Origin of the sequence: Chryseobacterium paridis (assembly GCF_016595215.1) — a bacterium.
Classification (GTDB): Bacteria; Bacteroidota; Bacteroidia; order Flavobacteriales; family Weeksellaceae; genus Chryseobacterium; species Chryseobacterium paridis.
In genome coordinates this window covers 576,717-689,902 of sequence record NZ_JAENHK010000001.1, presented here as the reverse complement: position 1 = coordinate 689,902, position 113,186 = coordinate 576,717, and the positions used below count along the sequence as shown (strand labels likewise).

At 34.2% G+C, this 113,186-nt stretch carries 124 protein-coding genes and 2 tRNA genes (2 of these 126 cut by a window edge); 56 read left to right on the top strand and 70 right to left on the bottom strand.

The genetic code is table 11. The annotated features are described in order from the left end of the window. Positions 1-55, top strand: the final stretch of a protein-coding gene (locus JHL15_RS03185) for a phosphoglycerate kinase (protein ID WP_200242710.1). It extends 1,136 nt beyond the left edge of the window; the window shows 55 of its 1,191 coding nt (coding positions 1,137-1,191); its start codon lies beyond the left edge, outside the window; its stop codon occupies positions 53-55. Positions 56-124: 69 nt separating this feature from the next. On the opposite strand, the gene JHL15_RS03180 is transcribed toward JHL15_RS03185, so the two are convergent. From JHL15_RS03180 to JHL15_RS03150, 7 genes are all read right to left on the bottom strand, one after another. Further along, positions 125-1,006, bottom strand: coding sequence for a C1 family peptidase (locus JHL15_RS03180; RefSeq protein ID WP_200242708.1), 882 nt, complete (start codon positions 1,004-1,006; stop codon positions 125-127). A 750-nt stretch (positions 1,007-1,756) separates the two neighbouring features. Continuing rightward, a complete protein-coding gene (locus tag JHL15_RS03175; RefSeq protein ID WP_200242706.1) occupies positions 1,757-2,578 on the bottom strand; it encodes a class I SAM-dependent methyltransferase in 822 nt (273 codons plus the stop codon). A gap of 111 nt (positions 2,579-2,689) precedes the next feature. Further along, positions 2,690-4,552, bottom strand: a complete 1,863-nt coding sequence (gene mnmG, locus JHL15_RS03170) for a tRNA uridine-5-carboxymethylaminomethyl(34) synthesis enzyme MnmG (RefSeq protein ID WP_200242704.1) — start codon at positions 4,550-4,552, stop codon at positions 2,690-2,692. A gap of 174 nt (positions 4,553-4,726) precedes the next feature. Then, positions 4,727-5,137, bottom strand: a complete 411-nt coding sequence (gene ybeY, locus JHL15_RS03165; protein ID WP_200242701.1) for an rRNA maturation RNase YbeY — start codon at positions 5,135-5,137, stop codon at positions 4,727-4,729. A gap of 4 nt (positions 5,138-5,141) precedes the next feature. Beyond that, complete coding sequence (locus tag JHL15_RS03160; RefSeq protein ID WP_200242697.1) at positions 5,142-7,298, bottom strand: patatin-like phospholipase family protein; 2,157 nt, start codon at positions 7,296-7,298, stop codon at positions 5,142-5,144. Positions 7,299-7,302: 4 nt separating this feature from the next. Then, on the bottom strand, positions 7,303-9,747 hold the full coding sequence (locus tag JHL15_RS03155) for a bifunctional UDP-N-acetylmuramoyl-tripeptide:D-alanyl-D-alanine ligase/alanine racemase (RefSeq protein ID WP_200242695.1): 2,445 nt from the start codon (positions 9,745-9,747) through the stop codon (positions 7,303-7,305). Between the two features lie 131 nt (positions 9,748-9,878). Further along, positions 9,879-10,472, bottom strand: a complete 594-nt coding sequence (locus JHL15_RS03150; RefSeq protein ID WP_200242693.1) for a thymidine kinase — start codon at positions 10,470-10,472, stop codon at positions 9,879-9,881. A gap of 61 nt (positions 10,473-10,533) precedes the next feature. On the opposite strand from JHL15_RS03150, the gene JHL15_RS03145 reads away from it, so the two are divergent. The 4 genes from JHL15_RS03145 to fabG all read left to right on the top strand — a co-directional run bounded on the left by JHL15_RS03145 (position 10,534) and on the right by fabG (position 15,030). Beyond that, the gene (locus JHL15_RS03145; protein ID WP_200242691.1) at positions 10,534-11,961 is read left to right on the top strand and encodes a ring-infected erythrocyte surface antigen domain-containing protein; all 1,428 of its coding nucleotides are present in this window, start codon (positions 10,534-10,536) and stop codon (positions 11,959-11,961) included. An 8-nt stretch (positions 11,962-11,969) separates the two neighbouring features. Then, on the top strand, positions 11,970-12,644 hold the full coding sequence (rsmI, locus tag JHL15_RS03140; RefSeq protein ID WP_200242689.1) for a 16S rRNA (cytidine(1402)-2'-O)-methyltransferase: 675 nt from the start codon (positions 11,970-11,972) through the stop codon (positions 12,642-12,644). After that, positions 12,645-14,114 (top strand): WG repeat-containing protein, encoded by a 1,470-nt coding sequence (locus JHL15_RS03135; RefSeq protein ID WP_200242687.1) that lies wholly within the window; start codon positions 12,645-12,647, stop codon positions 14,112-14,114. 172 nt (positions 14,115-14,286) lie between these two features. Then, a complete protein-coding gene (gene fabG / locus JHL15_RS03130) occupies positions 14,287-15,030 on the top strand; it encodes a 3-oxoacyl-[acyl-carrier-protein] reductase (RefSeq protein ID WP_200242685.1) in 744 nt (247 codons plus the stop codon). 42 nt (positions 15,031-15,072) lie between these two features. On the opposite strand, the gene JHL15_RS03125 is transcribed toward fabG, so the two are convergent. Beyond that, positions 15,073-16,113 (bottom strand): GMP reductase, encoded by a 1,041-nt coding sequence (locus JHL15_RS03125; protein ID WP_200242683.1) that lies wholly within the window; start codon positions 16,111-16,113, stop codon positions 15,073-15,075. Positions 16,114-16,172: 59 nt separating this feature from the next. Here JHL15_RS03125 and JHL15_RS03120 point away from each other — a divergent pair, with 59 nt between their 5' ends. The 3 genes from JHL15_RS03120 to JHL15_RS03110 are packed head-to-tail and all read left to right on the top strand — an operon-like array spanning position 16,173 to position 18,581. Beyond that, positions 16,173-16,919 (top strand): prolipoprotein diacylglyceryl transferase, encoded by a 747-nt coding sequence (locus tag JHL15_RS03120; protein WP_200242680.1) that lies wholly within the window; start codon positions 16,173-16,175, stop codon positions 16,917-16,919. A gap of 12 nt (positions 16,920-16,931) precedes the next feature. Then, positions 16,932-17,168 (top strand): hypothetical protein, encoded by a 237-nt coding sequence (locus tag JHL15_RS03115; RefSeq protein WP_200242677.1) that lies wholly within the window; start codon positions 16,932-16,934, stop codon positions 17,166-17,168. A 9-nt stretch (positions 17,169-17,177) separates the two neighbouring features. Next, positions 17,178-18,581 (top strand): radical SAM protein, encoded by a 1,404-nt coding sequence (locus JHL15_RS03110; RefSeq protein ID WP_200242675.1) that lies wholly within the window; start codon positions 17,178-17,180, stop codon positions 18,579-18,581. Positions 18,582-18,649: 68 nt separating this feature from the next. On the opposite strand, the gene JHL15_RS03105 is transcribed toward JHL15_RS03110, so the two are convergent. Then, the gene (locus tag JHL15_RS03105) at positions 18,650-19,312 is read right to left on the bottom strand and encodes a GNAT family N-acetyltransferase (protein ID WP_200242672.1); all 663 of its coding nucleotides are present in this window, start codon (positions 19,310-19,312) and stop codon (positions 18,650-18,652) included. A gap of 2 nt (positions 19,313-19,314) precedes the next feature. Next, a complete protein-coding gene (gene surE / locus JHL15_RS03100; RefSeq protein WP_200242669.1) occupies positions 19,315-20,082 on the bottom strand; it encodes a 5'/3'-nucleotidase SurE in 768 nt (255 codons plus the stop codon). Positions 20,083-20,227: 145 nt separating this feature from the next. On the opposite strand from surE, the gene JHL15_RS03095 reads away from it, so the two are divergent. After that, positions 20,228-22,357 (top strand): carboxy terminal-processing peptidase, encoded by a 2,130-nt coding sequence (locus JHL15_RS03095; protein WP_200242667.1) that lies wholly within the window; start codon positions 20,228-20,230, stop codon positions 22,355-22,357. 136 nt (positions 22,358-22,493) lie between these two features. On the opposite strand, the gene JHL15_RS03090 is transcribed toward JHL15_RS03095, so the two are convergent. After that, positions 22,494-22,997, bottom strand: coding sequence for a superoxide dismutase family protein (locus tag JHL15_RS03090; protein WP_200242664.1), 504 nt, complete (start codon positions 22,995-22,997; stop codon positions 22,494-22,496). 153 nt (positions 22,998-23,150) lie between these two features. Here JHL15_RS03090 and JHL15_RS03085 point away from each other — a divergent pair, with 153 nt between their 5' ends. The 6 genes from JHL15_RS03085 to JHL15_RS03060 all read left to right on the top strand — a co-directional run bounded on the left by JHL15_RS03085 (position 23,151) and on the right by JHL15_RS03060 (position 29,617). After that, positions 23,151-24,053: an AraC family transcriptional regulator gene (locus tag JHL15_RS03085; RefSeq protein WP_200242662.1), complete on the top strand. Its 903-nt coding sequence runs from the start codon at positions 23,151-23,153 to the stop codon at positions 24,051-24,053. Positions 24,054-24,146: 93 nt separating this feature from the next. Further along, positions 24,147-26,390, top strand: coding sequence for a TonB-dependent receptor (locus tag JHL15_RS03080; RefSeq protein WP_200242660.1), 2,244 nt, complete (start codon positions 24,147-24,149; stop codon positions 26,388-26,390). Between the two features lie 91 nt (positions 26,391-26,481). Then, positions 26,482-27,132 carry a hypothetical protein gene (locus tag JHL15_RS03075; protein WP_200242658.1) on the top strand — a complete coding sequence of 217 codons (651 nt, stop codon included), beginning with the start codon at positions 26,482-26,484 and terminating at the stop codon, positions 27,130-27,132. 140 nt (positions 27,133-27,272) lie between these two features. Next, entirely contained in the window at positions 27,273-28,604 is a 1,332-nt protein-coding gene (locus JHL15_RS03070) for a 2TM domain-containing protein (protein WP_200242656.1), read from the top strand. Further along, the gene (locus tag JHL15_RS03065; protein WP_200242654.1) at positions 28,591-28,890 is read left to right on the top strand and encodes a 2TM domain-containing protein; all 300 of its coding nucleotides are present in this window, start codon (positions 28,591-28,593) and stop codon (positions 28,888-28,890) included. The genes JHL15_RS03070 and JHL15_RS03065 overlap by 14 nt, the downstream gene beginning before the upstream one ends. A gap of 163 nt (positions 28,891-29,053) precedes the next feature. After that, the gene (locus JHL15_RS03060) at positions 29,054-29,617 is read left to right on the top strand and encodes a methyltransferase family protein (protein WP_200242652.1); all 564 of its coding nucleotides are present in this window, start codon (positions 29,054-29,056) and stop codon (positions 29,615-29,617) included. Between the two features lie 226 nt (positions 29,618-29,843). On the opposite strand, the gene JHL15_RS03055 is transcribed toward JHL15_RS03060, so the two are convergent. Continuing rightward, the gene (locus JHL15_RS03055) at positions 29,844-30,626 is read right to left on the bottom strand and encodes a hypothetical protein (protein ID WP_200242649.1); all 783 of its coding nucleotides are present in this window, start codon (positions 30,624-30,626) and stop codon (positions 29,844-29,846) included. A gap of 359 nt (positions 30,627-30,985) precedes the next feature. Here JHL15_RS03055 and JHL15_RS03050 point away from each other — a divergent pair, with 359 nt between their 5' ends. The 3 genes from JHL15_RS03050 (at position 30,986) to JHL15_RS03040 (ending at position 32,373) form a co-directional block, all read left to right on the top strand. Then, on the top strand, positions 30,986-31,285 hold the full coding sequence (locus JHL15_RS03050) for a 2TM domain-containing protein (protein ID WP_200242647.1): 300 nt from the start codon (positions 30,986-30,988) through the stop codon (positions 31,283-31,285). Beyond that, positions 31,269-31,565 carry a 2TM domain-containing protein gene (locus tag JHL15_RS03045; protein ID WP_200242644.1) on the top strand — a complete coding sequence of 99 codons (297 nt, stop codon included), beginning with the start codon at positions 31,269-31,271 and terminating at the stop codon, positions 31,563-31,565. Before JHL15_RS03050 ends, JHL15_RS03045 begins: the two co-directional genes overlap by 17 nt. A 64-nt stretch (positions 31,566-31,629) precedes the next feature. After that, positions 31,630-32,373, top strand: a complete 744-nt coding sequence (locus tag JHL15_RS03040; RefSeq protein ID WP_200242642.1) for a LytR/AlgR family response regulator transcription factor — start codon at positions 31,630-31,632, stop codon at positions 32,371-32,373. Between the two features lie 140 nt (positions 32,374-32,513). Here JHL15_RS03040 and JHL15_RS03035 read toward each other — a convergent pair whose 3' ends face one another. Beyond that, entirely contained in the window at positions 32,514-32,711 is a 198-nt protein-coding gene (locus JHL15_RS03035; RefSeq protein ID WP_200242640.1) for a hypothetical protein, read from the bottom strand. Between the two features lie 73 nt (positions 32,712-32,784). Further along, positions 32,785-33,972: a tRNA 2-thiouridine(34) synthase MnmA gene (gene mnmA, locus JHL15_RS03030; protein WP_200242638.1), complete on the bottom strand. Its 1,188-nt coding sequence runs from the start codon at positions 33,970-33,972 to the stop codon at positions 32,785-32,787. Between the two features lie 203 nt (positions 33,973-34,175). Between mnmA and JHL15_RS03025 the strand changes: the two genes are divergently transcribed. After that, complete coding sequence (locus tag JHL15_RS03025) at positions 34,176-34,706, top strand: hypothetical protein (protein ID WP_200242636.1); 531 nt, start codon at positions 34,176-34,178, stop codon at positions 34,704-34,706. Between the two features lie 116 nt (positions 34,707-34,822). Here JHL15_RS03025 and JHL15_RS03020 read toward each other — a convergent pair whose 3' ends face one another. Beyond that, entirely contained in the window at positions 34,823-37,354 is a 2,532-nt protein-coding gene (locus JHL15_RS03020; RefSeq protein WP_200242633.1) for an ATP-dependent Clp protease ATP-binding subunit, read from the bottom strand. 154 nt (positions 37,355-37,508) lie between these two features. On the opposite strand from JHL15_RS03020, the gene JHL15_RS03015 reads away from it, so the two are divergent. The 5 genes from JHL15_RS03015 to JHL15_RS02995 are packed head-to-tail and all read left to right on the top strand — an operon-like array spanning position 37,509 to position 41,165. Next, positions 37,509-37,733, top strand: coding sequence for a uroporphyrinogen decarboxylase (locus tag JHL15_RS03015; RefSeq protein WP_200242630.1), 225 nt, complete (start codon positions 37,509-37,511; stop codon positions 37,731-37,733). Further along, positions 37,733-38,827, top strand: a complete 1,095-nt coding sequence (locus JHL15_RS03010; RefSeq protein WP_200242627.1) for a glycosyltransferase — start codon at positions 37,733-37,735, stop codon at positions 38,825-38,827. The genes JHL15_RS03015 and JHL15_RS03010 overlap by 1 nt, the downstream gene beginning before the upstream one ends. A 46-nt stretch (positions 38,828-38,873) precedes the next feature. Further along, positions 38,874-39,293, top strand: a complete 420-nt coding sequence (locus JHL15_RS03005) for a SufE family protein (protein WP_200242625.1) — start codon at positions 38,874-38,876, stop codon at positions 39,291-39,293. A gap of 2 nt (positions 39,294-39,295) precedes the next feature. Beyond that, on the top strand, positions 39,296-40,261 hold the full coding sequence (locus tag JHL15_RS03000; RefSeq protein WP_317193015.1) for a glycosyltransferase family 9 protein: 966 nt from the start codon (positions 39,296-39,298) through the stop codon (positions 40,259-40,261). Positions 40,262-40,265: 4 nt separating this feature from the next. Then, the gene (locus JHL15_RS02995) at positions 40,266-41,165 is read left to right on the top strand and encodes a glycosyltransferase family 2 protein (RefSeq protein WP_200242622.1); all 900 of its coding nucleotides are present in this window, start codon (positions 40,266-40,268) and stop codon (positions 41,163-41,165) included. 117 nt (positions 41,166-41,282) lie between these two features. On the opposite strand, the gene JHL15_RS02990 is transcribed toward JHL15_RS02995, so the two are convergent. The 7 genes from JHL15_RS02990 to JHL15_RS02960 all read right to left on the bottom strand — a co-directional run bounded on the left by JHL15_RS02990 (position 41,283) and on the right by JHL15_RS02960 (position 45,682). After that, the gene (locus tag JHL15_RS02990; protein WP_200242619.1) at positions 41,283-41,954 is read right to left on the bottom strand and encodes a hypothetical protein; all 672 of its coding nucleotides are present in this window, start codon (positions 41,952-41,954) and stop codon (positions 41,283-41,285) included. 44 nt (positions 41,955-41,998) lie between these two features. Further along, entirely contained in the window at positions 41,999-42,571 is a 573-nt protein-coding gene (locus JHL15_RS02985) for a DUF6705 family protein (RefSeq protein ID WP_200242616.1), read from the bottom strand. A 21-nt stretch (positions 42,572-42,592) separates the two neighbouring features. Next, complete coding sequence (locus tag JHL15_RS02980) at positions 42,593-43,336, bottom strand: hypothetical protein (protein WP_200242614.1); 744 nt, start codon at positions 43,334-43,336, stop codon at positions 42,593-42,595. A 110-nt stretch (positions 43,337-43,446) separates the two neighbouring features. Beyond that, positions 43,447-43,920, bottom strand: a complete 474-nt coding sequence (locus JHL15_RS02975; RefSeq protein ID WP_200242613.1) for a hypothetical protein — start codon at positions 43,918-43,920, stop codon at positions 43,447-43,449. 292 nt (positions 43,921-44,212) lie between these two features. Further along, positions 44,213-44,287 (bottom strand) — tRNA-Val (locus JHL15_RS02970). A gap of 33 nt (positions 44,288-44,320) precedes the next feature. Next, positions 44,321-44,395 (bottom strand) — tRNA-Val (locus JHL15_RS02965). A gap of 42 nt (positions 44,396-44,437) precedes the next feature. Next, a complete protein-coding gene (locus JHL15_RS02960; RefSeq protein ID WP_200242611.1) occupies positions 44,438-45,682 on the bottom strand; it encodes a bifunctional folylpolyglutamate synthase/dihydrofolate synthase in 1,245 nt (414 codons plus the stop codon). A 184-nt stretch (positions 45,683-45,866) separates the two neighbouring features. Between JHL15_RS02960 and JHL15_RS02955 the strand changes: the two genes are divergently transcribed. From JHL15_RS02955 to JHL15_RS02935, 5 genes are read left to right on the top strand one after another with little or no spacing between them, the layout of a single operon-like run. Further along, complete coding sequence (locus JHL15_RS02955) at positions 45,867-47,207, top strand: TolC family protein (RefSeq protein WP_200242610.1); 1,341 nt, start codon at positions 45,867-45,869, stop codon at positions 47,205-47,207. Between the two features lies 1 nt (position 47,208). After that, positions 47,209-47,799, top strand: coding sequence for a SprT-like domain-containing protein (locus tag JHL15_RS02950; protein ID WP_200242609.1), 591 nt, complete (start codon positions 47,209-47,211; stop codon positions 47,797-47,799). A 2-nt stretch (positions 47,800-47,801) separates the two neighbouring features. Continuing rightward, a complete protein-coding gene (locus JHL15_RS02945; protein ID WP_234047669.1) occupies positions 47,802-48,884 on the top strand; it encodes a mannose-1-phosphate guanylyltransferase in 1,083 nt (360 codons plus the stop codon). Between the two features lie 31 nt (positions 48,885-48,915). Then, complete coding sequence (locus JHL15_RS02940) at positions 48,916-49,578, top strand: hypothetical protein (protein WP_200242604.1); 663 nt, start codon at positions 48,916-48,918, stop codon at positions 49,576-49,578. Continuing rightward, positions 49,547-50,080, top strand: coding sequence for a GNAT family N-acetyltransferase (locus JHL15_RS02935; protein WP_200242603.1), 534 nt, complete (start codon positions 49,547-49,549; stop codon positions 50,078-50,080). Before JHL15_RS02940 ends, JHL15_RS02935 begins: the two co-directional genes overlap by 32 nt. A gap of 71 nt (positions 50,081-50,151) precedes the next feature. Here JHL15_RS02935 and bcp read toward each other — a convergent pair whose 3' ends face one another. Continuing rightward, positions 50,152-50,601, bottom strand: a complete 450-nt coding sequence (bcp, locus tag JHL15_RS02930) for a thioredoxin-dependent thiol peroxidase (RefSeq protein ID WP_200242602.1) — start codon at positions 50,599-50,601, stop codon at positions 50,152-50,154. A 32-nt stretch (positions 50,602-50,633) separates the two neighbouring features. Between bcp and JHL15_RS02925 the strand changes: the two genes are divergently transcribed. After that, complete coding sequence (locus tag JHL15_RS02925) at positions 50,634-51,254, top strand: endonuclease III domain-containing protein (RefSeq protein ID WP_200242601.1); 621 nt, start codon at positions 50,634-50,636, stop codon at positions 51,252-51,254. A 111-nt stretch (positions 51,255-51,365) separates the two neighbouring features. Here JHL15_RS02925 and JHL15_RS02920 read toward each other — a convergent pair whose 3' ends face one another. The 4 genes from JHL15_RS02920 to JHL15_RS02905 form a co-directional block, all read right to left on the bottom strand. Then, complete coding sequence (locus JHL15_RS02920) at positions 51,366-51,950, bottom strand: hypothetical protein (protein ID WP_200242600.1); 585 nt, start codon at positions 51,948-51,950, stop codon at positions 51,366-51,368. Between the two features lie 247 nt (positions 51,951-52,197). Next, a complete protein-coding gene (locus tag JHL15_RS02915) occupies positions 52,198-52,644 on the bottom strand; it encodes a DinB family protein (protein ID WP_200242599.1) in 447 nt (148 codons plus the stop codon). A gap of 2 nt (positions 52,645-52,646) precedes the next feature. Continuing rightward, positions 52,647-53,549 carry a DUF6438 domain-containing protein gene (locus tag JHL15_RS02910; RefSeq protein WP_200242597.1) on the bottom strand — a complete coding sequence of 301 codons (903 nt, stop codon included), beginning with the start codon at positions 53,547-53,549 and terminating at the stop codon, positions 52,647-52,649. Positions 53,550-53,627: 78 nt separating this feature from the next. After that, complete coding sequence (locus JHL15_RS02905) at positions 53,628-55,424, bottom strand: DUF885 domain-containing protein (protein ID WP_200242595.1); 1,797 nt, start codon at positions 55,422-55,424, stop codon at positions 53,628-53,630. Positions 55,425-55,591: 167 nt separating this feature from the next. Between JHL15_RS02905 and JHL15_RS02900 the strand changes: the two genes are divergently transcribed. From JHL15_RS02900 to JHL15_RS02885, 4 genes are all read left to right on the top strand, one after another. Continuing rightward, positions 55,592-56,053 carry a hypothetical protein gene (locus tag JHL15_RS02900; RefSeq protein ID WP_200242593.1) on the top strand — a complete coding sequence of 154 codons (462 nt, stop codon included), beginning with the start codon at positions 55,592-55,594 and terminating at the stop codon, positions 56,051-56,053. Positions 56,054-56,228: 175 nt separating this feature from the next. Further along, positions 56,229-56,933: a MotA/TolQ/ExbB proton channel family protein gene (locus JHL15_RS02895; protein ID WP_089028416.1), complete on the top strand. Its 705-nt coding sequence runs from the start codon at positions 56,229-56,231 to the stop codon at positions 56,931-56,933. A gap of 94 nt (positions 56,934-57,027) precedes the next feature. Then, the gene (locus JHL15_RS02890) at positions 57,028-57,426 is read left to right on the top strand and encodes an ExbD/TolR family protein (protein ID WP_200242591.1); all 399 of its coding nucleotides are present in this window, start codon (positions 57,028-57,030) and stop codon (positions 57,424-57,426) included. A gap of 27 nt (positions 57,427-57,453) precedes the next feature. After that, entirely contained in the window at positions 57,454-58,338 is an 885-nt protein-coding gene (locus JHL15_RS02885; RefSeq protein ID WP_200242589.1) for a ferric siderophore ABC transporter substrate-binding protein, read from the top strand. 15 nt (positions 58,339-58,353) lie between these two features. Here JHL15_RS02885 and JHL15_RS02880 read toward each other — a convergent pair whose 3' ends face one another. From JHL15_RS02880 to JHL15_RS02835, 10 genes are all read right to left on the bottom strand, one after another. After that, a complete protein-coding gene (locus tag JHL15_RS02880; protein ID WP_200242587.1) occupies positions 58,354-58,746 on the bottom strand; it encodes a hypothetical protein in 393 nt (130 codons plus the stop codon). 74 nt (positions 58,747-58,820) lie between these two features. Then, positions 58,821-59,186 carry a four helix bundle protein gene (locus JHL15_RS02875; RefSeq protein WP_200242586.1) on the bottom strand — a complete coding sequence of 122 codons (366 nt, stop codon included), beginning with the start codon at positions 59,184-59,186 and terminating at the stop codon, positions 58,821-58,823. 66 nt (positions 59,187-59,252) lie between these two features. Further along, positions 59,253-60,656, bottom strand: coding sequence for a nucleoside recognition domain-containing protein (locus tag JHL15_RS02870; RefSeq protein WP_200242585.1), 1,404 nt, complete (start codon positions 60,654-60,656; stop codon positions 59,253-59,255). A gap of 50 nt (positions 60,657-60,706) precedes the next feature. Then, on the bottom strand, positions 60,707-61,219 hold the full coding sequence (locus JHL15_RS02865; RefSeq protein ID WP_200242584.1) for a DUF6973 domain-containing protein: 513 nt from the start codon (positions 61,217-61,219) through the stop codon (positions 60,707-60,709). 54 nt (positions 61,220-61,273) lie between these two features. Further along, positions 61,274-62,128, bottom strand: coding sequence for an acetyl-CoA carboxylase, carboxyltransferase subunit beta (gene accD / locus JHL15_RS02860; RefSeq protein WP_200242582.1), 855 nt, complete (start codon positions 62,126-62,128; stop codon positions 61,274-61,276). A gap of 89 nt (positions 62,129-62,217) precedes the next feature. Continuing rightward, entirely contained in the window at positions 62,218-63,288 is a 1,071-nt protein-coding gene (fbaA, locus tag JHL15_RS02855) for a class II fructose-bisphosphate aldolase (RefSeq protein ID WP_200242581.1), read from the bottom strand. Between the two features lie 69 nt (positions 63,289-63,357). Beyond that, complete coding sequence (locus JHL15_RS02850; protein ID WP_200242578.1) at positions 63,358-64,224, bottom strand: NAD kinase; 867 nt, start codon at positions 64,222-64,224, stop codon at positions 63,358-63,360. Position 64,225: 1 nt separating this feature from the next. Beyond that, complete coding sequence (locus JHL15_RS02845) at positions 64,226-64,876, bottom strand: CBS domain-containing protein (protein WP_200242575.1); 651 nt, start codon at positions 64,874-64,876, stop codon at positions 64,226-64,228. A gap of 184 nt (positions 64,877-65,060) precedes the next feature. Beyond that, positions 65,061-65,591 carry an RNA methyltransferase gene (locus tag JHL15_RS02840; protein ID WP_200242573.1) on the bottom strand — a complete coding sequence of 177 codons (531 nt, stop codon included), beginning with the start codon at positions 65,589-65,591 and terminating at the stop codon, positions 65,061-65,063. Positions 65,592-65,595: 4 nt separating this feature from the next. Next, complete coding sequence (locus tag JHL15_RS02835) at positions 65,596-66,216, bottom strand: toxin-antitoxin system YwqK family antitoxin (protein WP_200242570.1); 621 nt, start codon at positions 66,214-66,216, stop codon at positions 65,596-65,598. 56 nt (positions 66,217-66,272) lie between these two features. Here JHL15_RS02835 and JHL15_RS02830 point away from each other — a divergent pair, with 56 nt between their 5' ends. Further along, positions 66,273-66,872: a hypothetical protein gene (locus tag JHL15_RS02830; RefSeq protein ID WP_200242568.1), complete on the top strand. Its 600-nt coding sequence runs from the start codon at positions 66,273-66,275 to the stop codon at positions 66,870-66,872. On the opposite strand, the gene JHL15_RS02825 is transcribed toward JHL15_RS02830, so the two are convergent. Then, positions 66,869-67,762, bottom strand: coding sequence for a bestrophin family protein (locus JHL15_RS02825; protein WP_200242565.1), 894 nt, complete (start codon positions 67,760-67,762; stop codon positions 66,869-66,871). The two genes, JHL15_RS02830 and JHL15_RS02825, sit on opposite strands and share 4 nt — an antisense overlap. A gap of 105 nt (positions 67,763-67,867) precedes the next feature. Here JHL15_RS02825 and JHL15_RS02820 point away from each other — a divergent pair, with 105 nt between their 5' ends. Both JHL15_RS02820 and JHL15_RS02815 read left to right on the top strand, forming a co-directional pair. After that, a complete protein-coding gene (locus JHL15_RS02820; RefSeq protein WP_200242562.1) occupies positions 67,868-68,032 on the top strand; it encodes a hypothetical protein in 165 nt (54 codons plus the stop codon). Between the two features lie 110 nt (positions 68,033-68,142). Then, positions 68,143-69,018, top strand: a complete 876-nt coding sequence (locus JHL15_RS02815; RefSeq protein WP_200242559.1) for a cupin-like domain-containing protein — start codon at positions 68,143-68,145, stop codon at positions 69,016-69,018. A gap of 22 nt (positions 69,019-69,040) precedes the next feature. Here the strand turns inward: JHL15_RS02815 and JHL15_RS02810 are convergent, their stop codons facing one another. Beyond that, positions 69,041-69,571: a GNAT family N-acetyltransferase gene (locus JHL15_RS02810; RefSeq protein WP_200242558.1), complete on the bottom strand. Its 531-nt coding sequence runs from the start codon at positions 69,569-69,571 to the stop codon at positions 69,041-69,043. Positions 69,572-69,696: 125 nt separating this feature from the next. Here JHL15_RS02810 and mutS point away from each other — a divergent pair, with 125 nt between their 5' ends. Beyond that, the gene (gene mutS, locus JHL15_RS02805) at positions 69,697-72,282 is read left to right on the top strand and encodes a DNA mismatch repair protein MutS (RefSeq protein ID WP_200242556.1); all 2,586 of its coding nucleotides are present in this window, start codon (positions 69,697-69,699) and stop codon (positions 72,280-72,282) included. A 61-nt stretch (positions 72,283-72,343) separates the two neighbouring features. Here mutS and JHL15_RS02800 read toward each other — a convergent pair whose 3' ends face one another. From JHL15_RS02800 to JHL15_RS02785, 4 genes are all read right to left on the bottom strand, one after another. Further along, positions 72,344-72,505, bottom strand: coding sequence for a bacteriocin (locus JHL15_RS02800; protein WP_200242554.1), 162 nt, complete (start codon positions 72,503-72,505; stop codon positions 72,344-72,346). Positions 72,506-72,678: 173 nt separating this feature from the next. Beyond that, the gene (locus JHL15_RS02795; protein ID WP_200242552.1) at positions 72,679-72,837 is read right to left on the bottom strand and encodes a hypothetical protein; all 159 of its coding nucleotides are present in this window, start codon (positions 72,835-72,837) and stop codon (positions 72,679-72,681) included. 67 nt (positions 72,838-72,904) lie between these two features. After that, positions 72,905-73,063: a bacteriocin gene (locus JHL15_RS02790; RefSeq protein WP_200242550.1), complete on the bottom strand. Its 159-nt coding sequence runs from the start codon at positions 73,061-73,063 to the stop codon at positions 72,905-72,907. A 15-nt stretch (positions 73,064-73,078) separates the two neighbouring features. Beyond that, positions 73,079-73,243 (bottom strand): bacteriocin, encoded by a 165-nt coding sequence (locus tag JHL15_RS02785; RefSeq protein WP_200242547.1) that lies wholly within the window; start codon positions 73,241-73,243, stop codon positions 73,079-73,081. A 461-nt stretch (positions 73,244-73,704) separates the two neighbouring features. Between JHL15_RS02785 and JHL15_RS02780 the strand changes: the two genes are divergently transcribed. From JHL15_RS02780 to JHL15_RS02770, 3 genes are read left to right on the top strand one after another with little or no spacing between them, the layout of a single operon-like run. After that, positions 73,705-74,193, top strand: coding sequence for a TlpA family protein disulfide reductase (locus JHL15_RS02780; RefSeq protein WP_200242545.1), 489 nt, complete (start codon positions 73,705-73,707; stop codon positions 74,191-74,193). A gap of 8 nt (positions 74,194-74,201) precedes the next feature. Further along, complete coding sequence (locus tag JHL15_RS02775) at positions 74,202-74,861, top strand: thioredoxin family protein (protein ID WP_200242542.1); 660 nt, start codon at positions 74,202-74,204, stop codon at positions 74,859-74,861. Between the two features lie 56 nt (positions 74,862-74,917). After that, complete coding sequence (locus tag JHL15_RS02770; protein ID WP_200242539.1) at positions 74,918-75,301, top strand: ribosomal maturation YjgA family protein; 384 nt, start codon at positions 74,918-74,920, stop codon at positions 75,299-75,301. On the opposite strand, the gene JHL15_RS02765 is transcribed toward JHL15_RS02770, so the two are convergent. The 4 genes from JHL15_RS02765 to JHL15_RS02750 form a co-directional block, all read right to left on the bottom strand. Further along, a complete protein-coding gene (locus JHL15_RS02765; RefSeq protein WP_200242538.1) occupies positions 75,302-75,721 on the bottom strand; it encodes an energy transducer TonB in 420 nt (139 codons plus the stop codon). Between the two features lie 9 nt (positions 75,722-75,730). Next, positions 75,731-76,645 (bottom strand): YARHG domain-containing protein, encoded by a 915-nt coding sequence (locus tag JHL15_RS02760; RefSeq protein WP_200242537.1) that lies wholly within the window; start codon positions 76,643-76,645, stop codon positions 75,731-75,733. Next, the gene (locus tag JHL15_RS02755) at positions 76,642-77,280 is read right to left on the bottom strand and encodes a DUF2306 domain-containing protein (protein WP_200242536.1); all 639 of its coding nucleotides are present in this window, start codon (positions 77,278-77,280) and stop codon (positions 76,642-76,644) included. The genes JHL15_RS02760 and JHL15_RS02755 overlap by 4 nt, the downstream gene beginning before the upstream one ends. 69 nt (positions 77,281-77,349) lie before the next feature. Next, the gene (locus JHL15_RS02750; protein ID WP_200242534.1) at positions 77,350-78,552 is read right to left on the bottom strand and encodes a BaiN/RdsA family NAD(P)/FAD-dependent oxidoreductase; all 1,203 of its coding nucleotides are present in this window, start codon (positions 78,550-78,552) and stop codon (positions 77,350-77,352) included. 114 nt (positions 78,553-78,666) lie between these two features. Here JHL15_RS02750 and JHL15_RS02745 point away from each other — a divergent pair, with 114 nt between their 5' ends. The 3 genes from JHL15_RS02745 (at position 78,667) to JHL15_RS02735 (ending at position 81,485) form a co-directional block, all read left to right on the top strand. Beyond that, entirely contained in the window at positions 78,667-79,161 is a 495-nt protein-coding gene (locus tag JHL15_RS02745; protein ID WP_200242532.1) for an acyl-CoA thioesterase, read from the top strand. A gap of 131 nt (positions 79,162-79,292) precedes the next feature. Then, positions 79,293-80,357 (top strand): thiamine-phosphate kinase, encoded by a 1,065-nt coding sequence (thiL, locus tag JHL15_RS02740; RefSeq protein ID WP_200242530.1) that lies wholly within the window; start codon positions 79,293-79,295, stop codon positions 80,355-80,357. A gap of 219 nt (positions 80,358-80,576) precedes the next feature. Beyond that, complete coding sequence (locus JHL15_RS02735; protein ID WP_200242528.1) at positions 80,577-81,485, top strand: DUF6268 family outer membrane beta-barrel protein; 909 nt, start codon at positions 80,577-80,579, stop codon at positions 81,483-81,485. Position 81,486: 1 nt separating this feature from the next. On the opposite strand, the gene JHL15_RS02730 is transcribed toward JHL15_RS02735, so the two are convergent. The 6 genes from JHL15_RS02730 to pepT all read right to left on the bottom strand — a co-directional run bounded on the left by JHL15_RS02730 (position 81,487) and on the right by pepT (position 87,291). Then, positions 81,487-82,224 (bottom strand): LytR/AlgR family response regulator transcription factor, encoded by a 738-nt coding sequence (locus JHL15_RS02730; RefSeq protein WP_200242526.1) that lies wholly within the window; start codon positions 82,222-82,224, stop codon positions 81,487-81,489. Next, a complete protein-coding gene (locus JHL15_RS02725; protein WP_200242524.1) occupies positions 82,211-83,275 on the bottom strand; it encodes a sensor histidine kinase in 1,065 nt (354 codons plus the stop codon). Before JHL15_RS02725 ends, JHL15_RS02730 begins: the two co-directional genes overlap by 14 nt. 69 nt (positions 83,276-83,344) lie before the next feature. Next, positions 83,345-83,941, bottom strand: a complete 597-nt coding sequence (locus JHL15_RS02720; protein ID WP_200242520.1) for a porin family protein — start codon at positions 83,939-83,941, stop codon at positions 83,345-83,347. 182 nt (positions 83,942-84,123) lie between these two features. Beyond that, the gene (locus JHL15_RS02715; RefSeq protein WP_200242516.1) at positions 84,124-84,363 is read right to left on the bottom strand and encodes a hypothetical protein; all 240 of its coding nucleotides are present in this window, start codon (positions 84,361-84,363) and stop codon (positions 84,124-84,126) included. A gap of 162 nt (positions 84,364-84,525) precedes the next feature. Then, positions 84,526-85,842, bottom strand: a complete 1,317-nt coding sequence (locus JHL15_RS02710) for a hypothetical protein (RefSeq protein WP_200242513.1) — start codon at positions 85,840-85,842, stop codon at positions 84,526-84,528. Between the two features lie 201 nt (positions 85,843-86,043). Further along, on the bottom strand, positions 86,044-87,291 hold the full coding sequence (gene pepT, locus JHL15_RS02705; RefSeq protein ID WP_200242510.1) for a peptidase T: 1,248 nt from the start codon (positions 87,289-87,291) through the stop codon (positions 86,044-86,046). Between the two features lie 187 nt (positions 87,292-87,478). Between pepT and JHL15_RS02700 the strand changes: the two genes are divergently transcribed. After that, positions 87,479-88,327, top strand: coding sequence for a hydroxymethylglutaryl-CoA lyase (locus JHL15_RS02700; protein ID WP_200242507.1), 849 nt, complete (start codon positions 87,479-87,481; stop codon positions 88,325-88,327). Positions 88,328-88,418: 91 nt separating this feature from the next. Then, positions 88,419-89,255, top strand: a complete 837-nt coding sequence (locus JHL15_RS02695) for a sulfurtransferase (protein WP_200242504.1) — start codon at positions 88,419-88,421, stop codon at positions 89,253-89,255. Between the two features lie 51 nt (positions 89,256-89,306). On the opposite strand, the gene JHL15_RS02690 is transcribed toward JHL15_RS02695, so the two are convergent. Genes JHL15_RS02690 through JHL15_RS02670 form a run of 5 tightly spaced genes read right to left on the bottom strand, consistent with a single transcriptional unit; the run spans position 89,307 to position 92,182 of the window. Next, positions 89,307-89,633, bottom strand: coding sequence for an SUF system Fe-S cluster assembly protein (locus JHL15_RS02690; protein ID WP_200242501.1), 327 nt, complete (start codon positions 89,631-89,633; stop codon positions 89,307-89,309). A 3-nt stretch (positions 89,634-89,636) separates the two neighbouring features. Further along, positions 89,637-90,341, bottom strand: a complete 705-nt coding sequence (locus JHL15_RS02685; protein WP_200242498.1) for a 3'-5' exonuclease — start codon at positions 90,339-90,341, stop codon at positions 89,637-89,639. 16 nt (positions 90,342-90,357) lie between these two features. Then, positions 90,358-90,705, bottom strand: coding sequence for a tRNA-binding protein (locus JHL15_RS02680; RefSeq protein ID WP_200242495.1), 348 nt, complete (start codon positions 90,703-90,705; stop codon positions 90,358-90,360). Beyond that, a complete protein-coding gene (locus JHL15_RS02675; RefSeq protein WP_200242492.1) occupies positions 90,702-91,211 on the bottom strand; it encodes a hypothetical protein in 510 nt (169 codons plus the stop codon). Before JHL15_RS02675 ends, JHL15_RS02680 begins: the two co-directional genes overlap by 4 nt. 41 nt (positions 91,212-91,252) lie before the next feature. After that, a complete protein-coding gene (locus tag JHL15_RS02670; RefSeq protein ID WP_200242489.1) occupies positions 91,253-92,182 on the bottom strand; it encodes an NADP-dependent oxidoreductase in 930 nt (309 codons plus the stop codon). A gap of 297 nt (positions 92,183-92,479) precedes the next feature. Between JHL15_RS02670 and JHL15_RS02665 the strand changes: the two genes are divergently transcribed. From JHL15_RS02665 to JHL15_RS02645, 5 genes are all read left to right on the top strand, one after another. Beyond that, the gene (locus JHL15_RS02665) at positions 92,480-93,058 is read left to right on the top strand and encodes a DUF4840 domain-containing protein (RefSeq protein ID WP_200242486.1); all 579 of its coding nucleotides are present in this window, start codon (positions 92,480-92,482) and stop codon (positions 93,056-93,058) included. Positions 93,059-93,170: 112 nt separating this feature from the next. After that, positions 93,171-93,737, top strand: a complete 567-nt coding sequence (locus JHL15_RS02660) for an RNA polymerase sigma factor (RefSeq protein ID WP_200242484.1) — start codon at positions 93,171-93,173, stop codon at positions 93,735-93,737. Then, the gene (locus JHL15_RS02655; RefSeq protein WP_200242481.1) at positions 93,730-95,115 is read left to right on the top strand and encodes an outer membrane beta-barrel protein; all 1,386 of its coding nucleotides are present in this window, start codon (positions 93,730-93,732) and stop codon (positions 95,113-95,115) included. Before JHL15_RS02660 ends, JHL15_RS02655 begins: the two co-directional genes overlap by 8 nt. Before the next feature lie 43 nt (positions 95,116-95,158). Beyond that, positions 95,159-96,130, top strand: coding sequence for a T9SS type A sorting domain-containing protein (locus JHL15_RS02650; RefSeq protein WP_200242478.1), 972 nt, complete (start codon positions 95,159-95,161; stop codon positions 96,128-96,130). 217 nt (positions 96,131-96,347) lie between these two features. Continuing rightward, the gene (locus tag JHL15_RS02645) at positions 96,348-97,883 is read left to right on the top strand and encodes a YifB family Mg chelatase-like AAA ATPase (RefSeq protein WP_200242476.1); all 1,536 of its coding nucleotides are present in this window, start codon (positions 96,348-96,350) and stop codon (positions 97,881-97,883) included. A 38-nt stretch (positions 97,884-97,921) separates the two neighbouring features. On the opposite strand, the gene JHL15_RS02640 is transcribed toward JHL15_RS02645, so the two are convergent. Further along, the gene (locus JHL15_RS02640; RefSeq protein ID WP_200242469.1) at positions 97,922-98,287 is read right to left on the bottom strand and encodes a DUF6876 family protein; all 366 of its coding nucleotides are present in this window, start codon (positions 98,285-98,287) and stop codon (positions 97,922-97,924) included. Between the two features lie 182 nt (positions 98,288-98,469). Between JHL15_RS02640 and JHL15_RS02635 the strand changes: the two genes are divergently transcribed. Continuing rightward, positions 98,470-98,961: a hypothetical protein gene (locus tag JHL15_RS02635; protein ID WP_200242466.1), complete on the top strand. Its 492-nt coding sequence runs from the start codon at positions 98,470-98,472 to the stop codon at positions 98,959-98,961. Here the strand turns inward: JHL15_RS02635 and JHL15_RS02630 are convergent. The 6 genes from JHL15_RS02630 to JHL15_RS02605 all read right to left on the bottom strand — a co-directional run bounded on the left by JHL15_RS02630 (position 98,958) and on the right by JHL15_RS02605 (position 103,891). After that, positions 98,958-99,215 carry a hypothetical protein gene (locus tag JHL15_RS02630; RefSeq protein WP_234047668.1) on the bottom strand — a complete coding sequence of 86 codons (258 nt, stop codon included), beginning with the start codon at positions 99,213-99,215 and terminating at the stop codon, positions 98,958-98,960. The two genes, JHL15_RS02635 and JHL15_RS02630, sit on opposite strands and share 4 nt — an antisense overlap. Continuing rightward, the gene (locus tag JHL15_RS02625) at positions 99,208-99,735 is read right to left on the bottom strand and encodes a hypothetical protein (RefSeq protein WP_200242460.1); all 528 of its coding nucleotides are present in this window, start codon (positions 99,733-99,735) and stop codon (positions 99,208-99,210) included. The genes JHL15_RS02630 and JHL15_RS02625 overlap by 8 nt, the downstream gene beginning before the upstream one ends. After that, the gene (locus tag JHL15_RS02620; protein ID WP_200242457.1) at positions 99,680-99,931 is read right to left on the bottom strand and encodes a hypothetical protein; all 252 of its coding nucleotides are present in this window, start codon (positions 99,929-99,931) and stop codon (positions 99,680-99,682) included. Before JHL15_RS02620 ends, JHL15_RS02625 begins: the two co-directional genes overlap by 56 nt. A 401-nt stretch (positions 99,932-100,332) precedes the next feature. After that, a complete protein-coding gene (locus tag JHL15_RS02615) occupies positions 100,333-101,046 on the bottom strand; it encodes a CPBP family intramembrane glutamic endopeptidase (protein ID WP_200242454.1) in 714 nt (237 codons plus the stop codon). A 62-nt stretch (positions 101,047-101,108) separates the two neighbouring features. Beyond that, complete coding sequence (locus tag JHL15_RS02610; protein WP_200242451.1) at positions 101,109-101,579, bottom strand: YdeI/OmpD-associated family protein; 471 nt, start codon at positions 101,577-101,579, stop codon at positions 101,109-101,111. 110 nt (positions 101,580-101,689) lie between these two features. Beyond that, entirely contained in the window at positions 101,690-103,891 is a 2,202-nt protein-coding gene (locus JHL15_RS02605; RefSeq protein ID WP_200242449.1) for a S46 family peptidase, read from the bottom strand. Positions 103,892-103,976: 85 nt separating this feature from the next. Here JHL15_RS02605 and JHL15_RS02600 point away from each other — a divergent pair, with 85 nt between their 5' ends. Continuing rightward, positions 103,977-104,411 (top strand): META domain-containing protein, encoded by a 435-nt coding sequence (locus tag JHL15_RS02600; RefSeq protein WP_200242446.1) that lies wholly within the window; start codon positions 103,977-103,979, stop codon positions 104,409-104,411. An 82-nt stretch (positions 104,412-104,493) separates the two neighbouring features. Here the strand turns inward: JHL15_RS02600 and JHL15_RS02595 are convergent, their stop codons facing one another. The 5 genes from JHL15_RS02595 to JHL15_RS02575 form a co-directional block, all read right to left on the bottom strand. Then, positions 104,494-104,907, bottom strand: coding sequence for a hypothetical protein (locus JHL15_RS02595; protein ID WP_200242444.1), 414 nt, complete (start codon positions 104,905-104,907; stop codon positions 104,494-104,496). 6 nt (positions 104,908-104,913) lie between these two features. After that, entirely contained in the window at positions 104,914-107,433 is a 2,520-nt protein-coding gene (locus tag JHL15_RS02590; RefSeq protein ID WP_200242442.1) for a beta strand repeat-containing protein, read from the bottom strand. Positions 107,434-107,438: 5 nt separating this feature from the next. Further along, positions 107,439-107,918 (bottom strand): T9SS type A sorting domain-containing protein, encoded by a 480-nt coding sequence (locus tag JHL15_RS02585; RefSeq protein ID WP_200242439.1) that lies wholly within the window; start codon positions 107,916-107,918, stop codon positions 107,439-107,441. A gap of 134 nt (positions 107,919-108,052) precedes the next feature. Beyond that, entirely contained in the window at positions 108,053-108,766 is a 714-nt protein-coding gene (locus JHL15_RS02580; RefSeq protein ID WP_200242437.1) for a LytR/AlgR family response regulator transcription factor, read from the bottom strand. A gap of 162 nt (positions 108,767-108,928) precedes the next feature. Next, positions 108,929-109,969, bottom strand: a complete 1,041-nt coding sequence (locus JHL15_RS02575) for an MsnO8 family LLM class oxidoreductase (protein ID WP_200242434.1) — start codon at positions 109,967-109,969, stop codon at positions 108,929-108,931. 312 nt (positions 109,970-110,281) lie between these two features. On the opposite strand from JHL15_RS02575, the gene hflX reads away from it, so the two are divergent. The 3 genes in view from hflX to JHL15_RS02560 are tightly spaced (at most 15 nt apart) and all read left to right on the top strand, a layout consistent with a single transcriptional unit that may run on beyond the window. Beyond that, a complete protein-coding gene (gene hflX, locus JHL15_RS02570; protein ID WP_200242432.1) occupies positions 110,282-111,508 on the top strand; it encodes a GTPase HflX in 1,227 nt (408 codons plus the stop codon). Beyond that, positions 111,508-112,137: a DUF4919 domain-containing protein gene (locus tag JHL15_RS02565; protein ID WP_200242430.1), complete on the top strand. Its 630-nt coding sequence runs from the start codon at positions 111,508-111,510 to the stop codon at positions 112,135-112,137. Before hflX ends, JHL15_RS02565 begins: the two co-directional genes overlap by 1 nt. A 15-nt stretch (positions 112,138-112,152) precedes the next feature. Further along, positions 112,153-113,186, top strand: partial view of a cation:proton antiporter gene (locus JHL15_RS02560; RefSeq protein WP_200242429.1) — the 5' portion only. It continues 253 nt past the right edge of the window; the window shows 1,034 of its 1,287 coding nt (coding positions 1-1,034); it begins with the start codon at positions 112,153-112,155; the stop codon falls past the right edge of the window.

Genomic DNA, 113,186 nt, shown 5'->3' with positions numbered 1-113,186 from the left:
GCTTGAAAGCTTGGAAGGATTGGAACTTCCTGGGATTGCGGCAATTAATAAGTAAAAACTGTTATTATTATATATAAATAACCCTCTCAATTTTGAGAGGGTTATTTTTGTATGAACAAATTTCTTATTGAACGTAAGCTACATAGCTCTCATTAATAGCACCATTGTTGGATTTTGCGAAGAATGAATAATCTATCCAGAAATATCCGTTGCTCCCCCAATTAGTACCCCATTGATTTTGCACTTTGAATGCCTGTTTTGCATCATCGTATCCTATTACGGCAATGGCATGTCCTCCTCTGACATTACCAGAGTGTGACTTCCATATATATCCGTTTGATGAACTTAAATGATCAAAACTGTAATCTACTGAAACTGCGATAACTATAGGCAAATTCATACTTAAAAGCGTTTTTACATCGCTTAGATCTGTGTTGTCTACAGTAGCCCAGGTTGTAAACTTATGTGTGCTTGCTGCACTTTTCTGAGAGGAATTAGGTTGTGTAGAGCAGCCTGTATCAGTATAAGGCATTTCACTCCAACTACATACGCCCTGATTTTTGATGAGATTTAGTCCATCTGTTACATAAGCGCCTGCATCACAAGACCCTAGCTTGATTTGGTTGTAAACATACTCAGGACTTCTTTTTGCTGTTACTCCTTTAAAGTTATTTTCCAGACTACTAGCGGTAGTATAAGCTGTTGCCCATGCCACGCAAGAACCTTCTGCACCTTGATCACCAATTGCTGGCAGACCAGGAATAAAATAGCTGGATGCTAGGGCATTTTTAGCAACTGATTCACTTTTCCCTTTTAATTTCAAAGTAAGTTCATTGATGTTTACTTTTGCAAAACTGTTGTAGGTGGTTTGATCTATGAGCCGTGCTCCCAATGCGTGTTCTTTTTGAACTTCAGGAGAAGTGCTGTTTTGATCGTCATCTGTTTTTGCGCATGATGTAACGGATAGCATTCCTATCGCTATCATTACGAGTTTAAAATTTTTCATTGATTAATATTTAAAATGGTTCTGTGAATGTATAAATTATTTTCACATATCAATGAGTTATTTTTAGCATAACATATAATTTAATGAATTAAATGCAATATTTGATTTTTTTTACTTCATTACGTGTATTTTTGTTTATTTTATTTTAAAATAATTTTCATTTGTATTATTAAATTCAATATTTAATGTGTTTTTGTTATTAATTAACTATTTCTATAAATAATTTTTTAATGATTTTAATATTTTATTAAATTTTTTATTTTAATTGAAATAATTATTGTAATTTTTTTTACTGATTTTTCATTGAAAATTGAATTTTGTCAATGATTTGCGAGTGAAAAAGCGAAAAAAATGACGTCTAAAATCTAATTTTGAAAATATTTTAAATATCTCTAGTAATTTAGTGGTGTTTTTGAAGTCAAATTTAAATTGATTTTAAAAAGAATTGTTCTATATAGAAATAAAGAAATTATAATAAGGATAATTTTAATTATAAAATATTTTGTAATTAGAATTTTATGAGGATTGTATAAAATGATATGATGTCATATAGGAGAGATGAAGAAAGTACATGAGTATAGGATGAAATTGTTATTGACCTAAGAAAAAGAGTTCGATGAATTTCGAACTCTTTATTATATCGTTTTATTTTTATATGCTTGTAGATGGAGCATCAATTTGTAAAGTTTTCTTTTTTTTGCTGAAAAACGTCGAAAATTGACCTTCAGAAATACCTCTAAAATCGATTTTCTATCTTTTTTCGATAACGTATATCAAACTTGAAAATTCGTTTGAAAAAAGTGCCTTTACGTTAGAAATCGTTCCGTAGATGATAGCTTTTAGCCAAAAAAGTGGTGATTTCTTGTATTTTTCGCTTAACATCGAGATGTAGTAGGAGTCCAGGACAAGTGGTTTGATCTTTCTGATTTTCCAGTCTGGATTTTTTGAAATTAAATTTTCCATTCCTTTTTTTGAGAAATGAAAGATATGTCTGGGTACATCATAAGCAGCCCAGTATTCTTTATAATGTCTGGCATCATATGAAGTAGGGTTGGGCACAGCTATTATAAGAAGACCTTTTTGATTAAGTTTGTTATGAAATGTCTTTAGTGTTTCTTCTTGGTTTTCTATATGTTCAAAAACATGCCATAATGTAATGGCATCCAAACTATCATCTTGAATCAAATTAATATCAGCAATAATTTGGACATTCGATGTTTTACTTTTAGCTGCTTGTCTGGCATCAGCATCAGGTTCATATCCGAATGTTTTAAAATCCTTTTCTATAAATTTTACAAATTCTCCTGCACCACATCCATAATCTAGAACTCTTGAGTTCTTCTTTATTCTATCAATTAGAATATTTTTTTTGTATTGAAGATTGAATGATTGTAGAAACTTATACAATTTTTCTTTAAGACTTCCTGAATCCTGATGATGAGAAATATAATCTTCGCTTTCATAATATTTAGAAATATTGGATGGAATAGGGGATGTTTTAAAAACTCCTTCAGTTTCTGTTTCCTTGATTTCAAATATTTCCTGAGTAAGAAAGTGATCTTTAATTTTCATTAAATTATTCTTTTATATTAAAAATTAAGATATTCAGAGTTTATTAGAAGCTCATAAATACCTTAATTTTTGTTTTAATATTAAATATGTTTCACGTGAAACATAATGTAATTAACGTCCTAAATAGACCAATAAAACATTAATATCAGCAGGGGATACACCACTGATTCTTCCTGCTTGAGCAATTGTTTTTGGTCTTACATTATTCATTTTTTGTTTAGCTTCAGCCGATAAACTAGATAGTTTAAGATAATCAAAATCCTCAGGGATTTTAATATTTTCTAAACGGTTTAGTTTAGCGACGTTTTCTTTTTCTTTCTCAATATATCCTTTATACTTGATATTGATTTCAGCCTGCTCTCTTACTTCATCATCAAATTGTGAAGTAGTTTCCTTGATCACATCAATATTCTCCAGTTTTTCCAAGGTTATATTAGGTCTGGTAAGGAATTGTGAAGCTCTGTAAGCCTGATCTACCGGATTGCTTTCTTCACTTTCCAGAATAGGATTGATCACTCCTGGCTTTAAAGAAGTTTCTCGTAAAAAGGTTTCAAGTTCTTCACTTTTAGCGATTTTTTGTTCAACCTTTTTTAGACGGTCTTCCTTAGCAAGCCCTAATTGATATGCTTTTTCAGTTAATCTGATATCTGCATTATCTTGTCTTAAAAGTAATCTGTATTCAGCACGTGAAGTAAACATTCTGTATGGTTCTTCAGTACCTTTTGTAATCAAATCATCAATTAAAACTCCAATATATGCTTCATCTCTGTTTAAGATAAATTCATCTTTATCGTGTACTTTGTTATGAGCATTGATACCTGCCATTAATCCTTGTCCGGCAGCTTCTTCATATCCTGTTGTACCATTGATCTGACCTGCAAAATACAGGTTATCTATCAGTTTCGTTTCTAAGGTATGCTTTAATTGGGTAGGAGGGAAGTAGTCATATTCAATAGCATAGCCTGGACGGAATACTTTTACATTCTCGAATCCTGATATGTGTTTCATTGCTTTGATCTGAACGTCTTCTGGTAATGAAGAACTGAATCCATTCACATATATTTCTACAGTTTTCCATCCCTCTGGTTCTACAAATAGCTGGTGTCTGGTTCTTTCTGCGAAACGATTGATCTTATCTTCAATACTTGGGCAATATCTTGGTCCAAGACTTTGAATGGTACCATTAAACATAGGGCTTCTATCGAAACCTTCTCTTAAGATATCATGTACCGTTTCGTTGGTATAAACAATATGACAGCTTAATTGTTTAGTTAATTTAGGGGTATCTAAGTAACTGAATTTTTGAGGTTTTTCGTCTCCTTTTTGTTCTTCCATTTTAGAATAGTCAAGACTTCTTCCATCTACTCTCGGTGGAGTACCGGTTTTCATTCTTCCTGCTTCAAAACCTAAGGATACGAGTTGTTCAGTGATACCAAATGCTCTTGGTTCACCCATTCTGCCACCTCCTAATTGTTTGTCTCCAACGTGGATTAAACCATTAAGGAAGGTTCCGTTTGTAAGTACTACAGACTTAGCTTTTATTGAAATTCCTAACGAAGTTATAACCCCAGTTACTTTATTATTTTCAACGATAAGCTGTTTTACCATATCCTGAAAGAAATCAAGATTTGGGGTATTTTCTAAAGCTAAACGCCATTCTTCTGCGAAAAGCATTCTGTCATTCTGTGTTCTTGGAGACCACATTGCAGGTCCTTTGGAAAGATTAAGCATCTTAAATTGGATGGCAGATTTGTCCGCCACAATACCTGAATAACCACCCATGGCATCAATCTCACGAACGATCTGTCCTTTTGCAATACCACCCATTGCAGGGTTGCAGCTCATTTGACCAATGGTCTGCATATTCATTGTAACCAGAAGGGTTTTTGATCCAAGGTTAGCTGCTGCAGCTGCAGCTTCACAACCCGCATGACCGGCACCTACTACTATTACATCATATATTTCTGAAATCATTTTTCTTACCTGTTTTAAGGCTTAAATTTTAATCTTTATATTAAATGTTTCACGTGAAACATTGTGTTAAAATACGACTCAAAAGAGCCTGTATCGCGCGTTATTTGCCTTGTTGTATTACTGTTTATTGCAGAAATGTAAGAGACAAATAAAGATTATAATTGCTAAAAGATGTTAGTCTTTATACTTAGCTAAATAAAAATCTTCTTTACTTCGCATTTCTTTTTCTTCTTCTTCTGTTTTATCCTTATATCCGCAAAGATGTAGAATACCGTGTCCTAAAACTCTTCTCAACTCTTCTTCATAATTTTTGGATAGGGTAGAAGCGTTATCTGAAATGCGCTGCAAAGATACGAAAATCTCTGCGCTTATTGTTTTGCCTTTAACATAATCGAAAGTGATGATATCCGTATAGTAATCATGCTGTAAATAATCCTGATTTATCTTAAGTAAATATTCATCATCACAAAAGATGTAATTAATCTCTCCCAGTTTTTTTTCTTCTGAAAGAATAATATCTTCCAGCCATTTTGTATAATCTGTATTTACCGATTCGGGTAAGTTTTCGTAAAAGAATTGTATCATTGTTTTAAAACCAGTGCCCTAATATAACACTGAATATGCCTTTTTGATTGTTTTTTAATGAGTGGCTGAAATTTACTTTGATCTGTCCAAAAGGAGACTTGTAACCTGCCGTTATTCCCAGCGAACTATAATTGAGCTTGGCAGCATTTTCAAAAGTAATATCGTTAGAGAGATTAGCAAAAGAGAAATTTCCGCTTATGAAATAGTTCTTATTGAATTTGAATTGTAGGTCATTAGAGACCAGAACAACATTATTTGTATTTAATTGAGCAAAGTAGAATCCGGCGAAGCTTTTAAAATTAACAACATTTTGTTCGAAAATCCCACCTAATCTGTATTTATAAAATTCAGGAAGATGTTCGCCTATTGTTATACCTCCATATAAGTTCAGTCTGAAAGTAAATTGTTTGGCCAGAGGAATATTGATTCGTATGTCTGCTTTTACCTGGACTATTCTTTTTTCCAGCTCAGATTTCATCAGATCGATTACTTTTCCTTCCGCAGATATGTAAATTCCTTTTGTTGGAAAGTCTTTATCATTCTGTGTATCGCTTTTTACAAAAACATAGGGATTCAAAAAACGACTTACTCTTTCATTTGTTCCATTTGTATCAGCATTAAAATAATCATGACTGATACCACCACCTATTGCAAATTTATCTTTCCAAACCGATTGAATATATGCCTCATTTCTTAACCATTGCCAGCTGTCAGAAATATTATTGTTTACGTCTTTCAGGTCTAAGTTCATTCCGGAAGAATAAATTCCGAATCCAGGTATATATCCGTTATCAATAAAATAGTTCAGATAATATCTGGGCTGATCTCCCACAATAACATCTAGAGACAGGTTTGAGTTTTTGAATAAAAGACGTTTTGCAGAATAGTTAAGCAATAATCCTGTTTTAAATACATTATCGTAATGTAAGCCAAATTTAAAAAAGTGACGAGCATCATCTTCCGTTACGTAGAGCTTAAGTTTATTGGCATTATTTTCTGTGACAATGTCATAATTGATAAACTTGTAATTATTAGTCGCAACGAGCCTGTCAATTTTTTTATTGATACTTCCATAGGTTTCTAAAGAGGGGAGATGCAATCCCATTTTCCCAAGGGTGTAGTTTTTACCGTAAATTTTGCTTCCAATTAATGAAATGCTGTCAATCTTATATACGTTGGAATAAATTGGATTTACGTGCTCCCTAAGGCGGTCAAATGAACGCTTAGGTAATTGATTTAATATATCTACATATTTGAGACCTTCTACATAGCCACTATCGAGAATTTTTTTCTTTTCATCGTAACTTGTTGCAGACATTCCTTTCAGATTTGGTTTGATATTGATATCTGTATATTTATACTGACGTTTAGTATCTTTATGAATATTCATATCAATGATCTGATTAAGGATCGCTATAATGTTGTTTAAATCCTCTCTTTTGGATAAGTCCTGATTAAGGTCCACCCCTATAACGATATCGATTCCTTTGTCTTTTAATGGCTTTGAGGGAAAGTTTACCGTCATTGCTCCATCTATGTAAATGCTATCACCAACTTTTACAGGATCCATTAAAGAAGGAAATGCGGAACTTGCCATAATGGACTGCACAAGATCTCCCTTTTCGAAAATCTGCATATTCCCGCTTTCAAGATTAGTTGCGACACACATGAAAGGGATAGGCAGTTTTGAAAAGTCATCAATATTGGATACGTTTTTAAATAGCTCTTTTAATAAATAGACATTCTTTTGACCTGTACTGATAGAAGAGGGAAGATTAATTTTTCCATTTTTTATAGGAATAGATAAAAGATATTTGTCTACAGATTTATTAAAAAACGTACTTTCTTTTCTTGATTTTGGATCCAATATGAGTGAATAGAAGTCGGTATCCATTACAATCTTTTCTATTTCTTTTCCGGAATAACCGGAAGCATATAATCCACCTACAATGGCACCCATACTGGTTCCGGAAATGTAATCCACCTTTACACCCAGAGAATCTAATACTTTAAGAACTCCAACGTGAGAAAAACCTTTTGCTCCACCTCCGGCAAGAGAAAGTCCTATTCTCGGATTTTTTGGAATTACCAATCCCTTTTTTACCTGCGATTGCAGCATAAATATTTGGAATACGAGTATAAGAAGCAAGAGTTTTCTCATAGGGTTAATCTTTTATATAAATCCTTTTCACCCGGGGCGAAATGGAGGTTAATACTTCATAGGTTATCGTTTTGCAGTAGTCTGCAAACTCTTTTAAACTTGGTTTGGAATTAAAAACAGTTACTGTATCGCCTTCCTGTACATTGGGAATGTGATCCACGTTGATCATCATCATATCCATACAAATACTTCCAACAATTGGGGCCAGAGTCTTATGTATTCCCACATTTCCGATTTCATTCCCTATTAATCTTGGAATTCCGTCTGCATAACCGACAGGAATTGTGGCAATTTTTGTTACGTGATCTGTCTTATATCGTCTGCTGTATCCTACTGATTCTCCATTTTCCACGATTGAGATCTGAGAAATTACTGTTTTAAAGCTTACAGTAGACTGCAGCTGTTTTTGTATTTCACTATTTGGTGATTCTCCTAACATTCCAATACCGATTCTCACCATGTCATACTGATGATCTGTATAACCTGTAATTCCGGAAGAGTTAAGAATATGTCTGATAGGTTGATAGCCTAATTTTTCAATAAGATAATTAGAATTTTCCTCAAAAGTTTTAAACTGATTTAAAGTAAATTCTCTCTCTTCAGGGATATCAGAAGAGGATAGGTGAGTTAGGATACTCTGAACTTTTAAGTTTCTGTTTTTTAAAGTTTCACTTAACTCATCTAATTCAAATCCTTTAAAACCAAGTCTATGCATTCCTGTTTCCAATTTGATATGGATCGGAAATTTTTGATCATAACCGGATCTCTGAACTGCTTCATCGAATAATTCTAGTACCCGGAAACTATAGATTTCCGGTTCCAGATTATACTGTATAATGGCGTCGTAGCTGTGCTGTGCCGCATTCATTACAACAATTGGTGTTGTAATTCCTTTTTTACGAAGCTCTACTCCCTCATCTGTATAAGCCACACCCAGATAATCAATATGATGATGTTGCAGGAATTCTGAGATTTCATAACTCCCTAATCCGTAAGCATTTGCTTTTACCATAGCCATTACTTTTGTCTCTGGCTTCAGTAAAGATTTATGATAATTGATATTATGCAGAATAGCATTGAGATTGATCTCCAAAACAGTATCATGCTTTCTGAGCTCAAGAATATCCTTAAGTCTTTCAATCTCAAATTTTCTTGCTCCTTTCAAAAGGATGATTTGATTTTCAATATCTGTAAGATATTTACTTTCAATTAATTCCTGAGTATTGATGAAAGTAAAGGTTTTTGATTTAAACAGGTTACTGAATGCATTGATTTCATTTCCAACCAGGAACACAGTGTCAAAATTCTGCTCATTCACCAGATCAGAAACTTCCTCATACAATTCTTTAGAATTTGAATTGACTCCCACTATATCGGTTAAGACAAGTGATTTTTTAGGCTTATTATATTCATTTAGAAATTGTAGTGCCGTTTTCAAAGAGTCAAGATCCAGATTAAAGGAATCATTGATGATAATATTGTTTTTATTTCCTTCAATGGCTTCCAGTCTCATTTCCACAGTCTTTAAAGCATTGATTTTTTCAACGATCTTTTGATTATTGATATTCAATTCTTTTAAGACTGTGATAAGGGCTAGGGCATTGGTTAAAGTAGCTTCATCCCTTTGATGAACCGGAAAGCTTATTTCTTCATTGAAATACTGTACAATGATATTTTCATTAGAGGTATTCTTTTTTATAAATACTTGATTTTCATTTTTAAATCCGTAACGAATTAATTTCTTATCTGAGTATAATTCTTTGATTTTATGATCAACAAGGGAATTGTCTCCATTGTAAATAATAACTTGAGAATCTTTGAATAATTTGATTTTTTCATCAATAAGCATTTCTTCAGATTCGAAATTGGCGGCATGCGCAGTTCCTATATGAGTAAGAAGGCCTATCTCAGGACTGAATATATTTTCCAGCTTATCCATTTCATTAGGCTTCGAAATACCTACCTCAAAAATTCCCAGCTCATAAGAATCATTGATTTGCAGTAATGAAAGAGGAAGCCCAATCTGAGAATTAAAACTTTTCGGACTTTTTACCGTTGCAAATTCATTCCACAGACACTGATATAACCATTCTTTTAAAATAGTTTTCCCGTTGCTTCCCGTAATTCCTATGGACTTTAGATTAGAATGTTCGAAATGATATTTAGCCAGTTTTTGAAGAAAGTCTACAGAACTTTCTACGATGATCCAGGTTATATTTTCAAATTGTGGATACTGATGCTCGGAAATAATTACATTTATTCCCCTATCAATGGCGGATTCTATAAATTTTTCACCAGAGTTTTTTTTGGTATTGATTGCTATAAAAGCAGTATTTTTTATCGAATAGATGATCCTGCTGTCAAAAGCTATATTTTTAATGATAAGCTGAGCATCACCAACAACTTGTGCATTGGTGATATCTGCAATTTCCTGTATCGTGTAGTTCATTGGTGCCTTTCTACTATGTTTTTTAGGCGAAATTGCTGAATTGCGAAACAGCAAAAAGATTTGATTGGTTAACTTTAAAACCGTTAAGCAATTCGGCCATTTTGCAATTCAGCGATTTTGCCTTTATAAATTTATCTATTTTTCTTCTTTAAAAGTACTTCGTCTATAAAAACCCTGCGGCTTACGGCTTCATAACTTTCGGTTTCTCCCAGTTCCACTAAATTATCTCCCTGGGAAGTTCTCATGGAATAATTGGCAAGATTACCTGTTCTTTTGCAGATAGCATGCACTTTGGTCACATATTCAGCAGTTGCCATAAGGTTAGGCATTGGTCCAAACGGACGTCCTAAGAAGTCCATATCCAATCCGGCAATAACCACCCGTATACCGCTATTTGCCAATTCATTGGCTATATCAACAATACTATCATCAAAAAACTGAGCTTCATCTATTCCTACCACATCACAATTTGAGCCCAACAATAAAATTTCGTTGGGATTTTCTACTGCGGTACTTCGTATTTTGGTTTGATTATGCGAAACCACATCATCTTCAGAATATCTTGTATCAGTTTTTGGTTTAAAAATTTCCACATTTTGCCCTGCCATTTCTGCTCTTCTCAGCCTCCTGATCAACTCTTCGGTTTTTCCGGAAAACATTGAGCCACAAATAACTTCCATCCAACCGCTTTGTTTGGAGTGATTAATTGTATTTTCTAAAAACATTTGTTAAATTAGCCGTAATATTTTAACATCAAAAGTAAGCAATTTTTAACAAGAATCTTATATGCAGAATATCCAAGATTTAAAGGAAAAAATTTTTTTCGAATCCAAGAATATCATTGATATTTTGGAAAAAATAAACAATGTGGATGAATTACTTTCCAAGCAAGATCTTGTAGATGAGCTTGCTAATAGGATTTCTTTTTTGAGAATGCTGGAAAAGAATATTGAATATTTTATCCCTTCTAATTCATCACAAAATACAGATAACCAAACGAATATAGGTTTGGTAAATGATGAGTTTGAAACTCAGGATTCAAGTCATGAAGTAACAGAAGAAGAAGCCATTTTCAACAATGAACTGAACGAGATTGATGAAAATGAAAATCTGGAATATGAAGAGGAATTATCTGATGAAAATGGCACGGAACAGGAAGAAATTTTCAATAATCAACTCTCTGAAATCGTTGAAAACGAATACCATGAGAATATTGTCAATTTTGCAGTAGAAGATGATTTAAAACAAAATTATCAGACAGAAGATGTTGACAATAAGGCAGATGATCTGTATGATGATGAGATTGAAGAAGAAGTAATTTTTACAAATCAGCTGAATGAGATCAATGAATTTGAAAACCAGCCTTCTGATTATCAGGAATCCAGTATGAATTCTTTTGATGAAGAAGAAAATATTCAGAATAGCATTGAGGATGAGACAAAAACTGACGAAGCAATAGCCTTTTCGAGTGATGTTAAAGATTTTCCTGAGGCTAATGAAAAGATTCCAAGCATCTTCGACAGTGAAGTTTTAGAAGATGATGAAATACTTATCGAAGAAAATGAATCACAGTTTATTTCCTCCAATGTATCCATCGAACAAGGCGAAATGGTAATGGAAACCTCTAACGTCGAAAATGTTCTGAATGAAATAAAAAATGAAGCCCAGGTAGAAGAAAGGCAGGAAGAGCAGATTGTTGCAGAAGAAAACAACAAGAGAAAAATTGTTGATATAGATAATGGACATCATAAATTTGAACAGGAAAGACATCCTTCAGATGAGAGTTTTGAAAACCTGGATGCTTATAATCAAGACAAAAAAATAAAACTGGCGAATATTAAAGGATTGAAATCGATTCAGTCATTATTTGACGATGATCCTTTAGAAAGAGAAATTCCTCAGGAGAAAGCTGAACCGGTTGTAAAAGAGGATAATGGAAGCTTGTTAAAATCCAACATTCCTACCAATTTTATGGAAGCTGAAAAGTCTAAACCTGAGTTCAGATTAGATCTGAATGACAGAATAGCATTTTCAAAAATGCTTTTTGACGGAAGCCAGTCCGAACTGAACGAAGTGATCTCTGAACTGAACAGCTTTAGAACGCTGGAAGAAGCAAAGGAATACCTGAGCGACTTATATTACTCCAGAAACTGGAGAAAAGTAGATGAATATGCCCAAAGATTATGGGTATTGGTGGAAAACAAATTTTTATAATTTTAATTTTGAGCGGAATCCTATATTTTGTTCCTACACCCGTAGGAAATTTAGAAGATATGACTTTCAGAGCGGTGAATGTCCTGAAAGAAGTAGATTATATTTTATGTGAAGATACAAGAACTTCCGGAGTTCTATTAAAGCATTTTGAGATCTCTAAACCTTTAAGATCTTATCATTTACATAATGAACATCAGGCAACAGAAAAAGTGATTTCTGACCTGGAAAGCGGCCAAAATATTGCTATCATTACCGACGCAGGAACACCTGGAATTTCGGATCCCGGTTATTTGCTGGCGAAAGCGGGCTCAGATCGTAATATTGAAATGATTTGCCTGCCTGGAGCAACAGCTTTTGTTCCAGCCCTTGTGGTGTCCGGACTTCCAAATAATGAGTTTCTGTTTGCTGGGTTTCTTCCTCAAAAAAAGGGAAGGCAGACAAAGCTAAAGCAGTTGGCAGAAGAGAAAAAAACAATCGTATTATATGAGAGTCCTCATAAAATAAACACAACACTAGAACAGATTAAAGAGTTTTTCGGGGAACATGCGAAAGTGAGTTTGAGCCGTGAGATTTCTAAAAAATTTGAAGAGACTAAAAGAGGAACGATCAACGAATTAATCGAATTTTCTAAAAGTAAAACTTTAAAAGGAGAAATTGTTCTTATTGTGAATAATTCTATTTAATTGAAAAAGCTATTTTTTATACTACTTTCATCAGTTTGTATAGCACAGCAAACTGATCAATATAAACAGATCTTATTATCAAAACAATTGGGTAAAGAAGTACGTTTTTACTCTAATGGATATGGAATAATTTCTGAAGCAGGAAAATCCACTATAGTAGACTCTTTGGGAGTGGTTACTGCTACTTTTCCGTACAAAAGTGAAATATCCCGGTTGGCTAAGGACCGATTTATCTTGAAAGCCAAAGAAGGAACCAATAATGGGAAAATAGCTTTAATTGATAGCAAAGGCAATCAATTGATCCCTTTGGATAAATTCAAGTTCAGGACCTGGGAAAATAAAAGCAGGCTCATCTATTCCAAAAATGGGAAGGACTCTTTTTATGACTTTAATGGAAAAGAGATCATTCCTTCCAGTGATCAAATTGAATTCGGAAACGAGAGCAGACTTTTTGTAAAAAAAGGGAAAGACTGGAAGCTTTATGATTTCGATGGGCAATTGGTATCTGATAGAGAATTCGATGATAATTTGCGCTTCTATAAGGGCAGGGTATATATTTATACAGGTGTCAAAGAAGGAGAAGTTATTGATTATAACGGAAGAACAATAAGTTCCATTTCTAATCATTACATTGATGGAATTGTTTCCTATCCTTTTCTTGTGACAAAAAATATAGCTAAGGATAAATATGGAATTGTAGATTCAAATGAAAATACATTGGCAGAAGAGATTTATGATCAGGCTTTTGTTGGCACGGAATATATTTATCTGAAAAAAGAGAATACAGTAAGTATCTTTTCTAAGAAGGATAAAAAAGTATATCCCACGGAATTTGGATATGTAAATCACCTGTTTGGTGGCTTATTCAGAACTGTCCCGGACACTAAGAATCCAAAAGTAGCCATAATCAGAACTAGTGGAGAAATTGTATTACCACAGGAATATGATGATGTAGATGCTCTTAAAATTTCGGGTGAAAATTTTGTTTATCTAAGAAAGAATGGAGAGGAAACACTCCTGGATAAAAATTTAAAAAACGTTTTAGATGAGGGGTATGATATCGAAAGGATATTCTCTAATTATCTGATTCTTAAGAAAGAAAATGTTTTTTATAGATTCTCACCAAAGGATAGAGAGTATAAAGAATTGTCAAATATTGTTTCCATAAAACCTTTTGTACTATTACCAGGAATCATTTATAAAGGTAAAGAGAATAAGTACGGAATGATTGATGAGAAAGGGGATGAAATAATTCCATCCGTATATGATGATATCATTACATTTCTTTCAGCAAATGAAGTCGTTGTAAAAAAAGGGAATAAATTCGGAGTAACCAATAACAGGAATGAACCCCTTAAAGAAGTAATATATGATAGTTATTCTTCGGATAGAAAAGGATTGAAGCTCATGAAAGGTAAAAGTTCTGAATATTTATACTTTACTCATTCAGAGGATAAAACAGGATGGTAATCATTGGGATAGAATAAAAAAAACTAAAATACCAAAGTAATTTATGATTAGTAAGGTGTTACATAACAAATTATAATATCTTTGCGGCTGTTTATTTTGTCAAAAATAAATATGCTAAATTAGCAACTAATCAATACGTTAGTAGATAGAAAGAAAAATAATTGTCATAGATATGAAACTATTAGAAGGAAAAGTAGCACTTATTACCGGAGCTACAAGAGGAATCGGAAAGGGAATTGCTGAAGTTTTTGCTCAACAAGGGGCAAAAGTAGCATTTACTTATGCTGGTTCTGTAGATAAAGCAAAAGAATTAGAAGCAACTTTAAGTTCTGTAACTCAAATAAAAGGGTACCAATCTGACGCATCTGATTATGATGCAGCTCAACAATTGGTAGATGATGTAATGGCTGAGTTTGGTACCATCGATATATTGGTAAACAATGCTGGTATTACAAGAGATAACCTTTTATTGAGAATGTCTAAAGAGGATTGGGATACTATTATCAGAGTAAATCTTGATTCTGTATTCAACCTTACAAAGGCAGTTATTAAGCCTATGATGAAGGCCAGATCAGGTTCTATTATCAATATGACTTCCGTAGTTGGAGTAAAAGGAAATGGAGGGCAATCTAATTATGCAGCTTCTAAAGCAGGTGTTATTGGATTTACAAAGTCTATTGCTCTTGAATTAGGATCAAGAAATATCCGTTGTAATGCAATTGCACCAGGATTTATTGAAACTGAAATGACAGCTTCTTTAGATGAGAAAACACTTAAGGCGTGGAGAGATGGGATTCCAATGAAGAGAGGAGGACAGCCTGAAGATGTAGCAAATGCATGTGTATTTTTAGGAAGTGAATTGTCAACTTATATTACAGGACAAACATTACACGTTGATGGTGGAATGTTAACATAGAAATAAAAAAAGCCAGATCAACGATCTGGCTTTTTGTTTATCTTAATCTTTAAAAATCTGATTTTCCTGTTCCTGAACCCTTATAAATGTGGTTCTTTTAGATAGTTCTTTCAGTTTGGAAGCCCCAACGTAAGTACAGGTAGATCGAACCCCTCCCAAGATGTCTTTCACCGTCTCTGAAACTGGACCTTTATATCCCACTTTCACCGTTTTACCTTCAGAGGCTCTATATTCTGCAACACCACCGGAATGTTTATCCATTGCAGTTTTAGAACTCATTCCATAAAAAAGGCGGTATTTTTTTCCGTTTTCTTCAATCATTTCACCGCCACTTTCGTCATGTCCTGCAAACATTCCACCCAACATTACGAAATCGGCTCCGCCACCAAAAGCTTTGGCAACATCTCCAGGAACTTTACAGCCTCCATCTGCAATGATATGACCACCTAAACCATGAGCAGCATCAGAGCATTCGATAATAGCTGAAAGCTGGGGATATCCTACTCCAGTTTTTACCCGGGTGGTACATACTGAACCTGGACCAATACCTACTTTAATGATATCTGCACCCACCAAAAGGAGTTCTTCTACCATTTCTCCTGTCACCACATTACCTGCCATAATGATTTTATCCGGAAAATGAGCCCTTGCCTGCTTTACAAAGCTCACAAAATGCTCCGAATAACCGTTGGCTACATCAATGCATAGAAACTCTATTTTTGGGTGCTTTCCGATGATTTGTCTCAGCTTTTCTTCATCAGCTTTTCCTGTTCCTGTACTTAAAGCAATATATTGATGAATACTTTCCGGCTGATTTTGTAAAAACTGATCCCATTCTTCTACAGAATAGTGTTTGTGGACTGCTGTAATGATTTTATCTTTTGCAAGCTCAACAGCCATTTCAAATGTACCAACGGTATCCATATTGGCCGCGATAATAGGAGTGCCTTTCCATTTCTTTTTCGTGTGACGAAAGGTGAACTCTCTTTCCAGATCTACTTCTGAACGAGATTTTAAAGTTGATCTTTTAGGGCGGAACATTACGTCCTTAAACCCTAATTTTATGTCATATTCTATACGCATTGTGATTATTTAGAATATTAAAATTAGCAAATAATATTAAATATAGTAATTTTGAAAGTATGGATTTTCCCATTACTTTTCAAATATTTGGTAAAACAGTACTTGCGCATCCTCTTTTTGAAGCGTTGGGAATGTTTATGGGAATGCGCTATTACTTTTATTTAAAAAGAAAATCAACGGAAAAGCTTTCTTTCAATACTTCAGCAGCTGTTCTTATTGGTGCTACTGCCGGAGCTTTAATAGGTTCGAAATTGATAGGGAACCTCGAAAACCCCTATACTTTTTTTGAACATTTTGATTTTAAACATATCTGGTCCAATAATACAATTGTTGGCGGTCTTGCTTTCGGCCTCATAGGAGTTGAATTAGCAAAAAAAATAGTAGGACACAAAGAAAGTACCGGAGACATGATCGTATATCCTTTACTTCTGGCAATGATCATTGGGAGGGTCGGATGTTTCCTTACAGGAATCTATGAGGAAACTTATGGTTTACCAACCAATTCGATTTTTGGTATGTATCTGGGAGATCAATATCTCAGGCATCCTGTGGCTCTTTATGAGATTGTATTTTTAATCAGTCTCTGGGTTGTTTTGAAAATTAAACAATGGACGGAAGACTATCCATCAGGATATATTTTTCAGCTTTTTATGTTGAGCTATTTTACTTTTAGATTCTTTCTGGACTTTATAAAACCAAGAGTAGATGTTGTTGGAGATCTTGGAACCATTCAGCTTGTATGTGTTTGTGTAATTATTTATTACATTTTTAAAATTAAGAGAACAAAAAGCGTAAATTCACATTAAAATAGTAACTATATGAAACCGTTAACTCTTTTAGAAGTTGGTGATCTGGGTGGAGTGGTTATAATGTTTATTATCATAATGATATTGGGAGGATTATTTATCTCGTTTATTATTACATTGATAGTAAAGATTTCTTATGAGTGGAAAGGGGATAAAAAGTTTACCAAAAAACAATTTATTCAAAGTATGCTCATTTGCCTTTTGATATGTGGTTTAATCAGTGGATACATTTGTGGAGGTGGAATTTAAAAAACTATTATGCCAGTAAGAAACTATACTTATTACGATTATACGATCAGCCTTTGTCCGGAATGTCTGAAAAGGGTTGGTGCAAAGATAATTATCGAAGATGAGGCTGTTTTCATGACAAAAAGATGTCCTGATCATGGCTTTTTTAAAACAAAGATTGCATCTGATGTGCACTATTATAAAAACATCAGAAATTATAATAAAGCATCAGAAATGCCGCTGCATTTTGGAACAGATGTAGAATATGGATGTCCTTATGATTGTGGGCTCTGCGTGGATCATGAACAGCATAGTTGTTTATCTATTGTAGAGGTTACAGACCGTTGTAACCTGACATGCCCTACCTGCTACGCCATGTCATCTCCTCATTATGGAAGTCATAGAAGTTTAGAGGAAATAGAAGCCATGTTTGATGTGATTGTAAAAAATGAAGGACAGCCGGATGTTGTTCAGATCAGTGGAGGGGAACCTACCATTCATCCCGAATTTTTTAAAATCATGGATATTGCCAAGTCAAAACCAATCAAACATTTAATGTTAAATACAAACGGGGTAAGGATTGCCAACGACCCTGGCTTTGCTGAAAAGCTGGTAACTTATGCTCCTGAATTTGAAGTTTACCTTCAGTTTGATTCTTTTAAGCCAGAGGTTTTAATGGATTTCAGAGGAAAGGATCTTACAGATGTAAGAATGAAAGCTTTGGAAAAACTAAATGAGCTGAACCTTTCTACTACGTTGGTTATTGTTCTTCAACAAGGAAAGAATATTGATGAGATCGGGAAAATTATTGAATTTGCGTTAAAGCAAAAATGCGTGCGTGGAATTACATTTCAACCTGTAGAAATTGCAGGACGAAACAGAGAGGATTCTGCTCATGAAAAAATTACCTTAACAGAGGTGAGACAAGAAATACTCAATCAATTTCCGCTATTGAATTCAGATGATATCATTCCTGTTCCATGCAACCCGGATGCTTTGGCAATGGGCTATATTTTAAAACTTGAGGGTGAAATTATTCCTTTAACAAGATATATTAATCCTGCTGATTTACTGAATAATGAATCGCGAAATACCATCGTTTATGAACAGGATGCAGGTCTTCAAATGCAACTTTTGGATATATTCAGTACCGGGATTTCTGTAGATAAAGTAAAACCTAAAGTAAACCAGTTACTTTGCTGTTTACCTGAAGTTTCCGCTCCTAATTTGGATTATGATAATCTGTTTCGAATTATCATCATGAATTTTATGGATGCTCATGACTTTGATGTTCGTGCAGTAAAGAAATCGTGTGTGCATATCGTCAATAAGGATCTTAAATTAATTCCTTTTGAAACGATGAATCTATTTTACAGAGATGGGAAAAAAGAATATCTGGAAGAACTTAGAAGGGAAGATAAAGTCTTGTTTTAATCATATTCAAAAGGTTCTTTTGGATTAAAAATTTGCTCAATCAGCGAGAAATAAAAAAGGGTGAAAAACTATCGTTTAACACCCCATAAATTGATCGTTCCTCTGTGAAAGAAACCGAGTTTTTCATAGAGTTTCTTTGCTCCGGTATTAGTTTCCGCGACATGGAGGAAAGGAGTTTTATTATCTTCAAATATTTTATCAGAGACAAAAGCTACAAGTTGTTTTGCGTAGCCTCTTCCAAGATAATCTGTATCCGTAATAACAGCGCTTACTTCCGTCATATCATCCATCTGCATCCTTTCACCTGTTACAGCAACCAGTTTGTTGTCCTTAAAAATTCCAAAATAACGACCCAGTTCAGGAGTTCTGTTTTTAAAATAATAGGGATAAAACTTCTTAATAAAATCAAGGAGCTCCGTCTGGTTTTCTTCTTTCAAAAGAAGAATATCTTCGGTAATGTCCAATTCAATTTTATTTTCTAAAACGTATTGATGACAAACAAGTCGAGATAACTCTGTTTTAAAATTACCTACAGGTTTAGCTCCAAAAACAAGAAAATCATCACAGATTTTCGAGTATTCTGCAATGTCTTTTTCTTTTCCAATATCAGATGAGCCCCCAAAAGCAGCCACTTCAGGATTGTAAAATTTAGAATCGCCAAAGTTTAAGCAAAACTTTTCGTGGTATTCATTAAGTGAATGATAAACAGGATTATCTAACTTACTATACATGACTAGAAATTCATTACTTCCTCTAAAGTCTTCATGTACTCGTAAGCCGTTAGATCAAACTTTACAGGAACAATAGAGATATATCCATTAGCAAGAGCTGTTTCATCAGCATCCTCAGATTCGTCCATATTGTTGAAGTAACCTGTGAGCCAATAGTATTTTTTTCCATGTGGGTTTACACGCTCATCAAAACTTTCTTCCCATTTGGCGTTAGCTTGCTTGCAGACTTTGATTCCTTTTATTTCTCCCGCAGGAAGTTTAGGAATGTTTACATTCAGAACAATCCCTCTTGGCATTGGCTTTTCTAATGTTCTCTTTACAATATTTTGAATAAATTCTTTAGCTTGTGTAAAATCTGCTTCCCAACTGAAATCAAGGAGTGAAAATCCGATCGCTGGAATTCCTTCTACTCCTGCTTCCACAGCCGCAGACATTGTCCCTGAATAAATCACATTTATCGATGAATTAGCCCCATGATTGATTCCTGAAACTACGATATCAGGTCTTCTTTTCAAAATTTTGTCAAGGGCCATTTTTACGCAGTCTACAGGAGTTCCGCTACAAGAATAATCGGTTTGCGGGCCGTCAAGGCTTACCTCTTCATAGCTTAGAGTAGAATTAATGGTAATAGCATGTCCTTTTCCACTCTGTGGGGAGTCAGGTGCTACCACAATCACTTCTCCGATTTCGTTCATAAAACTGATAAGATTTCTGATACCAGGTGCTGTAATTCCATCATCATTAGTAACCAGAATAAGTGGTCTTTCCATAAAATATTTTAATTTTAACAAAAATAATCAAAACTATCCGATATTTGTAAATAAGGTATTAAATTTGATAGTTTGTAACAGTAATTTAAATATTACTACTAATTGAAATACTTTTAAAAAATTTAATAAAATACATTACCGGTTTATGTGGAAAAATTTTAAACTCAATAAATTTTTGCTTCTTATTCCATTGACAAGTCTAATGTTTTGTTTCAACTCACCTAAGAATGATGATGAAAAGATGCAGACGATAATGGTGAGCGTGAAAAATACACTTTCTTATTTACATTACAGCCCAAAGCCTATCAATGATGCCTATTCAAAGGATGTTTACAAACATTATTTTGAAATGGTAGATCCGGGAAAAAGATACTTCCTTCAATCGGATATGGATGAATTCAGCAAACATGAGACAAAGCTGGATGACTATCTGAACCTTGGGGACTTAACTTTCTATAAACTTACGATTGATAGATTGTACCAGAGAGTAGATGAAATTGATCAGATTACTCAGGACATCTTTAGTAAGCCTATTAGCTTAGATGAGGACGAAACTCTTACTCTTGAACCTAAACTGAAGAAAGTTCCGGGTAACAAGCAGGAGCAGTATAATGAATGGAGAAAATTCATAAAATATAATATTCTTCAGGAAATTGAGTCTATGAACAGCAAAGAGCAGGCTCAAAAGGAGAAAAAAGATTCGGTACAAAAATACAATCTGAAAGATACGATTAAGCTTCAGATCCTTACTCCGGATCAGAAAAAGGTAAAAGCAACCGGTGAAGTAAAAGATCTGGTAAAAGAAACTTTTACAAGGTTCAAGAAAAGAAAGAAAATGGATTGGTTCACTGTGTATATGAATGCATATACAGAAGTTTTTGATCCACATACAAATTATTATTCTCCAAAAGATAAAGAAGATTTCGACACACAATTTACCGGAAAGGTAATTGGGATCGGAGCTATCATTCAGGAGAAAAAAGGAAATCTTTATCTGGGTGCTTTAACGATTGGAGCTCCGGCATGGAAATCAAAACAGCTTTCTGAAGGTGATAAGATTCTAAAAGTAAAATCTAAACCAAAAGAGGATGCCGTAAATGTAGTAGGAATGCTTTCTGATGAAGCGGTAAGGTTGATCAGAGGGGAAAAAGGAACTCCTGTAACACTCACAGTTCAGAAAAAAGATGGTACCATTAAAGAAGTTACCATGATTCGTGAAGAAGTAGCTATTGAAGATACTTTTGCGAAAAGTGTAGTTGTAAACTCACCGAATGGTAAGAAATACGGGTTTATCAATTTACCAAGCTTTAATGCTGATTTTGAAGACTCTAAAGGAAGAAATGCTTCAGATGATATCAAGAATGAGATCATTAAACTAAAAGCTCAGAATATTGAAGGGATTGTTTTAGACCTAAGAAATAATGGAGGAGGTTCATTGACTGAGGTTGGTGATATTATGGGACTTTTCATGAATGCTGGACCTTATGTTCAGGTAAAAGATGGAAATGGAAAAATCCAGACTCTGAAGAATAAAAATGAAACTCCGATCTGGACGGGACCTTTAGTAATCATGCAAAATGAGCTTTCAGCTTCGGCTTCTGAAATTTTAGCAGGAGTAATGCAGGATTATGGAAGAGCAGTGATCGTAGGAGCACCACAATCTTTCGGAAAAGGGACAGTACAGACTTTTGTAGACCTGAACAGGTTCTTGAATACAGAAGATGATTTCGGGTCTTTAAAATTAACGATTCAAAAATTCTATAGAATTACAGGAGAGTCCAATCAGAGAAAAGGAATTGTTTCAGATATTCAGATGAAAGACTTCTTTACGTATGCTGAGATAGGAGAGCGATATGATGACTTTGCATTAGCCTGGGATAAGATTCCAAGTGCACAGTTTCAAAAACTCAATTATTTTGACGTAAAAGCATTGGAAAAAGCCAGCAATGACAGAATGACTAAAAATGCAAACTATCAGTTATTATTGGAATCTGCTCAGTGGAGAGAGAAACTAGACAAAGAAGAAACCATTACGCTTAATATTAATAAATTTAATGAAGTAATGAAGCAGAGAAAAGCTCAGATTGAGAAGTTCAAAGCGCTTACTAAATTTGTAAATGGACTTCAGTTTACGATGTATCCAAACGAAATTGAAAGAGAGAAAAAAGACGAAGCATTCAAGAAGAAATCTGAAATGTGGATCAAAAATCTTAAAAAAGATGTCTACCTTCAGGAAGCAATGAACATTATTGCAGACATGAGCGTAAAATCATAAATAAAAAACCAGCCTTTAAGGCTGGTTTTTTATTAGAAGAGATATAAAATAAGGGCGGAAACCTTAGGTTTCCGCTCTTATTTTTTTGATCATAGAATATATGATCAATCACTTTTGGGTATTCTGATTTTGGAAATTATTTAATTTCCACACATCCTACGCGACCACCAGCATTTCCTGTCGGTTGAGTATGGAAATCATCTGCAGCAGCATGTACAATAAGCCCTTTTCCAATGATATTCTTAGATTCATCAGCACATCCTATACACCATTTATTGGTTTTGAATGTTAAAGTAGCTGTTCCAGTCTGATCAGCAACCAGGTTACCTATATCTCCCATATGGAAATGTTCAGCGCCCCATTTTCCGTGGTCATCTTTTGCCGGATTCCAGTGTCCTCCCGTAGAAGTTCCATCAGCTGCAGAACAATCTCCTTTTTCGTGGATATGTACCGCATGGATTCCCGGGGTTAAATTCGTTACATCAAGCTTCATAATAACTTCATCTCCTTTTTGAGTGAATTTAGCAGTTCCTCCGGTGTTTGTTCCGCTTTTAGCGTTTACCATATACGTATTTGTTGTTCCACAAGAAACAGCAAATAGGGCAATCCCTGTTAATAATACTAATTTTTGTAGCTTCATTTTGAAATGATTTTAAGTGATTTTTTATGATTAACTAAATTAGACATAATTTCTCAAACCACTTTATGATTCCAGTCTGTTTTAGAAGATTCCGCAATAAAAGACAAATCCGCTCTATTTAATCTTTCTATTTTTGTAGCTAAAAAACAATAATTGGAAGAGTATAAAAAAAGAATTATAAAGATTATTCAATATATAGAGGATCATCTTGATACAGAACTCAGCCTGGAAAAAGTGGCAGAGATAGGTGCATATTCACCCTTCCATTTTCACCGGATTTTTAAACTTATTACTGGGGAAACGCTCCAAAACTACATTATCCGGAAAAAGATAGAAAAAAGCGCTCTTTATCTTTCTTTACGAAAGGGAGTGGATATTAAAGAGATCTACATGGATCTGGGTTTTGCCAATCATTCTGTTTTTAATAAAACATTTAAAAAATATTACGGAAAATCTCCATCCGAATTTCGAAAATCAGCGCCTGAAAGTTTTCACAAGATTTTACAAGTCGAAAGCAAGAACGGACAAATCGATACGGTTTTTCGCCAATACCTTTGTACGATCGAAAACCTATTAAAATGGAGAACAATGAATTTAAAAATTAAAGTAACAGCTCTTGAAGAAATGCATCTTGCTGCTGTAATGGGCCTTGGGCTGAGCCAGGTAGAACCGTCTTATACTATTCTTCTGGATTGGGCAAAAAAGAAACAATTATTCCCACGGGATAATGTCAAAATGATCTCTGTGTATCATGACAGTTTTAAAATTACTCCTCCGGATAAAGTGAGGATTCATGCATGTATGCTTTTGGATGATCAGCTTAAAGAACAAGAAGGAGAGGTTTTTCCTGAGACCCTTGAAGCAGGGAAATTTATCATCGGAAGTGGGGAGGTTACTCTCGATGATTTTGAACAATGCTGGGCATCCTTATTCTTATGGATGAACGAAAATCATTACTCCATCAGGAAATCTTTTCCTTTTGAAATCTATCATTCCAATTTTAAAGATCATCCGGAAGGTAAAATGATCGTGGATTTTTGCATCCCGATACAATAATTCTCCACTCAGGATGTAAACTTTACCTTTCAGTAATATTTTTTTTACTGAAAGGTATTTTCTATAGTATTTTTGATCCGAAAATTAACAACCATGAAGACCCAAAAACAAAGACTGTTATTTCTTATTGCCTTTCTCTCATTTTTTCTGAGTTATGCTCAGGTGAAAATTATCGGGAAAGTGACTTTCAGAAATAGAGGAATCAGTGAAATAAATGTAACCTTAAAAGGAACCTATGATGGGGCAACAACGGACGCCAATGGTAAATTCTCCTTTGAAACCTCCGAGAAAGGAAGCCATGTGCTTACTTTTACTCATCCAAAATATATTGATGTTGAAAAGGCAATTGTCATCGAAAATCAAGATCTGACAGTAAATGCAGAATTAAAAGAACAGATTAGTGAAATTGATGCAGTTGTGATTTCTGCGGGATCAATAGAAGCAAGTGATAAAAAAAGAGCAACAGCGCTGTTGACACCCATTGATGTGTATACAACGGCTGGAGCTGATGGGCAGATCTCATCTGCATTAACGTATCTTCCGGGAGTACAGAAAGTTGGTGAATCAGAAGGGTTGTTCATCAGAGGAGGTACAGGAACGGAATCTAAGATCTTTATGGATGGAAGCTTGATCAATAATTATTTTTCAAGTTCAGTTCCCGGGATTGCTGGTAGGGATAGGTTTAATACCTCTCTTTTTAAAGGAAATGTGTTTTCAAGTGGTGGATATTCCGCTTTATATGGACAGGCACTTTCTGGTGCGTTAATGCTTGAAAGTGTTGATCTGCCGGATCAGAGTTCTTATGATTTTGGTATTTCGCCCATCTTTTTGAGTGGAGGGTTTCAGAAATTGAGCGAAGATAAAAACCATTCTTATGGAGCTACTTTGGGGTATTCCCTTTTAAGTCTAATGCAAAAGGTTCTTAATTTCAATACAGATTTTATAGATGCACCCCAAGGACTGAATGGTGATGCTAATTTTAGAATTAAAACAAAGTCTGGCGGATTTTTCAAATATTATGGAATGTATGATACCAACAAAATGGGGGTAAGAACAGAAAGCCTGGAACCTGATTCTGATTATGCATTGGTTAGATTGAGTGGAAAAAATACCTATCATAATTTATCATTTAAACAAAAATTCGGAAGGTATCTTTTAAATACAGGTGCTTCTTATTCATACAACAGATCTGATCTGAACTTTTCAGGGGAAACAAATGATATTGAATCCGCTAAGACCCAACTTTTGACCACAGGGAACTATATCAATTTTAAAGCGGTTTTGGAAAGAAAAATAAATAAAATAAGTGCAGTACGTGGAGGATTTGAATTAAATAATACGGACGAAAAACTGAATTTTGAGGAAGTAAAAAAACACTATCAGGATTTTATATCTTCTGTTTTTGCAGAAACGGATCTTGGGTTTAGCAATCAACTCTCAGCAAAAGTCGGAGTACGGGCAGAAAATTCCTCTTTTTTACATCAAAGTAATATCGCACCCCGTCTTGCACTGGCTTATCGTTTAGCTCAAAATTGGACTACTTCTTTTGCCTATGGACTTTTCTATCAAAACCCGGAAAGTAAATATATTAATGGGCCTGCTCATTTAGATTTCCAAAAATCACAACACTATATTCTGCAGGTACAAAGAACATCTGAAGGAAGAAGTTTGAGATTAGAAGCTTTTTATAAAAAATATGATCAGTTGATCAAAGTAAAGAATATTGCAAATATTGATAGCCAGAATCAGCCTGTACAGACAGCGATTAATAACGATGGGTATGGATATGCAAAAGGACTTGAACTTTTCTGGAGGGATAAAAAAACATTTGAAAATATAGACTACTGGATCAGTTATTCATTTTTAGATTCTAAGAGAGATTTTATGAATTATCCGGTTAGCCTGAAACCTAATTTTGCATCAGAACATACCCTTTCGGTAGTTGGTAAGAGATTCATTCCGGAATGGAAATTAGGAGTAAATCTTTCATATACGTATGCTAAAGGACGTCCATATTATGATATTGCAACAAAAGACGTCAATGGAGAGGTGGTTAATTTTACCAGAAGCGAGGGGAGATTGAAAGATTATAATGCTTTGAACCTAAGCTTTAATTATCTTCCTAATCTGGGGAAAAAAGACTCTAAAGTATTTACTGTTTTTGTGTTAAGTATATCCAATGTGCTGGGATCAAAAAATATGTACGGATATAATTTTTCACAAGATGGATCACGAAGCTCAGCAGTGGTGCCTCCGGTCAATACATTTGTTTTCGTAGGAGCATTTATCAGCTTTGGAGTAGATAAAACGCAAGACGCTATCAATAACAATTTATAAAAATAAATAAGAAGTATTTTAATTATATCATTGTGTGAATGAAATACCTACCTTTCAATACAATAAAAAAACAACCATAAAAAATAAAAAAATGAAAAAGTATCTATTAAGTTTTGCTTTAGCTTTTATGAGCTTAACCGCTTTTGCTCAGGCTGATTACGAAAAAATTATGTCTGAAAAGATCGCAAAAATAGAAACCTGCAAAACAACAGAGGATTTCCAGACTCTCTCAAATGATTTCCAGAGAATTGGAAGTAAGGAAAGTGGAAAATGGCTTCCAAGCTATTATGCAGCATTTTGTTATATACAGAAAGGACGTGTGATGATGAGAGAAGGGAAAACACAAGATCTTGATGAGGTAGCTAATCAGGCTGATAAACATTTGGCAACAGCTCAAAATCTTGCAGGAGCAGATAATTCGGAAATTCATTTGCTTAGAAAAATGGCTTATTCTTTGAGAATGATGGTGAACCCACAACAAAGATATATGACAGATGGAATGAAGGCGGCAGAAGAACTTCAGATTGCTGAAAAGCTAGATCCAAGTAATCCTAGAATTGCTTTAATAAAAGCAGAAGATATATATTTTACACCAGAACAATATGGAGGAAGTAAAACAAAAGGAATCGAGATGTTTAAAAAGACATTGGAACAATACAACGCATATAAACCAAAATCTTCAATGGATCCAAATTGGGGGAAAGGAGAGGCAGAATATTTTATCAGCCAGCCGGCGAAATAATACAAAATTTCAATTCAATAAAAGTCTTCCCAATCGGGAGGACTTTTATTTTGCCATTCAGTATATGAAATTGACGATTCAGTGAAAAATAATTTTCGGTACATTTAATATAGACTAATTTTGAATAAAGAAACTGAAGCATGAAACGTAAAAGCATTATCGTACTACTTTGGGTAGCCATAGGAACCGCATTATTTTTCTTTTTATTTTTTACTGAAGATAAAACGATAGATAATTTTATGCTTTCTTTTCTTATTTCGTCTCTGTATTCTTTCGTTCTGGGGATAGGAAATGGGGTAATAAATGACTATTTAAATAAAAAGATTCCCTGGTCTCAGGCAACCACCAGAAGAGCGATTATAAGCGTTGTTTCGATTCTTATCGCTAATATTATTTTAGTGTATGTCTGCAATTATATCAATTTTGTAATTTTTCAGAAAGCAGCGACCTCAGAAGAGTTTTTTTCAGGGAAATATAATGCTACCAATTGGTTTATGGTGAATATCGCCCTCCTTATTTCCGCCTTTCTTCATGCCAGGGGATTTATGGAAGAGCTTAAAAAGACCTCTAAAAAGGAGGTTGTTGAGCAGAAGCTAATAGCGAAATCAGCAAATGCCCAGTTTGAAACCCTTAAAAACCAACTGGATCCACACTTCCTTTTCAATTCTTTAAATGTGTTAAGCTCTTTGATTGATGAAAACCCAAAGCAGGCACAGAAGTTTACTTCCTCAATGTCAAAGATTTACCGCTATGTTTTAGAACAGAAGGATAAAGAACTTGTTACAGTGGAAGATGAGATAGAATTTGCTAAAACCTATTGTGAATTGCTAAAAACGAGATTCGAAGACAGTGTAGATTTTGTTTTTGATGTTCGAAAAGAAGACTACAGAAAATATGTGGTTCCTCTTTCTCTTCAGCTGTTGCTGGAGAATTGTATCAAACACAATTTTGCGACCTCTTCAAAACCTTTACTGATTAGAATATTTTCAGAAAATGATGATTTATGTATTGAAAATAATTTACAAGTAAGGGAGCAGATCAAAGAAAGCGCAGGAATCGGATTAGCTAATATTGTGCAGCGCTATTCACTACTTACAAAGAGAAATGTTTTTATTGAAAAGTCTGAAGATTATTTTAAAGTAAAGCTTCCGGTTTTATCAGATAAACCAAACGATGTCAGTATCAAACCTGAAGATCATGATAAAGCTTATAAAAAGGCTCAGAAAAGAGTTAAGGAGATCAAAGGATTTTATGCTAACCTCACTTCTTACTGTATTATTATTCCCTTTTTAATTTTTATTAATCTTTATACCCAAAACAATTATCATTGGTTCTGGTGGCCAATGTTAGGATGGGGAGTTGGCGTCGCCTCTCATGCATTTCAGGTTTTTGGGGTTGGAGAGCCCTGGAAAGAAAGAAAGATTCAGGAAATCATGAATAAACAAAAAAACAAAGACAATGGAAACTTTTGACGAAAATGATATTCGATATCAACAGGCCAAACGGCAGGTAGAGAGATTAAGAGGGTTTTATGCCCACCTATTCTCTTATGTTGCTGTAAATATTTTGATTGCTTACTTTAATTACACCAATTTAAACCCAGGAGAAAGCTATTTCCAGTTTAAAAACTTCTTAACTGCTACATTCTGGGGAATAGGTCTTCTTGCACATGCATTGTTTGTTTTTCTACCAAGCATGGATTTTGCAAGGAAATGGGAAGAAAAGAAGATCAAGGAGTTGATGGATAAAGATAAGTAGATGTAACGTGTAAAATCGCGGAATCGCGGATTTGCAAAATCGCCTATTATCCCGAAAGTTTTTATTGGCCGTCTCTATTACGATTTTACAGTTTTACAGTTTAACAATTTTACGATTTAGCAATTCTGCTCTTTCGCCTTTTTGCCCTCAAAAAAACAACACTATGAACTTACAAGTATTATTCTACATTTCAATGGGAGCATGGTTCCTGAGCGAAATTTATTACAAACAAAAGCTGAAGTCTGCGGATAAAGATCAGAAAAAGGATCGCTCCACGCTTGGTATTCTTTGGGTAGTTATTATCTTTTCAATTGTAGGGGCTGTTACCGTATCCCATATTTCTAATTTTATGATTACAGATTCAGTCTGGATCTTGTATATTGGATTGGCTCTCATTATTATTGGAATTGTCTTCCGATGGCTTATTATAAGGTCTTTGGGTAAATACTTTACGGTAGATGTGACAATAAGAGAGGATCATGAAATTAAGAAAGATGGGCTTTATCATTACGTGAGACATCCCTCATATACTTTTGCATTATTAACCTTCCTTGGGCTGGGCTTATATTTAAATAATTGGCTTTCTCTTGTTGTGGCTTTTATTCCTCCATTTATAGCATTTAGTTATAGAATTAGGATAGAGGAACAGGCTCTTGTTGAACAATTTGGAGATGAATATATTGAGTATAGAAAAATGACTAAAAGGCTGATTCCGTTTGTGTATTAAGAAGAGATAAATTGATGATTGAATTTTGAGCTAAGGTTCAGGGATGGCCTTTTTAATCATTATTTTATCATTTTTACAGTAATCACATATAACTTATTGATAACAAATGCTATCTATAGATATTAAAAAACCCCATATTTTAGTATGGAGTTTTTATTAAAAAGAGAACTTGCTTTATAAGATTAAATTTTTTCTATAATATGAATACGTATACAGGGTGTTAATTCTAATACTCAATGGCAAATTGAATTCCTCCTGAAGCACAAGCGCCTCCTATAATAGCACCAACTACTGCACCAACTCCACCAGCAGCAAAGCCGATCGCTCCACCAGCTAAAGCTCCAAAGGCATCAGCAACAGCTCCTCCAAATATTCTACCCCACCATGATGCTTTAGTTACCCCACTATTCTGTGTATCCGTTGGATAATAAGCAATCCAATAGGACATACTGGCTCTTGCAATTGCAATTACAACAAGCAATTGGTTTTTTTCCGCTGTAGGTAATTGAGCGTTTATGTATCTGATTTCTAGATTAGCAAGATCATTTAATATTTGGTCTGTATCAGTATAGTTTGTAGCATTAAAAAAATTGGCCAATTGATATAGTTCGTTTTTATATGCACCGGAAAAACCATATTGGGCACCTAACTGATCAATTTTTGCCTTTGTGAAACTAGTATTCATAGCATCATTAATGGCAGCTTTCATTTGTCCGACGTTATAAAGGTTTGTATTATAGCCATTTTGTTGTGCAAAAGCTACCCCCGCGTTATAGATGTCATTTTGAGAGTTGATAGTTGAGTTATTATGCATTTGAAGCATGAATTCGTTATGTAGAGTCCCAATATTACTATAGGGGTTTGCATTGTTTACAACATATTTGGCAGTTGAAGATGAAATTGTTTTATTTTCAGTTTGATCTGCTTGATTTACGTCATCTCTACTACAAGAAAAGAAGAACATTGAGATAATGAAGAGGAAGAATAGATTAGTTTTTAGCTTTTTCATGTTATTAATTTTTAAAATTATAGTTATGATTTTTTAGGAATTCTAAAATTGATTTTTATTAATATTAAAACAAACAGAGAATTAATAACTGTATTTGTTCGCCTTATATCTGTCTGTGATTAAGCCGTAAGTGATTATAATAATGTAAAATTTATAATATTGATTTATAATAGAATTATATAGATTTCAGACTTGTTTTTTTTTTACACATTACATTATATATAGATCTTGGTCTAGAGTCGGTTTTTTTTGCAACTCAGAACCCTTATTCTACGGTTCGGTAAGATATAGTTGATTAGAGGACGTTTTCTGACATACATTTGATCCAAGAAAAATAAATAAATCAAAACTTTAATAGTATGGAAACATTATCATTCAACAAAGACAATCGTGCTTACGAAAAAGCAGCAAAGAGAGTAAAAGAGCTTAAAGGGTTTTACGGAAATCTTACTTCTTATTGTTTAGTAATCCCTTTTCTGTTAGTTTTAAACCTTTTAACATCCCCTTATCATTTATGGTTTTACTGGCCAATGTTAGGATGGGGAATAGGCCTGGTGGCTCATGGAATAAATGTCTTCGGAATTGGTAAGAACTGGGAAGAAAAGAAAATAAAAGAACTAATGGACGCAGATAAGAGAAATCATGGAAAAACACTTTAATACAAATACAATGGACTATAATCAGGCATACGAAAGAGTAAGAAAATTAAAGAGCTTTTATAAAAGCCTTACCTGGTACGGTATAATAGCTGGGATCCTGTTTTTCAATGAATATTTTGAAAATGGAACAATTGATTTTTCTTTCTATCATGGCTCAATACTTCTATTAATTTGGGGGATTATTCTGGTTATAAAAGGAGTGAAGTTATTTCTTTTCGATGCCAGTTGGGAGCAAAGAATTTTAGATAAAGAGCTGAGAAAAAGCAAACCCAATTTATAAGTTGAAATTAAATTCTTTTATATACTTTTAATTTTCAAAATTTTTAAACTAAAACCAGTACGTTATGATCAAAACTGTCATTATTGAAGACGAGAAACCTGCTTCAAGGAAATTAGAGAGAATGCTAAGTATATTTCCGGACATAGAGATCGTTGCAAAGATTGAATCGGTAGAAGAGGGGATTGCCTGGTTTTCTGAAAATGAGCATCCCCAGCTTATATTTTCGGATATTGTTTTGGGAGATGGATTGTCTTTTGATATTTTTGAAAAAGTACCTTCGAAAGGGTTTATCATTTATACCACTGCTTTTGATCAGTACACATTAAAGGCATTTAAATTAAATAGCATTGACTACTTATTAAAGCCTATTTTAGATGAAGATCTGGCAGGAGCCATAGAGAAATTCAAGTCATTCCTTCCTTCAGATAACTCGGTTAGTTCGCAAGATATTAAGCAGTTAATTAAAAAAGATAAATCTACTCTTTCCAGGATTTTGGTTAAAATAGGGTACAACCTGAAAATAGTTCAGACCCAGGAAATAAGCTGCTTTTTCAGTGAGAATAAAATTGTTTATCTTCAAACCAGAGATAGAACATATCCTTCAGATTTTACATTGGATGAATTGGAAGAGACTTTAGAAGAGAAAAAATTCTTCAGGGTGAACAGGCAATTTATAATCAATTCTGATTATATAAAGAACATTCATACATCCCCAAACTATAAGGTCGAATTGGAATTTCAACCCAATGAGGAGATTACAGTAAGCAGGGATCGTGTCAAAGATTTTAAAGAGTGGCTGGTTGGATAGCTAAAAAAATGGAAAATGTTGAAAAGAAGGCTGTTTATTTAGGTCGGGTATAACTTTAAATAGAGTTGATATTGAAGCTGTAAAACATTTAACTACATATAAAAAACGAGTTTTGGGATTCTCCAAAACTCGTTTTTATTTTACTTATCTTTTGTTTCCTTATAACCATATTCCCGGCACATAAATAATGTAATTGCCAATAGAACAATACTAAGTACAAGATGTGATCTTTCGGGATGAACAATCGCCATATAAAGATTATATCCGAAAACAATTGATACTAAAAAGATTAAAATTTGGTTGGGCTGAGCATACTGATTTTTCAAAGAAGTTTTCATAGGTGTAATTTTTTGTTATTTATAGAGTAAGTATCATCTCCTAAAATATGTTACAAAAAATTTAAAATTATTCCTATGCAATAACTCCGCTTCCCAAAAGCTCATCATCAATATACCATGAAGCAAACTGTCCTTCTGCTATAGCAGATTGAAGTTCCTCAAACTCCATATAAAAAGCATTTTCAAATTGATAGATAGTAGCCTTCTGAAGAGTCTGTCTGTAACGGAATCTTGCCATTACTTCCATAGATTCTCCATTAGCAAGTTTTAGATCTTCACGAACCCAATGAAGTTCGGAATTATCTACTTTTAGTGCTTTTTTGTGTAATCCAGGGAAACTGTGGCCTTCTCCAACGAAGATGATGTTGTTTTCCATATCTCTTGATACGATAAAACAGCTTTCTTTGTGGCCGCCTATTCCAAGGCCTTTGCTTTGTCCGATCGTGAAAAATTGAGCACCTTGATGCTTTCCAATTACTTTTCCATCGGATTTTTTATAATGGATCTTTTGAGATAAGAATTCGAGTTCATTTTCTTTTGACGAAAATTCAGGTTTTTCTTGTGTAAATAAAGGAGAGTCACTGAAAATTTCAACAATTTCACCTTCATTGGGTTTTAATTGTTGCTGTAAAAATTGGGGAAGGCTTACTTTTCCAATAAAACATAATCCCTGAGAATCTTTTTTATCAGCAGTAACCAAGCCAATTTCTTTTGCAATTTCTCTTACCTGAGGCTTTGTAAGTTCTCCGATTGGGAATAATGCTTTAGATAACTGATCCTGACTCAATTGGCAAAGAAAATAAGACTGATCTTTATTGTTGTCTTTTCCTGCTAAAAGATGAAAAATTTCTTTTCCATTTTCATCGAAGGTAGAGTTTACCCTTGCATAATGTCCTGTAGCTACTTTATCAGCACCCAGTGACATTGCCGTTTTCATAAATACATCGAATTTTACTTCTCTGTTACATAAAACATCAGGGTTTGGAGTTCTCCCTTTTTCATACTCTGCAAACATATAATCAACAATACGTTCCTTATATAGTTCACTCATATCGATAACCTGGAAAGGAATTCCTAATTTTTGGGCTACCATCAGGGCATCATTACTATCCTCAATCCAAGGACATTCATCTTCTAACGTTACTGAAGCATCGTTCCAGTTTCTCATAAACAATGCCACCACTTCGTGACCTTGCTGTTGCAGCAAATATGCCGTAACACTAGAGTCTACACCTCCGGAGAGGCCTACTACTATTTTCATTATATTTCAATTTTACGAAACTCTTAACGGGAGTTCTTAGTTTGATGCGGCAAAAATACAACTAAAAAATTCGTAAAAAAACCATAATTTTAAACATTGATAAAAACGATATTAGTAAGAAATCGCATTATGTCTGTGAAATTAAGCACTTATAAAAAGGGGTTGATTTTGCAATAGATTTAAAAACAATTAATTATCTACATATGAGAAAAATAATTATTCCATTGATGTTGATGTTTTCAATATCAATATTTTCCCAGGTTTCGGTAGGAACTCCTTCTGTGGCGGAATCCAACCGATGGACTTTTGGAGGAGGTATAGGTTTAGGATTTGGTAGTAATAGTGCATTCTCCCTACAAGCGGCCCCAAGAGTTGGTTATAGATTGACTGAAGATTTAGAAGCGGGGGTAATTGGAAGTGTTTCTTGGCAGACCTCAAATTATTACAGATCGACAATGTTTGGAGTAGGTCCTTTTGCGAACTATTATTTTGCAAGATCGTTTTATGTAGGAGCCAACCTTCAGCATTATTTTATTAATTATCATGATAAGTATTACGACTATAAAGATAATAGAGAAGAAACAGCTCTTTATCTTGGAGGAGGATATATGCAGCGAATAGGAGGGAATTCATTTATGCAGTTAGGATTGATGTACAATGTTTTGTGGAAAGAGAACTCAAGTATTTTCTCAAGTGGATTGGTTCCTAACATAGGTTTTGTTGTAGGATTATAGTCACAAATATCTCTGATCCTAATTCATTTATAATAAGAATTCAAAAGGATATAACTAAAAATAAAAAAGCACCGGAATGTAATACCGGTGCTTTTTGTTTTAACAAAATTATTTATTTATTGAGAAGACTTTTCAGTCGTCTTTTTTGTCTTATGGGCCTTACCGGTTAATCCGTCTTTAGCTTCATTTACATCCAGTACGATGGTTTCTCCTTCGTTTAATTGTTTGTTTACTAGCATTTCTGCTAATAAATCCTCAATGTATTTCTGGATTGCTCTTTTCAATGGTCGTGCACCGAAGTCTTTATCCCATCCTTTTTCAGAAATAAAGTCTTTTGCTGCATCAGTTAAATCCACTTTATATCCTAATTTCTCAAGTCTGTTGTAAAGCTTGTTCAATTCAAGATCAATGATTTTCTTGATATCAGTCTGCTCTAGAGAGTTGAAGATCACAATGTCATCAATTCTGTTTAGGAATTCAGGAGCAAATGCTTTCTTAAGAGCATTTTCGATAGTACTTCTTGCTCTTGTATCTGAATTGGTTTTCTTAGCAGAAGTTCCGAATCCAACACCATCCCCAAAGTCTTTAAGATCTCTGGTACCAATATTGGAAGTAAGGATAATGATCGTGTTTCTGAAATCAATTTTTCTACCTAAGCTATCTGTAACATGTCCCTCATCCAAGATTTGTAAAAGAATGTTGAATACATCAGGGTGTGCTTTTTCAATCTCATCTAAAAGAACCACAGCATAAGGTTTTCTTCTTACCGCTTCAGTTAATTGACCCCCTTCTTCATATCCTACATATCCCGGAGGCGCACCCACCAATCTTGATACTGCGAATTTTTCCATGTATTCACTCATATCAATTCTGATCAATGCTTCATCTGAATCGAAAAGCTCTCTTGCCATTACTTTAGCAAGTTCAGTTTTACCAACACCTGTTGTTCCAAGGAAGATAAATGTTCCGATAGGACGGTTTGGATCTTTAAGACCTGCTCTGTTTCTCTGAATAGCTTTTACCACTTTTCTTACAGCGTCTTCCTGACCGATTACTTTACCATTAAGATTGTTGTCCATCTGAGCTAATTTATCAAGCTCATTTTTACCAACTTTAGTTACCGGAACACCACTCATCATAGAAACCACCTCCGCTACATTTTCTTCTGTAACAGTTTCTTTTTTCTCTTTTACATCCTTATCCCACTGATCCTGTGCTGCATTAAGTTCCATTTGAAGACGTTCCTCTTCATCTTTAAGCTTTCTGGCTTCAAGGTAATCCTGAGCCTTTACAGCTTTCTGCTTCATTTCTTTGATATCTTCAATTTTCTTTTCGAAATCAATGATTTCAGTAGGTACTTTCATGTTTTTAATATAAACACGGGAACCCGCCTCGTCCATTGCATCAATCGCCTTGTCTGGTAAGAAACGATCTGTAATATATCTTGATGTCAAATTAACGCAAGCTAATATAGCTTCTGGAGTATAAATTACATTGTGATGTTCTTCATACTTATCTTTGATCTGATTTAAAATCTGAATGGTTTCATCAATAGAAGTTGGCTCTACCATTACTTTTTGGAAACGTCTTTCTAAAGCGCCGTCTTTTTCAATATACTGACGGTACTCATCCAGCGTTGTTGCTCCAATGCATTGGATTTCTCCTCTTGCTAAAGCGGGTTTGAACATATTGGATGCATCCAGGCTTCCTGTAGAACTTCCTGCACCAACGATGGTATGTAGCTCATCGATAAACAAGATCACATCACGGTTCTTTTCAAGTTCCGTCATAATAGCCTTCATTCTTTCTTCAAACTGTCCACGGTACTTTGTTCCCGCAACTAAACTTGCAAGATCCAATGTAATGACTCTTTTTCCAAAAAGAACTCTTGAAACCTTCTTCTGCTGAATTCTCAAAGCTAATCCTTCTGCAATAGCAGACTTACCAACTCCAGGCTCTCCGATAAGAAGTGGATTGTTTTTCTTTCTACGAGAAAGGATTTGAGACACACGCTCAATTTCTTTCTCACGACCGATTACAGGATCCAGTTTCCCATCTCTTGCCAAAGAAGTAAGGTCTCTACCAAAGTTATCCAATGTAGGGGTTTTGCTCTTCGCGGCACCTAAGTTACCTGCAGGCTTTCTCATTTGCTCAAATTCCTCTCTTTCATCATCATCATCGTATGCACTCATCTGAGGTGATTGACCGGAATTTTTAAGCATTGTTTGATACTCTCTTGAAACTCCTTCGTAGTCAATGTCATAAGCTCCTAATATATTAGAGGTTGGGTCTTCATATTTATAAAGAATGCCTAAAAGTAAATGAACGGTATTGATTTCATTACTTTTATATTGTCTGCATTCTAACTCTGCACGTTTAACAGCGTGATCCGCCATTTTGGTGAAAGAAATATTTGTTACCTCCTCAGAAATTGGATTAAGACTTGCTGTATTTAAAGTTTCAATTTTTCTTCTGATTTGTGTTAAATCGGCATTAAGGTTTTGAAGGATTTCTTTTGCAGAGTTTTCTGTTTTTATAATACCTAAAAGTAGATGTTCTGTATTAAGAAATTCACTTTTCAGCCTTTTAGCTTCATTTTTGCTTTGTTTGAACACTTGGCTCAAACCTTGTGAAAACTTATAATCCATAATATATCTCAATTAGAATAAAGATCGAATTATCTTTTATTCATTTATCTAAATTACAAATATTCTACCAAAAATCAATTAATGACTTTATGGCAGAAAAAAGTTTTATTATCTTATTGAAAATGACTAAGTTTGTTTCCCTTAAATTTTTCTTATGAGTCCCGAAATTGCTACATATGTTGGATATTCTGCTTCACTTTTTATTGTGTTGAGTTTTATTTTAAAAGATGTAAGAAAAATTAGAATCGTTAACATGATCGGTTGTGCTTGCTTTGTCATTTATGGTATCTTTAGCGGAATGCTTTGGCCGGTTATCATACCAAACGGATTGATCTGTTTTATACAGATTTACCATCTGACGGCTGGAAAGAAAAATTAATGAAAAAAAAAATAATTACTTCTGCTTTTAGTAACCTTTATACAGATCAGCGAATAGAAAAGGTCTGCAGAACTCTGCATGAAAATGGATATGAAGTTGAGCTTATCGGAAATGACTGGGCTGGGGCAGAAGAAATGAAGCGACCCTATCCTTTTTCAAGGATACCTTTGATTTCTAAAAGTTTAAAAACTGCTTATTTTGAATTCAACTGGAAGTTATATCAGGAATTAAAAAAGAAAGCAGATCAGCATACTATTCTTCATGCAAACGATATTGATGCTTTACTTCCCAATTATCTTATCGCTAAAAAATTAAACATCCCGTTGGTTTTTGATAGTCATGAAATTTTTTCCGAAATGCCGGCGATTCAAGGCAAAATGTCACAAAAAATGTGGCGCAACCTTGAACAAAGAATGCTTCCAAAGCTAAAATTCATGATAACGGCAAGCGGAAGTTACGCTCAATGGTTCAAAAAAAAATATCATGTTGATGCTGTGGTTGTACAAAATGCACCCAGAAAAATTGATTTTACAATAGATATTCCTGACAACGAGCCTAAAATAATGTTGTATCAAGGCGCAATAAATCCATTTCGTGGAATTGACAAAGCGATTTTAGCAATGCATCATCTTGATCATGTTATTTTTAAGATTGCTGGTGATGGGCCAATGAAAAAGGAATATGAAGATTTGGTTATCAAGGAAAACCTTCAAGATAAAGTTCAATTTTTAGGGAAGTTACTGCCTGAAAAATTAAGGAAAGTTACGATTACTGCTGATATTGGGATGAGTATTGAGGAGAATGGAGGTGAAAGTTATCTGTATTCTCTTCCGAACAAGGTATTAGATTGCATCCAGGCTAAAGTTCCTCTTATTATGGCCGGCCTCCCTGAAATGCAGAATATCAAAAATCAATTTGATGTCGGAGAGATCATTAAAGATCATCAGCCGGAAAGTATTGCTGCAGCTATTAATAAAGTTTTAGAAAAGGGAAGAAGGGGCTATCAGAACGAATTAGAAAAAGCTTCAAATGTGCTTTGCTGGGAAAATGAAGAAGTGAAATTATTACAGGTTTTTCAAAAAGCATCTCAATAAATTATCGCTGTAAAATTGGTATCTTTGCACAAAGAATTGTTAAAAAATGACCATTAAAGAAAAACAGCAGGAAATAATAGACGAATTTGCATTTCTTGATGACTGGGAACAGAAGTATGAATATATTATTGACCTGGGTAAAGAATTAAAAGGACTTTCTGATGATAAGAAGACGGATGATAACCTAATTAAAGGTTGTCAGAGTAAAGTTTGGATTGATGCTGAGTTCAAAGAAGGGAAGTTGTTTTTTGATGCGGATTCTGATGGTATCTTACCCAAAGGAATTGTTTCTCTTTTGGTAAGTATTTATAGCGGGCACTCCACTCAGGAGATTTTAGACTCCGATTTTGAGTTTATTTCTGAGATTGGATTACAGGAGTTTCTATCTCCTTCCAGAGCTAATGGTTTAATGGCAATGACAAAACAAATTAAATTTTATGCGGTTGCCTATCAACTGAAGCCGTAGTTGTGACAAGAATTTTAGCATATCGTTTTTCTGCTTTTGGTGATGTTGCGATGACAGCACCTGTTTTTCGTGAATTTTTAGAACAAAACCCGGATGTGGAGATTGTGATGGTTTCAAGAAAAAATTTTGAAAGCTTATTCATAGATATTCCCAATGTCATATTTAAAGGGATCAACCTTGACGACTATAAGGGATTTTTTGGTCTGAACAGATTAGCCAATCAACTCATAAAAGAATTTCATCCCGACTATATAGCCAATTTGCACGATGTTATCAGAACGAAGGTTTTGGATAAGATCTACAGAAGAAAAGGATATAAAGTATTCAAAATTAATAAAGGTAAAGAAGAAAAAGAAACCCTGACTGACATTTGGAATCTGAATAAAGTGCAATTAAGACGTACCGTTGAACGATATGCCGACGTATTCAGAGAAATGGGATTTGAGGTGACTTTATCCAATAAACTAAGGCCGATCGCTAATGAAAAGTCCGGAATAGGATTTGCGCCTTTTGCACAGCATAAAGGAAAGATGTTGCCTTTAGAGAAGTCATATGAACTTGTCAAAGTTCTGGCTAAAAAAGAAAAAGTATACTTTTTCGGTGGTGGAAAAAATGAGACAGAAACCCTTGAAAAATGGGAAAACGAGATTCCTAATACCCAAAGCTTATCCGGAAAATTAAATCTTAAGCAGGAGCTTGATAAAATTGCAGAGCTGGAGCTGATGATCTCTATGGATTCTGCCAATATGCACCTTGCCAGTCTTGTTGGGACAAGATGTGTTTCTATATGGGGTTCTACGCATCCATACGCGGGGTTCTTAGGTTTTGGACAAAGCGAAAATGACGTTGTTCAGATAAAAGACTTAACCTGCAGGCCTTGTTCTGTATTTGGTGATAAAGAATGTTTTAGAGGAGATTGGGCTTGCCTTGAGGAACTGAATATTCAGAAGATTATAGAAAAAATCTGAGTAAATGAAGGTTTCCATCTGTATTCCTGTGTATAATTTTGATGTTAGGGAACTCATCTCTGACCTGAACAAAGAAATAAGGGAATGTGGCCATGATGCAGAAATTATACTCATTGATGATGGATCTGAAATCCAATATAAGCAAATAAATAAAGAACTCCAGGAGCAAGTCAATCAATTCATTTATCTCGATAAAAATATAGGGAGATCACGGATCAGAAATCTATTTCTTGATTATTCTAACGGAGATTATTTACTTTTTCTTGATTGTGATGGGAAAATAACGGAAAGGCAATTTATTGAGAACTATATCTTATTCATCAATGAAAATCCAGATACAAAAGTTATTTATGCGGGACGAAAAGTTTCCCATACTCCTCCAGATCAGGAACATTTTTTGCGATGGAAATTTGCTGTGGAACGAGAAAATTTACCAGTAGAAAATCGATTGGAAAAACCATATTTGAGCTTTCAGACGAATAATTTTCTGATTAAAAAAGAAGTCTTTGAAAAAGTTCAATTTAATCCTGATTTTCAAAAATACGGATATGAAGATTTGCTTTTTGCAATGGATCTAAAGGCTAAGGATATAACAATTGATCATATCCAAAATCCTATTTTCAATAACGATTTAGAAACAAATAAGGTATATTTGGGGAAAGTAGAGGAATCAATTGAAAGCTTGGCTCAAATGCTTAAAAATATAAGTCTGAATCCAAAATTATCTGAGATAAAGCTCGTCAAAATCTATAATCTGATACATAATAATCCACTGAAATTATTGATTAGATTATTTTTTAAATTCCAAAAAGAAAATATAAAAAAGACTCTCTTAAAAGGAAAGGTAAATCTACGATATCTCGATTATTATAAGCTGGGATTGCTGTTGCAAAAAATGGAATAGAGGTGTTTTAAAATATAATCTGTCCCACTTGGGCTTTTATTGCTACCAAGTATAATGTCATTCAGTTTATGTTCACTATTTTTTTTAATACAATCTAATGGGTGTAATACAAGTTATTTATAATCCTTTTTCTCTATAAAAATTGACTGTATTTTTTACAAGATTTAATTTAACAATTCCACTCCGCATTCCAATAAAAATATTTTCTTCATCGAATACAGCGACAGAATTTGGATATAAATTACTCCAAAATTGATTTCTAAAAATAGTAATTGCTTCTTCATTCACTACTTTATAAAAACCATGATGAGAAGCAATATAGATAATGTCATTGAATACAGTTGATGCTTCTAAAGCATCTCCAAAGGATTCTATTCTTTTATATGTGAAATCTTTTTTTAATTCATATAAACTTCCCCAAATACCTGAGCCTTCAGTGAAATAGATTTTATTTTGAAATTGGAAAATATCAACAATGTTTCCGAATTTTATTTCTACAATCTTTTCTTTATCTTTTTTAGGTTGAAAATATAGTGCACCTCCCCATTCTCCTTTATTTTCTCCAATCAATTTTCCTTCCTCGATTTCTAATACAGAATTTTCTTTATAATAACTGGTCTTTTCAACGATCAATCTATTATTCTCTTTTTTTACAGCATAACAATCTTTGGAATGATTGAGAATAGACCACTTTTCAGACTCTACTTCTGGAATAGAGTGCTCACTAAAATTATCTGGAATTTTTATTTCTTGTCCTGTACAATAAAAACAAAAATTGAGTACAAACATAATAAGCAATTTTTCCCCCATTGTGAGATCTATTGATAACTTAATTACTGTTTGGTAAATATCAAATCCTTTGTTTCAGGTAAGTAGATATTTATATCTGTACCGCTTGGACATTTACTGCTATCAAGTATAATATCATCTGGACGATACTCCCATGAAAGTTGTGTTGTACTTATTTTCTTTAAAATAATATCACCCCAACCAACTCTACAATTTGTCCCACTATATGTAAATAATACTGCACTATCTGTTGATCTAATCTTTCTACTGTATATATAAATTTTAGGAAGGTTATTGTTTTGTGTGTTTTGTAAAATGGCTCCCGCAGAATTTTTTACAATATATTTTACTACTAGTGCATCCCTATAGAATTTTTGCTCACCATAATCTATAAGTTTATCATTTTCTTTTGTAATGAATAAGGTGACTTCGGTTCCATTAAAATTGGCTTTATAATTGCCAATATACGGTGTTAATTCATTGTTTAAATCTTTTACATGAGCATTGTTGGGAATATTTGATGTTGCTGTAATCAAAGGTAATACCTGTGATTGTGCTTTACAGCAGATAATACTTGCAATAAAGCTAAATAGTATAATGTTTTTTAAATTTATCATTTCATTGTAATTTTTATTAATTTATGAACAAGTTGCAGAAACCGGCTGATTACTAGCATTTAAAGTGATGTTATTTATTGTGCCTTCTTTTTCTATTCTTTGTAGATTGACTTTTCCCTCTAAGTCCATATTTTTTAATGTTTCAAAAAATAAAGTTTCTACTCCTAAATTGTTTATTTTACCACTGCTATCAATGTATTTATTTCCATATAAAATAGGTTCTATTAAATCACTTGCAAAATCTCGATATTTATCTGAAAATTTGTCTAATTGAGCTTGTGAAAAAGTTTTAGTAGCATCTGCATAGTCTCCATTAAACCAAATAACATAATGCATGCCATTAGGAGCTACCATACCTAAATAAGCATTGTTTACATTTGTGGGATTAGAAGTAGGTTGGGCTCTTGCAAAACCTAATAATTGATCTATATCTGCAGGAGAAAGCATTGGTATACCCTTTGGTGTATGGTTATGATATCCTCCTGCATATCCTGTTTTATCTCCTAAATTAACACTATGGTCACCACCAGGAATTGTTTCTGAAGGTGTTCCATCTGCTTTAAATTTTACACCCATTTCTCCTCCTTTAGGAGCTTGGTCTTTAAGTTCTTTAATTTTTGATTGGACATTTGGCTTAGACAACACACTTAATATTTTATCACATGGGCTTAACTGAACAGGATAGGGATAACCTGTTCCACCACCACTACTGCCGCCGCCATTACCATTACTTCCTCCTGTAGGACCTCCACAATTATCATTCATTCCTACACTTTGACAAGGTAAATAAGGTCCCGATTGTCCACATCTTTCTTCAAAAAACCTATATGTGGGTCCTGCACTACCATCATCATTAGTCCATCTCCATGTCGTTTCTACAGTATAATACCTTTTGACGTATTTCCCAAATTATCATTATCTACAATTTTTCCTGTAAGCTGATTCCTGTCTTTGAAAACGAGAACATTAAAAAATTCATTAGACTTTTCATCTTCTTTTCTTTTAAAATAAACCCTATCTCCTTCTCGATAAACAATCAGAACAAATTGTACTTTATTGTTTTTTATTACAGGTACTTCAAGAAAACTTTCGTCAAAAGTTCCCATCGTTAAGGCATAATCCCAATAAACATTTCCGAAGTTTGTTGCAAAATAATCTTTATCGGCATATTCATCAAACACCTTTTTTACATTATTGATATATTTTTCGTCTTCCTTCCAAAGGCTTTTATTGGTATATTCTTTCGATGTATGGTCAGATGACGAGCTGACTTCATCATGAATACAGGAGTATTGCGAAATGCTGAGAACTACTAATAGCAGTAGTTTGAAAATAAATTTCTTTTTCATTGTATATTCATGTTTTTGTGTCCAGCTAATATAAAAATATTTTTTAATTCACAGTTTGGGGTTTTCCACTTGTTTTGATTGAAGTGTTTTATTACTAGAATCTTTATTTTATTTTCAATCAGATATTGTAGTAAAGTAAAGCATTGAGTGCGCCCAAACTTAACATTTTAGATTTTGATTTATAATATAGGAATAAAAGAATCCATCCTACAAAAAGTAAGATTGTGTAAAGAGGAACTACTTATAGAGGGATAAAAAAGAAAAATCTCCCAGTTTCCTGAGAGATTTTCTGTGGGCCCTGAGGGATTCGAACCCCCGACCCTCTGGGTGTAAACCAGATGCTCTGAACCAACTGAGCTAAGAGCCCTGAATTCTTTTGAAAGGCTTCAGTGACCTTTTGTGGGTCCTGAGGGATTCGAACCCCCGACCCTCTGGGTGTAAACCAGATGCTCTGAACCAACTGAGCTAAGAACCCTCTATACTTGTTTTCTCGTTTAGAGTGGTGCAAATATACGACTTATCTGGAAATCTCCAAATTTTTTTCTAAAAATTCTCCGACTACAAAGTTACTTCCACCAATAAAAATCATTTCTTCATTTGTACATTCTTGTTTTGCAGATAAATACGCTTCCTGTACAGAATCGAAAATTTTATAAATTATTTTTGCATTAATGAGTAAATCTTCATAATCCTGTGGATGTCTTCCCCTGTGAATGGCAGGTTTTGCAAAATAAAATTCAGAATTCTCCGGAAGTAAATTCATTACTTCATCAATTTTCTTATCGTTTACAAAACCTAAAATAACATGTTTATGACGATCTATAGAATTAAGTTGTGAAAAAACCTGTTCCAAGCCAGCCTGATTATGGGCAGTGTCACAAATTGTTAAAGGGTTTTTTGAAAATTCAAACCAACGGCCTATAAATCCAGTATTCTGGTGTACGTTTAGTAATCCATTCTTGATATTCTCAGGAGAAATTTTAATATCTAGCTTGGCTAATTCATCAGTTAAAGCTAAAACGACCTTGATGTTTTTTTGCTGATAGTTTCCTTTGAGGTCTGATTTTAAATCTGATTGTAGAAGAGTGGCATCAACAAAAGGAGCATTATTTTGAATCGCTTTATCGCGAATGATATTCTTGACAACCTCATTTTCATCCCCGGAAATAATGGAGATGCGATTTTTAACAATACCCGCTTTTTCTACTGCAATTTCTTCAACGGTATTGCCTAAAATATTCTGATGATCTAGCTGTACATTGGTAATTGCAGAAACCAATGGCCGTATGATATTTGTAGAATCTAATCTTCCTCCTAATCCTACTTCTATAATGGCAAAATCAACTTGTTGCTGATAAAAATATTCAAAAGCCATTATTGTTGTAAACTCAAAAAAAGAAGGAAGGATATCTTTGGGAAGCGTTTTGAGCTTTTGAATAAAATCAAATACAAATTCTTTATTACAATTCTGACCATTTACTTTTATTCGTTCTGTAAATTCGATAAGATGGGGTGAATTATAGATTCCGACTTTATATCCTGCCTCCTGGAGAATAGAAGCGAGCATATTGCTTGTTGAGCCCTTTCCATTTGTGCCTCCGATATGGATGCATTTTAATTTTTCCTGAGGATTATCAAAAAAGGAACAAAGCTTTGTTATATTGTCCAAACCGGGCTTGTAGGCCTTCTCACCATCGATCTGGTAGTTGGGTGCTTGTACGAAAAGCCAGTCAACGGCTTCCTGATATTCTTTGGTTGTCATGATGCAAAATTCTCAAAAGTTTTATTAAAATGAAACAATAATTTTTAAATGTGTAACTTTTTTATATTTGGTACGTCTAATATGGTAAATTCTTAATATGAAATCGCCGTGGTTTGCATGTGCAAATACTGATTAAATGATACGATTCCATATGGCCATTAAAAAAACAAATAAACATATACATATGAAAAAAGTTTGGATCTTCGTTTTTGGATTAACTTGTCTGGGTATCAATGCTCAGAAAAAATGGTCCTTAAGAGAATGTGTGGATTATGCAGTAAAGCATAACCTTCAGGTTATCCAAAATGAATATTCTAAACAAGTTCAGGACTCTAACCTTAGAATTGCTAAAAAAGGATATTTACCTTCTGTATCAGCAAGTGTAGGAAACACAGTCAGTTTTGGACAGGCTTCATTAGGTACCGGAAGTATCAGGAATGATAGATTTAGTAATAATGCAAGTCTATCAGCAGACATTTTGGTGTACAACAATGGTAGACTGGAGAAGAACATTAGAAAATCACAATTTGATGTAGAGGCAAGTCAATATGACATCGAAACCATAAAAAATGACATCTCTCTGCAGATTGCACAACAATATTTAACGACCCTTCTGAATAAAGAGATTGTAAAGATCTCAGAAAGTGCTGTTGAAAATGCGCAAAAGCAGTATGACAGGGCTAAAATAACGACTAAAGTTGGGACAACTGCTGAAACGGTTCTTGCTGAAGCTCAATCAGCATTAGCCAGAGAAAAACAAAACCTTAAAACAGCAGAGATTAATACGGGCAGAAGTTTATTTGCCTTAGCCCAGTTATTGCAATTGCAGGAATATAAAGATTTTGATGTTGAAGATGTAAACGTTCCTGATGAACTTACTCCACAACTGAAATCGGTAGATGAGGTTTTAAATACTGCTTACGATAATCAGCCACAAATAAAAGCAGCAGAAAGTAGAATCAGATCGGCAGAAGCACAAACGGAAGTTTCAAAAACAGCATTTTGGCCAACAGTAACAGCGAGTGCGGGAATAGGAAGTTTCTATAATAACCTGCTTAATACTGATAATGTAGGAAATTCATTGGTATATATTAAAGAGCGTAATCTTTTCCAACAGTATAAAGATAACTTTGGTCAACAAGCCGGATTGTCTGTGAGTGTTCCCATTTTCAATAAGGGAGTAACAAAATTGCAGGTTGAACAATCGAAGATCAATGAAAGTTCTGCTAAAAATACATTGGAGCAACAAAAACAAGCTGTAAGACAGAATGTGCAAAAAGCCCAGTTTGATGTGGAAGCCAATTATGAGGCTTATTTATCAGCTGTAGAAGCTGCCAAAAGCACAAAGCTTTCATTGGATTTTGCCGAAAAGAGCTATGCTGCAGGAAGAACTACTATTTTTGACCTGAATGTGGCGAGAAATAATTATGCTAATGCACAAGGTTCTGTAGCTCAGGCTAAGTTTAATTATCTTTTTAGTCTTAAATTGTTGAATTTCTATGCAGGAATTCCACTAAGTTTGTAAAATGTCTATTCAGTCACTAGAAAAATATTTACCACAGAACACACTTCAGTATTTAAAAATATGGTTTTCAGATTATTATATCCATATAAAAATTAGACGAAATAGGAATTCTAAACTGGGAGATTACAGAAAACTCCCAGATAATTCCCATGAAATAACGATCAACTCTACGTTGGCTCCACAGCTCTTTTTCTTTGTTCTGACTCATGAGCTGGCACATCTTATTGCCTTTGAAAAATATGGAAGACGTATTTCCCCGCATGGAAATGAGTGGAAAGATACATTCAGAAGAATGCTTCTGGAAAGTGTTGAGGTATATGATGAAGACTTAAAGCCCATTATTGTGAAATTTTCACGATCTCCAAAAGCCAATTTTATGGCAAGTCCTGAACTGGTAAAGTATTTCCATATTGAAAAACAAGACGATAAGCTTCAATTCATAGAAGAGCTGAAAAAGGGAGATTTTTTTATGTACCGAAACGAAAAGTATTTTTTAGAAGGTCTGATTAAAAAAAACTATCTTTGTAAGAACCTGGCTACTGGGAGGAAGTATTCATTCAAGCCTTTGGCACGGGTAGAAAAATGTAGTTAAGCATGTCAAAATCAGATAAGTATTGTGTTATTATGGCGGGTGGAATTGGTAGTCGATTCTGGCCCATGAGTACACAAAAATTTCCAAAACAATTTCAGGATATTTTAGGTGTTGGACGTACAATGATTCAGCAAACCTATGACAGGATCAGTAAGATTATTCCTAATGAGAATATATTCGTCATTACAAACAAAGAATATGTAAATCTTTCTCATCAACAGTTGCCTGAAATTCCAGAAAATAATATCGTTGGCGAGCCTCTGATGAAGAATACAGCTGCCTGTAATCTTTACATGGCAAATAAAATTGCAGAGATTGATGCAGACGCTACGATAGTTGTTTTGCCTGCTGACCATTTAATATTAAAGGAAGATATCTTTCTTGAGAAAGTAGAACTTGCTTTTGATCTTGCTTCAAAAAATGATTACCTCGTTACACTTGGAATTACACCAACCAGACCTGATACAGGGTATGGATATATCCAGTTTGTAGACAAGAAAAATGCTGAATATTTTAAAGTTAAAACATTTACAGAAAAACCTATTTTAGAAATAGCCCAAAGCTTTTTGGAAAGTGGAGATTTTCTGTGGAATGCAGGGATTTTTATCTGGAACGTCAAAAGCATTCATAAAGCATTTGAAACTTACCTTCCTGAAATGACACAACATTTTATGGCATGTGAATACAATGCCGATGGGGAGAATGATTGTATTGAGCTTATTTATCCGAAAGTTCAGAAAATTTCAATTGATAATGGAATTTTAGAAAAAGCTAAAAACGTATATGTAATACCTTCCGATTTAGGTTGGAGTGATTTAGGGACCTGGACTTCTGTTTATGAAAATGCTGAAAAGGATGAGCGTGAGAATACAATGAATCTAAAATATCTTTTATCATATAATTCAAAGGGTAATATTGTGCGGATGAAAAGTAATAACAAAGCTGTTATTATAGATGGTTTGGAGAATTACATCATCGTAGATACAGATAAAGCTTTGCTTATTTGCCCACGGGATAATGATCAGCTTATAAAAGACTATGTTCTCGATCTCAAAAACTTCAAAAAAGGAGAAAAATTCATGTAATAATTGATCCTCATTTGTTAACTTTCGAATTATGGACAAACTAATTTCAAAATGTATCATATTCGTCTTTATTCTTTCTGGAGTATTAGGCTATTCTCAGGTGAAGAAAAAATTTTCAAGTATTCCGAATATTCTTCAGGGAATTGAACCAAATGATAAGATAGATTTCTGGGTATTAAATTATAATACCTATGGAAAAGATCAGGAAATCAAAGTTTCAGGAACTAAAAAAGATTATACACCGCAAGTCTCAGGATTTGATATGTTTCCAGATGAAGATAGCTTTTATTATATTGTTTATTCATCAGGAGGAAAAACCAATTATGTAACTGATCTTGATGCATTGAAGAGATTTTTGGGAAAAATTGACAATGTACAGGAGGCTGCTATTGCTGCCACAGCAGATGGATATATGATAGATGAGGAATTTACAGATGTAGCAGGGAATTATTATGAAGACCAGTCAAATTATTATTTAGATTTAGGAAAGCTAACGTCAAAAGAATGTCCTTATCAGAAAACACATTATACAATAACGGTAAACAAAACTACTGGAGCTGTTACTAATGTAAAAGATAATGGAACATATATTGAGCTTTATAATAAGAAATGTGCCAATAATCCAAGGCTTTTAAAAATCGGAAAAAAAGAACAACCAAAAGATGAGCCTAAAAAATCAACCAGAAGAAAATAATTTCTACGAAACAGAAAGATTAATCCTTCGTCCAATATCTCTGGATGATAGAGAATTTATATTTGATCTTTATAACAGGCCGAAATTCATTCAGTTTATTGGAGATCGTCATCTTAAAACTATTTTAGATGCCGAAAATTATATAAAGAATAGATTTCTTCCTCAATTGGAAAGATTAGGGTATGGGAATTATCTGGTTGTTACTAAAGGTGAGAATAAAAAAGTGGGTGCTGTCGGTATCTTTGAACGGGAAGGACTTGATGTTGTAGATATTGGATTCTCTTTACTGGATGAATTTGAAGGAAAAGGTTATGCTTATGAAGCTGCTATAAAAGTAAAATCCATAGGAATGGATGAGTTTGGTTTGAAGAAGATATCCGCAATTACTTCCAAGGATAATTTTTCTTCTCAGAAGCTGATTGAAAAACTGGGGTTAAAATTTCAAAAATATATAACGCTTCCTGATGATAATGAAGAGTTAAGATACTACGAAACAGAATAAATAACACAAATTTCTAAACTAGGTAAAGCTAATGCTGTAGGGGGGAAATTTGTGTTATTTGTATTGAGAACTTAACCTTCTAAAATTTGTTCTGCGGCTGTTTTGGATGTCACTTTTTCAATGACTCTTGTACAAACACCCTTTTCATCAAAAATAAATGTAGTTCTTACAATTCCCATATACGTTTTACCAAAGGTTTTCTTTTCCTGCCAAACCCCGAATTTTTCAATAATATCTCTACTTTCGTCGGCAATTAAGTCATAGGGGAAAGCAAATTTATTATGGAAGTTTTTCTGTTTTTTTACAGAGTCTCCACTTATACCTAAAAGCTGGAATCCTGCTTTTTCTAATTGCGAATAATTATCACTTAGGTTACAAGCTTCTACAGTACACGTTGGAGTATTGGCTTGCGGATAAAAGAATATAACCAGCTTCTTTCCGATTAATTGAGATGAGGTTACTTTTTCTCCATCTTGATTGATTCCTTCAAAATTTGGTAATTTATCTCCTACTTTCAACATAATGTTTATTTTTGTTCAAATTTAGTGGTTAAATGACAAAAAAACAAAGGGCTGAACTTGTTCAGTTTGAATTAGAGAAACTATATCCCGAAGTCCCTATTCCTCTTGCTCATACAGATGCTTACACATTGATGGTTGCTGTAGCGCTTTCTGCGCAGACTACTGATAAGAAGGTGAATGAAGTTACCCCTCAACTATTTAAAGTGGCAGGAACGCCGGAAAAGATGGCTCAGCTGGAAGTTTCAGAGATCAAAGAACTCATCAAAGAAATCGGGCTTTCCAATACCAAGGCTAAAAATTTGAAAAGAATGGCTGAATTGTTATTGGAAAAACATAATGGAGTAGTACCACAAACCTATGAAGAACTGGAAGCATTACCTGGGGTCGGACATAAAACAGCATCAGTCGTGATGAGTCAGGGGTTCGGCTTTCCGGCTTTCCCGGTCGATACACATATTCATCGATTAATGACCCAATGGAAGCTTACTTCAGGAAAAAATGTTGTAGAAACGGAAAAAGATGCCAAAAATATTTGGAAAGAAGAAGTATGGAATAAACTTCATCTGCAGATTATTTTTTACGGAAGAGAATATTCTCCGGCCAGAGGGAAAGGAGAAAAAGATTTCATTACAAAAATGATGTTCGAAAAATAAAAGGATTCTTATTTGGAAGGCTTATCAAAACAATCAAGCTAGCTCAATTGTATATAACATAAAACTAAAAAGCTCACCTAGGTGAGCTTTTTTAAGTTTCAAAGAAATAAACTATTGTTTTTTGAGATAAGTTTTATTTCCGTTTTTATTGATGTAGTATTTACCACCACGAGGGCCGGTAAGAACCTCTTCTCCGTTTGGCCCTTGCAAAGTTCTATCTCTTGTAGGAGTGTAGTTACCTGTGGTCGTTGGGCGACTCTGATTACTAACAGTTTTAGTTGGCGCTGGTGGCACATTTTTCACATTTTCTTTGTTACCACCATAACGTTTGTCGGGAGTTCCATCCTTTTTGAGTTTTACACCACCCGTATTTGAAGTTGGTGCAACCTCGTTTGCAGCAGTTGTTTTAGATGCATAGCGCTTATCTGGGGTACCATCTTTTTTTAATTTTACACCTGTGCTATTAGCTGCTGATGTTACTTTTGCGGATGTAGGAGCTTGTGAATTAGAGGAGTAACGTTTATCTGGGGTGCCGTCTTTCTTTAATTTTACACCAGTTGTTGATGCTGATTCTTTTTTTGCTTTAGCTTCCTTTTTTGTTTTGGTTGGAGTGGATTGTTTTGATTGGGTAGTTTGCGCAATACTTAAGTTTACACAAAAGACCATAATAGTGACTAATGATAATAGTTTTTTCATGGTTTTTATTTTTTTATGAGTTAGTATTCATTTTTAACTTAAAAAAATCAATACAATTTACCAAATTTTTCTCATTCCAAAATAGAATAATACACGAAAATGAAAACTTTAATTGTTGGAAGCCAGTTATATAGAAAAATTGAGTAGAACGAGAGTTCACTAAACTACATACTTTTAAGAGCTGCCATGTTTACTGCTTTGTCTTATACGATTGACAGAGATTAAAATTTTAGTCTTAAAAGAATACTTATAAGTCCATCAATCTTCTGTGATAATTGATCTGACCCAAATGGTAATCCAAATGGGCAATGAGATGAATCAGAAAATATTCAGTACTCATCTTATATCCCAAAGGTTCAATAGGATACTCTTTCTCCAGATCAACCTGAGTCAATTTATCAAGAGAAGAATTTACAATTTTAATTGTATTTTCAATTTGTATAATTAATTCAGCTCGGGGAATATCTTTTAAGGAGAATTCAAGTTCTCTGTTTCTGATATATCCGGAGTTTCCTAGTATTGCACCAATAAAATGACTTAGGTTTCCTACCAAATGAAGGCAAAGGTTTCCGGAAGAGTTCAAGATGTTCCCATCTATCTTCCAGATTGATTCTTCGTTTTGATAGGCTTCAATTTCTGTTTTTAATTTACTTAGGTCCCTTGTATAAAGAGATTTTAGAGATTCTGTTATCATTTTTATAGTTTTGTCCATTGTTGATTTGCTTTCATTTGAGAAAAGATGTCATAAAGTTTCTTTAAACCCCTCGTTCCCATAAGTCCATAATCTTGTATTCTTTTTACTTTTAAATTATCATAAGTGATTGTTAAATATCCTGTCTGAGAATCGGTATATGCAACATTATATTCGTCATTTAAGTTTTCAAAATCAAGATAATTTACGAGGTCAATAATTTCTTTAAAATCTTTTTCTGACAGTTTTGAAGTATAAACTCCAGATACTATATAACCATCATCTTTAGTAGTCCAAAATGCATCTTTGTTTGATACTATTTCCATTTTAAAAGTGTAATAATTTCTATAAGAACCTGAGGTTTCAAATTTTATTTCTAAAATATTATGTCTTTTTGGAGATGAATTTTCTTCAATAAATTCACCATTTTTATAAACAAGATTTTCTTTAATTAGATTGCTCAAATATCCTTGTCTGCTAAGTATTTTTATACTCTGATATTCTATTTTATTATCTTTTACGGATGAAAATGAACATTGCTCATATAGCTCTCCTTTGCTTATATTTTTTGATTCGAAATGATTTCCTTTGTCTAAAATATAAATAGTTTCAGGCCCTTCAGAGGTCGTCCCACTTACCAAAAGATCTGTCAGCCCATTGTTGTCAAAATCCGCTTTTCCCCAGGTTTGCTTTAATTTCAAACTGTCTGCAATCACATTACAATACCAATCATAATTTATTTTATCCTCAACCTTTAAGTAGTAATTAATTTTATTTTTATCATTTCTAATAAAATCTTGAATATCCTTTGTTGAGGTTAACGAGTCAATTTTGTTAAATATTTTTTTATTTTGGCCATGAAAAAAGGATAGACAAATAATTAAGGTTATTAATAGAATTTTTTTCATATTTATAAGAATAAAAAATGGAGCAATTTATTAAACTGCTCCATCAAAAGTATTGATTTTTATATCTTTTTAAAAAGATTACTTCTGCTTTTTAGCCCAAAGTTCCATTTTCCTATTCAAAACATCCAATGGGAGACATCCCTGGCTTAAAACTTCATCGTGGAAATTGGCTAAACTGAACTTACTTCCCAATTGCTTCTGATATTGATCTCTCAATTCGCGGATTCTTAAAGAACCAATCTTATACCCTAAAGCCTGCCCTGGCATTGCCATATATCTTTCCACTTCTGCTGTTGCTCCCGCTTCGTCGTAAGAGATATTGCTTAAGAAATATTTTATAGCTTCCTCTCTGGTCATTTTACCAGTATGTAATCCCGTGTCAACAACCAGTCTTACGGCTCTTAACATCTGGTCGCTCAGATAGCCCATTTTTTGGTAAGGGTCTGTATATAAACCGAATTCCGGGCCTAAGGTTTCGCAATAATGTGCCCAACCTTCTCCATAAGCTCCAAACCAACCAAATCTCATGAATTTGGGTAGCTTAGTATTTTCCTGCTGAAGAGAAACCTGATAATGATGTCCTGGAATCGCTTCATGCAAGAAAAGAGATTCCATTCCGGAAGTTACATTAAATTTGGTCGGATCGGGAAGTGGAACATAGAAAATACCAGCTCTTTTTCCATCCGGAGTTCCGGGAGTATACTCAGCACTTGCACTTGCTTCTCTGAATTTTTCCGTTTGTCTGATTTCAAATTTTGTCTTCGGTGTTACATTGAACATCGTTTTTAACTTCGGTGTAATTTTAGATAAAATTCCATTGAAACCTGCCAAAACCTCTTTTGAAGTTTTATACGGCATTGCTTTAGGATCTGTTTTTACATAATTGATAAATTCTTCAAGGGTTCCTGTAAATCCAACCTGTTGTTTTACTTTTTCCATTTCAGCACGAAGCATAGATACTTGCTGAAGCCCTATTTTATTAATTTCTTCAGGAGTTTTATTCGTTGTAGTCCAGCTTTTTACATAGTATTGATAGATTTCATTTCCTTTTGGAAGGCTGTTGTAACCATCTGTATCTCTACCTTTTGGCAAATATTCTTTTTCTAAGAAATTACCCATTTTAGTATAAGACGGAATAATTTTTTTCAAAATAGCATCTTTATAAAGGGCTGTAAACTTTTCCTTTTGCGCTTTTGAGAAATCTTTTGGAAATTTCTTAATAGGACCATAGAAAATATTTTTCTCAAAATCCGGTGTGATGATTTCTTCAGCTCTCATTTGAGGAATCATCTTTACAATAAGTTTTTTTGGCAAAACAACCTTGTTAGTGATTCCATCTTTGAAGTTTTCTATTGCAGTATCCATCCAGGTAGGAAACTTATTCATTCGCTGTAACCAATCTGTATAATCCTTTTCTGTTTTAAAAGGTTGGCTTCCTTCTCCACTGCCAAATAAAGGGAAGTTTAAAGGAAGGCCTGTAAACTGGCTAAATGGAATATATTCAGGATGATAGGCATAAGCTTCAATTTTATCTTTTAAAGTGTAGTCTAAAACATCATAAACCACTTTATCTTCATCTGAAAGACTTTTGTAATCAACCTTATCCAATTGATTTTGAATTGAATTATAAAAGGCAATTTCTCCCGAAATAAAATCTTTATCAATGTTAATCGGCAACTGATCGTTGTATCTTGTATCACCCTGTGAAGTTGCATCCAGAGGGTACAATTTAAGATATTGTTCATAATAGTTTGAAGCAATAGAATCTAAATTCGTGGGAGTTACTTTTGTAAGTGGGGAATCGGATTTTTTGCAGGCTGTAAGACCTATGGCTAATCCCAGGCATACAATACCTTTAGATAAAACATTTTTCATTTCAGAATCTTTATAATAACAAAAGTAGTAATATTAAAAGATCCGAAAGGAATGGAATGTGATTTTAGAAAAAATAATTTTCAAAATATTTTTCAAATTCAATCTATTTTTTATCTTTGCTTAAAACAATTAACAATCATATTATTACAGCTCTTTTTTAAGAAATAATGAAAGGGATTTTAAAAATTTACCATCCGGACGAAACATTAAAATACAATATAAGAAGCACTTATTGCAAGGCTATTTATAGTAATCAGCAACATTTTCTTGAAGTTGAAGTCATAACGGATGATGGCTTGGATCACGTAGACGATGATTCTTTACAGTATAACTTTCCACAACTCTCACTAGAAGTTTTCGATTTTCCAATTGATTCTGCTGATCTGGAAGGGAAAACGATTAATATCAATGACTCTGAAGAGGACACCTATACAGAGGTAGATCTGTTCGATGATGAAGATGCTTTTATCTATGATAATGAGCTTTTCTTTGAGAAAAATGAAGAAGGTGAACTCGATTTGATCTGGAAAGGAACAATTGATGATTTCTATACAGGATCAGATACTCCAATTGCTTTTAGGCTAAAATGCGAACTTAAACAAGATAATATTGAGGTAGACGAAGATTAAAAATCGTCTTCTTATTATTTTATATTCAATTTCTTTTCAAAATTCTTTTTGGAAAGAAATTTGCTATTTATGTCTCATTGGAAAATTTAAGTTGTTTTTAAGCATTTTTTAAGAGATCAATTAATAATATTCCATTACTTTTGTCGTTTAAAATCATTATAAAATATTCAAATTAATGCTGTTAACGGAACTTACTCAGATCTTATTTGCACAAATTGCTACACCTGCAGTTGCCACAGACAATTTAGAATTTTCATTTTGGAACATCATGTTCCATGGAGGAGCTTTCGCTAAGATAGTGATGGTTACCGTATTACTGCTTGGTGTGTTTTCGGTATACCTGTTTTTTGAACGTTTTTTCTTTATTAAAAGATTGTCTTCGAAAACGGATTCCAATTTTATGAATAATATTGAAGACTTTATTAAAGAAGGAAAAATTGAATCTGCTGTAGACTATTGCAGAAGACAAAATTCTCCTGAAGGCAGAATATTAGAAAAAGGAATTTCGAGATTGGGAAGACCCGTTTCAGATATTGTGAGTGCAATGGAATCTCAGGCTCAGGTCGAAGTTGCTAATATGGAAAAAAACCTTAACCTATTGGCGGTTGTTCCAAGTATTGCTCCGATGTTGGGACTTTTAGGAACTGTTATCGGGATGATTATTGCTTTCTTTAATTTATCTCATGCAACAGGATCTTTTTCTCCAAAGACACTTTCGGAAGGTATATATACTGCTTTAGGGCAAACAGCAGTCGGTTTGGCAGTTGCAATTCCAGCTAACTTCTTCTATAATATACTTTTAACAAGAATTGACAAGTTTGTTTTGAAGGCTCAGAATATGTCTGGAGAATTTTTAGATCTTATCAATAAACCTTTATAAATCTTTCTTATGAAATCGTAATCAAAAGAAGTTCATATTGAGAATTATTAATTGAGCGATTCCATCTGACCATTAAAAATCTTAGAATAAACAGATGAAAATTCAAAGAAGAAATAAAGCAAATCCGGAGTTTAGTTTAGCAGCAATGACTGATGTTATTTTGCTAATGCTAATCTTTTTTATGATAACCTCTTCTGCGGCTAATCAAAGTGCAATTGATGTCAATTTGCCTAAAACGAGTACAGAAGATAATAATATACCTAACCCGCTGACAGTAAGTATCAAGCCGGATGGTTCTTATTATGTGGATGACAAACCCGTAGCCAGAGAGCAGCTTGAGCAAACTATAGTAAATAGTTTAACAAATCAAACGAATAAGTCTTTTACGATTAGAGCAGACGAAAATACATTACACAAGGATGTGGTTTATGCAATGGAAATTGCGGAGAAGCACAAATTTAATATTGCTCTGGCAACTATTAAAGACAAATAAACCAAGAAATTGGTAAGCATTAAACAAATGAAAAGTTATACTGTAGACAAAAACGAGGAAACCAGAGATCGGATAAAAAGTGGAATACTTTCTATTTTGGTTTGGTCTGCAATCCTGCTTTTTGTTTTTCTTTATAAATTAAAACCCGAACAGAATAAAGAACCGGAAGTGGTGACTACGATGCTGGTCAACTTTGGAGATAACCGTAATGGAAAAGGTATAGAAGAGCCTGCAGAGCAAGAAGGAAGCGTTGCGGCTAAAACGGAAGAAATTACCCCTGAACCAGTTGAAAAGGCAGTTCCTGAAACGAAGACTGTTGTAAAAAAACCTGAACCCAAACCTGAAACTAAAAAAGAAGAACCAAAAGAAAAGGTCATTACGGGGAATAATAAGAAAACAAGTGTTCCTAAAAAAGAAGAATCTAAATCTAATAAGAAAGAGACAACAAGTTCTTCTGCTTCCAAGAATAACAAAAAAACTTCTGGAGCAACAGCAAATTCCAAAACTGGAAACGGAGATGGAAAAGGAAACGCAGCTATTGGAAATCTGATCAAGGGAAGAGGAACTAAAGCTGGTAGTCAGGGAACTGGTACTGGTATTGGAAATGCTGGAGACCCCTTGGGAGGAGACGGAAATGGTGATAGTAAAGTAGGAATCGATCGAAAACTAATTGGCTATATCCCAGGAACAATGGGTAGAGGAGGAGCGCAACCACAACATAGTTGTACAGCTAGTGGATCTGTTACAGTTGCTTACACAGTAGATAAAGCTGGAAATGTGGTTTCAGCCAGAAGAGTAGGAGGAATATCTGATCCTTGTGTTTCTTCAACATCTGTAGCCTGGGTGAAAAAATACGTAAAAGCTGAAAAGGCAAGCACTTCCTCAACGGGAACTTATAAGATTACATTCTAAAATATAAAAAGCACTTTATTCAAGTGCTTTTTTTATTTCATTGATTCTGTTAATAATGGGAAGGGCAAAAATTCCACTCGTCTGAAGATAGAATTCATAAAACGTTTTTGCTTTGTCAAGAAAGTCAGTATTGCTGGTTTGCTTTCCTGTAAAGTAAAAAAGATTTCCAAGCATTTCATAGTAATCTTTATGATCTCTCTCTTGTCTTTCGTTGACGATTTCAATAATCTCTTCTTTTGATTTTGATGATATTTCTACAAAGTCTATCTTGAAAATATCTTTCATTAATGAATCAAAATCCAGTTCTTTCTGCATTAAACTTTCCTCAGGCTTGTCTAAAATAAGTTTTTCTAATGCTTGAGTTAACTGACGGATGAGTCTTAATGTGAATTCTTTATCTGTTATCATATGTTTTAATTTTGTTGCTAGTTGCTAGTTGCTAGTTGCTAGTTGCTTGTTGCTTGTTGTTAGTTACTGGTTGTTTAGGTACGCCAACTAGCTTGGACGTATTTTATAAAGTTATTTATTTTTCCTCCTAAAAGTTTATATTGTTCTGCTTTTTTCAGAAAATCTGAATTTAATTCGGGATAGAGTTTTACAATTTTTGATAAATGGCTCACTGTTTCATCACAGCTTCCTTGGGAATAAACTAAAAATCGGATTAGCTCACCTTTATAGATTTTTCTTCCATAACCTTCTGCAATATTGCTGACAACTGAATCGGAAGATCTTCTTAATTGGCTCCCTAATTCATATGTTTCATGTTTCGGTAATTTGAATGAAAGCTTATGGACCTCAATAAATAAGTCAAAAGAAATATTATAAATATCAAGTTTGGTGTAGCTCATAGTCTTTCATTTTATTAAAACATTAATAAATATAACTATTAACTAGCAACCAGAAACCATCAACTATTATGCAAAAAATAAATATGCCAGAGCAATAGATGTAATAACACCCACTAAATCGGCTAAAAGCATAGCAATAACGGCATATCTTGTGTTTTTCACAGCTACGGCCCCGAAGTAAACGGCAAGCACATAAAACGTCGTGTCTGAGCTTCCTTGGAGAACTGCAGCTAATTTACCCTGGAAACTATCTGCTCCGAAAGTAGACATGGTGTCAACCATCATTCCACGAGCTCCCGAACCCGAAAGAGGTTTTATTAAAGCAGTTGGAAGGCCATCTACAAATCTTGCATCTAAATTGGCTGTATTTGCTATCCATTTCATGCCATCGATGATTACATCAAAAACACCGGAAGTTCTAAGAAGTGAAATGGCAATCAACATTCCTACTAAATAAGGAATGATCTTAACACAAGTGGTAAATCCTTCTTTTGCACCATCAATAAAGGCATCAAATACATTGATTTTTTTATAAACAGCTCCAAGGACGATTGCTAAGAAAATAAAAAGAATGAGCCCATTGCTTAAAACCTTACTGAATGTGTCCAGCTCATCTTTGCTTAATCGAACAAGATACAGTACCAATAGCCCTATAATTGCAGAAATCCCTCCTACATATGCGATTACTATTGGACGCAGCAGGTTGATCTTTTGATATAGAGAAACAATGATCATTGCTGCTAACGTTGCTGTAAAAGTAGCAATCATACACGGAAGAAAAATATCAGTCGGGGTTTTTGACCCCATGGAAGCTCTGATCGCAATAATAGACACTGGGATCAATGTCATTCCCCCGGCGTGAAGACACAGAAACATGATCTGAGAGTTACTTGCAATGTCTTTATTTGGATTTAGGGTTTGTAAGCTTTCCATTGCTTTCAGTCCAAATGGCGTTGCTGCGTTGTCAAGACCTAAAAGGTTGGCACTGAAATTCATCAGCATATGGCCAAAGGCAGGGTGATTTTTAGGAATGTCAGGAAATAATTTTGAAAAGAAAGGTTGGATGAGCCTGCTTAACAGGTTAATTCCGCCTGCTTTTTCAGCAATACTCATAAATCCCATAAACAAGGTCATGATACCTATTAGTCCGATGCATATTTTTACAGCAGTTTCTGCGGTTCCAATAACGCCGTCAGCTTCTTGCACGCGATATACTTTAACGTTCTGCTTTAATGAATCTGTTTTATAATGAATTCTGCTCTCAGAAAAATCAGATTTCTTCATCAAACTATCTCTAACGATTGGAGAGAGGGTATTCATTTTTTGCGAAGCAATCTGTACAGTATCTCCTCCTTTTCCAACTACCATATCATTGAAAATGGTATTATAATGACGGGAAGAAATATATTTTATACTTGCAATAGCAATAGCGACGATAATAAAAGCGGACCAAATTCTGCTGAGAACCATCTGTTTAAATTAAATTTTAGAAAAGATAATAAATTAAATGTTATGAAAAACTATTTTTCATCAAGATAGACCAAATACCCCTCAAAATGATCATCCAGATTTTTCAGGACTTTTGCTTCATCCATTTTTTTAATTAAAGCATCAATAAAGAAGCTTTTTTCAAAAAATTGACGATGAATACCTGGAAGGATTTCCATAAAATAATCCATCCCAATCTTATTGTTATGAAGGTCCATTTTTGTTTCCAAAGGCTTGTTCGGAAAAAGTTCTTCATGCAGATCGGTTATCCTTTTACAGAAATCGAGCGCTTTTTGGGGTGAAGAAATTTTAGAACAGTACATCAGAATAAAACAGCACCAAAGGGCATGTCTGAATGCATTGCCTATTCCGTTATTGGATGCAGTGTCAGGAAATCGTTTTTGAGCAATAGTAAAAGCCTTTACAGTGGCATGAAAACTTAATATAGAGAATAGAGGATGTGGCAAAACGAGAGATAAAAGACGCATAATCTTTTTAAAGCTCATTGCCCGAATCGTATTAAAAAATATTTTGAAAGTTCTCATAAATAAAAATCTCTCCCTAATTAGAGAGAGATTATACTGTATTTGTTACAAATTTTAAGCATGTACTGCTAATAAATTTACTGTTTTAGAAACAACGTCTTTAATTTCAGTTCTTTTCACGATAAAGTCTACAAATCCTTTTTCCTGAAGGAATTCTGAAGTTTGGAAACCTTCCGGTAAGTCTCTACCGATCGTTTCACGAATTACTCTAGGACCCGCAAAACCAATTAAAGCTCCTGGCTCAGCCATAATAATATCAGCTGTCATTGCAAAAGATGCAGTGATACCACCAAAAGTTGGATCACACAAGTAAGCAATGTATAGAAGTCCTGCTTCTGAAAGCTGAGCTAATTTAGCCTGTACTTTTGCTAGCTGCATTAGGGAGTAAGTTGCTTCCTGCATTCTTGCTCCTCCAGATTGACAGATGATCATATATGGAAGTTTATGAGCAATACAGTAATCTATAGCTCTTCTGATTTTTTCACCCATTACAGAACCCAATGATCCTCCGATAAAAGCGAAATCCATACAAGAAACTACCATTTCAGTCCCTTTTACAGTTCCTACAGCATTTCTTATAGAATCTGTAAGTTTTGTTTTTGCTTTTACCTCTTTCAGACGATCTGCGTATGGTTTGGTATCTTTGAAGTTTAGGATGTCTATACTTTCGACATTAGCATCTAGTTCAGTGAATTTGCCCTCATCAAAAAGGATCTCAAAAAATTCTGCACTTCCTATTCTTACATGAAATCCATCTTCAGGAGAAACATAGTTGTTTTTCCTAAGCTCTTCGTGTTCCACTATCTTTCCTGATGGAGTTTGGTGCCAAAGACCCTTTGGAACATCCTTTTTTTCATCAGTAGAAGTGGTAATGTTTTTTGCTTTTCTTTTAAACCAGTCGAATGCCATTTTTGCGTGTATTAATGTATAAATGTAAAATGTATTAATGTAAGTGTATTCATCATGAATATTCTTACATTAATACAAATGTACAGTTCTTATTTTAAAGTATTTACGTTATTTAAATCTTCAAAAGCTTTAACCAATCTTGTTGAGAACGTTTCTTCACCTTTTCTTACCCAAACTCTTGGATCATAGAATTTTTTGTTAGGTTTTTCTTCTCCCTCAGGGTTTCCGATTTGAGATCTTAAATATTCTATATTATTCACCATGTAATCTCTAACGCCTTCTGTATATGCGAATTGAAGATCTGTGTCAATGTTCATTTTGATTACACCATAATCGATCGCCTCTCTAATTTCTTCTAAAGTAGAACCAGAACCTCCATGGAATACAAAGTTTACAGGTTTCGCTGCCGTTCCGAATTTTTCCTGAACAAATTTTTGAGAGTTGTCTAAGATTTTTGGTGTAAGAACCACGTTTCCTGGTTTGTACACTCCATGTACATTACCAAAAGCAGCAGCTATAGTAAAGTTATCAGAAATAGCTTTTAACTTTTCATAAGTATAAGCAACGTCTTCTGGCTGTGTATACAGCTTTGAGTTGTCTACATCAGAGTTATCAACACCATCTTCTTCTCCTCCTGTAACTCCTATTTCTACTTCTAAAGTCATTTGCATTTTAGCCATTCTTTCAAAATATTTAGCAGAAACTTCAATGTTTTCTTCTAAGGGCTCTTCAGAAAGATCCAACATGTGAGATGAATAAAGAGATTTTCCTGTCTGTCTGAAAAATTCTTCATTAGCGTCCATTAAGCCATCGATCCAAGGCAATAATTTTTTTGCACAATGGTCTGTATGTAAAATTACAGTGGCTCCATAAGCTTCCGCAAGCGTGTGGATATGTTTTGCTCCGGCAATTGCTCCTAAAATAGCAGACTTTTGTCCATCGTTGCTCAGTCCTTTTCCTGCATTGAAAGCAGCTCCACCATTTGAAAACTGAATAATAACAGGAGAGTTTAATTTTGCTGCAGTCTCCATAACAGCGTTTACATTGCTGGAACCAATAACGTTTACAGCTGGTAACGCAAATTTATTTTCTTTAGCATACTGAAAAATATCAGTAACCAATTGACCTGTGGCAACTCCTGCCGGAAAAATTCTGCTCATGTTTTACTTTTTAAATAAATTATTAGGTGTTTTTAAAGTTGTGTAAAGGTAAGAAAATTTGCTTAATTGCTAATTTCTTTTATCCCGACCCCAAAGTAATTTTTGACGGATCGTTTCATAGAAACTCAAGTTGTTCGGTTGAACCAAAAGGATTTGAAAATCAGCTTTTTTAATGATAATTTCTTTATCTGTTTCTATATGTATTAGTCTTGAATCTAAAGAAAGAGAGTATTGAGATACACGGCTTTCTACTTTAAACTTGATCTCAACACTATCATTAACAACTAAAGGCCTTACATTCAGATTGTGAGGAGCAATAGGAGTAATGACAAAGTTTTCGTTATTGGGAGAGATAATAGGACCACCACAGCTTAGAGAATAAGCCGTAGAGCCTGTAGGAGTCGAAACGATCACGCCATCTCCCCAGAATACATTTAAAAATTCATCATTGATAAATGAATCCACAGTAATCATAGATGTCGTTTCCTTTCTTGAAACGGTAACATCATTTAGAGCGTACGGAAAAAACTCGTCTGATCTCGGTGAAATCACTTCAATCACAGAGCGGCGACTGGTTTTTACATCTCCTTTTAAGATGGCATCCAGCTCTTTGAAAGCTTCTTCTTTAGTAAAGCTCGCCAAAAATCCTAATCTTCCCGTGTTTACCCCCACAATAGGGATCTCAAGATCTTCAATAAAAGTAAGAGAATTCACAATAGTTCCGTCTCCTCCAAAAGTGAAGAAAAGATCTACTTCTTTCTCTATAAGATCCTGCTTATTATTGAATGTTTCGAATATTTTTGAAAACTGAAGAGCTTCAGCCATTTCATCAAATAGGACAGATTTTACGCCTCTGCCTTCAAGTTCTGAAACGAATTTGCTTAAGTATAAAAAAGTATCTAGATCTTTTTTTTGAGAATATATAGCTGCCTTCATGTTATATTTCTATAAATTTTTGGAAAAAGCCAAACCGGTCTTTAAACAGATCTGTTTTTTCATCCGAATAGAACTTTTCTACGATTCTATAATCATATCGATCGAAAGTTGCATCAATGGATGCTAGATTTTCATTGCTGATCTTTACAGTAACACGAACAATTTCTTCAGACATAAAACTAATAAAACCACCATAAAATTTTGAGTTGTTACTCTCTACAATATTGGCAATCTCTGTCATCGAATATTTTCTTGCCGGAGCTTCTACCGTTAGAATAGCTCCTGATTCTGAGAATAGAGGATAACGTGACAAATCCTGAAAAACATCCTCACAGGTAATATATCCCAGATATTTTTCAGTTTTATTGATCACAGGTATCACGTTGGAATTAAACGTATAAAATAAACGAATACTATCCATGATATTGTTGTCCTCAAGAATAGCAAATCGCTCGACCTGATGCTCCAGGTCCTTCAATGTTCCTTCTGTTTCGTAAAGAAAATCTTTAGCAATAGCCCCGTAAAAGTGATGGGACTTTTTAATGAAAATGTGGGTATATCCAAAGTCTTCTAATGTACTTCTTGCTGATTCTATTGAGTCAGTCAGGCTAAAACATGGGAAATCCTTTGAGATATAGTCCTTGATAAACATTGTGCTAATTTATAAAAAATTAAACGAAACTGTTTTGTAATATTCGGGTTTTTTTTTCGAAAAATAAAAAATGCGAGTCCAAAATTTGTTTGTAAATAAAAAAAAAGTATCTTTGTCGCCTTTCATTTTTACTTTTTATTAGATTTATTTCAAACTGCACTGTCTTTTAGGCATATGCAGTTTTTTATTTTAAGGCCTTTGCGAATTCCCACATAACGAGACCTCCGCATACACTTACATTTAGAGAATGCTTTGTTCCCAGTTGGGGAATTTCCAGAAATACATCAATATTTTCTAAAGCTTCATCACTGATTCCATCTACCTCATTACCTAATATTAAAGCATATTTTTTAGACTTGTCAATCGTGAAATCTGTAATCATTGTACTATTACTGGTTTGTTCTATACCAATAATCTCAAATCCCTGACTTTTTAAATCCTGAATTGTGGTATTAATGTCGCTTTCGTAGCCCCAATCCACACTTTCTGTTGCTCCTAATGCTGCTTTGTGAATCTCACGATGGGGCGGTTGCGGTGTTATTCCGCAAAGGATTATTTTTTCAATTAAAAAAGCATCTGCCGTTCTGAATGTGGCTCCCACATTGTGCATACTTCTTATGTTATCCAAAATGACGATCAAAGGAAGCTTGTCAACTTTTTTAAATGTTTCTACATCTATTCTGTTTAGTTCTTCCAGTTTTAATTTATGTACCAATATATTATTTTGTAGAGATTAATTTTCCGTCCTTGTATATTTCTGTTTTTTCTACGCTTCCATCTTCACGATAATGAACTCTGGTTCCATTCCATTTGTCATTGGCGAATTCAGTTTCACGCTGAACTTTTCCAGATGGATAAAGCATTTTCCATTTTCCGGTGGCTAATCCGTTTTCATAATAACCAATCTGTTTTACAGATTTTCCATTTTCATAAAAAACTTTGCTTTCACCATTGAGTTTCCCGAATTTATAATTGGAGATTTCGGTGATATTTCCAGTCGGAGAATAAAAGGTACCTGTAGAGCTATTATCATAGACATTTTTTTCACCATTTCTGAAAACCTCCTTAGAAGTTAAAACGCCATTTTTATCATAATAAGCCCACTCCTTTATTTTGTAATCTTTCTTGTATTCTCCTTTAGCCTGAGTTTTTCCATTTTCGTAATAAAAAATAGCATCACCGTCGAGCTTTCCTTTTTTCCATTCTGCAATTTCTTTTACCTGGCCATTTTCAAAGAATTGCTTACAACTCCCTTCCTGTAATCCATCCTTAAATCCACATGGTTTTTGTGCGATTGCTAATGTGGATGTAGAAATTAATAAAAGAAAAATGTATTTCATAGATATTTTTATTTCAAAAATAGTAAAATAGTTATATTTGATTAAAAAAATATGACATGAAAAATTTACTTATAGTTATAACATTACTATCGTCTTTTATATTTTCAAAAGCTCAGAATACGTATTACCCACAGGCTTTTTTCGATAAAAAACTAGCCCAGACCATGATCGGCTTTGGAAACTCTACCATTGAAGGAGTAGCATCAACCAAGCAAAAAAACAACTGGGGAATCAAACCTTTACTGGGACAGAAACATTATGCCCCAGAAGGGACTGTTGTAATGCTTTTTCCAGTGACTCCCTATTTTGAAGAGTTTTATAACATGAGAAGGAAATACGAAAATAGAAAAACAACAGTTTATATGTCTGAAGAAGCTTTTAAATATAGGATAGATGCTTTAACAGATGCTCATGGAAGATTTAAGTTTGAGAAATTAAAGCCAGGTAAATATTATTTGGAAACTATCGTAAACTTTACAGCTACCGCAAGTTACCAACAGCAAACGGGACAGTCGGATGCTTATAATGCTTATGGAGGGTATCTGTATTCAACACCAATATATCAAACTTTTTTCTATAATTACTCTTCAGCAAACAGAGAAAGTAAATTCGTAGAAATAAAGCAAGATGGCGAACTAAAAGAAATCAACCTTTAAAGGTTGATTTTATTTTTTAATCCCATGATTTGATGCACATTCTTTTCAATATTCTGAGCTATAGTTTCCATCGGGATATCATTCTCGTCATTATTGAATGGGTCTTCAATTTCTTCAGCAATAAGTTCCAAACTCATCAAAACATAATAAACGAAAACCGTAAGCGGAATCATAAATAAACCAATACTGATCACATAGGCAACTGGCAAAGCCAATACATAAAGTATGATGAATTTCTTCACAAAAGACGAGTAGGAGTAGGGAATAGGAGTGTTTTTTATCCTTTCACACCCACCGCAGATATCAAGAAAGCCTGAAAGCTGGGTATCCAGATATACCATTTCAACATCAGAAATTTTACCTTCTTTTTTTAATTGGTTCAATTTGTAACTTAGGAGAATAATGATTTCGCTGGGTCCATGATGTTTAAGCGATTTTTCAATTTCAGAATAATCTTCATCCAGTGCTAGTCTCGTAGATTCTTTGGAAAGATGTTTAGCCAAGAAATGAGGAAAAAACTTTAAATATCTCGCGATCTGTTCTGCATTTTGTCTGTCATCCTCAAGAAGCATATTGATTTTTATGGCAATGTTTCGGGTATCATTAACCAATTTTCCCCATAGTTTTCTTCCTTCCCACCATCTGTCGTATGCGGTGTTTGTCCTGAAAACCAACAACAAAGAGAGAACGAAGCCGAGTAAAGAATGAATCATTCCAACATTACTTACCGCAGATTTGGTTGTGAGATGTAGGTACTCAACCTCCAGATATTCTATTCCATAAGAGTATATTCCTACCAATACCATTGTAGGAAAAAGTATTTTTAAAGTATCACTTTTATGTAAACTGAAAAGTATCTTCAGGAAATGTTTGGTGTTATAGACTCTCATAAATTTAGTTGGTGATGCAAATATAATTTTTTTCGTTTTATCCTTTGTTTATGGAAAACTGTAAAATTACTTTGGAAGAGTCTCTTTTCTTTGTAAGAAAATAAAATGGGATACTACAGAAAAGGACACTTTAAAAAAGATGGAACTTGGGTAAGTGGGCATTATGTCAATAAATATAGCAGAAAGAAAAGTTTTAAAAAAAATCCGAAAGGATGCGTTGTCATTGTTTTGGGAGGAATGATTTCTATACTGGTTTATTTTCTATTGTGACTTTTTGTGAGTACAAGGAAATCATTTTAGTATTAAAAAAATGTAAATGGTAAAATTTTTCTAAATTTCAAAAAAACATTACTTTTATTTCGCATTAAATCAATCAACAAATGATTCTCGAAAAAGTAGATGTTGTCAACGATATTAGTAAAGAAGATTTTCAAAAAGATTATTTCAAAAAGAAGAAGCCTTTATTGATCAAAAATTTTGCGAGTCGCTGGGATGCTTTTGATCAATGGAACCTTGCTTATATTCGTGAAAAAGCAGGGGAGCAGGAAGTTCCTTTGTATGATAATAAACCGGCAAACGCAGCCAAAAGCTCAGATGCTCCTGTGACACATATGAAAATGAAGGACTATATTGATACTATAAAAAGCAAACCTTCTGACCTTCGTATCTTTTTCTACATTATTACTGACAGGCTTCCGGAATTATTGAAAAACTTTACCTACCCGGACCTAGGAATGAAGTTTTTTAAGAGACTTCCTACATTATTTTTCGGTGGGAGTGAAGCTCATGTTCTGATGCACTACGATGTAGATTTAGGAGATTTTATGCATATCCATTTCGAAGGGAAAAAGAGAATTTTATTATTCGATCAGGAACAATCTGCTTTTCTGTATAAAGTTCCTTTATCTGTTCACACCATTTATGATGTAGATTACGAAAACCCTGATTATAAAAAGTTTCCGGCGTTGCAATATGCCAAAGGGTATGAAATATTTATGGAGCATGGGGATGCACTTTTTATACCTGGAGCATTCTGGCATTTTAACAGGTATCTCGAGCCGGGCTTTTCTTTGTCATTAAGAGCACTTCCCAATAAACCAAAAGTTTTTGCAAATATGCTATATCATGTATTTATTATGAGGTATACGGATAAGCTTTTCAGAAAACTTTTTAAAATAAAATGGGTAAATTATAAACAAAAATGGGCTTACAAAAAAAGCACAGAAGCATTAGACAAACATTTAAAAAAAGACTAACAGAAATCACTTTTGGGATTCTTTACTTTTTTATAAGTCCAAAAATCGTAGCATCTACGAATTTTCCTTTTTCAAAAAAGAAATCTCGCATGGTTCCCTCTTCCTTGAAGCCTTGTGATAACAAAAGTTTTTCCGAGGAAATATTAGCAGGATCAATAAAAGCTTCTATTCTATGGAGATTCATCTTTTCAAATCCGAAAGAAAGAATTGGCTGTATTGCTTCTTTCATATATGCTTTTTGCCAATATTTTGGATTCAATTCGTATCCTATCTCAGATTTAAAGTGTTCATGAAACCAATTGTGATATCCACATGTTCCGATTACTTTTTTCTCATCTTTCAATTCGATAGCCCATCTGAATCCTTTTTTATTTTCGAACTCAGTGTTGAATGTTGTAATCACTTCCTCAGCTTCTCCAATATGAGTAAATGTTGCCAGATCATAATATTCCATAACAATATCTAAAGAAAAATATTCAAATAAATCTTTAGCATCATTTGGAGTGAGTTGTCGTAAAATTAGCCTTTCAGTTTCTAATATTGGAAAATCCATTACATAATTTTGCCGAAAAATACGACAAAAAATTAATTCAAGTAAAGAGGATATTGAAAAGATTAATCCTGAAACAATTTTCTAAGCCTGAAATTATTTTCTAAATTTGACCTTCATTTTTTATTATGGCAAAAACGAAGAAGGAAACTCCATTAATGATCCAGTATAATACCATCAAGGGAAAATATCCTGATGCTCTTTTATTATTCAGGGTCGGAGATTTTTATGAGACTTTTGGACAAGACGCGATCCGTGCCTCTCAGGTGCTGGGAATTGTTCTTACCAAGAGAGCAAATGGAGATGGTCATATTGAGTTGGCAGGATTTCCACACCATTCCGTAGATTCTTATCTTCCAAAATTGGTTCGGGCAGGACTTCGTGTTGCTATTTGTGATCAATTGGAAGATCCGAAAATGGTGAAGGGAATTGTAAAAAGAGGAGTTACCGAATTGGTTACTCCTGGAGTTACATTTAATGATCAGGTATTAAGTTCGAAAAAAAATAATTTCCTGCTTTCACTACATAAGGAGAAAGAGAAATTTGGGATGGCATTGGTCGATATCTCTACCGGAGAATTTTTAGTAACCGAAGGAAATCTTGAGAAGCTTCTACATATTGTAAGCACATTTGATCCCAGTGAGATTATTTATCAGAGAAGTGTTCAGATTCCGGAGCAATTAAAGAATAAAAGTGCTTTCAAACTTGAAGATTGGGCTTTTCAATATAATTTTGCCTATGAAAAATTAACGAGTCATTTTAAAACGAATTCTTTAAAAGGATTTGGAATAGAAACTCTTTCACTGGCGATTACAGCAGCAGGAGCTATTTTTGCATATTTGGTAGAGGATACCCATCACAACTTATTAGCGCATCTTACCAAGATCAAAGTTATTCCACAGGACGATTTCCTGATGATGGATAATTTTACGTTAAGAAATCTGGAAATTGTTTATCCAAGTAATCCTCAGGGAAAATCACTATTGGATATTATTGATAAAACAGCAACTCCAATGGGAGGAAGGTTGCTAAGAAGAAGAATTATCCTGCCATTAAAATCAGTTAATGAGATTCAAAGAAGATTATCACTCATCGACTTCTTAAATGAGAATGATGGTTTAAAATATGAAATTTCACAATTGCTAAAATCCATTTCTGATTTAGATCGTCTAATGGGGAAATTGGCAGCGGAAAAGATATCACCGAAAGAAATCGGATATCTCCGTCAAAGTTTAGTTAATATCCATACAATTAAAGAGTTACTTCATCCGTTTGCAGATGTGTTAGCCTGGATAGAACCTTTGTATGATTTGGATGAACTTATTAAGTTTTTACAAAATCGCCTGAACGAAGAACTTCCAGTGAATATTTCAAAAGGAAAAGTTATTAAAGAGGGTATTTCAGAAGAATTAGACAGACTAAGGAACCTCCAAAGTAAAGGAAGAGGCTTCCTGGACGAGATGTGTCAACGGGAAATTGAAAGAACAGGAATAACAAGCCTTAAAATTGATTTTAATAATGTGTTCGGATATTTTATTGAAGTTCGAAACACCCATAAGGATAAAGTTCCAGGTGATTGGTTGAGAAAGCAAACATTGGTAAATGCAGAAAGATATATTACGGAAGAACTAAAAGAATATGAGAGTCAGATTCTTGGAGCAGAAGAAAAAATAAGTGTCCTGGAAAATGAGCTTTATAGGAATGTATGTTCTGAAACAATGGTTTACATTGATCAGATACAGGAAAATTCAAATATAATTGCCCAGTTAGATGTAGCCGCCGGATTGTCTGAACTTGCTGTTTCTGAAAGTTATACAAGGCCGATATTGAATGACAGTTATGTAGTTGATCTAAAAGAAGCCAGGCATCCTATTATTGAAAATGCTCTTCCGTTAGGAGAAAAATATATTCCTAATGATATATTTCTGGATAAAGATTCTCAACAGATTATAATGGTTACCGGGCCAAACATGGCAGGTAAGTCTGCCATTCTTAGACAGACGGCAATTGTATGTCTTCTTGCTCAGATTGGAAGTTTTGTTCCGGCCAAACATGCTGAGATCGGGGTTTTAGATAAGATCTTTACCAGAGTAGGAGCAACAGATAATATTTCAGCGGGGGAATCAACTTTTATGGTTGAAATGAATGAAGCTGCAAACATTTTGAATAATATTTCAGAAAGAAGCTTGATTTTATTGGATGAAATAGGTCGAGGAACTTCAACATATGATGGGGTTTCTATAGCATGGGCTATTGCAGAATATCTCCACCAGCATTCAAGTCAAGCTAAAACTTTATTTGCAACCCACTACCATGAATTGAATGAAATGACGGTTAATTTCGAAAGAGTTAAAAATTTCCACGTTTCAATTCAGGAGAACAAAGGAAATATTATATTCCTGAGAAAACTTGTTCCGGGTGGAAGTGAGCATAGTTTTGGAATTCATGTAGCAAAGTTAGCGGGAATGCCAGCAAAAGTGGTAAATAGAGCGAATGAGATTCTGAAAACTTTAGAAGCAAGCCGAACTCAAGGAACTTCATCAGAAAGCATTAAAAGAGTGACAGATGAAAACATGCAGTTGTCATTCTTTCAGTTGGATGATCCAGTTTTGGAAAATATTAGAGAAGAGCTTACCAAAATAGATATCAATACTTTAACACCTATCGAAGCTCTAATGAAATTGAATTCGATAAAAAAGATGATTGGAGGTTAATTATAATAGAACAAAAAAAGAAAGCTATACGGCTTTCTTTTTTTATGATATAATGAGTTGCTTATAAGCAACAGTCTCCTTTGGAAGTACACACTCCAACTTGAGATGAACCATCCGGGAACATGCAGATACATTCCATAACGCAATCAAATCCTGCTCCTCCGTTAATTTCTTTCAACTCTTTCTTAGTCAGTTTTCTTTTCTGAATATTTGATTTTTTCATAATAATAGATATTTAATTTATTTAGGTTTAACATAAAATCATAAAGTCCTTATAAAAATGAATAAGAGCTATTGAAGTACTTTACAAAAATATGTCTGATTATTAGAATGATAGCAATTAAAGGACTAATGAAAAAGAAAGCCCTTGAGCTTTCTTATATAATATTGTGAAGTTTAACAACAACCTCCTTTTACGCTACATACTCCGATATACCCTTCACCATCAGGTGTCAAACAAAAACACTGTGCAAGACAATCAGGGCCACCAGCTCCATTAATTTCTTTTAATTCTTTTTTAGTTAATTTTTTGATTTGAATGTTTGACTTTTTCATAATAAATTATTTAGTTTCGTATAGTTTGATTAATATGTATTTTGCTTATTTGATTGTTACAATAATTTTACATATAACAACAATCTCCATTTCTGTCACCTGCTCCAGGAATCCATTCTATAGAACCTGGCATATGACAGAATCCTTCATAACAAGGTCCTTCTCCTCCTTTAATTTGCTTTAACTCTGTTTTACTGAGTTTCTTCTGTGTCTTTAATTTTTTCATGATAAAGGATTTTATTTAGCAGCAATATCCATCCTGGATTCCCTGAACTCCTATCAATTCTTCACCTGTATTACGATCAAAACAGCTAAATACTATGGGGCAATCATGACCGATTCCTCCATTAATTTTTTTCAACTCTTGTTTAGTTAATTTTTTGATTTTGATGGTTGATTTTTTCATATTTATAACATTTAATTTGTTTAAACTAAAAATACATTATTTATTTAATAAATCAAGTTAATGTGATTAAAATTGCAGCAAATTTTTACTTTATATAAAAAATGACACCAAAATGTAGTGTCATTGCAGATTTGTTATAATGTAGCTAATTAACAGCAATAATCATCTTGAACTCCTGGAACTCCATTTCGTTCCTGACCTGTACGACGGTCGATGCAGCTGATTACTCTTGGACAGACTACTCTTCCCCCGTTAATTTCTTTCAACTCTTTTTTAGTTAATTTTTGGATTTTAGTGTTTGATTTTTTCATGATAAAAACTTTTAATTTGATTAAACTAATTTACATTTTAAATTCTGATATATCCATTATTCGTGAATGAAATTCATAAAAATACCTGAATTCAGGTATATTAACTGGTTGAAAATCATAGATAAATAAAAGTTTTTATTACTTTTGGATATGAAGCATTTATTTACAATTGTATTTTTGTCATTAGGCGTTACAATTTCCAAGGCACAACAGACTATTGTTTCTTCATTAAAATATGAAGAGCTTGAAAAACGCATTCAACAGGAGAGTGATAAGTTTCTTGTGCTGAATTTTTGGTCAACAACCTGTGCTCCTTGTGTAAAGGAACTTTCTTATTTTATAGAAGTAAATAATAAAAATAAAAACAATCCAAAATTTAAAATGATCCTCGTTTCGCTGGATAGATTGGTTGATAAAGAAAAAGTGATTAAGTTTATTAAGAGCAAAAATCTTACTGCCGAAGTTATCTTATTAGATGATATTAAAAGAATGAATACATGGATACCTCGGTTTGAAAAAGACTGGGATGGAAATATTCCGGTAACTTTGTTTTATAAAAATGGAGAAAAGGTTTTCTTTAATGACGGAGAAATGAACCAGACTGAATTGGAGAATACAATCAATAAAAACTTATTTTAAAAAAGACTATGAAAAATTTAAAGGTTATTATAGCAGCACTCATCATAGGTGCCGGACTGTTGAGTTTTACTGAAAAGAACAATAGTAAAGTGGATGAAGAAAAACAGAGTATTTCTACATCGGATAAAGGCTATGAAGTAGGAGATGAGGCAACTGATTTTAAACTGAGAAATGTTGACGGGAAAATGGTTTCTCTAAGTGATTACAAAACAGCAAAAGGGTTTATTGTTATTTTTACGTGTAACCATTGTCCCTACGCGAAAAAATATGAAGACAGAATTATAGAGTTGAATAAAAAATATAAAGATCAAGGCTATCCTGTAATTGCTATTAACCCCAATGACCCTAATGTACAACCTGAAGATGGATATAAGGAAATGATTGAAAGATCAAAGCAGAAAGGATTTACATTTCCATACCTGGTGGATGAAGGGCAAAAAATTTATCCTCAGTATGGCGCTACCAAAACACCGCATGTATTTATTTTACAAAAAGAAAATGGCAAGAACATAGTGAAATATATTGGAGCTATAGACAACAATTATGACAATCCAAATGATGTTTCTGAATATTATGCTCAGGATGCTGTAAACTCATTATTAAAGGGACAACCAATAAAAATGACGAAAACAGTCGCGATAGGGTGTACTGTTAAGGTAAAGAAATAAATATCAATTATATACATTGATCTAAAGAAGCGGGCTTTAGCCAAAATATACCATAAATGAGTTTAAAATTCAACCTGAAATATGTAATCCTTACGATATTATTGTTTTTAACGGAAGTTCTGATTGCCACAGTATTAAAAGATATTTTCTTTGTAAGAGCCTACCTCGGGGATGTCATTGTTGTAATCCTTCTCTATACTTTTGTCAAAAGTTTCATTGCTGTGAATAATGAAAAACTTATTCTAGCGATTTTCATATTTTCCTGCATGATTGAAATTGCCCAATATTTTAATATTGCAGAAAAATTAGGCTTCCAAAGAGGAAGCCTGATGTATGTTGTTATTGGAAACTCATTTTCCTGGATTGATATAACCTGTTATGCTATAGGATGCTTATTGCTATATGTAATAATAAAGCTGAATAGCTTAAATAGGAAATAATTATTCCAATCTGAAAATAAGGGGTTGCTTCATTTTCATTCTTACCTTCTCTCCTTTTATTTCTCCAGGCGTCCATTTCGTATTGACGCTTTTAAGAGATTTTAGAAACTCTTTCTTTATAATTTCATTTTCATAGGATTCTATTTGTATATCGCCCATACTGCCATCTTTTTCTACTACAAATGAAGCGACAGCCTTTGCGCTGGTGATGTTGAGTCTGGAAAGGAGCGTGGTTTGAAAATTACTTAATATTTTCCTTACAAATGCCTGATGACCTCCTGGAAACTCCGGGTTTTTGTATTCCGCAATCTCAGAAGGAGAAACGACTTGTGGATTTTTTTGTATTGATGTAGAATCCTGCTGCGCAGAAAGCAAAATGGTGCAGAAGAAAGATACGATACATGTTAAATATTTTATCATCATCTTCTGTTATCTTCCAAAGCTATCATATTTATCTTCAGCGTATTTGATAAAGCGATTTAGTAATGCAACATTGTCTTTTTCCATGGGAGAGAGAGCATTATCTACATTGTTTGATACAGGGATATACCAGTCTGTGCGTTCAAAAAAGTTTCTATAGGTGGCTTTTTTGAAGGAATATCCATGTCTGGCAAAAACAGAGTTTTTAATAATCTCCATATCAAGTTTTCTTAAGTTTTTAATGTCCTTTTCAGTGAGTTTTTGTTTAGAAGCATTGATTTTGAAAATTGCTTCTGTAGCTACTCTGTTTTTTGAAGTAGTATAGCTTTCTGTTTTTCCTGTTTCTTCATCTTTGAATTTTTCAACAAAGCTTTTAGGATTTGTCCAGTCAACCAGATCGGAGTCTTTGTCTAACATAAAATTGGGGTTGTATACAAAATCCCTTTTCGCCAATTCCAGAGATTTAGAAGGTGCTTTAACAACACTTTTATTAAAAGCAGTCCATTTTCCTAATAAGCTGTCATTCTTTATTTTTACCTCAAACCTTCCATCTGTTTTGTCGTTTCCTGGTTCATCCAAAATAAAAGATTGAGTATTTTCATTAAATATACCCCGAAACGGACGCTGATTGCCATTTACGATGCTTTGTCCGTATACGCTGTCTTTGGTAATTTTATTTATTTTTAATGATATTTTTTTATTTTCTTCATAATCGTCCTCACTTTCCATTGCAGTTGCAATATGAATGGCACCAAAATTACCGGTATAAATTCCATAGTATTCTTTGTGGACTTCAGGAACGACAATCGAGTCTTTCTTTGTTTTCAGAGAATCTGTCGTTGAACCAATATTTTTAGCATCTTTCTTACAGCTCAATAAAGATATAGTGAGTAATGGGACAAGGAAATAGTTTACAATTTTCATAGTATTTTTTTTGTGATTAAGAATTCAATTAACAGGATATTGGGGATCCAGCCCAACCATGCAATGATTTGATAAACGTCCATTGGATTGGGATGAAATAAATATACAATAATAACTTTCCACATTCTTAATGTGATCGCAGATAATGTTAGCGCAAAACTACGCCACATCCATTGTTTGTGAGGAGCAAATTTTTTTTGTTTCGCGAGTTGATAAGCCTTGTAGGTAGTAAACCACCAAAGACAACCAAGAATTACAAAAGAGGTTTTGGAAAAGAACCCGCCATTGGCAAATAGTCCCATATAAATTCCGGCTGGTGCTGAAAAGATTAAGAGAAGAAAAATATAGGCTTTTCCAACACTTCTATGAAAGTTTTGTACACCAAAATTTTTTCTAAGAATAGCGAAAAAGCCAAAAAGAAGTACAAAAATACTGGTGTAAACATGAGTATAAAAAAAAGGAAGATATTCTGGTCTATCAGTAACCTCTGTTTGTTTAATCATTAAAAAGCTGACATCAGCTTTCAATGGAATATATTCTACGGTAATTTGAAACATAAGCCAAAAGAAATACCCAAACCCTAAAATTAAAAGGATTTTAAGAGCATTGGAATATTTCTTTTTCGTTAAAAGCACATTTTACTTATTAGTTTTTATGTTTCTTTTATGGCTATTTAATCTTCAATTATTAAAAAATCAACATTGTTATTTTAAATTCAAATCCTGTGCAATCAGCCATGCTTCACTCCAGCAAGCCTGAAAATTGAAACCGCCAGTTACGGCGTCAATATTTAAAACTTCACCGGCAATATAGAAATTGGATAAAATTTTTGAAGACATATTTTTAAAATTAATTTCTTTTAAATCTACACCTCCTGCAGTAACGAACTCGTCTTTAAAAGTAGATTTACCCGTTACTTGTAATTTCTTTTTACATAAGTTTTCCAGAATCATCTGCATTTCTTTTCCCGAAATATTAGAAACCTGCTTGTTGAGGTCCACTTTAGAGATTTCAAGAACTTTCTGCCAGAATCGATTAGTTACTTCAAAAATTTTTGATTGTCCGATCGTCTTTTTAGGATTGCTTTGTCTGAAGTTCTGAAATAGTTTCTCAGCTTCGTCTATCGTTTTCGAAACAAAATTGACTTCGATTTCAAAATTATATTTTAACCTTGCTAAATTAATGGCTTCCCACGCCGAAATTTTCAATACCGCTGGTCCGGAAAGACCCCAGTGGGTAATGAGTAATGGTCCGCTTTCTTCCGTTTTTAATTTCGGAATAGAAACTTCGGCATATTCAAAACTTGTTCCAGGAATATCTTTTATCAGGTCATTTTTAATATTAAATGTGAAAAGAGAAGGAACAAGGTCAATGATTTTATGTCCTAAGTTTTCAACAATTTTCAGTGATTTAGGAGAACTTCCGGTAGCATAAATAATATAATCTGCTTCAAATTCTCCTGTACTGGTCTTTACAATATATTTTTCATTTTCCTTGATGATTTCCTTTACTACACATTTTGTTTTTACTTCAACGTTTTTCTTTTGGATTTCGGTAAGGAAAGTATTAATAATAGTTTGTGAAGAATTGCTTTCAGGGAAGATTCTATTATCGTTTTCTATTTTCAACGAAACATTTCGTTTGTCGAACCATTCCATAGTATCTCCAGGTTGAAATTTTGTAAAAACACTTAGAAGTTCCTTATTTCCACGAGGATAAAACTGAACCAGTTCTCTCGGATCAAAACACGCATGGCTCACATTACAACGCCCTCCTCCTGAAATTTTTACTTTCTGAAGGACATCTGAGTTTTGCTCAAGGATGATAATTTTATATTTTGTTTCGTCCAGATTGGATGCACAGAAAAACCCTGCTGCACCCCCTCCGATAATGATAATTTGTTTCATGTATATGCAATCCTATGCTGAAGATTATTTTTCCAAAAGTACAATTTTTATAAACCATCTTATTTGAGTATTTTTGAAGATTATAATTTTATTATTCTAAATACGATTTTTCAAATGAAATTCTACCATACATTCGAAGTGCGTTGGAGCGATCTTGATGCCAACAAACATTTAGCAAATTCATCTTATGTGCAATATTGTGCACAGGCCAGGATGGCTTTTATGACAAAAGAGAAAATGGGTGTGACCCAGCTGAGCAGATGGGGAATAGGTCCTGTTATGCTACATGAAAGATATTCTTTTTTCAAAGAGATCTATGCTGATCAGACTGTGATCGTAAGTGTGGAAATAGGGGGATGTTCAGAAGACTCGTCGATCTATCGTTTTGTTCATAAATTCTATACACCAGACGGGATGCATTGTGCAACATCAGAAGCTACCGGGGTATGGATCGATATGATGCTAAGAAAGATGACAACTCCACCAGATGATATCGTAGAGGCTATGAATAAATATAAAACAGCTGAAACGGAAGTTTTGAGCAGAGAGGATTTTAAAAAATTCCCTTTCCATCCTCAGAATATTGATCCATCGGAATTCACTAAATAATCCAGGAGCAAAAACAGAAGGTTCAAAGTTAAGATGGATCCCATTAATTTACGATGATATATTTCGTCTTTAAACGAAGGGATCATTAATACATTTTACTTTGTACATTTTTACAATAAAAAAGAAAAGATATGTTTGAAGATAAATCTCAGGAATTAACACCGATCTCTAAATTGGGAGAATTTGGATTGATTAAGCATTTAACGGAGCATTTTCCTTTATCCAATGAATCTTCGGAGGTTGGTGTAGGAGATGATGCAGCAGTTATTAATCCAGGGAATAAAAGAGTTGTTCTTACAACAGATGTTTTAGCAGAAGGAGTTCATTTTAATTTAGGATATGTTCCTTTAAAACACTTAGGGTATAAAGCAGTAGTTGTAAATCTAAGTGATATTGCTGCGATGAATGCTACACCAACACAAATACTGGTTTCACTTGCAGTTTCCAATCGTTTTCCGGTGGAAGCTTTAGAAGAACTTTATGCTGGAATTCAGGCAGCTTGCTCAAGATATAAAGTGGATTTAATAGGTGGAGATACTACCAGTTCAAACACGGGATTGGTAATGAGTATTACTGCCGTGGGGATTGAGGAAGAAGAAAACCTTGTAAAAAGAAGTGGTGCGCAGCCTAATGATCTTTTGGTTGTAAGTGGGGATTTGGGAGGTGCTTATATGGGACTTCAGATCTTAGAAAGGGAACATGCTGTTTTTTTAGCAGATCCAAATATGCAGCCTGAAATGGAAGGGTTTGATTATATCTTGGAAAGACAATTAAAGCCAGAAGCAAGAACAGATGTGAAAGGAATCTTGAAAGAATTAGATATCAAACCAACTTCAATGATCGATATATCTGATGGATTGGCTTCTGAAATTTTACACCTTTCTGATCAATCAAAAGTTGGCTTCAGATTATATGAGGAGAAAATTCCTATGGACAGCCTTACGATTTCTACAGCAGATGAAATGAATTTAAACCCTGTAATGACAGCATTAAGTGGGGGAGAAGATTATGAACTCTTATTCACTATTTCGCCGAATGATTTTGATAAAATTAAAAACCATCCGGACTTTACCATTATTGGACATGCTGTAGACAATGGGGAAGGAAATTTTATGGTAGCGAGAGGTTCAAATCAGTTAGTTTCTCTGACCGCACAGGGATGGGATGCTTTTTTAGGCAATCAACAAGAAGAATAAGTTATACTTAATTTTGAATATTGTTAAAACCACTACAAACCTGTAGTGGTTTTTTTATTGTCATTTCAAGGAACAGAGTGACGAAGCAATCTCATAATCGAACGTAGGAAAATCTTATGCATTCCAGATTTATTCCATTCATCATAACATATAAGCACTTAATCAAGTAATTTTTGTTTAGGCTTACGAAAGGTCTCTCTTTGTGAAAAATTTAAGTTTATGAAGAAAGGTCTTTTGACGGTCTTTTATGGTCTTGCTCATCTTAGTTGTTGGGTAAATGCTCAGTCTGGAATATCCGGAGAATTGAAAACGGAATATATTCCTCATTCTAGTTATATCCGTCCTGAGGATAGTGTAAAAACAGGCTCTAAAAGTGATTTTAAGAGAGTGGATCTAAGTTTTAGCATTCCGCTATCCATGAAGAAGTTGGAGAATGGGAAAGTAAAATCCTGGTCATTATTGGTTAATGGTGCTTATGCAAAAATGTCCCATAAGAATTATGAAAAGAACTTGTTTCCCTATCAAATGTTGAACGCACAAGTTGGTTTACAGCATTTAAGGCCTTTGGGTGGAAAATGGAGCATGATGGTTACTGCTTCCGCCGGGGTTTATACAGATATGGAAAATGTAAGCTTTGATGATGTGCTTGGACAGGGTGGAGTATTATTTATCAGGAACTTTAGACCCAATCTGGCTCTTGGTGCAGGACCGGTATTAACCACAGCTTTTGGTGTGCCTATGATCATGCCCTGGATTTATTTTGATTGGAAAACAGGGAATAAAATCAAATTTAACATCAATTTTCCACAAGGGATGGAAGCTGGATATCAGTTCACAGACAAATTTGCGCTAAAAGCTGTAGTAGATCTAAACGGTATGACTGTAGAAAGAAACAAAGGTGGAAAATCTACATTATTAGGGTATCAACAGATTACAGCAGGTTTACGACCGGAGTTGCAGATCAACAAAAATTTAAGTTTGCGGCTTACCGGAGGAACAGCGCTTCTAAGGAGCTTTACTGAAAACGATCGTAAGATCAAAAGCATATTTAAATCTAAAAAAATGGAAGATCCTCGTTTTGCCAGCACCTTTTATATGGCAGTATCATTACGCTGGAACCTGCCGTAGATTATTTGCTGATGAGCTTCTTATAGACAACCTGATTGAGTAATTCTTCTTTTCGGGTTCTAGAAATAGGAAGCTCTGTTTTATTGATATAAAGCCGTCCTCCGGAAATCATTTCAATATGAGTGATATTAATTAAAAATGATTTGTGAATTCTAAAAAAATGCTCTGATGAAAGAGATTCTTCAATAGCTTTCATAGTTTGATGGATAATAATAGATTTGTCTTTAAAATGAAGCTTGGTATAGTTCTGCATACTCTCAACGTATAAAATATCAACCCAGGAAACCTTAATAAAGGTATCGGACTGGCGAACATATAAAAAAGGATCATCCAGTTGGGTGTTCTTTTTTGATTTTTCAGACAAAATAAACTGTTGCTGGGCTCTATTGACAGCCTGATAAAAGCGATTAAAAGTAATAGGTTTAAGAAGATAATCAGCAACTTGTAATCTGTAGCCTTCTAGTGCATATTCTGAATAAGCCGTCGTTAAAATGCATAATGGCGGATTTTCTAATTGCTCCAAAAATTCCAGACCTGTAAGGTAGGGCATATTGATGTCCAGAAAAATGAGATCAATAGGATTGTCCTGTATTTTGGTATTAGCTTCTAAAGCGGTAGCACAAGTATCTACAACTTCCAGAAAGTCAATTTGATCTGCCATATCTTTTAGATAAAATCTTGCCAGAGGCTCGTCGTCTATGATCAGGCATTTCATTTTGGGAATATTATTGTTTATCATCTTCCTGAGATAGTTTTAGGATTAAAGAAATTTTGTAAATGTGATTGTCTGATTCTACTTGTAAAGAATGAGAATCAGGATATTGGAGATCCAGTCTTTTTTGTACATTCTTGAGCCCGATCCCATGAGCGCCATCTTTACTTTTGTGAACGCTCATGGTGGAATAAGAATTTTCGACATAAAAAGAAAGTTGGTTATCCTCTTCTTTACATGAAATGATAATATAACCTTTATGTCCCGGCAAACGGCAAACATACTTAAAGGCATTCTCAATAAAAGGAACGAGAAGAAGAGGGGCAATAGTAGCTTTATCATTAGAAAGCTCCCAGGTTGCCTTCACATCCAGTTCATTCCCCCATCGCAACTTTTCAACTTCTACAAGATTTTGTAGATATTCAACATCTTTTTTCAAAAGGACTTGATTTTGATTGCAATGATAAAGCTGGTACCGGAGGATATCTGAAAACTTTAGCAACAAAAATGAAGCAAGTTCCGTATTGGTTTTCATCAGGATATGGATATGATTAAGAATATTGAAAACCAAATGCGGATTAATCTGGTCTTGCAATAATTTAAGCTGATTTTCCAGATGGGCTTGTTGTAATAAGATGTGATCTCGTTCAATTTTTCCGTGTTCCTGATAAAACTTTATTCCGCAGGCGGTTCCGTTAATGAGAAAGGATGCCGGAAGGGCCAAATAAAATCCTTTCCATAAAAAAGGAAGATGGCTTTCAAGACCGGGAGAGATGGTAGTTCTTGAATCTATTTCTATATAGGCAAAAACGAAAGAGTAAATGAAGCTTAGTAGGAGAATCATAATCGTTGCCTGAAGCAGGAACTTTTTCATTTTCCTTTGTTTTAAAGCTTGCGGAAGTAATTTTTTTGTTAAAAATTGTGTAAAAATAAAAGAGCTTGCTACAATAGCCAATGTCTGAATGAGTGAATTGTATCTGCCGGAATCTGCCTGGAAATTAATCCACATGGTTATTCCGAAAACCAACCAGAAGCTAATAATGAACAAATGTTTTCTTACGATGAGAGATTTAAGCATATTTTGATATGTAAAAAATTAGAAACCGCAGGAAATGCAGTTTCTAATGGGTAAAGATAATTTAAGTTTCTAGAATAGGAAGTATCCGATTCCAAGCGAGAAGCTATGAGGTTTCGATTTAAATTCCTTGCTGATGCTGGTAAGGCCGGTTTCATATCTGAGATCCACAGTGAAATTCTTATAATCTACACCAACTCCACCAGTAATTCCGATGTTGGATTTATCAAATTTTTTAAATCCTTCCCGAAGAGCGTTGGAAGTAGAGATATTGTCATTGAATCCATAACTATACACTCCTCCTGCAAATGCCCGTACATTAAAATCTTTTGAGTTTACAATTTTATAACCGATTACTATGGGAACATCAATTGAATTCCATTTCAATTTTGGAGATGTTCCATCTTTTACATCATAAGAAGTTTTTCTTTTATTAAATATAGCTTCTCCCTGAAGGTATAAACGATTAAAATCTACTCTGGTCATAATCCCAGCTTGATATCCCAATCCATATTTTCCAGTGAGATCTGAAGATTCAGTGGAAGTTTTGGTAAAGTTGGTTCCGGCTTTAACTCCGATGTGAATAGCAGGAGTTTGTTGTGCGTTAGCCTCTACAGAACATGTAATGCAAAGTAATAACGAGCTTACGGCTAAAAAACGTTGTTTCATAAAAATTAAATATTATTAAATCTGATACAAAACAACGAATGTGAAGAGGACGGTGAAACTTTATTTGATGAATGGCGTGGATGTTTTGATAAAAGGGAGTTTTATTTGAAAGAAGAAACGTAATCCCCAAGCCATTGATTAGATGAAATAAAAAATCGGAATGAAAATTCCGATTGATGATTCTAAAAAGGTTCTTCGTGGCAAATGACTCCTGCCGGGCATCCGCCTCCAGGATTTCCTCCACCTCCAGGGCTTCCAACACTTACGCAGCTTCCGGGATTTCCATCATCAAGCATTTCACATGCTTTTCCGTGAGTACATTCACAGTCTGTCCAACAATAAGCTGAATCTCCGTTGCTATGGCACTCGTTTATACCATTACCTAAAATTGTTAATAGGTCTTTTCTTAAAAGCTTTTTCATAGTATAGTTTTATTTTAATGAAATAAATATAATAAAAATGAATTGATTTAAGTTTATTTTGCTATGTTTCAGTTTATTGGCGAGAAATAATAAAGTTTTGTTGAATGAAAAAAGCCACAGCAATTGCCATGGCTTCTCATTTTTATTTAAGTGATTGTGTTTTTAGAATACAAGTTCTTTGTGATATAGAGGATATTCTCTCTGGAAAAGAGGAATAGTTCCTTCAACCCTTAATGGGAAAACCCCGAATCCATAGAACATGTCTGCCTGAATTTTTGCTTTTACGTCCAAAATACCTTTTCGTTGAGGAATTAGCTGTACTCCTAAACTCGCTAAAGCTGAAGCTCTTCCTCTAAGTCCGGAATTAGCAATAGGAACGGTTAAGAATTGTAAGCCTACAGCTCCTTTGGCTTCTAAACCAACTTCTGCGGATAAATTTCCTTCAAGAGAGGTAATGCTAAAATCTGATTTTTTTTCAAGACTAATATGTAGAGCCGGATTTTTTGATACCAGAAAGTTGGCTGTTCCTCCAAGGTCCAGAAGGTTTACTTTTGCTTTTCCTGTTGCGGCAATTCCCACAAAAGGACCAGCAGATACCGTAGGACTTAAAACAAGCCCTGTTGGACCTAAAACAATCGGTGCAATTGGAATATTAAGGAAATCTGTAGTGCTAACAGTATATCCTACCGACGCCTGAATATTAGCTGTAGATTGTAATGCGATATCATCCAGGATAAAATTCACAGAGAAATTTGTTAAATGTCCCCATGAAAAGGTGATGTTATAGTCGATCTTAGGAGTAGCTCCACCTTTTACATTGACACTTGAAGCTAAAGCTACTGGTCCAACCTGTTGATTAAGAGGGAATGTTTTATCAAAGTTAAAACGGTTGAAAGTAATAAGCTTTTGATCACTTAGATTCTTAGCTTCAATATTGATGATTTTATTATTCAATTCCTGAGAAATAAAACCTTCTACAGGAATATAATTAACCATTTTACCATTAACATTGATGGGTGCTTTATCAGATGGATCATACACCCCACTTAGAGTCCCGCTGTAAATAAACTCTTCAAGTTTAGCACTTGAGGTTTGTACAAAATATTGATTGTTTGTTTTGGTAACAGCAGTTACTTTAGATAGGATCGTTTTAACGTTATCTCCTTCTATTCTTGTTCCAACGAGTACTGATCCTGCTTTGATCTCATCCGTTTGATCAGTCGCTTTATTAAATGTAATGCTTTGATCATCCAATGTTGAAATGGCAGATACAGATTCATCATCAAGAATAATTACATTTTTTTGTAATGTAAGGTTCCCTAAAGTTTTAAGATTACCTGGATCCGTTGGTGTATTAGTGGTATCTTCAGCTAAGTTATCCTGAGAACAGGATACAAAGATGAGTGCTGCGAATATAGAAAGAAATATAAAGTTGAAAAATCTCTTATACTTCTTAAAATAGTTAAAATTACTTTTCATAGGTGAAGGATTTTAGTCCTTCTAAGTTACAGATTAAATTTCATTATTCACAAAATAGAGAAGTAAAAATTAAAAATCGTTATGCTTGTAATGGTATATTTATGAGGTGGTTATAATTCGAAAGGATATTTAATACAGTTTTTTAAATGAAAAAGCCCCTGTTTTAAACAAGGGCCGTTTATCTTAAAAATCAATTATTGATTATTTTTTTACAATATTGATAATAACTTCAGTCGCTTTTTCCATGCTCTCGAGTGCAACGTACTCGTATGGTCCGTGGAAGTTGATTCCACCAGCAAAAATATTAGGACATGGAAGACCCATATAAGATAATTGTGCTCCATCGGTTCCCCCTCTGATTGCTTTAATCTTAGGTTCAATATTAGCTTTTTTCATTGCTTCAGCAGCAAGGTCAATAATATGCATTTTGCCTTCAAACTGCTGTTTCATGTTTCGGTATTGCTCCTTAATTTCTACTTCCGCAGTTCCTTCACCATGTTTCTGATTAAATTCAGCTACTTTTTGTTCCATGAATTTTTTTCTGGCTTCAAATTTCTCTTCATTATGATCACGAATAATATACTGAAGTTTTGCTTCTGAAATATCAGCAGTAATATCCATCAAATGATAAAACCCATCAAATCCTTTTGTTGTAGAAGGAGTTTCATTCGCTGGAAGTGATTGTGCAAATTCAGCAGCTAAAAGACTTGCATTGATCATTTTTCCATAAGCATAACCTGGGTGTACACTTAGTCCGTGGATTTTCACAACAGCTCCGGCGGCATTAAAGTTTTCATATTCTAATTCTCCAACTTCTCCACCATCCATTGTATAGGCCCATTCTGCGCCGAATTTAGCTACATCGAATTTATGAGCTCCTCTTCCGATCTCTTCATCAGGAGTAAATCCAATCGCGATTCTCCCATGCTTGATTTCCGGATGAGCAATCAGATATTCTGCAGCTGTTACAATTTCTGCACAACCAGCTTTATCATCAGCTCCAAGAAGTGTATTTCCGTCCGTTGTGATCAAAGTCTGACCAATATATTTTTTTAAGCTCTCAAATTTTGTCGAAGAAAGGGTAAATCCTGTTGTCTGATTAAGAAGCAAATCACCACCGTCATAGTTTTTCCAAACCTGAGGGTTTACATTTTCCCCGCTAAAGTCTGGAGAAGTATCATAATGCGAGATAAATCCAATCGTAGGTTGCGTATCATTTTCAAGATTAGATGGAACATAACCCATGATGTAACCATTGTCATCAATAGAAACATTTTCCAAACCGATTGTTTTCAATTCTTCAACAATATATTTTGCAATGTCCCACTGTTGCGGAGTGGAAGGCGTTGCGTCACTCTCGGCATCACTGGTTGAATATATTTTTACATAGTTAAGAAAACGATTCAATAACTTCTCTCTCCATAATGGGTTGAATTCTATAGTGCTCATTTAGATATTATAAATTTTAACAAAGTTAGCAAATTTGATGCTCAGAATAACTTATTTGCAATTGAATATCAATTATTGAAATTTTGAATCAGATATAAATAATTGAAAATCAAAATTATGTTAGCTTTGTGTTGATCATAGATAAACTTGTTTAGTTTTATTATATTTGAGAAAATCTAAAGTGAAAATGTTTCTTACTGAATGTCCTAGGGATGCCATGCAAGGCTGGGGAGAATTTATTCCCACAAATAAAAAAATAGATTACATCAACTCTCTGATGGAAGTAGGTTTTGATGTATTGGATAGTCTGAGTTTTGTGTCTCCAAAAGCGATCCCACAGATGGCTGACTCAGATGAGGTTGCTGAAAATATTGATAAATCTTTATCGAATACAAAAATTTCTGCCATCATTGGAAACTATAGAGGAGCTGAAAAAGCATTGAAGCATCAATCTGTAGATATTCTTGGATTTCCATTCTCTATTTCTGAAACTTTCCAACATAGAAATACCAACAAAAATCAAGAGGAAGCTTTTAATGATGTTGTTAAAATGGTGGAACTGGTAAAAACAGAAGGCAAAGAACTGAATATTTACTTTTCAATGGCTTTTGGAAATCCATATGGAGAAATGTGGAAATTGGAGGATGTAGAGTTTTGGGCACAAAGGTTTTCAGAGATTGGAATTAAAAATATCTTATTGTCTGATACAACGGGCGTTGCAACGCCGGAAACCATCGCTCTTTTATTTGAAAAAATACCGGTGAAGCATCCTGAAATCAATTTCGGAGGTCATTTTCATAATCGATATGAAGATTCTTATTCAAAATTAAAAGCAGCCTACGATAAAGGGTGTAGAAGATTTGATAGTGCAATAAAGGGGATCGGAGGTTGTCCGATGGCAGAAGATGATTTGGTTGGAAATATGCCTACAGAACAGGTGATTAACTTCATGAGCGTAGAAAAAATAGATCATAAGCTGAATCTTTTGAATTTTGAAAGCTCTTATAATAAAGCGAAAGATATTTTCCATTTTTAAGAATATAAAAATCAATAGAGGCGGGCTTTAGCCCGTTTTTAAGTATTGTATCATTTGGCTTTAGCCAAAACCTAATTAACAACCCAATAATATGTCTCCAATTATTTCAGCATCACAATTAAAAAATTTACCAGCGCAAAATCTTATCATCCTTGATGCAAGAGTAGGTAAAGATGTATACCAGAGTTATTTAGAAAAGCATATCAAAGGAGCAAGGTTTATCAATTTAGATAAGGATCTTGCTGAAATTGGTGATAATGCTGCTTTTGGTGGCAGACATCCTCTTCCAACAGTTGAAAAATTTAGCCAGGTTTTATCCAACCTAGGTGTTTCGGAGAACTCACACATCATTATTTATGATGATAAAAATGGATCCAATGCAGCGGCAAGAGCGTGGTGGATGTTACGTTCTTTCGGGTTTGAAAATGTTCAGGTTCTGGATGGTGGATTTCAAGCTGCAGAAAAAGAAGGCCTTGAATTTACATCAGGAGAAGAAACTTTTGATAAAGCTACTTCTATTAAAAAAGAAGGTTGGCTTCTTCCTGTTGTAGTCTTGGAAGATGTTGAAAATGAGCTAGAAAGCAATTCTTCCACTGTGATTGATGTGAGAGATGCTTACAGATATAAAGGGGAATCTGAGCCGATCGATTTAGTGGCGGGGCATATTCCAGGGGCAATCAATATTCCGTTTTCAGAAAACCTTGATGAAAATGGAAAATTCTTACAACCTGAAATTTTAAAAGCAAAATATGCAAAATTATTGATTGATAAACCTGAACATCTAATCATTCATTGTGGTTCTGGAGTAACAGCATGCCATACCATTTTGGCTTTGGATTATGCAGGACTACCGATCCCTAAATTATATGTAGGCTCGTGGAGCGAATGGAGTAGAAGAGAAGGAAAAGAAATTGCAAAAGATATTTAAAAACAAAAAACCGCAGAATCTCTGCGGTTTTTTTATGTTCTATTCTGATTATTAAAGCATTCCCAATTCAAATTTGGCTTCTTCGCTCATCATATCTTTATTCCAGCTAGGTTCAAAAGTAAGTTCTAAATCAACAGTATTTACTCCTTCTACGCTTTGAACTTTATCCTTTACCTCCTGAGGAAGTGTTTCTGCAACAGGGCAGTTTGGAGTAGTAAGGGTCATAATAATCTTAACGTCACCGTCTTCGGAAATCTGTACATCATATACAAGCCCCAACTCATAAATGTCTACAGGGATTTCAGGATCATAAACGGACTTAAGTACTCTTATAATTTCTTCTCCTATATCAGCAATTTGATCGTCTGTAAATTTCATTTTTTAATCTAGATTGATATTTCTTTTCAATAAATCTTCCTGACGCATGCGACGGAAAATATTTGCCAAAGTTAAGACATCTTTTTCACAATAATCAACTATTCTTTGCAAGTCTTTCTCTATGTAGTAGATTGATGAAACCATTGAGCCGTCAATGTCATCTTTTGGAGTAGGGATTCCAAAAACATGAGCTAATAACTCCAACGAAATAAAGCTTTTATAATCCCCGAACTTCCAAAGTTCCATGGTGTCAATATGAGGAATTTCCCAGGGCTTTTTTCCGAACATCTGAAAAGGTGAAGGAGGCTGCATTCCATTAATGAGAAATCGACGGGCAATCCATGGGAAATCAAATTCTTTCCCGTTATGGGCACAAAGAATAACATCCCGAAGTCTTGGACTATTGAATATTTCTCCGAATTCAACGAGAAGTTTTCTTTCGTCATGATGGGCAAAGCTTTTGATTTTCAGGGTGTCATTTTTTTCGACCATTCCAATCGTAATACAAATGATTTTACCAAATTCAGCCATAATACCGGCTCTTTCCGGGTAGAATTCTTCTGCAGAGATTTCTTCTTTTCGTTGAAATCTGGTTTTTTTATCCCAAAGCTTTTGATCTGTTTCAGATAAGTCATCCCATGATCCTGCATTTGGAACGGTCTCTATATCAAGAAATAAAACCTTTTCTAAAGGAATGTGTTGTATCATAAATGCGTTGTGTTTTTTATCCTACCTGCATTCCATTTTTTACGGGCAAGGAAGGAGCTAAAAGAGTGACATCGGCTTTGTCTTCTCCATAAAGGCCTAATACTAAACATTCACTGAAGAAGTTAGCGATTTGTTTTTTAGGAAAATTGACTACAGCTAAGATCTGTTTTCCTATCAGTTCTTCTTTTTTGTACAATGCTGTGATTTGAGCGGAAGATTTTTTAATACCTAAATTTCCAAAATCAATTTCTAATTGATAGGATGGATTTCTTGCTTTCTCAAAGTCATTAACGGAAACAATAGTTCCGCATCGTATGTCTATTTTTTCAAAGTCTCCCCAGGATATTTCTGGTTTTATAATCATGATAATTTGTTTATTAATTGTTCTACTTCTATTTTCTGTTCTGCATATTTTTTCTGTAAATCAGAATCTTCACCCATTCTTTTATAATATTCCAAAGCTTTATTTGCAAAGAATTTTTTATGAAAATCCGAAACTTCAGGTATTTGTGGGAAAATCCGATGAAAGAGCATTTCTGTGTAGGCTTGAAATTCCCGTTCATTCTTGTCTTCAATAAAATTGCCCGAAGCTTTCTGTCGTACATGAAGCATCTCATGGGCAACCATATTCAGAACTAGGTTCAGATCAAAATCAAATAAATTTCGAGGGATCATTACTTTTTGAGGTTGTCCCAATTGTCCCTCTGCTGTTAAAAGCATTGAATTAGGTGATAGCTCTTCCCGAAAACAAAAACCTGCAAAGTTTTCATGTTCCAGATTAAAAGATCGGATGAGATAGTTAGCCGCGTCTAGTATCTGATCATTTTCTTTATAGGCTTCAAGATGTAAATTGATCTGTTCAAAGTTCATTCACAATATGTTTTTAACAAATGTATTAAAATAATAGAAAATCACATTTGAATAACAATTTTTCCCTTTGTGCCATGAGTTTCAATCTCTTTATGAGCCTCTCTTATTTTATCCATTGGCAATGTTTTTCCTACGAAAACCTTGAGGAGATCTTTTTCAAGTAATTCCGAAATTGCTAACAAACTTTCTCTTTTAAAGGTGAGCATGGTCCACATCAAATCAACATTCCCTTTTTGAGCTAACTCAATAGCTTTAGGATCATCTTTTGTATACGATGGAAGACACACTACTTTACCACCAGGCTTTACACAGCTAATTGATTTGTAAAGGACTTCTCCCCCCATAGTATCCAAAGCAGAATCAAGATTCGATAGTATTTCTTCAAATCGTTCATTCTTATAATCAATGGGCTGATCTACTCCGAGTTCTTTTAAAAACTCTATGTTTTTACCTGAAGCGGTACCACTGACAAAAGCTCCAATTACTTTAGCAAACTGTACAGCCAAATGACCAACACCTCCGGCGGCTGATTGCACCAAAATATGGTCACCAGAATGAACTTTTAAATGATCATGAACAGCCTGATATGCCGTAAGTCCAGCCAATGGAACAGCTGCCGCTTCTTCAAAACTAATGTGATCTGGTTTTTTGACAATAACATCAGGGCTTACTGCTATATATTCGGCATAAGTTTGACTGGCGAGTCCAAAAACAGCATCTCCTACTTCAAAATGTTGAACATTCTGGCCAATGGCTTCAATAATTCCACTAAAGTCTTTTCCTAAAATTGCAGGAAGCTTAAGCGTTTTAGAAGAAATATGTGATCCTGCCCTGATCTTGGTATCTACAGGGTTGATACCCGCTGCTTTTACTTTTATTAAAACCTGATCATCTGTGATTAAAGGTTTTTCCATCTCTATAATTTCAAGCTGGTCAGCGGTTCCAAATTCTTTTATAACAATTGCTTTCATAATGATTTTTTATGATGCTTTTAAATGATGATCTAATGTAAGGATTTATTCATTTTTTGTTAGTAGAAAAGAGACATTTTAACTACTTAAAAGATCAACACTGTAGTTTTAATTGAAAATTAAAAGAATGAATTGATTGTTTAAGTACATAATATGCGAAATAAATTTATTTGATAATCAGTTAGTTGCATTAATTTTTAATTCTTTTTTAAAAATACATGCAAGATTTTATGAAAAGGGGATTTATATAGATGAGTACTCAAAGTAAAATAATGTGTAATAGAACAAACTTAGAAAATGAAAAAATTTATAGTACTTAAAGCTTTTATGGCTTTGTTGGTTGGTTTTGTAAGTCTAGGCTTACTTTCATGTAATGATAATGATGGGCCGGACATTCCACCTGTAAAATTGCAAGATGTAATCGGAAATTATAAAGGAAAATTAATTATTAGCCAGGGAAATAACAAGAATGAATCAATAGTAGGATTTGCTGTTAAAAAAGATACGATAAAGTTTACTGACCTTCCTGTAAAAGAAATTGTAAAGGCAGTGGTAAAAGATCCTGTGAAAACAGAAGCAGCGTTAGTAGCATTGGGAAAAATAAAGTATAACCTAAATTATACTGGTGCAATAAACACTTATTATAATGCGGTAGAATTAACATTCGCCCCTAAAACATTAGAACTTAATATTCCTATGGATGGAGCCATTAAAAAAACAATTGTGACATTTGCAGCTAAAGAAAAAGGGTTTTACGTAGGACAGAACTATGCAATGAAATTTGGTTTGGTAGCAGAGAAAATAACAGTTGATGGTGCCGTATTGACCCCTTATGAAATGATTAAATATGATTTTCCATATTGTATAAAAAATTAAGTAATAGTTAGATGCAAATTAAAATAGGTTGCTCTTTGCAATATTGCAACCTATTTTTGCATCAAGATTAGTCAATCAATCATTAAACTGAAGCGTGAGTGTAACATAATCAATGGAGGCAAATAAGGAGCAGATTTTAGTCAATCGTCTTCTGTTAAAAGAAGAAGCTGCATGGAAGGAGCTTTTCGGAGCATACTCCGGAAACCTTTCTTATGTATGCTCCCGCTATATCATTGGAAAAGATGATGTTCATGATGTATTACAAAACAGCTTTATCAAAATGTTTCGTTCGATAGATTCATTTGAATACCGCGGAAGTGGGTCTCTTAAGGCATGGATTACCAGAATTGTGGTAAATGAATCATTAAAACACATAAGACAATATTCAGATTTTAAAATAGTGACAAATGATTTTGAGATTCCTGATGTGACGGACGATGAAGAACCGGATTTTGAAGAAATGTCTCAGGAGGTCATTATGGAAATGATCCGTTCACTTCCGGAAGGATATAGGACAGTTTTTAATCTGTATGTATTTGAAAATAAGAGCCATAAACAAATTGCAGAATTGTTAGGAATAGCTGAGAACTCTTCCGCTTCACAATTTCACAGGGCTAAAGCAATGCTTGTTCAGAAAATTAAAGAATATAAAATGTTAATAAAAGCGCAATATGAATAATCAATGGTTAAACGATCTGCGCAGGAAGATGGAAGATCATACAGATGATGTTCCGGATGGATTATGGGATAATATTAAAGGAGAGATATTTGAAGAGAATGAAGAAAATAATGTTGTCGGACTTCCAATAGAAAAGGAAAGTGAGAAAGAGAAACAATCTTCTGTTAGAAGGATTAGACCACTTGTATATCGGATTGCCGGAATAGCTGCTGCAGTTGCATTGTTTTTTGTTATTGGTAAGCAACTGCTTGATGTAAACAATACAATAGAACCTGGAAAATCAAAAAGCGTTACTAGAGAAAATGACCAATTATCTGATGCTAGTACTCCTTCTATTAACAAAAAGACGAATTCCGGATCTGATCAAAATGTTTCTGGTAAAATCACTTCAGATGAACCCGTGGTTTTAAGCCAAAGGAGTCTTTCGGGAAGTACATATAATAAAGGCAAAGAGAATAGCATCACTTATGGGAACCGATATTTGAATGATAAAGCGATGGAATTATTTGTTGGTTTAAAAGGAAAAAACGCTCCTATAATACAGAATAAAATCCCAAGTATTGAAGACGGGAACAGATCAATTAATCGTAATGATGAGATCGACAGACTTATTTCTGAAACGGATATAGGTTTACAAAATAAATCTATAGCGACAACGGTAAAAGAAAAGAAGCAGAAAGCAAAAAAATCATGGATGCTGAGCCTACTTACGGGAAAGGCATCTTCCAATTCACAACAGTTTCCGGGATATACGACAATAAGCGGAGAACCATTAAGATATGATCAGGCGTTTAGTGCCAGTAGTTATGAAGATGATCCTTTTATGCAGGTTCTGGTTGCCAACCAAAGTCAAAATGTTGAAGCTACGGTAAGACATAAGGTGCCCCTTAATTTAGGAATATCATTGTACTATAATCTAGGTAAAAGATGGGGAATCGGAACAGGAGTGAATTACACCAAATTGTCATCTGAACTTCATTCGGGGAGTCAGTCCAATTATGTAAAAAGTGAACAGACTGTACACTATATCGGAATTCCTGTACAAGTCAATTATAATGTTATACAAAAAGGGAAGTTTACGGGATATGTTACCGGAGGGGCCCTTGTAGAAAAGTCTGTAGCAGGGACTTTTAAAACGAAATATATTGTAGATAATGTAGTGAATGATGAAACAAAAGAACGTCTTCCGAGTCAGCCAGTGCAGGTTTCACTCAATACGGCATTAGGCTTACAATTAAAACTTGTCGATAAAATAGGGGTGTATGCAGAGCCTGGTGTGGGATATCATTTTAAAAATGATGGCTCCCTGAATACCATTTATAAAGAAAAGCCTTTCAATGTTAACATCAAGTTCGGAATTAGAGTATTGCTTGATTAATATTAGTAAAAAGAATAACTAAACAACCATAAAATAAAAATATATGAAAACAAAATTAATTTTTTTATCACTGTTCTTATTTTTAAATATTTTGAAAATAAGCGCGCAGTGTACATTTACCCCTACCATTACAAGTCCTAGACTAGGAACTCAATTCCCCAATAAAATCGTGTTTTGCAACACAGAATCTGAAATACTTTCAACACAAACTTATGGAAGTTACCAATGGTACAAACAAGCGTGGACATCTCAGTCCCCCAATACTAATCCTTGGGTTCCTATTTCTGGGGCTACTTCTCAGACCCTTACTATTAATGGTAGTGATGTACTTAACTATTTTAAAGTAGAGGTTACCCTTAATGATTGTACAGCACAAAGTGCTTCAGTTATGGCTGATGGATATGCGTATGCCCTTCCTGCAATGATGACAACACTTACACCGGGAACATATGAAAACATAGGTCCTGGCGAGTATAATGTTTGTAATGGAGCATCGGTGCAGTTCGATGATGTATTTCCTGTATTGTATGGAAATCATACATGGTATAAATGTGCTCCAAGTAGTATCCCTCCCGTTCAAGGAGACCCTTGTATTGTGGCTGGAGCCACTGGTGATACGTATGTAGCAACTCAGTCTGGTGAATATGGTTTTTATGCATGTACAGCCTATTGTCCCGACCAATGTGAATTTTTGGGACTTAATTCATTCGTTAAATTAAATTTTGGAAACTGGAGCTTCTGCAATCTGGGAACCGGAGAGACAGATCCGAAAAAAGGAAATGAGATGACTGTATATCCAAACCCTGCAGTACAATTTATCTTTATTGGAAGGGAGTCAGATAAAGTATATAAAGAAGTTTCCATTATCGATGCATCAGGAAGGCTTGTATTGCAAAAAAAGAATCATACCTATAATCAGCCAATTGATGTAAGTGGATTAGCTACAGGGAATTATATCATCGTTTCTAAAGATTCTAAAGATAAAATATATAAAAATAAGTTTATTAAAAAGTAAAATATGAGTGCCCCCTTATAAACTCATGTTAGTTTTTTCAGTAATTGTGGAGTCGGTGCAGGATTTGTCCTGCACCGGTTTTTTTCTACCGGTAAACGTATTTATGTGAATAAATGGTTATTAGAAATTAAATTGCTGTAATATAAATTCTTTGTATTTCAATAAGTCAGATAAGTATGATTGTAAAAAAATGATATATTTACATTAAAACACACTTATGTTGATTAAAATTTATGGAAGCGCAATTCATGGAGTTGCAGCTCAGACTATTACTATTGAAGTCAATATTGATACAGGTGGAGTAGGCTATCACTTGGTAGGGCTTCCCGATAATGCCATTAAAGAAAGCAGTTACCGAATTTCAGCGGCTTTAAAAAATGTAGGCTTTAAAATTCCTGGTAAGAAAATTACAATCAATATGGCTCCTGCTGACCTTCGGAAAGAGGGGTCTTCCTATGATTTAAGTATTGCTATTGGAATTTTAGCTGCCTCAGATCAGATTCTTGCTGAGAATATTCAGGATTATGTTATTATGGGTGAACTATCATTGGATGGAAGTTTGCAGCCTATTAAAGGTGTTTTACCCATTGCGATTCAAGCTAGGGAAGAAGGCTTTAAAGGAATTATTCTACCAAAACAAAATATCCGAGAAGCAGCTGTTGTAGAAGGGCTTGATGTGTATGGTGCTGCCAATATCAAAGAAGTAATTGATTTCTTTAATGAAGGAATACCTATTGAAAAGGTCATTCTAGATATAAAAAAGGAATTTCAGGAAAAGGTGAATCAGTTTCCTTTTGACTTTTCAGAAGTAAAAGGACAGGAAACAGCAAAAAGAGCAATGGAAGTAGCTGCTGCTGGTGGACATAATATTATTTTAATAGGGCCGCCGGGAAGTGGAAAGACGATGTTGGCAAAAAGAGTCCCTAGTATTTTACCACCTCTAACTTTAAAAGAAGCATTGGAAACTACAAAGATTCATTCTGTAGCAGGTAAAATTGGAACGGAAACTTCTTTAATGACCATTCGCCCTTTCAGATCACCTCATCATACAATATCCGATGTTGCTTTAGTTGGTGGAGGAAGCTATCCTCAACCCGGAGAGATATCTCTTGCTCACAATGGAGTTTTGTTTCTTGATGAAATGCCTGAATTTAAACGTACTGTTCTTGAGGTCATGCGCCAACCTTTGGAAGATCGCGAAGTGACGATCTCAAGGGCTAAGTTTACGATTAATTATCCTGCAAGCTTTATGCTTATTGCATCAATGAATCCCAGCCCTAGTGGATATTTTCCCGATGATCCCAATAATACTTCAAGTATAATGGAAATGCAACGATATATGAATAAGCTATCTGGTCCTCTTCTCGATCGGATTGATATTCATATAGAAATTCAAAAGGTTGAGTTCGAGCAATTAACAGAAAAAAGGAGAGGCGAAAAAAGTGAAGATATCAGACGAAGAGTACTAAAGGCACGTGAAATACAGCAAAAAAGATATGAAAACTTGGAAATAAGTTACAATGCTCAAATAGGACCTCAACAGATTGAGCTATTTTGTTCGTTAGATCAAACATCATTTTCATTAATAAAACAGGCCATGGATAAATTAAATCTTTCTGCCAGGGCCTACGACCGAATTTTAAAAGTTGCCAGAACTATTGCGGATCTTGATGAGTGCGAAAATATTCTTTCCCAACATATTTCTGAAGCTATACAATACAGAAGTTTGGATAGAGAATTTTGGAATGGCTGATTATAGAACAAAAAGGTTTAATCAAAAAAAGAATGATGTTAATAATTGTTTTGCTCGTTCGGTAAGCAAAATACATTATCCTTTTTTATAATGGTTATATCATCAAAATAAAAGTCTTTTTGTAGGTTTTGTACCTGTGCTATTCTATGACCACTTTCATTCTTGCATATCAATGTAAAAGAGTCCTGAATAACTCGTCCTAAATGCCATATTTGAACATCTGAATTTAAATTGGCTTGCTCATCGAGTATAATATCGAATAACCAAAGACAGTTTTCAAAATTGGCGATATCATTAATCCCTTCTGTGAACTTGTAGTCATTCTTGTAATCAAGTAGTTCTACAGAACCTGAATAAACATTGTATAAATCATTAGCGGAGTTTCTGCGGATATTGTTTTTCATGAGGTATTTTTTTTTAATTTCAAAAATTTGTATTGACTAAAGGCGTAAAAAACGGTAGTGGCTTAAAGTGATAATAATCATCATCACCTTGCATGTAATTTTTTATATTTTAATATTTTGTTTTAATTTTGTTTTATATATTTGCACAAATATAGTCAAAATTTAGACCAAACAAAATATAAATGGACAAAATAACAACCATAAAAGAAAGAATACTGTTTTATTTGGAAATAAAAGGTATTAGGAAAGAGTCTTTTTATAGGGAAACAGGTATGTCAGCTTCTAATTTTAAAGGAGCTGGACTTAAAAGTGATCTGGGAATCGATAAGGTTGTTAGGATTTTGAATGTGTATCCAGAGTTGAATAACCACCTGCATTGGTTGGTAAAAGGTGAAGGAGTATTAGATTTGAATACTCATGAGAAAGAGAGCATCATAGAACAAAAGGAAATACAATCGGACAATATTTTGTCCAGTTTTAATGAAGAAATAGGTGATTTATTAGCTAATATTTATGCTCAATATAATACCCAAGACAAAAGCTTACTTTTCATTCAGAACCAGATGTCAAAAATGGAAAAGAAGCTAGAGTCTTCTATTGTAAAACAAAGTAAGTATTTAGAAAAGATCTTGGCTCAAGTACAAGAAAATGCAACAGACTCAAAGCAAGCCTAATTTTTATTTATTATAATTTTTTCAGAATTTGAAATTAACGTTTTAGTAGGAGCATTCAGAATGAGGTATCCCAGTTCATTGGTGAATATTTCCAAATCCTGCATGGTACCAATAAATCCATTATTGATCTCCTTTTTTACTAATCTCATTTTTTCTAAATATTGCTCTTCAGACAAGATCTCTCCAATGTAATCTTCCCACAGTTTATCGCTGAGAGCAACAAGAATCTTTAAACTTTCTCTATGGCTACTCATCTTTCTTGGTGTCATTACGTTTAAACAATATGGAAGAAAACCTTTCTAGTGTACTATTGTTGAATTTATCAATTACACTTATTTCCCTGTAGTAATTATCTAATCGATAAATCAGGTAAACTATCAAAGCAATTATCACGATGATCGCAATATCGGCATATCCGGATATAATATTTTTATTAAAAAATATAAATTTAATATAGGTTGCCAAATGAAAATATCCGGATACAAGAACAACATAGAATGTGTATCTATGTGCTTTAAATAAACCGCCTAATGCCACCAGTATAATGCATGATGGAATTGATAAAAAGTAAATAGCCGAATCTAAATCCAGACGTCTTTCACCTGCATTATTAGCCAACTGAACATTAACGTCAGTAAAATAACCAACGATATTATTCAGAAACGGTAAAATTGCAGATATCAGCACAAAAGCTGACATAATAATCTGAATAGCTAATTTACTTAGGCCTATCCGGCTTCGTCGGGTCGATTGTTTCGTTTGAAGATTGTTCATCTTTTGAATCTGATCCATTTGGGGTTCCTGGTGTTTTCACGGTATCTCTTACTGCTTTAATTACCTTTGCCCCTTTTGTGTCTAACTTATTGATAGTCTGAGGTTGTAAAGCGGCTGCGTCTTCATCACTTCTGTCAGCACAAGCTACCAAAAGAGATGTCAAAGCGATCCCGGATAAAATTAGTTTTAGGTTCATAACAATATATTTTTTTAACAATTAAAGATAGTTCATAAAACTTAAATTTTGTTAAAAAAAGTAAAGTAATATTTTTCTTCCTTATTTAGTGATAATTAAGCATTAAATCTTATATCACTATATAATGAAATCAAAAATAATAAATATATATTTATAAGCTACTATATTTTTGGAATATTTTCATTTCAATATGTGTTAAATCTGTTTTAATTTATTAAATAATCTTTTTCACGGAATCAAAATTATTATTAAAAATCATTGTCTAAATCCCTAATTGTATTAATTTGATAATTCTTTATTTTTAAATTAATGTACTATAGCTTAGACTTTCTGTCAATGATCTGTTTTGTCGGATAGTATAAATTTAACCTAGTAATCTTGAGAGTAAAACGGTATCTTGCTTATAATGAATGTTTTGAATTTTTCTTATGCTTGTTGGTTTTTTTTGAAGCATAGTTCAGATACCAATACGAAAGGAGAGGAAGGACTATTATCTGAAATAATAATAAAGCTAATGACGGTATGCCCTGCAACTGATTGCTATTAGCTTTTACAAAAAGTTGCGCGCCTAGTGGACCGCTTGAAAAAACAACTATATTAAACCAATTCCAGCCAAAGTGTAAAGCAATAGGCAAATAGAGAGATTGTGTTTTACCAAAACTATATGCCAGCAATATTCCAAATATAGCTGTCATTGAAAATATAATGACCATTTGGACTGGATTTCCTAATGCATTGTAAGAGACTAAATGATAGATGCCAAAAGCTATACCTGATAATAAACATCCTGTTTTCAATCCTAGTCTCTTTATTAGAAGATAGAGAATAGCACCTCTGAATATCAATTCTTCGAAGATAACAGACTTAAAGGTCCACCACGAGCTTTTTAATAGTAAAGGCAGTGTTACTTTAGGATTTAAAACCCAATTGTTGTCAATAAAAGAGGTTTTCAATAAATGGTAAATAGTACAGCAAAAACCAGATAATATTAATCCAACCCATAAATTTTCAAGTCTGTTTTTATTCGGTTTAAAGCCTAAGATATTAAGATTGTTTTTAGAGAAAAACCATAATAATATCCAAGATATAGCTAATTCTATTAAAATACCGACCATAGTATTTGATTTAGGGATTATCAATATTGTTTATAATTACCAAGATGAAGTGAAGGTTTGGTTTATATTCCTTTTTTTCCATCGAGAATCATTTGGATCATCTTTGTTTTTCTATTTTCCCGGGTTTCTGTTTTCTTAGCCTCTTCGATCCATCGGATATATTCTTTTTTATGCGTGTAACTCATTGTATCGAACAATTCCTTTGCTTTTTCATTCTCATTAAAAATAACTGCAATATCCACAGCAATCTCAACTATTCTTTCTTCTTTATCCTCAACAATAGATACTAAAATCTCGTCCCCAAAAGTTTTCCCTAATTGTTTTCTTACTTCTTGAGTTAGTCCTAAAAGATGGCAGCTAGACTTCATCTTGATGAGACTTCCACGATATTCAACTTTATTATCAAAAATAGCTTTAATTTTAACTTGCCCTTTTTTATTAAACAATTCTTCAGTTGAAAAAAGAAACTCTACAAATGCAGCATTCATTTCTCCATTTTGTCTGATAATACCTGAAAATTGAATAGGATTCATTTGAATTTATTTAATATTAAAAATAAAAATATTTTTGATCCTTCTGATCTGTTTAAAATAAAAAAACCGTGAAACTTGTTTCACGGTTTTTTTTAATATGTCAAAGATGACTATTTCTTTTTAGCAGCTTTTACATGCTCTGCTTTTGCAGGACGTGTTTTTGTATCAGCAGGAGTGTTTTCACTTCTTACTAATTTCAACTCGTCAATTAATCTTCTTGCTCCAGCATATTTATCGATAGTCCAAAGAACGAAACGCACGTCAACGTTGATTGTTTTTTGCCATTCTTGTTCGAATACGATATCTCCACTTAATGCTTCACTATTTCCGTCAAATGCGATTCCGATAAGGTTACCGTCACCATCAATTACCGGAGATCCAGAGTTTCCACCTGTAATATCATTATTAGAAAGGAAGTTTACTGGCATGTAGCCTGCAGCATCTGCATACTGACCAAAGTCTTTCATATTATAAAGATCGATCACTCTTTGAGGAAGGTCAAATTCTTCATCTCCTTTTTTGTATTTACCAACTAAACCTGTCATATCAGTGTAGTAGTTATCAGTAATACCAAAGTAATTTCTATCTGTTCTGATCGGTAATTTATCAACTGTTCCGTAAGTTAATCTCATTGTAGAGTTAGCATCCGGATAGAATTTCTTTTCAGGCATTGCTTTCATTAATCCTGCTAAGAACATACGGTTGTTTTTAGCAAAGTTATCGTCAATCTTAGAGAATTTTTCTGAAGATAATCTCTGATCTGTAGCTACTCCGTTAGCAATTTTTAAAAGCGGATCTGCATCTAGCTTTAAACGATCTGGATTTAAAATAAAGTTGGTAACAGAAGTCTTAGTAGCAAAAATAGATGAATAAGCAACATTTGAAAGATTCTTAGAATCTAAAGCCATAATTGTAGGAGAAGCAACATCTTTATCTACTCTTGACTGGTAAAGACCAACCATTGAATTAAGCATTTCTCCTTCAAGTTTAGTGTTGAAGTTTTCATAAGCCGCTTTTACAGCTGCATCTACTTTTGGTTTCATTGCTAATCTTCCTGCCATATCTTGCGCTGCATAAGATTTAAGTACAGAACCTACCTGATAAGCAAGGCTGATGTATTTAGCGTTTCTTGAAAGTTGAGAAGCATAATTTCTTTCTACATTTCTATTAGAAACTTGCTTATAATAGATAGAAATATCATCTAATACACCATCATATTCTATATTAGCTGGTTGTAAAGCCCACTGCTTGAAATTCGCTTCAATTTTTTGCTTATCTGTAATCGTTCCGTTTTTGATAACGGCATCAATTGTTCCTTGTCTGTTTTTCCAGTAGTTAGCTACAGAAGCATATTGAGATGCATAATTAAGTTGAGTAGCTTTGTCTTTATCCATGTACTTCTTCATCACATCCATTGCTAGTTTAGAGGCTTCTACCCAAGCTGGATAATCTTTGTTTACCATTTGCTGGATACCGTAAGATGTTAAATAACGGTTTGTTCTTCCAGGGTATCCTAAAATCATAGAGAAGTCACCAGGTTTAATTCCTTTAAGAGAAACTGGTAAAAAATGTTTAGGTTTTAATGGAGTATTGCTTGGAGAATATTCAGCTGGATTTCCCGCTGCGTCAGCATATACTCTGAAAACTGTAAAGTCTGCAGTGTGTCTTGGCCACTCCCAGTTGTCAGTATCACCCCCGAATTTTCCTAACGATGAAGGTGGAGCTCCTACCAATCTGATATCTTTGTAATCTTGGTAAACGAAATAGTAGAATTCATTTCCGTTAAAGAAATCTCTTACTACTACAGTATATTTCCCGTTTTCAGAGTTTTCAGCCTGGATTGCTTTAGTTTCAGCGTCAATCACAGCTTTTCTCTCCTCACCGGTCATTTTGTTATTCAGTTTAGAATTGATTCTTTGCGAAGCATCATCCATTCTAACCAGGAATCTAACGTATAGATCTTTAGCGTTAAATTCATCTTTTTGTTTCATTGCCCAGAAACCATTTTTCAAATAATCTTTTTCTGGAGTAGAAGCAGCTGCAACAGCGCCATAACCACAGTGGTGGTTTGTGAAAATAAGTCCTTTATCAGAAACAATTTCACCAGTACAAAAGCCACCAAAGCTTACAATAGCATCTTTTAAACTTGAATTGTTTACCGAATAAATTTCTTCAGGAGTTAAATGCAAACCTTCTTTTTGCATGTCAACACCATTTAATCTTTTGATGAGCATTAACAGCCACATACCCTCATCCGCTCTCATCTGGGCAAAGCCCAATAAAAAAGTGAATAGTAGAAATAGTCTTTTCATTTTATAAAATAATTTTGTGTCGCTAATTTACTAATTTTTACGACATTCTGCCCGGGATTGGTATGAAAATGGAAGGATTGCCCTCATGAAAAAAATATTTATAGGCCTTTTAGGAATTTTGTTTTTAGGAATAATAGTCAATTGTTCTTCAGTACCTGCTAAAAATCCATCAATTCAGAGAGAATGGATGCTTGTTTCTTTTGGGAATTTTAATAAAGATCAAATGGTTAAAAGCAGGGCAGGAATTAATCTCACAGGTAAAATGGAAGGAGATAAAATCCGTGGAGGAGCTTTTATGGGATGTAATAAAATGTTTTTCACTGGTGAATTTAGGAAAAATGGAAAAATGAAAATTTCAGGAGTAGGAAGTACTATGATGGCTTGTCAGGAAATGAAACTTGAAAGGGCTTTTGTAAATTCTTTTGAAAGAATTACCCAATATTCCATTGAAGGACATTTCCTTACTTTATCAGATGATAAAGGAGTTGTAATGAAGTTTGTAGCTTCTGATTGGGATTGATAATGAATAATTAGCATTGAATTGAATATAAAAAGTCCGCATATTTGCGGACTTTCTTTTGTTGAAAAATCTAGTTGGGTTATTAGTTTTTAGGGATGGTTTTTTTTATTTCCTGAAGGGTTGCTGTGTTGGGCAAGCCGGCAGTGGTCATATTTGTGTTCCCAGAATTGTTTGCCTTACGTGATGATTTCCTATTGGGGATTGTAGCTAAAACCTCATCAAAACTAGCAGTGTTCGGAATTAATTTCCCTGAATTGTCAGCTTGAGGTTTGGCTTTCGATTCTTGTTTCTTAACTTCCAGACCCTGATCAGATGCCAAGCCACTCTGTACCGGTTTTTTACTGGCTTTCTCCTGTGTTTCTTTTAAAATCTGAGCTTCATGTTCTTTTACATTTTTTAAAATTACAGTTTGATCTTGCTGTTCGGAAGTTTTATTTTCCTGAGCATACATGTTGAAACTTAATAATACGAATGCGATGATATATAGAGATTTCATAGTTTTTTATTTAATATTTACAAGTACTTTGATTTTTCCTGTTTCATTCTCGTTATAATCCTGAAGAGCTTTACCGATGATCTGTCCAAATTTTACTTTTTTAGGATTGGCTTTCATGGCAACACCTGCTTTTGACGAAGTCACTAAAAGGTCTCCTCTTTTGATTTTTCCTCCTTCAAGGCAGACTTTGGTTGGGATAACTCCAATCACTCCCATTGGAACTTTATCAGAAATGTCAGCATCTATATGTTCTTCTGTAAGTAATACACCAGGTCTGGTTGCGTAAACACCAGCAACCAGGTTAGAATATGGTTTCGAAGATTTTTCTACGGTTCTGTCTGAGTGTACTGAGATGGTCAAAACGTCACCAGTTTCATATTGCGAAATATTTCCTTCTACATCGAAAACTTCTGCTAAATCCGCTCCTCCGGTTTGTGTTCCTCCATTAAAGAATCCTCTTCCCGCAGAATTGATACGTGCAACATTTACTGTTCCGGGGTCTCCTGATTTGAATACAGCTAATGATCCATTACTATGAGTTTCTACAGTGAGTACAGGATTCGTGTTGCTAGTATTGAAATTAACTAGGCGAGCAGCTTTACCATTACTAAAATTAGGGGTCCATGCAAAAAGAGCATTCCCGGTTCCATCAGCAGTTGTTTCTACTCCATCTCCTGTATTGGAAGCATTGGCTGTAATACCGTTTCCGTTCCCATCAGCAATGGCAACCAGAGCTGGCCCATTTCCAGCAGGATTGCTCGCATGAAATAATCCGCCAAAACCACCGGTTCCAGATGAGATACCATATATCCCTGCGGTCCCAAAATTGGCAAATTGTGAGTTAACTTCTCCTCTCACAGCAGGGGAGGTTCCTGTAACCCTATCAACTTTAAAATTTCCGCCTATACCATTACCTACTGTGGTTACTGTAATTACATCGCTGGTATTGGCATTATTGAAGATGTTAAATTTTCCAGCACGTCCTGTTGCAAACGATGGAACCCATGCGTATAAAGCATTTCCTGCACCATCAATATTGGTTTCAACTCCATTTCCATCTTTACTAGCATTGGCCGTAATAGCATTTCCGTTTCCATCGGTGATTGCGACTAAAGCAGCGCCATTTCCGGCAGTGTTAGACGCATGGAATAATCCAGCAAAACCGCCAGTTCCTGAAGATACTCCAAAGATACCTGCAGCTCCGAAGTTTCCAAATATTGTTTTAACTTCTCCTCTTACAGCTGCAGCAACACTGTTGGCATTATTAACAAGAAATGACGACGCATTTCCTTGAGTGTTGTCCGGAATATTTCCATTTCCGTTAGTTTCTACTTCAAATGCATTGAAATCATTGGTTTGGCTTAAATTTTCAAATCTTCCTGCGCGACCTTTGCTGCTATTAAGTCCAATTTGCCCTAAAACACCAACTGCTGTTCCTGTTGTGTTGGTTGAGACAAATCCTCTTACACCGTATCCACCACCATCATTTCTTCCCACAACAGCGCCTGCAATATCACTAGTCGTTCTACCTACAACTGCTTCTCCAGCTCCGGTGTTGTCTCCAACGATACCTGCAGAGCTTTGTTGGCTGGTGGTACCATGAACGGCAAAGCCACCTACTGTAGAGCTTAGAACACCGGTTCCGTTTCCAGTAGAAGAAACATTTACTACAGTTCCATTTCCTACAGTTGAAACATTGAGGGCATTATTGTTATTGGCATTATTGAATATCGCAACGCTGGCAGCAATTCCATTATTACTTGTTGAGGTAAGTCCCGTTCCTGTATTACTGTTTGCGTATACACCAGTTCCACTTCCTGATGAGTTTCCGTAAACTCCAAGACCGCTTGGGGTTACTCCGTATACTCCCCATCCACTTCCATTTTGGCTTCCCCAAACTCCTACACCTAAACCTCCTGTTCCATTATTAATCCCCCGGACCCCTGATGAAAATCCTCCAGCAGAAGTACTGCTTACGGTACCTCTTACTGCAGCGATACTTGAAGTTGTGGTAGTATTGATTCCTTCAATTGAAACTCCATCACCATCATTGGTTAATGCAAAAAGGCTGGCTGCGTTATTTGCAGTAGCAGTGTAAGGAATAGTGAAACTTCCTCCGCCACCACCAGCAGATTTTGCATACATAGCGTAAGGGACACTAAGAAGCTGACTGGTTCCTGTTATCGTATAACTAGTTCCACCCAGTGGATCTGTTTCTGTTTTTAAATAATAATTTCCAGTAGACCAGACTATTGTATTAAATGTTCCGGTAAGTACAGTTCCTGTGCCTAGTTCGAGAGTGATAAGCCCATTGGCATTTGTGTTTCCCGTCAATCTTTCAGAATATACTACAGGTCCCACTGCGGAGCCTTGCAGAACACTTACTCTCATAGCGATACTTTGATTAACGATTAATTGCCCTGAGAGATTTCGGACAACGGCCTGATAGCTCATTTTTTCGGGTACTTGCGCGTAGACCGAAAGCCAGCCCAGTATCAGCCCCAGTATAAATAGAATTTTTTTCATGGTAGTTATTTTTTGATGATTTTGAAGATTTTGATGTTTTTACCTTCTTGATTGATTTTGATAATGTACATGGCAGATGGAAGATCAGAGAAGTTGAATTCTGACTTTGACTGATTGATTTTGTCTTTTTTGATCAATTTACCCTGTGCATCAAATAATTGATAATCTGAATTCTTGTAGCTATTTACAGTGAAATCCAGATATAAAAAATCTTTGAAGGGATTTGGATAGAGTAAAATTCCATCTTCTGTAGTTGTCGTCTCATTGGTTGAGAGTGTGGTGACTTCAAATGCTTGTTGTACACCTTCCATAATTTGAGAATTACTTCCTTTAGACAGATAAGCAATTTGACCAACACTGTAAGAGATGGAACCATTGCCTCCTGAAACACTTGTTCCCGTAGCCAGGACAGCAGATTGTGCTCTCAGATGTCCGGTTATAATAAACAAAATGAAAAGGAAAACGAAAATAAATGTTCTTTTCATGTTAAGTTTTTTTGTGGTTATTAGTACGTGAAATTCTGATTAGAAGAATTTAAGAAGACTAAATTACCACATATCGGAGACGGATATTTTGAAAATAGATAAACGACGAGATAAATCGACGAATGACATTTCCTTTAATTGTGCATGTCGAAAAAAGCGAGATTATCTTTATAGCTTCTACCAATAGGAAGCTTGATCTGATGGGTGAGTTCTACTTCATGAGTAGTTTTGCTTCTGATGAGATATTTTGGAACAGCGTAACTGCGATGTATCCTAATAAAGGAATCAAAATAATTCTGATGGAGTAAGTTACCGATAGAATCCAGAATACAATGCTTTTTTTCTGAGGTAACAATTCTTGTGTAGTCTTTTAGGGCTTCCAGATAGAGAATATCAGTGATTTTGATCTGATGGATTGTATTTCCCTCTTTTATTTTAATGTTGTTTTCTCCAAGTAGAATATCAAGACACTCACTCTTTTCTTTCATTTCAAGGAATTCGAAGAGTTTTTGTAATGAATGATGAATACGGTCTGCTTTTAAAGGTTTTTTAATGAAATCTAAAATATCCAGTTCAAAAGCTTCCGCAGCGAATTCACAATGTGAGCTTATGAAAATACAAAAGGGGATTTTATACGCTAATTTACTAAACTCTATTCCATTCATTCCTGGAAGATTGATTTCAATAAATAAAACATCTATAGGGAGATCAAGATAGGGGATTGCTTTTTCGGCTGAATCAAAAGAAGCAACAATTTCGATATTATCAAATTGATTGATATGATGTTGAAGAACCAGGCGATCTAGTTCGTCATCATCAATGATCATACATCTAATATTGGTAATCATGATTCTCTGGCTATTAATTAGTTTTTAGATTTAATGTAAATAAAACAAAAATATCTTTATAAAGTTATTAAAATTATATTAATATATGTTATTGCGTGTTGTTTTTAACATAAAAACTAATTACTAGCAAGAATATTCACAATTTAGTGAAGGGATGTTGCTTTATTGAACGCTGTTGATGATCCACTCATAATTTTTAAACCGATAATCCTTGTCATAAACATTATTCAATATGATCAGATTATTCGTTTTATAGAATGCTGCGATTTCGGAAAGCTGTTGACCAATTGTGTCTGGAGTGGCAATGATTATATTTTTCAGGACTTTCTGAAACTCAATGGTGTCTTCCGGAGCTGAGATTCTTTCTTCAACCTCATCAGGATGAATTAATGGCGTTGGAGCTAATCCTCTTCGTGCTTCTAAAAATTGATAAGCCATTGAATATGCATTTCTGAGAGCCATTTTGTAATCCTCGGCTACGGAAACAGAAAGAGCGATTTGCAGATGAGGTGTTTTTGTTATAGCACCAGGTAAGAATTCATTTTTATAGATATTTGTATTTTCATTTTCCCGTTCATCGATCAGGAAATGAGAATAAGAATAAGATAATCCATTTTTTGCAGCCTCTTTTGCCGAATTTTTTCCTGATCCCAGCCACCATACCTCAGGTTTTTGATGTAGATGCTGTGGCTGTGCTATCAGATCACCATAACGTTCCTGAGTAGAGGAAGTGTCATCCGAAAGATATCCTACAATATCCTGTAGCTTTTCAGTAATCGTACTTACTGTTGGTAGCTTATCGCTATTCAGAGCCAGCGAAGACATTTTAAGTCCGCCAGGAGCTTTCCCTAAACCTAAAACAAAACGACCAGGAAAAATAGAAGCCAACAGTTTTGCTGTCCCAGCTACTTTATACGCAGAATAATTGCGGAGCATAATGCCTGCAGTACCGACTTTTATTTTTTGTGTTTTTGCTAAAACAACTGCCGCAAGAATTTCAGGACTTGAACTGGCATAACCTGGTACGCCGTGGTGTTCTGAGAATAGAATACTTTCATAGTTGAGGTGTTCTGCCCACTGAGCCAGTTCGATACTGTTCTTTAATATTTCTTCCGGATGTTTGCCCAGAATAACAGGAGATTGATCTAAAATGCTCAGTTTCATTATTTTTTCTTTTGAATTGTTTTCTACTTGATCGTCCATTTCACCTAACTTTTAAAAGTTCATTTGGATATTCAATTTACTCAATAATTCAATCAGATTGTATTGATTATTACTAACGATTGTATATGTGATATCTAATTAGGTATTTAGGCACACTTTTCGTTTTTGTTGATTTAGCTGTTTTAATGTTTAAAAATAAAAATATGGCTTAAAACAATTATTAATTTTCCGTAAAACTATACGATTGCAAGCTTAAATTAACATTAAAATTTCCGGTTATTCCAAAAATCATTTTGTTTTTTATCCTTAAAAAGGGTAACTTGTAAATCTCATAAACATAGATAGAACTTAATGTTAGAAAAGAAAGAACATAATTACGAGAATGCTGTTTTAGTAGGTGTAATTACTCAAAATCAGGATGAAGAAAAGCTGACTGAGTATATGGATGAATTGGAATTTTTGGCTTTCACGGCAGGGGCGACTGTACAAAAGCGCTTTACTCAGAAATTAACTCAACCGGATTCTAAAACCTTCATCGGAAGTGGAAAAGCACTTGAAATAAAGGAATACGTAAAAGAAAATGAAATAGGGACTGTAATTTTCGATGATGAACTTTCTCCATCGCAGCTTAAAAACCTGGAAAGGGAAATGGAAGTTAAAATCTTAGATCGAACCAATCTTATTCTTGATATTTTTGCTCAGCGGGCACAAACGTCTTATGCAAGAACTCAGGTTGAATTGGCTCAATATCAGTATCTTTTGCCAAGATTGACGAGGATGTGGACTCACTTGGAACGTCAGAAAGGGGGGATTGGTATGAGAGGTCCCGGGGAAACAGAAATTGAAACCGACCGTCGTATTATCCGTGACAGAATTACCTTATTGAAAGATAAGCTAAAGACTATCGATAAGCAGATGGCAACTCAACGTAATAACCGTGGAAAAGTTGTTCGCGCTGCTTTGGTAGGATATACCAATGTTGGTAAATCAACTCTTATGAATTCTCTTTCAAAATCCGAAGTTTTTGCCGAAAATAAGTTATTTGCAACACTGGATACAACTGTTAGAAAGGTCGTCATAGGTAATCTACCATTTTTACTTACCGATACAGTAGGATTTATCAGAAAATTACCAACTCAACTAGTGGAGTCGTTTAAATCTACTTTGGATGAAGTTCGCGAAGCAGATTTATTAATTCATGTAGTAGATATTTCTCACGAGAGCTTTGAAGACCATATAGAATCTGTTAATCATGTATTAATGGAAATTAATGCTCATCAGAAGCCTATGATCATGGTTTTCAACAAAATTGATGATTTCAGCTATGAGAAAAAAGATGACGATGATTTAACTCCATCTACAAAGAAGAATGTTTCTCTTGAAGAATGGAAAAAAACGTGGATGGCAAAATCCAAGTATCCGACTGTATTTATTTCTGCATTGAAGAAAGAAAACTTCCCGGAAATGAAGAAGTTAATTTATGATGAGGTCATGAAGATCCATATTTCAAGATTTCCATATAATGATTTCCTTTTCGAGTATTTTGAGAATGATGAGGAAGAAGAAAACAACGATTAATGAAATATTACATTTTCCTTTTATCTCTTTTTGTTTCAGTTTTGGGCTTTAGTCAGAAATCCAGGATTGATTTTAAAAGTATAGAAAAAAATCTTAAAAATTCTGAATCACAGTATAACTATGATAAGTTGATTTTTAAATATAAAGGAATTCCAAAGTCATTAGATAGCATTGAGGCACAGTACCTTTACTATGGAAGGAATTTTGAAGATAATAAATTGACGACTTCGGATGAGGATTTTAAAAGCATGGCTGAAGCATTCAAAAATAACAATTTTGAAGATTGTATAAGAATAGGAAAGATTCTGTATGGTAAAGATCCAACCAATCTGGATGTTCTGTTGATTTTGCTTCGTGCTTATGATTACAAAAAAGATATTAGCAATTTCACTCACCATCTTGCCCAACTCAGATTGTTGGCAGATGCAATAAAGAGTTCCGGAGATGGAAAATCGGAGAAAACTGCATTTCAAGTCAATTCTGTTGGTGATGAATATATTTTTCTGAATATTCTAAATCTTGGAGAGGGATATACAAAGAGTTCAAAAACAGTGAAAGATGGGATTATCGATGTGTGGGAAAAAGAAAACAACAAAATCTATATCAAAGTCCTTTATTTAGACTTTTAATTTAAAAACAATTGAGTGGAATTATATTATTCATTTTCAGCATTAATAGTTTTAGCATCCATATTCGCCTACCTCAACTACAGGTTTCTTAAACTTCCGAGTACCATCGGAATTATGGTTATTGCCATTGTGGTTTCAATTTTTCTCGTTTTATTTGGAGAGACAGTGTTGCCAAGAACTTTTGGTCATCTTCATAAATTGATGAATAGCATTGATTTTACTGAGGTTCTGATGGGAGCGATGCTTAATTTTCTGTTGTTTGCCGGAGGAATTCATATTAATATTAATGATTTAAAAGAACAGTTTAGACCTGTTTTAATATTTTCAACAGCAGGAGTCGTAATATCAACCTTTATTGTAGGTTTTGGAATGTTTTACCTGCTTCCTTTAGTAGGTATTAAGCTTCCATTTATTTATTGTCTTGTTTTCGGAGCTTTAATTTCCCCTACAGATCCGGTGGCTGTTCTTAGTATTTTGAAACAGGCAAAAGTTTCAAAGTCTTTGGAAACTAAAGTTGCGGGAGAGTCTCTTTTTAATGACGGTATGGCTGTTGTAGTTTTTACTGTTGTATTGCAGCTGGCTGTTGGGAAAGAAGTGGACCTGGGTGTAGAGAGCATTGGTCTTTTATTGCTTAAAGAAGCGGGAGGTGGATTACTATTAGGTGTTTTGCTAGGATGGATAACTTCCAGATTAATGCGCGAAGTGGATGATTATATTATTTCAGTTTTGGTTACTCTTTCTGTGGTAATGGGAGGTTATCTTATCGCAAGGCAAATGCATATATCCGGACCGCTTACAATGGTTGCCGCAGGTTTATTTATGGGTAATTTCAATGTGAGATTCAAAATGAAATCGATCACGCAGGATTATCTCATTAAATTTTGGGAACTCATTGATGAAATCCTGAATGCTGTATTGTTCTTGTTTATCGGATTTGAACTATTGATGATCAAAGATCTGAATCATTTTATTATTCCGGGACTTATTGCAATTCTTGTGGTTCTGTTTGCAAGATTTATTTCAATTTGGGGGCCAACGAAGTTTATGTC

What these genes read in the sequence shown, in the direction of transcription:
- JHL15_RS02895 (WP_089028416.1), top strand. Translation starts at nt 56,229, where the DNA reads ATGCTGTTAACGGAACTTACTCAGATCTTATTTGCACAAATTGCTACA.
- JHL15_RS02885 (WP_200242589.1), top strand. Translation starts at nt 57,454, where the DNA reads ATGAAAAGTTATACTGTAGACAAAAACGAGGAAACCAGAGATCGGATA.
- JHL15_RS03080 (WP_200242660.1), top strand. Translation starts at nt 24,147, where the DNA reads ATGAAGACCCAAAAACAAAGACTGTTATTTCTTATTGCCTTTCTCTCA.
- JHL15_RS02995 (WP_200242622.1), top strand. Translation starts at nt 40,266, where the DNA reads ATGAAGGTTTCCATCTGTATTCCTGTGTATAATTTTGATGTTAGGGAA.
- JHL15_RS03115 (WP_200242677.1), top strand. Translation starts at nt 16,932, where the DNA reads ATGAAACCGTTAACTCTTTTAGAAGTTGGTGATCTGGGTGGAGTGGTT.
- JHL15_RS02730 (WP_200242526.1), bottom strand. Translation starts at nt 82,224, where the DNA reads ATGATAAACAATAATATTCCCAAAATGAAATGCCTGATCATAGACGAC.
- JHL15_RS02750 (WP_200242534.1), bottom strand. Translation starts at nt 78,552, where the DNA reads ATGAAACAAATTATCATTATCGGAGGGGGTGCAGCAGGGTTTTTCTGT.
- JHL15_RS02725 (WP_200242524.1), bottom strand. Translation starts at nt 83,275, where the DNA reads ATGCTTAAATCTCTCATCGTAAGAAAACATTTGTTCATTATTAGCTTC.
- JHL15_RS02810 (WP_200242558.1), bottom strand. Translation starts at nt 69,571, where the DNA reads ATGGATTTTCCAATATTAGAAACTGAAAGGCTAATTTTACGACAACTC.
- JHL15_RS02585 (WP_200242439.1), bottom strand. Translation starts at nt 107,918, where the DNA reads ATGAAAAGAACATTTATTTTCGTTTTCCTTTTCATTTTGTTTATTATA.
- JHL15_RS02925 (WP_200242601.1), top strand. Translation starts at nt 50,634, where the DNA reads ATGACAAAAAAACAAAGGGCTGAACTTGTTCAGTTTGAATTAGAGAAA.
- JHL15_RS03090 (WP_200242664.1), bottom strand. Translation starts at nt 22,997, where the DNA reads ATGAAGCTACAAAAATTAGTATTATTAACAGGGATTGCCCTATTTGCT.
- ybeY (WP_200242701.1), bottom strand. Translation starts at nt 5,137, where the DNA reads ATGATACAATTCTTTTACGAAAACTTACCCGAATCGGTAAATACAGAT.
- JHL15_RS03145 (WP_200242691.1), top strand. Translation starts at nt 10,534, where the DNA reads ATGCAGAATATCCAAGATTTAAAGGAAAAAATTTTTTTCGAATCCAAG.
- JHL15_RS02695 (WP_200242504.1), top strand. Translation starts at nt 88,419, where the DNA reads ATGTCTCCAATTATTTCAGCATCACAATTAAAAAATTTACCAGCGCAA.
- JHL15_RS02975 (WP_200242613.1), bottom strand. Translation starts at nt 43,920, where the DNA reads ATGAAAAAGAAATTTATTTTCAAACTACTGCTATTAGTAGTTCTCAGC.
- JHL15_RS02940 (WP_200242604.1), top strand. Translation starts at nt 48,916, where the DNA reads ATGGACAAACTAATTTCAAAATGTATCATATTCGTCTTTATTCTTTCT.
- JHL15_RS02655 (WP_200242481.1), top strand. Translation starts at nt 93,730, where the DNA reads ATGAATAATCAATGGTTAAACGATCTGCGCAGGAAGATGGAAGATCAT.
- JHL15_RS02605 (WP_200242449.1), bottom strand. Translation starts at nt 103,891, where the DNA reads ATGAAAAGACTATTTCTACTATTCACTTTTTTATTGGGCTTTGCCCAG.
- JHL15_RS02905 (WP_200242595.1), bottom strand. Translation starts at nt 55,424, where the DNA reads ATGAAAAATGTTTTATCTAAAGGTATTGTATGCCTGGGATTAGCCATA.
- JHL15_RS02615 (WP_200242454.1), bottom strand. Translation starts at nt 101,046, where the DNA reads ATGGTCGGTATTTTAATAGAATTAGCTATATCTTGGATATTATTATGG.
- JHL15_RS03045 (WP_200242644.1), top strand. Translation starts at nt 31,269, where the DNA reads ATGGAAAAACACTTTAATACAAATACAATGGACTATAATCAGGCATAC.
- JHL15_RS03025 (WP_200242636.1), top strand. Translation starts at nt 34,176, where the DNA reads ATGAGAAAAATAATTATTCCATTGATGTTGATGTTTTCAATATCAATA.
- fabG (WP_200242685.1), top strand. Translation starts at nt 14,287, where the DNA reads ATGAAACTATTAGAAGGAAAAGTAGCACTTATTACCGGAGCTACAAGA.
- hflX (WP_200242432.1), top strand. Translation starts at nt 110,282, where the DNA reads ATGTTAGAAAAGAAAGAACATAATTACGAGAATGCTGTTTTAGTAGGT.
- JHL15_RS03020 (WP_200242633.1), bottom strand. Translation starts at nt 37,354, where the DNA reads ATGGATTATAAGTTTTCACAAGGTTTGAGCCAAGTGTTCAAACAAAGC.
- JHL15_RS02735 (WP_200242528.1), top strand. Translation starts at nt 80,577, where the DNA reads ATGAAGAAAGGTCTTTTGACGGTCTTTTATGGTCTTGCTCATCTTAGT.
- mnmA (WP_200242638.1), bottom strand. Translation starts at nt 33,972, where the DNA reads ATGAAAATAGTAGTAGGCCTCTCCGGAGGTGTAGACTCTAGTGTTACG.
- JHL15_RS02960 (WP_200242611.1), bottom strand. Translation starts at nt 45,682, where the DNA reads ATGACAACCAAAGAATATCAGGAAGCCGTTGACTGGCTTTTCGTACAA.
- JHL15_RS03160 (WP_200242697.1), bottom strand. Translation starts at nt 7,298, where the DNA reads ATGAGAAAACTCTTGCTTCTTATACTCGTATTCCAAATATTTATGCTG.
- JHL15_RS02985 (WP_200242616.1), bottom strand. Translation starts at nt 42,571, where the DNA reads ATGATAAATTTAAAAAACATTATACTATTTAGCTTTATTGCAAGTATT.
- JHL15_RS02565 (WP_200242430.1), top strand. Translation starts at nt 111,508, where the DNA reads ATGAAATATTACATTTTCCTTTTATCTCTTTTTGTTTCAGTTTTGGGC.
- JHL15_RS03070 (WP_200242656.1), top strand. Translation starts at nt 27,273, where the DNA reads ATGAAACGTAAAAGCATTATCGTACTACTTTGGGTAGCCATAGGAACC.
- JHL15_RS02630 (WP_234047668.1), bottom strand. Translation starts at nt 99,215, where the DNA reads ATGAGTAGCCATAGAGAAAGTTTAAAGATTCTTGTTGCTCTCAGCGAT.
- JHL15_RS02900 (WP_200242593.1), top strand. Translation starts at nt 55,592, where the DNA reads ATGAAAGGGATTTTAAAAATTTACCATCCGGACGAAACATTAAAATAC.
- JHL15_RS02635 (WP_200242466.1), top strand. Translation starts at nt 98,470, where the DNA reads ATGGACAAAATAACAACCATAAAAGAAAGAATACTGTTTTATTTGGAA.
- JHL15_RS03075 (WP_200242658.1), top strand. Translation starts at nt 26,482, where the DNA reads ATGAAAAAGTATCTATTAAGTTTTGCTTTAGCTTTTATGAGCTTAACC.
- JHL15_RS02800 (WP_200242554.1), bottom strand. Translation starts at nt 72,505, where the DNA reads ATGAAAAAATCAAATATTCAGAAAAGAAAACTGACTAAGAAAGAGTTG.
- JHL15_RS02880 (WP_200242587.1), bottom strand. Translation starts at nt 58,746, where the DNA reads ATGATAACAGATAAAGAATTCACATTAAGACTCATCCGTCAGTTAACT.
- mutS (WP_200242556.1), top strand. Translation starts at nt 69,697, where the DNA reads ATGGCAAAAACGAAGAAGGAAACTCCATTAATGATCCAGTATAATACC.
- JHL15_RS02815 (WP_200242559.1), top strand. Translation starts at nt 68,143, where the DNA reads ATGATTCTCGAAAAAGTAGATGTTGTCAACGATATTAGTAAAGAAGAT.
- accD (WP_200242582.1), bottom strand. Translation starts at nt 62,128, where the DNA reads ATGGCATTCGACTGGTTTAAAAGAAAAGCAAAAAACATTACCACTTCT.
- JHL15_RS02945 (WP_234047669.1), top strand. Translation starts at nt 47,802, where the DNA reads ATGTCAAAATCAGATAAGTATTGTGTTATTATGGCGGGTGGAATTGGT.
- JHL15_RS03040 (WP_200242642.1), top strand. Translation starts at nt 31,630, where the DNA reads ATGATCAAAACTGTCATTATTGAAGACGAGAAACCTGCTTCAAGGAAA.
- JHL15_RS02875 (WP_200242586.1), bottom strand. Translation starts at nt 59,186, where the DNA reads ATGAGCTACACCAAACTTGATATTTATAATATTTCTTTTGACTTATTT.
- JHL15_RS03150 (WP_200242693.1), bottom strand. Translation starts at nt 10,472, where the DNA reads ATGTTTTTAGAAAATACAATTAATCACTCCAAACAAAGCGGTTGGATG.
- JHL15_RS03125 (WP_200242683.1), bottom strand. Translation starts at nt 16,113, where the DNA reads ATGCGTATAGAATATGACATAAAATTAGGGTTTAAGGACGTAATGTTC.
- JHL15_RS02620 (WP_200242457.1), bottom strand. Translation starts at nt 99,931, where the DNA reads ATGAACCTAAAACTAATTTTATCCGGGATCGCTTTGACATCTCTTTTG.
- JHL15_RS02670 (WP_200242489.1), bottom strand. Translation starts at nt 92,182, where the DNA reads ATGAAAGCAATTGTTATAAAAGAATTTGGAACCGCTGACCAGCTTGAA.
- JHL15_RS02685 (WP_200242498.1), bottom strand. Translation starts at nt 90,341, where the DNA reads ATGATACAACACATTCCTTTAGAAAAGGTTTTATTTCTTGATATAGAG.
- JHL15_RS02665 (WP_200242486.1), top strand. Translation starts at nt 92,480, where the DNA reads ATGAAAAAATTTATAGTACTTAAAGCTTTTATGGCTTTGTTGGTTGGT.
- JHL15_RS02770 (WP_200242539.1), top strand. Translation starts at nt 74,918, where the DNA reads ATGAGTTTAAAATTCAACCTGAAATATGTAATCCTTACGATATTATTG.
- JHL15_RS02980 (WP_200242614.1), bottom strand. Translation starts at nt 43,336, where the DNA reads ATGAATGATAATTGTGGAGGTCCTACAGGAGGAAGTAATGGTAATGGC.
- JHL15_RS02590 (WP_200242442.1), bottom strand. Translation starts at nt 107,433, where the DNA reads ATGAAAAAAATTCTATTTATACTGGGGCTGATACTGGGCTGGCTTTCG.
- JHL15_RS03065 (WP_200242654.1), top strand. Translation starts at nt 28,591, where the DNA reads ATGGAAACTTTTGACGAAAATGATATTCGATATCAACAGGCCAAACGG.
- JHL15_RS03095 (WP_200242667.1), top strand. Translation starts at nt 20,228, where the DNA reads ATGTGGAAAAATTTTAAACTCAATAAATTTTTGCTTCTTATTCCATTG.
- bcp (WP_200242602.1), bottom strand. Translation starts at nt 50,601, where the DNA reads ATGTTGAAAGTAGGAGATAAATTACCAAATTTTGAAGGAATCAATCAA.
- JHL15_RS03120 (WP_200242680.1), top strand. Translation starts at nt 16,173, where the DNA reads ATGGATTTTCCCATTACTTTTCAAATATTTGGTAAAACAGTACTTGCG.
- JHL15_RS02850 (WP_200242578.1), bottom strand. Translation starts at nt 64,224, where the DNA reads ATGAAGGCAGCTATATATTCTCAAAAAAAAGATCTAGATACTTTTTTA.
- JHL15_RS03035 (WP_200242640.1), bottom strand. Translation starts at nt 32,711, where the DNA reads ATGAAAACTTCTTTGAAAAATCAGTATGCTCAGCCCAACCAAATTTTA.
- JHL15_RS02650 (WP_200242478.1), top strand. Translation starts at nt 95,159, where the DNA reads ATGAAAACAAAATTAATTTTTTTATCACTGTTCTTATTTTTAAATATT.
- JHL15_RS03010 (WP_200242627.1), top strand. Translation starts at nt 37,733, where the DNA reads ATGAAAAAAAAAATAATTACTTCTGCTTTTAGTAACCTTTATACAGAT.
- JHL15_RS03005 (WP_200242625.1), top strand. Translation starts at nt 38,874, where the DNA reads ATGACCATTAAAGAAAAACAGCAGGAAATAATAGACGAATTTGCATTT.
- JHL15_RS02745 (WP_200242532.1), top strand. Translation starts at nt 78,667, where the DNA reads ATGAAATTCTACCATACATTCGAAGTGCGTTGGAGCGATCTTGATGCC.
- JHL15_RS02715 (WP_200242516.1), bottom strand. Translation starts at nt 84,363, where the DNA reads ATGAAAAAGCTTTTAAGAAAAGACCTATTAACAATTTTAGGTAATGGT.
- JHL15_RS02955 (WP_200242610.1), top strand. Translation starts at nt 45,867, where the DNA reads ATGAAAAAAGTTTGGATCTTCGTTTTTGGATTAACTTGTCTGGGTATC.
- JHL15_RS02950 (WP_200242609.1), top strand. Translation starts at nt 47,209, where the DNA reads ATGTCTATTCAGTCACTAGAAAAATATTTACCACAGAACACACTTCAG.
- JHL15_RS02640 (WP_200242469.1), bottom strand. Translation starts at nt 98,287, where the DNA reads ATGAAAAACAATATCCGCAGAAACTCCGCTAATGATTTATACAATGTT.
- JHL15_RS02600 (WP_200242446.1), top strand. Translation starts at nt 103,977, where the DNA reads ATGAAAAAAATATTTATAGGCCTTTTAGGAATTTTGTTTTTAGGAATA.
- JHL15_RS02700 (WP_200242507.1), top strand. Translation starts at nt 87,479, where the DNA reads ATGTTTCTTACTGAATGTCCTAGGGATGCCATGCAAGGCTGGGGAGAA.
- JHL15_RS03175 (WP_200242706.1), bottom strand. Translation starts at nt 2,578, where the DNA reads ATGAAAATTAAAGATCACTTTCTTACTCAGGAAATATTTGAAATCAAG.
- JHL15_RS02830 (WP_200242568.1), top strand. Translation starts at nt 66,273, where the DNA reads ATGAAAAATTTACTTATAGTTATAACATTACTATCGTCTTTTATATTT.
- JHL15_RS03015 (WP_200242630.1), top strand. Translation starts at nt 37,509, where the DNA reads ATGAGTCCCGAAATTGCTACATATGTTGGATATTCTGCTTCACTTTTT.
- JHL15_RS02825 (WP_200242565.1), bottom strand. Translation starts at nt 67,762, where the DNA reads ATGAGAGTCTATAACACCAAACATTTCCTGAAGATACTTTTCAGTTTA.
- JHL15_RS02915 (WP_200242599.1), bottom strand. Translation starts at nt 52,644, where the DNA reads ATGATAACAGAATCTCTAAAATCTCTTTATACAAGGGACCTAAGTAAA.
- JHL15_RS02660 (WP_200242484.1), top strand. Translation starts at nt 93,171, where the DNA reads ATGGAGGCAAATAAGGAGCAGATTTTAGTCAATCGTCTTCTGTTAAAA.
- fbaA (WP_200242581.1), bottom strand. Translation starts at nt 63,288, where the DNA reads ATGAGCAGAATTTTTCCGGCAGGAGTTGCCACAGGTCAATTGGTTACT.
- JHL15_RS03055 (WP_200242649.1), bottom strand. Translation starts at nt 30,626, where the DNA reads ATGAAAAAGCTAAAAACTAATCTATTCTTCCTCTTCATTATCTCAATG.
- mnmG (WP_200242704.1), bottom strand. Translation starts at nt 4,552, where the DNA reads ATGATTTCAGAAATATATGATGTAATAGTAGTAGGTGCCGGTCATGCG.
- JHL15_RS02775 (WP_200242542.1), top strand. Translation starts at nt 74,202, where the DNA reads ATGAAAAATTTAAAGGTTATTATAGCAGCACTCATCATAGGTGCCGGA.
- JHL15_RS02790 (WP_200242550.1), bottom strand. Translation starts at nt 73,063, where the DNA reads ATGAAAAAATTAAAGACACAGAAGAAACTCAGTAAAACAGAGTTAAAG.
- JHL15_RS02675 (WP_200242492.1), bottom strand. Translation starts at nt 91,211, where the DNA reads ATGAACTTTGAACAGATCAATTTACATCTTGAAGCCTATAAAGAAAAT.
- JHL15_RS02610 (WP_200242451.1), bottom strand. Translation starts at nt 101,579, where the DNA reads ATGAATCCTATTCAATTTTCAGGTATTATCAGACAAAATGGAGAAATG.
- JHL15_RS02865 (WP_200242584.1), bottom strand. Translation starts at nt 61,219, where the DNA reads ATGAGAACTTTCAAAATATTTTTTAATACGATTCGGGCAATGAGCTTT.
- JHL15_RS02780 (WP_200242545.1), top strand. Translation starts at nt 73,705, where the DNA reads ATGAAGCATTTATTTACAATTGTATTTTTGTCATTAGGCGTTACAATT.
- JHL15_RS02690 (WP_200242501.1), bottom strand. Translation starts at nt 89,633, where the DNA reads ATGAAATTTACAGACGATCAAATTGCTGATATAGGAGAAGAAATTATA.
- JHL15_RS02710 (WP_200242513.1), bottom strand. Translation starts at nt 85,842, where the DNA reads ATGAAAAGTAATTTTAACTATTTTAAGAAGTATAAGAGATTTTTCAAC.
- JHL15_RS02645 (WP_200242476.1), top strand. Translation starts at nt 96,348, where the DNA reads ATGTTGATTAAAATTTATGGAAGCGCAATTCATGGAGTTGCAGCTCAG.
- JHL15_RS02845 (WP_200242575.1), bottom strand. Translation starts at nt 64,876, where the DNA reads ATGTTTATCAAGGACTATATCTCAAAGGATTTCCCATGTTTTAGCCTG.
- JHL15_RS02680 (WP_200242495.1), bottom strand. Translation starts at nt 90,705, where the DNA reads ATGATTATAAAACCAGAAATATCCTGGGGAGACTTTGAAAAAATAGAC.
- JHL15_RS02820 (WP_200242562.1), top strand. Translation starts at nt 67,868, where the DNA reads ATGGGATACTACAGAAAAGGACACTTTAAAAAAGATGGAACTTGGGTA.
- pepT (WP_200242510.1), bottom strand. Translation starts at nt 87,291, where the DNA reads ATGAGCACTATAGAATTCAACCCATTATGGAGAGAGAAGTTATTGAAT.
- surE (WP_200242669.1), bottom strand. Translation starts at nt 20,082, where the DNA reads ATGGAAAGACCACTTATTCTGGTTACTAATGATGATGGAATTACAGCA.
- JHL15_RS02795 (WP_200242552.1), bottom strand. Translation starts at nt 72,837, where the DNA reads ATGAAAAAGTCAAACATTCAAATCAAAAAATTAACTAAAAAAGAATTA.
- JHL15_RS02870 (WP_200242585.1), bottom strand. Translation starts at nt 60,656, where the DNA reads ATGGTTCTCAGCAGAATTTGGTCCGCTTTTATTATCGTCGCTATTGCT.
- JHL15_RS03110 (WP_200242675.1), top strand. Translation starts at nt 17,178, where the DNA reads ATGCCAGTAAGAAACTATACTTATTACGATTATACGATCAGCCTTTGT.
- JHL15_RS02580 (WP_200242437.1), bottom strand. Translation starts at nt 108,766, where the DNA reads ATGATTACCAATATTAGATGTATGATCATTGATGATGACGAACTAGAT.
- JHL15_RS03155 (WP_200242695.1), bottom strand. Translation starts at nt 9,747, where the DNA reads ATGAACTACACGATACAGGAAATTGCAGATATCACCAATGCACAAGTT.
- JHL15_RS02760 (WP_200242537.1), bottom strand. Translation starts at nt 76,645, where the DNA reads ATGAAAATTGTAAACTATTTCCTTGTCCCATTACTCACTATATCTTTA.
- JHL15_RS02935 (WP_200242603.1), top strand. Translation starts at nt 49,547, where the DNA reads ATGAGCCTAAAAAATCAACCAGAAGAAAATAATTTCTACGAAACAGAA.
- JHL15_RS02890 (WP_200242591.1), top strand. Translation starts at nt 57,028, where the DNA reads ATGAAAATTCAAAGAAGAAATAAAGCAAATCCGGAGTTTAGTTTAGCA.
- JHL15_RS02575 (WP_200242434.1), bottom strand. Translation starts at nt 109,969, where the DNA reads ATGGACGATCAAGTAGAAAACAATTCAAAAGAAAAAATAATGAAACTG.
- JHL15_RS02765 (WP_200242538.1), bottom strand. Translation starts at nt 75,721, where the DNA reads ATGATAAAATATTTAACATGTATCGTATCTTTCTTCTGCACCATTTTG.
- JHL15_RS02625 (WP_200242460.1), bottom strand. Translation starts at nt 99,735, where the DNA reads ATGAACAATCTTCAAACGAAACAATCGACCCGACGAAGCCGGATAGGC.
- JHL15_RS02720 (WP_200242520.1), bottom strand. Translation starts at nt 83,941, where the DNA reads ATGAAACAACGTTTTTTAGCCGTAAGCTCGTTATTACTTTGCATTACA.
- thiL (WP_200242530.1), top strand. Translation starts at nt 79,293, where the DNA reads ATGTTTGAAGATAAATCTCAGGAATTAACACCGATCTCTAAATTGGGA.
- JHL15_RS02990 (WP_200242619.1), bottom strand. Translation starts at nt 41,954, where the DNA reads ATGTTTGTACTCAATTTTTGTTTTTATTGTACAGGACAAGAAATAAAA.
- JHL15_RS03180 (WP_200242708.1), bottom strand. Translation starts at nt 1,006, where the DNA reads ATGAAAAATTTTAAACTCGTAATGATAGCGATAGGAATGCTATCCGTT.
- JHL15_RS03060 (WP_200242652.1), top strand. Translation starts at nt 29,054, where the DNA reads ATGAACTTACAAGTATTATTCTACATTTCAATGGGAGCATGGTTCCTG.
- JHL15_RS02910 (WP_200242597.1), bottom strand. Translation starts at nt 53,549, where the DNA reads ATGAAAAAAATTCTATTAATAACCTTAATTATTTGTCTATCCTTTTTT.
- JHL15_RS02785 (WP_200242547.1), bottom strand. Translation starts at nt 73,243, where the DNA reads ATGAAAAAATCAACCATCAAAATCAAAAAATTAACTAAACAAGAGTTG.
- JHL15_RS02920 (WP_200242600.1), bottom strand. Translation starts at nt 51,950, where the DNA reads ATGAAAAAACTATTATCATTAGTCACTATTATGGTCTTTTGTGTAAAC.
- JHL15_RS03105 (WP_200242672.1), bottom strand. Translation starts at nt 19,312, where the DNA reads ATGTATAGTAAGTTAGATAATCCTGTTTATCATTCACTTAATGAATAC.
- JHL15_RS02835 (WP_200242570.1), bottom strand. Translation starts at nt 66,216, where the DNA reads ATGAAATACATTTTTCTTTTATTAATTTCTACATCCACATTAGCAATC.
- JHL15_RS02595 (WP_200242444.1), bottom strand. Translation starts at nt 104,907, where the DNA reads ATGAAATCTCTATATATCATCGCATTCGTATTATTAAGTTTCAACATG.
- JHL15_RS03050 (WP_200242647.1), top strand. Translation starts at nt 30,986, where the DNA reads ATGGAAACATTATCATTCAACAAAGACAATCGTGCTTACGAAAAAGCA.